At 41.0% G+C, this 111,671-nt stretch carries 124 protein-coding genes, 1 tRNA gene and 1 riboswitch (2 of these 126 cut by a window edge); of the genes, 43 read left to right on the forward strand and 82 right to left on the reverse strand.

Annotated elements, in window-relative coordinates; translation table 11 throughout:
• A protein-coding gene (locus ACN20O_RS02600) for a class I SAM-dependent rRNA methyltransferase (RefSeq protein WP_491636928.1) crosses the window boundary here: on the reverse strand, positions 1-625 show its 5' portion. 593 nt of this gene lie to the left of the window's left edge; only the first 625 of its 1,218 coding nucleotides appear in the window; its start codon is at positions 623-625; its stop codon lies beyond the left edge, outside the window.
• Between the two features lie 290 nt (positions 626-915).
• Between ACN20O_RS02600 and ACN20O_RS02605 the strand changes: the two genes are divergently transcribed.
• Entirely contained in the window at positions 916-1,245 is a 330-nt protein-coding gene (locus ACN20O_RS02605) for a DUF4423 domain-containing protein (RefSeq protein WP_491636930.1), read from the forward strand.
• A 402-nt stretch (positions 1,246-1,647) separates the two neighbouring features.
• On the opposite strand, the gene speE is transcribed toward ACN20O_RS02605, so the two are convergent.
• Positions 1,648-2,541, reverse strand: coding sequence for a polyamine aminopropyltransferase (gene speE / locus ACN20O_RS02610; RefSeq protein ID WP_491636932.1), 894 nt, complete (start codon positions 2,539-2,541; stop codon positions 1,648-1,650).
• 131 nt (positions 2,542-2,672) lie between these two features.
• On the opposite strand from speE, the gene speD reads away from it, so the two are divergent.
• A complete protein-coding gene (speD, locus tag ACN20O_RS02615; protein ID WP_491636934.1) occupies positions 2,673-3,449 on the forward strand; it encodes an adenosylmethionine decarboxylase in 777 nt (258 codons plus the stop codon).
• Positions 3,450-3,482: 33 nt separating this feature from the next.
• Positions 3,483-4,508, forward strand: coding sequence for a serine/threonine protein kinase (locus tag ACN20O_RS02620; RefSeq protein ID WP_491636937.1), 1,026 nt, complete (start codon positions 3,483-3,485; stop codon positions 4,506-4,508).
• A gap of 196 nt (positions 4,509-4,704) precedes the next feature.
• Here the strand turns inward: ACN20O_RS02620 and folE are convergent, their stop codons facing one another.
• The 7 genes from folE to ACN20O_RS02655 form a co-directional block, all read right to left on the reverse strand.
• Positions 4,705-5,355: a GTP cyclohydrolase I FolE gene (gene folE / locus ACN20O_RS02625; protein ID WP_491636939.1), complete on the reverse strand. Its 651-nt coding sequence runs from the start codon at positions 5,353-5,355 to the stop codon at positions 4,705-4,707.
• A gap of 9 nt (positions 5,356-5,364) precedes the next feature.
• Complete coding sequence (locus ACN20O_RS02630) at positions 5,365-5,820, reverse strand: 6-pyruvoyl trahydropterin synthase family protein (protein ID WP_491636941.1); 456 nt, start codon at positions 5,818-5,820, stop codon at positions 5,365-5,367.
• Between the two features lie 14 nt (positions 5,821-5,834).
• Positions 5,835-6,695: a hypothetical protein gene (locus tag ACN20O_RS02635; RefSeq protein ID WP_491636943.1), complete on the reverse strand. Its 861-nt coding sequence runs from the start codon at positions 6,693-6,695 to the stop codon at positions 5,835-5,837.
• 244 nt (positions 6,696-6,939) lie between these two features.
• A complete protein-coding gene (locus ACN20O_RS02640; RefSeq protein WP_491636945.1) occupies positions 6,940-7,422 on the reverse strand; it encodes an FKBP-type peptidyl-prolyl cis-trans isomerase in 483 nt (160 codons plus the stop codon).
• Positions 7,423-7,462: 40 nt separating this feature from the next.
• The gene (locus tag ACN20O_RS02645; protein WP_491636947.1) at positions 7,463-8,020 is read right to left on the reverse strand and encodes a peptidylprolyl isomerase; all 558 of its coding nucleotides are present in this window, start codon (positions 8,018-8,020) and stop codon (positions 7,463-7,465) included.
• 2 nt (positions 8,021-8,022) lie between these two features.
• Positions 8,023-8,652 carry a 2-hydroxychromene-2-carboxylate isomerase gene (locus ACN20O_RS02650; RefSeq protein ID WP_491636949.1) on the reverse strand — a complete coding sequence of 210 codons (630 nt, stop codon included), beginning with the start codon at positions 8,650-8,652 and terminating at the stop codon, positions 8,023-8,025.
• A 2-nt stretch (positions 8,653-8,654) separates the two neighbouring features.
• Entirely contained in the window at positions 8,655-10,277 is a 1,623-nt protein-coding gene (locus ACN20O_RS02655; RefSeq protein ID WP_491636952.1) for an ABC-F family ATP-binding cassette domain-containing protein, read from the reverse strand.
• 175 nt (positions 10,278-10,452) lie between these two features.
• Between ACN20O_RS02655 and ACN20O_RS02660 the strand changes: the two genes are divergently transcribed.
• Positions 10,453-11,391, forward strand: a complete 939-nt coding sequence (locus ACN20O_RS02660; protein WP_491636954.1) for an HD-GYP domain-containing protein — start codon at positions 10,453-10,455, stop codon at positions 11,389-11,391.
• Between the two features lie 9 nt (positions 11,392-11,400).
• Here the strand turns inward: ACN20O_RS02660 and ACN20O_RS02665 are convergent, their stop codons facing one another.
• From ACN20O_RS02665 to ACN20O_RS02675, 3 genes are read right to left on the reverse strand one after another with little or no spacing between them, the layout of a single operon-like run.
• Complete coding sequence (locus tag ACN20O_RS02665) at positions 11,401-14,100, reverse strand: SNF2-related protein (protein ID WP_491636956.1); 2,700 nt, start codon at positions 14,098-14,100, stop codon at positions 11,401-11,403.
• A gap of 24 nt (positions 14,101-14,124) precedes the next feature.
• Complete coding sequence (locus tag ACN20O_RS02670; RefSeq protein WP_491636958.1) at positions 14,125-14,259, reverse strand: hypothetical protein; 135 nt, start codon at positions 14,257-14,259, stop codon at positions 14,125-14,127.
• 2 nt (positions 14,260-14,261) lie between these two features.
• Entirely contained in the window at positions 14,262-14,528 is a 267-nt protein-coding gene (locus tag ACN20O_RS02675) for a hypothetical protein (protein ID WP_491636960.1), read from the reverse strand.
• A gap of 182 nt (positions 14,529-14,710) precedes the next feature.
• On the opposite strand from ACN20O_RS02675, the gene ACN20O_RS02680 reads away from it, so the two are divergent.
• The 4 genes from ACN20O_RS02680 (at position 14,711) to ACN20O_RS02695 (ending at position 18,076) form a co-directional block, all read left to right on the forward strand.
• Positions 14,711-16,297 carry an ABC-F family ATP-binding cassette domain-containing protein gene (locus ACN20O_RS02680; protein WP_491636962.1) on the forward strand — a complete coding sequence of 529 codons (1,587 nt, stop codon included), beginning with the start codon at positions 14,711-14,713 and terminating at the stop codon, positions 16,295-16,297.
• Positions 16,290-16,796 (forward strand): GNAT family N-acetyltransferase, encoded by a 507-nt coding sequence (locus ACN20O_RS02685; protein WP_491636964.1) that lies wholly within the window; start codon positions 16,290-16,292, stop codon positions 16,794-16,796. The genes ACN20O_RS02680 and ACN20O_RS02685 overlap by 8 nt, the downstream gene beginning before the upstream one ends.
• Positions 16,797-16,837: 41 nt before the next feature.
• Positions 16,838-17,569, forward strand: a complete 732-nt coding sequence (locus ACN20O_RS02690) for a YebC/PmpR family DNA-binding transcriptional regulator (RefSeq protein ID WP_491636966.1) — start codon at positions 16,838-16,840, stop codon at positions 17,567-17,569.
• Between the two features lie 144 nt (positions 17,570-17,713).
• Positions 17,714-18,076: a hypothetical protein gene (locus ACN20O_RS02695; RefSeq protein WP_491636968.1), complete on the forward strand. Its 363-nt coding sequence runs from the start codon at positions 17,714-17,716 to the stop codon at positions 18,074-18,076.
• Here the strand turns inward: ACN20O_RS02695 and ACN20O_RS02700 are convergent.
• Genes ACN20O_RS02700 through ACN20O_RS02720 form a run of 5 tightly spaced genes read right to left on the reverse strand, consistent with a single transcriptional unit; the run spans position 18,060 to position 22,205 of the window.
• Positions 18,060-18,512, reverse strand: a complete 453-nt coding sequence (locus ACN20O_RS02700; protein ID WP_491636970.1) for a hypothetical protein — start codon at positions 18,510-18,512, stop codon at positions 18,060-18,062. The two genes, ACN20O_RS02695 and ACN20O_RS02700, sit on opposite strands and share 17 nt — an antisense overlap.
• Positions 18,512-19,747 carry a metallopeptidase TldD-related protein gene (locus ACN20O_RS02705; RefSeq protein WP_491636972.1) on the reverse strand — a complete coding sequence of 412 codons (1,236 nt, stop codon included), beginning with the start codon at positions 19,745-19,747 and terminating at the stop codon, positions 18,512-18,514. Before ACN20O_RS02705 ends, ACN20O_RS02700 begins: the two co-directional genes overlap by 1 nt.
• 14 nt (positions 19,748-19,761) lie before the next feature.
• Entirely contained in the window at positions 19,762-21,126 is a 1,365-nt protein-coding gene (locus tag ACN20O_RS02710) for a TldD/PmbA family protein (RefSeq protein WP_491636974.1), read from the reverse strand.
• A 15-nt stretch (positions 21,127-21,141) separates the two neighbouring features.
• Positions 21,142-21,771 (reverse strand): hypothetical protein, encoded by a 630-nt coding sequence (locus ACN20O_RS02715; RefSeq protein ID WP_491636976.1) that lies wholly within the window; start codon positions 21,769-21,771, stop codon positions 21,142-21,144.
• Positions 21,772-21,773: 2 nt separating this feature from the next.
• On the reverse strand, positions 21,774-22,205 hold the full coding sequence (locus tag ACN20O_RS02720) for a c-type cytochrome biogenesis protein CcmI/CycH (protein WP_491636978.1): 432 nt from the start codon (positions 22,203-22,205) through the stop codon (positions 21,774-21,776).
• Positions 22,206-22,267: 62 nt separating this feature from the next.
• Here ACN20O_RS02720 and ACN20O_RS02725 point away from each other — a divergent pair, with 62 nt between their 5' ends.
• Positions 22,268-23,050, forward strand: a complete 783-nt coding sequence (locus ACN20O_RS02725; RefSeq protein WP_491636980.1) for a Rossmann-fold NAD(P)-binding domain-containing protein — start codon at positions 22,268-22,270, stop codon at positions 23,048-23,050.
• On the opposite strand, the gene ACN20O_RS02730 is transcribed toward ACN20O_RS02725, so the two are convergent.
• The gene (locus ACN20O_RS02730) at positions 23,022-23,660 is read right to left on the reverse strand and encodes a response regulator (protein ID WP_491636982.1); all 639 of its coding nucleotides are present in this window, start codon (positions 23,658-23,660) and stop codon (positions 23,022-23,024) included. The genes ACN20O_RS02725 and ACN20O_RS02730 overlap by 29 nt on opposite strands.
• Before the next feature lie 249 nt (positions 23,661-23,909).
• Here ACN20O_RS02730 and ACN20O_RS02735 point away from each other — a divergent pair, with 249 nt between their 5' ends.
• Entirely contained in the window at positions 23,910-24,644 is a 735-nt protein-coding gene (locus ACN20O_RS02735) for a phosphatase PAP2 family protein (protein ID WP_491636984.1), read from the forward strand.
• Positions 24,645-24,651: 7 nt separating this feature from the next.
• Here ACN20O_RS02735 and serS read toward each other — a convergent pair whose 3' ends face one another.
• On the reverse strand, positions 24,652-25,926 hold the full coding sequence (gene serS, locus ACN20O_RS02740) for a serine--tRNA ligase (protein WP_491636986.1): 1,275 nt from the start codon (positions 25,924-25,926) through the stop codon (positions 24,652-24,654).
• A gap of 90 nt (positions 25,927-26,016) precedes the next feature.
• Here serS and ACN20O_RS02745 point away from each other — a divergent pair, with 90 nt between their 5' ends.
• Positions 26,017-26,232 (forward strand): hypothetical protein, encoded by a 216-nt coding sequence (locus ACN20O_RS02745; protein WP_133566608.1) that lies wholly within the window; start codon positions 26,017-26,019, stop codon positions 26,230-26,232.
• A 3-nt stretch (positions 26,233-26,235) separates the two neighbouring features.
• On the opposite strand, the gene ACN20O_RS02750 is transcribed toward ACN20O_RS02745, so the two are convergent.
• Both ACN20O_RS02750 and ACN20O_RS02755 read right to left on the reverse strand, forming a co-directional pair.
• Complete coding sequence (locus tag ACN20O_RS02750; RefSeq protein WP_491636989.1) at positions 26,236-27,237, reverse strand: cation diffusion facilitator family transporter; 1,002 nt, start codon at positions 27,235-27,237, stop codon at positions 26,236-26,238.
• A gap of 36 nt (positions 27,238-27,273) precedes the next feature.
• Positions 27,274-27,636 carry a thiol-disulfide oxidoreductase DCC family protein gene (locus ACN20O_RS02755; protein ID WP_491636991.1) on the reverse strand — a complete coding sequence of 121 codons (363 nt, stop codon included), beginning with the start codon at positions 27,634-27,636 and terminating at the stop codon, positions 27,274-27,276.
• Positions 27,637-27,796: 160 nt separating this feature from the next.
• Between ACN20O_RS02755 and ACN20O_RS02760 the strand changes: the two genes are divergently transcribed.
• Together ACN20O_RS02760 and tyrS are read left to right on the forward strand one after the other, a co-directional pair.
• The gene (locus ACN20O_RS02760; protein WP_491636993.1) at positions 27,797-28,213 is read left to right on the forward strand and encodes a hypothetical protein; all 417 of its coding nucleotides are present in this window, start codon (positions 27,797-27,799) and stop codon (positions 28,211-28,213) included.
• A gap of 96 nt (positions 28,214-28,309) precedes the next feature.
• The gene (gene tyrS, locus ACN20O_RS02765) at positions 28,310-29,581 is read left to right on the forward strand and encodes a tyrosine--tRNA ligase (protein WP_491636995.1); all 1,272 of its coding nucleotides are present in this window, start codon (positions 28,310-28,312) and stop codon (positions 29,579-29,581) included.
• A 30-nt stretch (positions 29,582-29,611) separates the two neighbouring features.
• On the opposite strand, the gene ACN20O_RS02770 is transcribed toward tyrS, so the two are convergent.
• Together ACN20O_RS02770 and ACN20O_RS02775 are read right to left on the reverse strand one after the other, a co-directional pair.
• Positions 29,612-30,325, reverse strand: coding sequence for a YceI family protein (locus ACN20O_RS02770; protein WP_491636997.1), 714 nt, complete (start codon positions 30,323-30,325; stop codon positions 29,612-29,614).
• Between the two features lie 8 nt (positions 30,326-30,333).
• Positions 30,334-30,819, reverse strand: coding sequence for a hypothetical protein (locus ACN20O_RS02775; protein WP_491636999.1), 486 nt, complete (start codon positions 30,817-30,819; stop codon positions 30,334-30,336).
• A gap of 208 nt (positions 30,820-31,027) precedes the next feature.
• Here ACN20O_RS02775 and ACN20O_RS02780 point away from each other — a divergent pair, with 208 nt between their 5' ends.
• Positions 31,028-31,570 carry a hypothetical protein gene (locus ACN20O_RS02780; RefSeq protein WP_491637001.1) on the forward strand — a complete coding sequence of 181 codons (543 nt, stop codon included), beginning with the start codon at positions 31,028-31,030 and terminating at the stop codon, positions 31,568-31,570.
• Here the strand turns inward: ACN20O_RS02780 and ACN20O_RS02785 are convergent.
• The 4 genes from ACN20O_RS02785 to ACN20O_RS02800 form a co-directional block, all read right to left on the reverse strand.
• Positions 31,549-33,000 (reverse strand): sensor histidine kinase, encoded by a 1,452-nt coding sequence (locus ACN20O_RS02785; protein WP_491637003.1) that lies wholly within the window; start codon positions 32,998-33,000, stop codon positions 31,549-31,551. The two genes, ACN20O_RS02780 and ACN20O_RS02785, sit on opposite strands and share 22 nt — an antisense overlap.
• A 2-nt stretch (positions 33,001-33,002) precedes the next feature.
• A complete protein-coding gene (locus ACN20O_RS02790) occupies positions 33,003-33,671 on the reverse strand; it encodes a response regulator transcription factor (RefSeq protein WP_491637005.1) in 669 nt (222 codons plus the stop codon).
• A gap of 75 nt (positions 33,672-33,746) precedes the next feature.
• Positions 33,747-33,944, reverse strand: coding sequence for a hypothetical protein (locus tag ACN20O_RS02795; RefSeq protein ID WP_491637007.1), 198 nt, complete (start codon positions 33,942-33,944; stop codon positions 33,747-33,749).
• A gap of 28 nt (positions 33,945-33,972) precedes the next feature.
• The gene (locus ACN20O_RS02800) at positions 33,973-34,191 is read right to left on the reverse strand and encodes a hypothetical protein (protein WP_491637009.1); all 219 of its coding nucleotides are present in this window, start codon (positions 34,189-34,191) and stop codon (positions 33,973-33,975) included.
• A 142-nt stretch (positions 34,192-34,333) separates the two neighbouring features.
• Between ACN20O_RS02800 and ACN20O_RS02805 the strand changes: the two genes are divergently transcribed.
• Together ACN20O_RS02805 and phhA are read left to right on the forward strand one after the other, a co-directional pair.
• The gene (locus ACN20O_RS02805) at positions 34,334-34,759 is read left to right on the forward strand and encodes a hypothetical protein (protein WP_491637011.1); all 426 of its coding nucleotides are present in this window, start codon (positions 34,334-34,336) and stop codon (positions 34,757-34,759) included.
• The gene (gene phhA, locus ACN20O_RS02810; protein ID WP_491637013.1) at positions 34,756-35,547 is read left to right on the forward strand and encodes a phenylalanine 4-monooxygenase; all 792 of its coding nucleotides are present in this window, start codon (positions 34,756-34,758) and stop codon (positions 35,545-35,547) included. The genes ACN20O_RS02805 and phhA overlap by 4 nt, the downstream gene beginning before the upstream one ends.
• A 4-nt stretch (positions 35,548-35,551) precedes the next feature.
• On the opposite strand, the gene ACN20O_RS02815 is transcribed toward phhA, so the two are convergent.
• Complete coding sequence (locus tag ACN20O_RS02815) at positions 35,552-37,891, reverse strand: efflux RND transporter permease subunit (RefSeq protein WP_491637015.1); 2,340 nt, start codon at positions 37,889-37,891, stop codon at positions 35,552-35,554.
• A 46-nt stretch (positions 37,892-37,937) separates the two neighbouring features.
• Here ACN20O_RS02815 and ACN20O_RS02820 point away from each other — a divergent pair, with 46 nt between their 5' ends.
• Entirely contained in the window at positions 37,938-38,525 is a 588-nt protein-coding gene (locus ACN20O_RS02820; protein ID WP_491637017.1) for an ABC transporter substrate-binding protein, read from the forward strand.
• Positions 38,526-38,527: 2 nt separating this feature from the next.
• Positions 38,528-39,829, forward strand: a complete 1,302-nt coding sequence (locus tag ACN20O_RS02825) for a TolC family protein (RefSeq protein WP_491637019.1) — start codon at positions 38,528-38,530, stop codon at positions 39,827-39,829.
• Here the strand turns inward: ACN20O_RS02825 and ACN20O_RS02830 are convergent, their stop codons facing one another.
• The 5 genes from ACN20O_RS02830 to rpsU all read right to left on the reverse strand — a co-directional run bounded on the left by ACN20O_RS02830 (position 39,830) and on the right by rpsU (position 43,567).
• Positions 39,830-41,449 carry a phosphoethanolamine transferase gene (locus ACN20O_RS02830; RefSeq protein WP_491637021.1) on the reverse strand — a complete coding sequence of 540 codons (1,620 nt, stop codon included), beginning with the start codon at positions 41,447-41,449 and terminating at the stop codon, positions 39,830-39,832. It lies immediately after the preceding gene.
• Positions 41,439-42,116, reverse strand: a complete 678-nt coding sequence (locus tag ACN20O_RS02835; RefSeq protein ID WP_491637023.1) for a phosphatase PAP2 family protein — start codon at positions 42,114-42,116, stop codon at positions 41,439-41,441. Before ACN20O_RS02835 ends, ACN20O_RS02830 begins: the two co-directional genes overlap by 11 nt.
• A 36-nt stretch (positions 42,117-42,152) precedes the next feature.
• Positions 42,153-42,857, reverse strand: coding sequence for a serine hydrolase (locus ACN20O_RS02840; protein ID WP_491637024.1), 705 nt, complete (start codon positions 42,855-42,857; stop codon positions 42,153-42,155).
• 68 nt (positions 42,858-42,925) lie between these two features.
• The gene (locus tag ACN20O_RS02845) at positions 42,926-43,198 is read right to left on the reverse strand and encodes a 4a-hydroxytetrahydrobiopterin dehydratase (RefSeq protein WP_102244361.1); all 273 of its coding nucleotides are present in this window, start codon (positions 43,196-43,198) and stop codon (positions 42,926-42,928) included.
• A gap of 138 nt (positions 43,199-43,336) precedes the next feature.
• The gene (gene rpsU, locus ACN20O_RS02850) at positions 43,337-43,567 is read right to left on the reverse strand and encodes a 30S ribosomal protein S21 (RefSeq protein WP_407079773.1); all 231 of its coding nucleotides are present in this window, start codon (positions 43,565-43,567) and stop codon (positions 43,337-43,339) included.
• A 109-nt stretch (positions 43,568-43,676) separates the two neighbouring features.
• On the opposite strand from rpsU, the gene ACN20O_RS02855 reads away from it, so the two are divergent.
• The 4 genes from ACN20O_RS02855 to ACN20O_RS02870 all read left to right on the forward strand — a co-directional run bounded on the left by ACN20O_RS02855 (position 43,677) and on the right by ACN20O_RS02870 (position 47,239).
• Positions 43,677-44,981, forward strand: a complete 1,305-nt coding sequence (locus tag ACN20O_RS02855) for a replication-associated recombination protein A (RefSeq protein WP_491637028.1) — start codon at positions 43,677-43,679, stop codon at positions 44,979-44,981.
• A 124-nt stretch (positions 44,982-45,105) separates the two neighbouring features.
• The gene (locus tag ACN20O_RS02860; RefSeq protein WP_491637030.1) at positions 45,106-45,834 is read left to right on the forward strand and encodes an endonuclease I family protein; all 729 of its coding nucleotides are present in this window, start codon (positions 45,106-45,108) and stop codon (positions 45,832-45,834) included.
• 177 nt (positions 45,835-46,011) lie between these two features.
• Positions 46,012-46,857, forward strand: coding sequence for an endonuclease I family protein (locus tag ACN20O_RS02865; RefSeq protein WP_491637032.1), 846 nt, complete (start codon positions 46,012-46,014; stop codon positions 46,855-46,857).
• Positions 46,858-46,945: 88 nt separating this feature from the next.
• Positions 46,946-47,239, forward strand: coding sequence for a hypothetical protein (locus ACN20O_RS02870; protein WP_491637034.1), 294 nt, complete (start codon positions 46,946-46,948; stop codon positions 47,237-47,239).
• A 1-nt stretch (position 47,240) separates the two neighbouring features.
• Here the strand turns inward: ACN20O_RS02870 and ACN20O_RS02875 are convergent, their stop codons facing one another.
• Genes ACN20O_RS02875 through lpdA form a run of 6 tightly spaced genes read right to left on the reverse strand, consistent with a single transcriptional unit; the run spans position 47,241 to position 53,418 of the window.
• On the reverse strand, positions 47,241-48,323 hold the full coding sequence (locus ACN20O_RS02875) for a glycosyltransferase family 4 protein (RefSeq protein ID WP_491637036.1): 1,083 nt from the start codon (positions 48,321-48,323) through the stop codon (positions 47,241-47,243).
• The gene (locus ACN20O_RS02880) at positions 48,324-49,208 is read right to left on the reverse strand and encodes a glycosyltransferase family protein (RefSeq protein ID WP_491637038.1); all 885 of its coding nucleotides are present in this window, start codon (positions 49,206-49,208) and stop codon (positions 48,324-48,326) included.
• Between the two features lie 2 nt (positions 49,209-49,210).
• Positions 49,211-50,041, reverse strand: a complete 831-nt coding sequence (locus tag ACN20O_RS02885) for a glycosyltransferase family 2 protein (protein ID WP_491637040.1) — start codon at positions 50,039-50,041, stop codon at positions 49,211-49,213.
• 22 nt (positions 50,042-50,063) lie between these two features.
• Positions 50,064-50,360, reverse strand: coding sequence for a hypothetical protein (locus ACN20O_RS02890; protein ID WP_491637042.1), 297 nt, complete (start codon positions 50,358-50,360; stop codon positions 50,064-50,066).
• Entirely contained in the window at positions 50,360-52,003 is a 1,644-nt protein-coding gene (gene sucB, locus ACN20O_RS02895; protein ID WP_491637044.1) for a 2-oxoglutarate dehydrogenase, E2 component, dihydrolipoamide succinyltransferase, read from the reverse strand. Before sucB ends, ACN20O_RS02890 begins: the two co-directional genes overlap by 1 nt.
• Before the next feature lie 29 nt (positions 52,004-52,032).
• Positions 52,033-53,418: a dihydrolipoyl dehydrogenase gene (lpdA, locus tag ACN20O_RS02900; protein WP_491637046.1), complete on the reverse strand. Its 1,386-nt coding sequence runs from the start codon at positions 53,416-53,418 to the stop codon at positions 52,033-52,035.
• 89 nt (positions 53,419-53,507) lie between these two features.
• On the opposite strand from lpdA, the gene ACN20O_RS02905 reads away from it, so the two are divergent.
• From ACN20O_RS02905 to ACN20O_RS02930, 6 genes are all read left to right on the forward strand, one after another.
• On the forward strand, positions 53,508-54,410 hold the full coding sequence (locus tag ACN20O_RS02905) for a 3'-5' exonuclease (RefSeq protein ID WP_142409154.1): 903 nt from the start codon (positions 53,508-53,510) through the stop codon (positions 54,408-54,410).
• On the forward strand, positions 54,410-54,688 hold the full coding sequence (locus ACN20O_RS02910) for a hypothetical protein (protein ID WP_133566606.1): 279 nt from the start codon (positions 54,410-54,412) through the stop codon (positions 54,686-54,688). Before ACN20O_RS02905 ends, ACN20O_RS02910 begins: the two co-directional genes overlap by 1 nt.
• Complete coding sequence (locus ACN20O_RS02915) at positions 54,685-55,704, forward strand: KamA family radical SAM protein (RefSeq protein ID WP_491637049.1); 1,020 nt, start codon at positions 54,685-54,687, stop codon at positions 55,702-55,704. The genes ACN20O_RS02910 and ACN20O_RS02915 overlap by 4 nt, the downstream gene beginning before the upstream one ends.
• 45 nt (positions 55,705-55,749) lie before the next feature.
• A tRNA-Gly gene (locus ACN20O_RS02920) sits at positions 55,750-55,824 on the forward strand.
• Positions 55,825-56,121: 297 nt separating this feature from the next.
• A complete protein-coding gene (locus tag ACN20O_RS02925) occupies positions 56,122-56,766 on the forward strand; it encodes a helix-turn-helix domain-containing protein (protein ID WP_491637051.1) in 645 nt (214 codons plus the stop codon).
• Positions 56,767-57,026: 260 nt separating this feature from the next.
• Positions 57,027-57,524: a J domain-containing protein gene (locus ACN20O_RS02930; RefSeq protein ID WP_491637053.1), complete on the forward strand. Its 498-nt coding sequence runs from the start codon at positions 57,027-57,029 to the stop codon at positions 57,522-57,524.
• Between the two features lie 16 nt (positions 57,525-57,540).
• On the opposite strand, the gene ACN20O_RS02935 is transcribed toward ACN20O_RS02930, so the two are convergent.
• The 9 genes from ACN20O_RS02935 to ACN20O_RS02975 form a co-directional block, all read right to left on the reverse strand.
• Positions 57,541-58,218 carry a hypothetical protein gene (locus ACN20O_RS02935; protein ID WP_491637055.1) on the reverse strand — a complete coding sequence of 226 codons (678 nt, stop codon included), beginning with the start codon at positions 58,216-58,218 and terminating at the stop codon, positions 57,541-57,543.
• 82 nt (positions 58,219-58,300) lie between these two features.
• Positions 58,301-59,575 carry a hypothetical protein gene (locus tag ACN20O_RS02940; protein ID WP_491637057.1) on the reverse strand — a complete coding sequence of 425 codons (1,275 nt, stop codon included), beginning with the start codon at positions 59,573-59,575 and terminating at the stop codon, positions 58,301-58,303.
• A 26-nt stretch (positions 59,576-59,601) separates the two neighbouring features.
• Positions 59,602-60,552, reverse strand: coding sequence for a reverse transcriptase/maturase family protein (locus tag ACN20O_RS02945; RefSeq protein WP_491637059.1), 951 nt, complete (start codon positions 60,550-60,552; stop codon positions 59,602-59,604).
• Positions 60,549-60,929 carry a four helix bundle protein gene (locus ACN20O_RS02950; protein WP_491637061.1) on the reverse strand — a complete coding sequence of 127 codons (381 nt, stop codon included), beginning with the start codon at positions 60,927-60,929 and terminating at the stop codon, positions 60,549-60,551. Before ACN20O_RS02950 ends, ACN20O_RS02945 begins: the two co-directional genes overlap by 4 nt.
• Positions 60,926-61,084 (reverse strand): hypothetical protein, encoded by a 159-nt coding sequence (locus ACN20O_RS02955; RefSeq protein WP_491637063.1) that lies wholly within the window; start codon positions 61,082-61,084, stop codon positions 60,926-60,928. Before ACN20O_RS02955 ends, ACN20O_RS02950 begins: the two co-directional genes overlap by 4 nt.
• A gap of 772 nt (positions 61,085-61,856) precedes the next feature.
• Positions 61,857-64,076, reverse strand: a complete 2,220-nt coding sequence (locus ACN20O_RS02960; RefSeq protein ID WP_491637065.1) for an SUMF1/EgtB/PvdO family nonheme iron enzyme — start codon at positions 64,074-64,076, stop codon at positions 61,857-61,859.
• Between the two features lie 426 nt (positions 64,077-64,502).
• A complete protein-coding gene (locus tag ACN20O_RS02965; protein WP_491637067.1) occupies positions 64,503-64,895 on the reverse strand; it encodes a type II toxin-antitoxin system death-on-curing family toxin in 393 nt (130 codons plus the stop codon).
• The gene (locus tag ACN20O_RS02970) at positions 64,892-65,128 is read right to left on the reverse strand and encodes an AbrB/MazE/SpoVT family DNA-binding domain-containing protein (RefSeq protein ID WP_491637069.1); all 237 of its coding nucleotides are present in this window, start codon (positions 65,126-65,128) and stop codon (positions 64,892-64,894) included. Before ACN20O_RS02970 ends, ACN20O_RS02965 begins: the two co-directional genes overlap by 4 nt.
• Before the next feature lie 138 nt (positions 65,129-65,266).
• Positions 65,267-66,466, reverse strand: a complete 1,200-nt coding sequence (locus ACN20O_RS02975; protein WP_491637071.1) for an MFS transporter — start codon at positions 66,464-66,466, stop codon at positions 65,267-65,269.
• Positions 66,467-66,541: 75 nt separating this feature from the next.
• On the opposite strand from ACN20O_RS02975, the gene ACN20O_RS02980 reads away from it, so the two are divergent.
• Positions 66,542-67,447, forward strand: coding sequence for an IS481 family transposase (locus tag ACN20O_RS02980; protein WP_491635347.1), 906 nt, complete (start codon positions 66,542-66,544; stop codon positions 67,445-67,447).
• Between the two features lie 71 nt (positions 67,448-67,518).
• Here the strand turns inward: ACN20O_RS02980 and ACN20O_RS02985 are convergent, their stop codons facing one another.
• Entirely contained in the window at positions 67,519-69,051 is a 1,533-nt protein-coding gene (locus tag ACN20O_RS02985; RefSeq protein ID WP_491637073.1) for a phosphoenolpyruvate carboxykinase, read from the reverse strand.
• 34 nt (positions 69,052-69,085) lie between these two features.
• Complete coding sequence (locus ACN20O_RS02990; RefSeq protein ID WP_491637075.1) at positions 69,086-69,958, reverse strand: hypothetical protein; 873 nt, start codon at positions 69,956-69,958, stop codon at positions 69,086-69,088.
• A gap of 178 nt (positions 69,959-70,136) precedes the next feature.
• Between ACN20O_RS02990 and ACN20O_RS02995 the strand changes: the two genes are divergently transcribed.
• Positions 70,137-70,868 carry a hypothetical protein gene (locus ACN20O_RS02995; protein WP_491637077.1) on the forward strand — a complete coding sequence of 244 codons (732 nt, stop codon included), beginning with the start codon at positions 70,137-70,139 and terminating at the stop codon, positions 70,866-70,868.
• Positions 70,869-70,974: 106 nt separating this feature from the next.
• Here ACN20O_RS02995 and chrA read toward each other — a convergent pair whose 3' ends face one another.
• Positions 70,975-72,147, reverse strand: a complete 1,173-nt coding sequence (chrA, locus tag ACN20O_RS03000) for a chromate efflux transporter (protein ID WP_491637079.1) — start codon at positions 72,145-72,147, stop codon at positions 70,975-70,977.
• 93 nt (positions 72,148-72,240) lie between these two features.
• Here chrA and ACN20O_RS03005 point away from each other — a divergent pair, with 93 nt between their 5' ends.
• Positions 72,241-73,152 (forward strand): EamA family transporter, encoded by a 912-nt coding sequence (locus ACN20O_RS03005; RefSeq protein WP_491637081.1) that lies wholly within the window; start codon positions 72,241-72,243, stop codon positions 73,150-73,152.
• Here the strand turns inward: ACN20O_RS03005 and ACN20O_RS03010 are convergent.
• The 6 genes from ACN20O_RS03010 to ACN20O_RS03035 form a co-directional block, all read right to left on the reverse strand.
• Positions 73,106-74,863 carry an ABC transporter substrate-binding protein gene (locus ACN20O_RS03010; RefSeq protein WP_491637083.1) on the reverse strand — a complete coding sequence of 586 codons (1,758 nt, stop codon included), beginning with the start codon at positions 74,861-74,863 and terminating at the stop codon, positions 73,106-73,108. The genes ACN20O_RS03005 and ACN20O_RS03010 overlap by 47 nt on opposite strands.
• Positions 74,864-74,931: 68 nt before the next feature.
• Entirely contained in the window at positions 74,932-77,196 is a 2,265-nt protein-coding gene (locus ACN20O_RS03015; RefSeq protein ID WP_491637085.1) for a heavy metal translocating P-type ATPase, read from the reverse strand.
• Positions 77,193-77,621, reverse strand: coding sequence for a MerR family transcriptional regulator (locus tag ACN20O_RS03020; protein WP_491637087.1), 429 nt, complete (start codon positions 77,619-77,621; stop codon positions 77,193-77,195). The genes ACN20O_RS03015 and ACN20O_RS03020 overlap by 4 nt, the downstream gene beginning before the upstream one ends.
• A 94-nt stretch (positions 77,622-77,715) precedes the next feature.
• Entirely contained in the window at positions 77,716-78,126 is a 411-nt protein-coding gene (locus tag ACN20O_RS03025) for a copper chaperone PCu(A)C (protein WP_491637089.1), read from the reverse strand.
• 9 nt (positions 78,127-78,135) lie between these two features.
• Positions 78,136-78,711: an SCO family protein gene (locus ACN20O_RS03030; RefSeq protein WP_491637091.1), complete on the reverse strand. Its 576-nt coding sequence runs from the start codon at positions 78,709-78,711 to the stop codon at positions 78,136-78,138.
• A gap of 277 nt (positions 78,712-78,988) precedes the next feature.
• A complete protein-coding gene (locus tag ACN20O_RS03035) occupies positions 78,989-80,197 on the reverse strand; it encodes an MFS transporter (protein WP_491637093.1) in 1,209 nt (402 codons plus the stop codon).
• Between the two features lie 224 nt (positions 80,198-80,421).
• On the opposite strand from ACN20O_RS03035, the gene ACN20O_RS03040 reads away from it, so the two are divergent.
• Complete coding sequence (locus ACN20O_RS03040; protein WP_491637095.1) at positions 80,422-81,870, forward strand: hypothetical protein; 1,449 nt, start codon at positions 80,422-80,424, stop codon at positions 81,868-81,870.
• Position 81,871: 1 nt separating this feature from the next.
• On the opposite strand, the gene ACN20O_RS03045 is transcribed toward ACN20O_RS03040, so the two are convergent.
• Complete coding sequence (locus ACN20O_RS03045) at positions 81,872-82,843, reverse strand: S66 peptidase family protein (RefSeq protein WP_491637097.1); 972 nt, start codon at positions 82,841-82,843, stop codon at positions 81,872-81,874.
• Positions 82,844-82,846: 3 nt separating this feature from the next.
• On the opposite strand from ACN20O_RS03045, the gene ACN20O_RS03050 reads away from it, so the two are divergent.
• Complete coding sequence (locus ACN20O_RS03050; RefSeq protein WP_491637099.1) at positions 82,847-83,557, forward strand: alpha/beta fold hydrolase; 711 nt, start codon at positions 82,847-82,849, stop codon at positions 83,555-83,557.
• Here ACN20O_RS03050 and ACN20O_RS03055 read toward each other — a convergent pair.
• Positions 83,546-85,222 carry an NAD-dependent malic enzyme gene (locus ACN20O_RS03055; RefSeq protein WP_491637101.1) on the reverse strand — a complete coding sequence of 559 codons (1,677 nt, stop codon included), beginning with the start codon at positions 85,220-85,222 and terminating at the stop codon, positions 83,546-83,548. The genes ACN20O_RS03050 and ACN20O_RS03055 overlap by 12 nt on opposite strands.
• A 139-nt stretch (positions 85,223-85,361) precedes the next feature.
• Between ACN20O_RS03055 and ACN20O_RS03060 the strand changes: the two genes are divergently transcribed.
• Positions 85,362-86,624: an Hsp70 family protein gene (locus ACN20O_RS03060; protein WP_491637103.1), complete on the forward strand. Its 1,263-nt coding sequence runs from the start codon at positions 85,362-85,364 to the stop codon at positions 86,622-86,624.
• 127 nt (positions 86,625-86,751) lie between these two features.
• Here ACN20O_RS03060 and sugE read toward each other — a convergent pair whose 3' ends face one another.
• From sugE to ACN20O_RS03090, 6 genes are all read right to left on the reverse strand, one after another.
• Positions 86,752-87,072, reverse strand: coding sequence for a quaternary ammonium compound efflux SMR transporter SugE (gene sugE, locus ACN20O_RS03065; RefSeq protein ID WP_491639254.1), 321 nt, complete (start codon positions 87,070-87,072; stop codon positions 86,752-86,754).
• Positions 87,073-87,110: 38 nt separating this feature from the next.
• A riboswitch (guanidine-III (ykkC-III) riboswitch) is annotated at positions 87,111-87,173 on the reverse strand.
• A 5-nt stretch (positions 87,174-87,178) separates the two neighbouring features.
• Positions 87,179-88,174 carry a cation diffusion facilitator family transporter gene (locus ACN20O_RS03070; protein WP_491637105.1) on the reverse strand — a complete coding sequence of 332 codons (996 nt, stop codon included), beginning with the start codon at positions 88,172-88,174 and terminating at the stop codon, positions 87,179-87,181.
• Positions 88,175-88,179: 5 nt separating this feature from the next.
• A complete protein-coding gene (locus tag ACN20O_RS03075) occupies positions 88,180-88,452 on the reverse strand; it encodes a metal/formaldehyde-sensitive transcriptional repressor (RefSeq protein ID WP_102244423.1) in 273 nt (90 codons plus the stop codon).
• Positions 88,453-88,543: 91 nt separating this feature from the next.
• A complete protein-coding gene (locus ACN20O_RS03080) occupies positions 88,544-89,569 on the reverse strand; it encodes a PepSY-associated TM helix domain-containing protein (protein WP_491637107.1) in 1,026 nt (341 codons plus the stop codon).
• A gap of 35 nt (positions 89,570-89,604) precedes the next feature.
• A complete protein-coding gene (locus tag ACN20O_RS03085; RefSeq protein WP_491637109.1) occupies positions 89,605-89,790 on the reverse strand; it encodes a PepSY domain-containing protein in 186 nt (61 codons plus the stop codon).
• A gap of 77 nt (positions 89,791-89,867) precedes the next feature.
• Positions 89,868-90,317, reverse strand: a complete 450-nt coding sequence (locus ACN20O_RS03090) for a CBS domain-containing protein (RefSeq protein ID WP_491637111.1) — start codon at positions 90,315-90,317, stop codon at positions 89,868-89,870.
• Between the two features lie 221 nt (positions 90,318-90,538).
• On the opposite strand from ACN20O_RS03090, the gene ACN20O_RS03095 reads away from it, so the two are divergent.
• Both ACN20O_RS03095 and ACN20O_RS03100 read left to right on the forward strand, forming a co-directional pair.
• Positions 90,539-90,985: a hypothetical protein gene (locus ACN20O_RS03095; protein ID WP_491637113.1), complete on the forward strand. Its 447-nt coding sequence runs from the start codon at positions 90,539-90,541 to the stop codon at positions 90,983-90,985.
• Positions 90,985-93,009, forward strand: coding sequence for an ATP-binding protein (locus ACN20O_RS03100; protein ID WP_491637115.1), 2,025 nt, complete (start codon positions 90,985-90,987; stop codon positions 93,007-93,009). Before ACN20O_RS03095 ends, ACN20O_RS03100 begins: the two co-directional genes overlap by 1 nt.
• Here the strand turns inward: ACN20O_RS03100 and ACN20O_RS03105 are convergent, their stop codons facing one another.
• From ACN20O_RS03105 to ACN20O_RS03160, 12 genes are all read right to left on the reverse strand, one after another.
• Positions 93,010-96,690, reverse strand: coding sequence for an ABC transporter transmembrane domain-containing protein (locus tag ACN20O_RS03105; RefSeq protein ID WP_491637117.1), 3,681 nt, complete (start codon positions 96,688-96,690; stop codon positions 93,010-93,012).
• A 19-nt stretch (positions 96,691-96,709) separates the two neighbouring features.
• Positions 96,710-97,261, reverse strand: a complete 552-nt coding sequence (locus tag ACN20O_RS03110) for a DUF3617 domain-containing protein (protein WP_491637119.1) — start codon at positions 97,259-97,261, stop codon at positions 96,710-96,712.
• 68 nt (positions 97,262-97,329) lie between these two features.
• Positions 97,330-98,115, reverse strand: coding sequence for a murein L,D-transpeptidase catalytic domain-containing protein (locus tag ACN20O_RS03115; protein WP_491637121.1), 786 nt, complete (start codon positions 98,113-98,115; stop codon positions 97,330-97,332).
• Between the two features lie 99 nt (positions 98,116-98,214).
• Positions 98,215-98,562, reverse strand: coding sequence for a hypothetical protein (locus ACN20O_RS03120; protein WP_491637123.1), 348 nt, complete (start codon positions 98,560-98,562; stop codon positions 98,215-98,217).
• Positions 98,563-98,591: 29 nt separating this feature from the next.
• Positions 98,592-99,206: a hemerythrin domain-containing protein gene (locus ACN20O_RS03125; protein WP_491637125.1), complete on the reverse strand. Its 615-nt coding sequence runs from the start codon at positions 99,204-99,206 to the stop codon at positions 98,592-98,594.
• A 118-nt stretch (positions 99,207-99,324) separates the two neighbouring features.
• Positions 99,325-100,182 (reverse strand): YihY/virulence factor BrkB family protein, encoded by an 858-nt coding sequence (locus tag ACN20O_RS03130; protein ID WP_491637127.1) that lies wholly within the window; start codon positions 100,180-100,182, stop codon positions 99,325-99,327.
• Between the two features lie 16 nt (positions 100,183-100,198).
• Positions 100,199-100,330: a hypothetical protein gene (locus ACN20O_RS03135; protein ID WP_491637129.1), complete on the reverse strand. Its 132-nt coding sequence runs from the start codon at positions 100,328-100,330 to the stop codon at positions 100,199-100,201.
• A 63-nt stretch (positions 100,331-100,393) separates the two neighbouring features.
• Complete coding sequence (locus ACN20O_RS03140) at positions 100,394-100,927, reverse strand: DUF3341 domain-containing protein (protein WP_491637131.1); 534 nt, start codon at positions 100,925-100,927, stop codon at positions 100,394-100,396.
• Between the two features lie 10 nt (positions 100,928-100,937).
• Positions 100,938-101,294 carry a BON domain-containing protein gene (locus tag ACN20O_RS03145; RefSeq protein ID WP_491637133.1) on the reverse strand — a complete coding sequence of 119 codons (357 nt, stop codon included), beginning with the start codon at positions 101,292-101,294 and terminating at the stop codon, positions 100,938-100,940.
• 135 nt (positions 101,295-101,429) lie between these two features.
• Positions 101,430-102,044, reverse strand: a complete 615-nt coding sequence (locus ACN20O_RS03150) for an outer membrane beta-barrel protein (RefSeq protein WP_491637135.1) — start codon at positions 102,042-102,044, stop codon at positions 101,430-101,432.
• 44 nt (positions 102,045-102,088) lie between these two features.
• The gene (locus ACN20O_RS03155; protein WP_491637137.1) at positions 102,089-102,361 is read right to left on the reverse strand and encodes a hypothetical protein; all 273 of its coding nucleotides are present in this window, start codon (positions 102,359-102,361) and stop codon (positions 102,089-102,091) included.
• Positions 102,362-102,403: 42 nt separating this feature from the next.
• On the reverse strand, positions 102,404-102,589 hold the full coding sequence (locus ACN20O_RS03160; protein WP_491637139.1) for a DUF1328 domain-containing protein: 186 nt from the start codon (positions 102,587-102,589) through the stop codon (positions 102,404-102,406).
• A 377-nt stretch (positions 102,590-102,966) separates the two neighbouring features.
• On the opposite strand from ACN20O_RS03160, the gene ACN20O_RS03165 reads away from it, so the two are divergent.
• Both ACN20O_RS03165 and ACN20O_RS03170 read left to right on the forward strand, forming a co-directional pair.
• Entirely contained in the window at positions 102,967-103,458 is a 492-nt protein-coding gene (locus ACN20O_RS03165) for a CsbD family protein (protein ID WP_491637141.1), read from the forward strand.
• 63 nt (positions 103,459-103,521) lie between these two features.
• Entirely contained in the window at positions 103,522-104,028 is a 507-nt protein-coding gene (locus tag ACN20O_RS03170; protein WP_491637143.1) for a hypothetical protein, read from the forward strand.
• A gap of 32 nt (positions 104,029-104,060) precedes the next feature.
• On the opposite strand, the gene ACN20O_RS03175 is transcribed toward ACN20O_RS03170, so the two are convergent.
• A complete protein-coding gene (locus ACN20O_RS03175; RefSeq protein ID WP_491637145.1) occupies positions 104,061-104,333 on the reverse strand; it encodes a hypothetical protein in 273 nt (90 codons plus the stop codon).
• 288 nt (positions 104,334-104,621) lie between these two features.
• On the opposite strand from ACN20O_RS03175, the gene ACN20O_RS03180 reads away from it, so the two are divergent.
• The 4 genes from ACN20O_RS03180 to ACN20O_RS03195 all read left to right on the forward strand — a co-directional run bounded on the left by ACN20O_RS03180 (position 104,622) and on the right by ACN20O_RS03195 (position 107,308).
• Positions 104,622-105,332, forward strand: a complete 711-nt coding sequence (locus tag ACN20O_RS03180) for a hypothetical protein (protein WP_491637147.1) — start codon at positions 104,622-104,624, stop codon at positions 105,330-105,332.
• Between the two features lie 104 nt (positions 105,333-105,436).
• Entirely contained in the window at positions 105,437-106,078 is a 642-nt protein-coding gene (locus tag ACN20O_RS03185; protein ID WP_491637149.1) for a hemerythrin domain-containing protein, read from the forward strand.
• A 9-nt stretch (positions 106,079-106,087) separates the two neighbouring features.
• Positions 106,088-107,137: a hypothetical protein gene (locus ACN20O_RS03190; protein ID WP_491637151.1), complete on the forward strand. Its 1,050-nt coding sequence runs from the start codon at positions 106,088-106,090 to the stop codon at positions 107,135-107,137.
• A 9-nt stretch (positions 107,138-107,146) separates the two neighbouring features.
• Positions 107,147-107,308, forward strand: coding sequence for a hypothetical protein (locus tag ACN20O_RS03195; protein WP_491637153.1), 162 nt, complete (start codon positions 107,147-107,149; stop codon positions 107,306-107,308).
• Positions 107,309-107,311: 3 nt separating this feature from the next.
• Here ACN20O_RS03195 and ACN20O_RS03200 read toward each other — a convergent pair whose 3' ends face one another.
• Genes ACN20O_RS03200 through ACN20O_RS03215 form a run of 4 tightly spaced genes read right to left on the reverse strand, consistent with a single transcriptional unit; the run spans position 107,312 to position 110,990 of the window.
• A complete protein-coding gene (locus ACN20O_RS03200; protein ID WP_491637155.1) occupies positions 107,312-108,859 on the reverse strand; it encodes a sensor histidine kinase in 1,548 nt (515 codons plus the stop codon).
• A 2-nt stretch (positions 108,860-108,861) separates the two neighbouring features.
• The gene (locus ACN20O_RS03205) at positions 108,862-109,296 is read right to left on the reverse strand and encodes a response regulator (RefSeq protein ID WP_491637157.1); all 435 of its coding nucleotides are present in this window, start codon (positions 109,294-109,296) and stop codon (positions 108,862-108,864) included.
• 17 nt (positions 109,297-109,313) lie between these two features.
• Entirely contained in the window at positions 109,314-110,756 is a 1,443-nt protein-coding gene (locus ACN20O_RS03210; protein ID WP_491637159.1) for a sensor histidine kinase, read from the reverse strand.
• A 54-nt stretch (positions 110,757-110,810) separates the two neighbouring features.
• A complete protein-coding gene (locus ACN20O_RS03215) occupies positions 110,811-110,990 on the reverse strand; it encodes a hypothetical protein (RefSeq protein ID WP_491637162.1) in 180 nt (59 codons plus the stop codon).
• Between the two features lie 227 nt (positions 110,991-111,217).
• On the opposite strand from ACN20O_RS03215, the gene ACN20O_RS03220 reads away from it, so the two are divergent.
• On the forward strand, positions 111,218-111,671 hold the 5' portion of the coding sequence (locus tag ACN20O_RS03220) for a hypothetical protein (protein ID WP_491637164.1). The gene runs 146 nt beyond the window's last position; only the first 454 of its 600 coding nucleotides appear in the window; its start codon is at positions 111,218-111,220; the stop codon falls past the right edge of the window.

Genomic DNA, 111,671 nt, shown 5'->3' on the forward strand with positions numbered 1-111,671 from the left:
CATCGCGAATATTGCTGGCAAAAAAACTTCCATTTTCTTTAAAGATAACTTCTGGCTGAAGGGTTCCAACAATATCGATTCCCTTAACCTCTTCATCATTTCTTCTTTTGTAGTAAACATTTTTAATAAACGGCATTTCGCTTTGAAGCTTCTCTGCGATCCCCGCATGATTATAAAAGCGCTCCATCACCGGGTGGTCGTGTTTAATCACGGCCGTGTGGTCATAAACGTCAATGATAAGTCCTGGCATCCCATCGCCTTCACCGTTAACCAGTCTAAAGCTATTGGTCGCTTCACTTCTAAAGTGCTGACGGATCATGATGGCGCGGGATAATTGGATTTCACTCCAGTGAGTAATTGTGTGGGTGATGTTATTTAAACGAACATAAGGCTCTTCACAAAGGCACAGAAGTCTAAAGCGAAGCTGAGTGTCGGCCTGAACCAGACCGATGGCGACCGAGTCTTTGCGCGATTTTAAAACCGCAAGTCCTGTTGGAGTTTTTCCATCAAAGCAGTCAGCAAAGATCCATCTGTGTCCACGCAGAAGGTGTTTATTCACATCGCGGATCAGTTGAATTTCTGGGATGGCACTGTCTGGAACATTCACTAAAGGAGTCTTAGTCACGGGCTTTCCTTATATACAAAAATAATGAGTCTTCTTCTTAGTCTAAAACACGACCTACGGCAACCAATGGTCTTTTAAAAGACCGTTCAGCGACGACAAATATTATCACCGAAGGCCTCAGTTGGCAGTTTTAAAGCATCTCTGAGTCGCCTCAAAGTGGACCTAACTCACCAATAATTAAAGGTTTTAAAATTAAGGATCGTAGATCTGAGTGCTGACTACAGACGTACATAAAAACTACACACGAATCGGCAGCCCCCACTGCCATTCAACCGAAGAATGAAAAGCCTGTGATCTATGATTATGTGGATTATAGGGCCTTCCTTTCGGACTCTCTGGCGCACATCCAGACAAACAACTCAATGAACTACACTGTGGTGAATACCTTTCACTCACAATTTTTAGATAAAGCAAAAGAAACTCTTAGCGAAGACGCCTACACAAACCGCTCTGCAAGCTGTGTAGTCCTGGCAACAGATAAAGAAAACTTCGACAAAATCAGAGAAGAAGTTAAGGCATTCAGAGAGCATATTATGAACAAGTATGCCACTAACAATGCCAAAGTTGACTGCGTATTAAACTTAGGAATTCAGTTAAACCATATTACGACTTTAGAATAATTATTAGGAGCACACACATGAAAACAACATATCCGCCTTCTTTTAAGAATCCTGCTGCGAATGCGCTTGAGCTTAAAACACTGAAAGCTAGAAGGAATGTAATTTTTTAAAAGTTCATGGGGTTCTCCTTTTTTTCCAAAAATATATAAACGTGTTCGTTGTTGTGTTCGTAATGAAACTTAATACAATTCCAAATCAGTCTCAATTGAGACCCTACTGGGTGTAATTTTTCTAGCCTACTGTAGTCAGCACTGCATGTCCCTTGCCGAAGGTAAAAATGATAAATAATGAATAGTTAGGGGGCTTTTTAGTGTTCACTAGGGAATCGTAAATTAGACATGTACCTAAATTCTAGACAGCATTTGGGCAAAAAAAAAGGCCCTTCCGAAGAGGGCCTTTTTATTAACAACCAGTAACTCTTTTATGAATATTTGAAAGATTAAAGGCACCTTTGTGCCAGTCCATGTTGTACCACTTAAGAGTTTTTTCTAACTCCGTCATATGAGGAATTTTCTTTTCATTGAAGTTCGTAGGAAGAATCCCCTTCGAAGCGTAAGCAAATGTCCAGAATACTCCCGGGTAAATTAACATTGGTCCAGTGAATGACTTAACTACCGGGTAAACAGAACGAAGATTGTCGTAGAACGACTTAATCCCGTACTCGTCATAGAATGGGTTTTCAGTTTGGGCCATCATGATTCCGTTTTCAGTCAGGGCCTCATACACGTGAGAGTAAAACTCTTTTGTGAACAATCCAGCAGCGAAATCCTCAGGGTCAGTTGAGTCGATGATAATGACATCAAAGAAGTTTTTGTGATTCTTGATATACTCAACACCGTCTTGTGGAAGAACGTTTACACGCTTATCCGCTAACCCAGATGTACAATCAGGGAAGTATTTTTTTGAAACTTCGATCACGCGCTCATCGATTTCCACCAGGTCAATTCTTTCGATTTCCGGGTGTTTTACGTACTCGCGAACAATCCCACCGTCACCACCACCGATGATCAGGACGTTTTTAATTCCAGGGTGAACCATTGATGGGATGTGTCCCATTACTTCGTGGTAAACGAATTCATCGTGGTCACTGACCATCGTTTTTCCATCGAGAAGTAGCAGGCGTCCAACACCGTGCGTGTCCAAGACGTCGATCTTCTGGTACTGGCTTTTTTCCGAGTGCAAAATGGATTTTATTTTGAAAGAAGTGGCCACATTCTTATGGAAATAGCGCTCAGAATACCAATCTTTTTCAATCAGCAGTTCATTTGGGTTTTTTTCATTAATTTCAGTGGTCATAACTCTCCAATATTGTGTTTTATCTCTGTTAAGAGATAAAGATTCCATTTGTCACAAGGGGCAAACTGTGACACATAGATAGTTCGTGAAATTTAAATACGCAATACTTTTTTTAATAGGAAATTAGCGCAATGTTTGAGTCAAAATTAGCTCCCGGGCAAGCAGTTAAATTATCTGGTTTTAACAATCTGACTAAGATTTTAAGTTTCAATCTTTATGATTTTTGCATCGCTCTTGATGAAGAGCAAAGAGCAGAATACGTAAAGTATATTCACGATAAATACAGTGCAAAGAAAATCGAAAAAATCGCTGAGAGAATCGTTGAGATCATCGAAGCTAATATCTTAGCTGTTTCAATCCAGGACTATGATCCAGTTGGAGCTTCAACGATGACGTTAATGTCTGACATCAAGGGCGGCGGAGAGCCGATTCCAGTTTCAGTAAAAGCGCATTTAGATAAATCGCACATCACGTCTCACACATACCCGGACGCTTCAGACCCTAACGGGATCTGCACATTCCGCGTGGACCTTGACGTGGCCACTTGTGGAGAGATCATTCCACTAAACGCTATCAACTACCTATTCGAAGCTTTCGAATGCGACGTTGTCTATGTTGACTACGTAGTCCGCGGATACACTCGTCTGGAAAACGGTAAAAAAATCTACAACGATCAGAAGTTCAACTCGATTCAGGAATTCATTAAACCGGAAATCAAAGAGCAATTCCAATTCGCTTCAGATATCAACATGCCACAATCAAACATCTGGCAGTCGAAATTCATGGTTAAGGAACTTCCAGCAGCGAATTACCTTCTGCACCCGGAAGACGCTAATCATCCAGACGTTCCAGCAAAAATGGAACTTCTAAGAAAAGAGATGATCGAAGTTTACCACATGATCCACTAAGGATTTTACACCCCAGAGGTAAGGAGTCTATTCATGACAAAAAATCTCTGGGGAACCAATGCCACTCAATTTTTCTTTGAACTTAATCCCGATCTCGTCCTAGACACTGTTGAAAAACTTGGTTTCAGAACCACTGGCCGCGTCCTCACTATGAACTCGATGGAAAACCGCGTGTACGAAGTTGAGATCGAAAGCGATTCAGATAATCCAAGTGATCACTCAAAAATTATTAAATTCTATCGCCCAGGAAGATGGTCAAAGGAACAAATCCAGGAAGAGCATGATTTCCTTTTAGATCTAAAAGAATTCGAAGTTCCCGTTATCGCTCCAATTGAGTTTGATGAGAAAACTCTCTTCACTCTCCCTGAGCCTGAACTCTTCTACACTCTCTTTCCAAAACAAGGTGGGCGTGCTCCCGATGAATTCACCGATGAAGAAATCGAACAAGTCGGAAGACTTTTAGCGCGACTTCACAATGTCGGAAGCATGAAGAAGGCCAAACACCGCCTTCACCTGACTCCCGAAGTGTACTTAAAATCCAACCTGGACTTCTTAGTCGGACAAAAGATCGTTCCATCTCACCTGGAGATGAGTTACAAAACGGTTTTAGAGACCATTTATAACCTTACAAAAGACTCTTTTAAAAATATCACGACTCAAAGGATTCATGGCGACTGCCACCTTGGAAACATCCTCAAGCGTGGCGATGTCTTTAACTTAATCGACTTTGACGATATGGTGGTTGGCCCTGCTGTTCAGGATATGTGGCTGCTTCTTCCAGGGCGAGACGACTACGCTAACAATCTTCGCAATAAACTGCTTGAAGGTTATACGTCGATGAGAGACTTTAACTATGAAGAGTTAAGACTGACGGAAGTGCTACGAACACTTAGAATGATTAATTACTCTGCATGGATTGCAAAACGTTTTGACGATCCGGCCTTCAAAAATGCCTTTCCGTTCTTTGAATCGCCTACTTACTGGGAAGGACAAATAAGTGATCTTCGCGAGCAGATTTACTATTTAGAAAACCTGTCGCGAAGCCACGACTACGAATAATTAATTTAAAATCGATTCAGCGTCTTGAAGAAGAGCAACTAGTGCCTCTTCATCAGATAGTTCAACATTAAAAGCTTGAATATTTTTGATTTTTTCAGCTAAGAAGGCCGACATTTTTCCAGACGAATCGGGATTCGCGATATGCTAGCAATATAAGGAAACACTATGCGGATTTTCGCACAATCTCATGACGAGATTAGTAAATCACTTCCTGAACTCTCGGGATAGCACTCATAAACTCTGCTCTGTGCGAGCTGTCCTGCAAAAAGACACCTGAAAGCTTCGATGTTCTCGTCATTGACGTCACATCTTTAATCCCTCTGGTCTTTACGCACGCGTGCATTGCATCTGTTACAACAGCGACATTTTGAGTTTCAAGAATCTCTACTAACGCCTGGTGGATTTGTAGAGTTAAACGCTCTTGAATTTGAGGGCGTTTCGAAAAGTAATCAACAATGCGGTTAAGTTTTGAAAGCCCTAGAACTTTTTTGTTCGGGATATATGCGATGTGAGTTTTTCCGATAATAGGAACAAAGTGGTGCTCGCAGTGAGAGTTAGTCACGATATTGATTTCCATTACCGGGTGATCGTATTCAAACTTGTTGTCGACCACAGTGATCTTTGGGAATGAAGATGATTCAAGTCCGTAGAACACTTCATCAACGTACATCTTCGCTACACGGTGAGGTGTTTCTTTTAGTGAGTCATCGTTAAGGTCAAGTCCTAACGTCTCCATAATCTCAGTGAAAAGAGCTGTAATCTTTTCTTTTTTCTCTGCCGCCGTAAGATCGTTGGCAATCATTGGAGTGGGAGTGACTTTCTTTAAAATTTTCTTTGGGTCAATCATAATAGTTTCCTATACGGCAGCAAAGCCGCTCTTATCTTCTTCGTAAAGGCCTGAGTTCTTTTCATTCTCTCTCGTCTCTACTCTAAAGCAGTAAACACGGCCGCCTGTTTTTTTATCTAAGTATTCATTCATTTTTTTGTGAAGAAATTTTGATGTCCCTTCCATTCCCACACTCTCAAGCACGCGTAGTTTTACGATGCCCTTTTTATGCATTTCTTCAAAGAGAGGAAGCTCTGGATCGTCTGCGTTTGCCAAGAACGTGTGGTCGAAAGTGTCGTCCAAGAAAGACTTAAATTCTTTGAATCCACCGAAGTCCATCACCCAGCCTTTCTCATCAAGAGTCTTGGCCTTAAACCAAAACGAGAACTCGCGAGAGTAACCGTGAACAAAACGGCAGTGTCCTTCATCACGCCATTGGCGGTGAGTACAGGGATAACCTGTAAATCTTTTGGTTGAAATATACATTGAATACCTTCTAGCTAGCTTTTAAATTCAAGTGCTTGATATGTACCATCGAAGTTAATGACATACAAGAGACCATGAATTTTCGACTCATTTTCAAAACTCACTGGAAGTTTCAGAGAGTCCATTAAGGCATCTAAAAGTAAGCGCTGATCATTGATCTTGATCATGCCTAAGAAACTGCGCTCTGTTGTGGTTAAGCAACCCGAGCTTGGAATCATTGGAAAATACGGGCTAAAAGGATTCTTGTTGACCCTGCCTGTGCCATGAATTCTAAAGAGGCTTCGGCCAAGTTCACGTCCAACAAGCGACGGGGCCCACCAAAGACTAGACCTTTGGGACTTAGGCAAGAACTGTTTAATGTTCTCTTCACCCGGTGAACTCTTTAAAAAGTTCACGATAAGCCTTCTATTTTTCCCGAACTCATACTCCTTATTGGCCTCAGGCATAACTGAGTCGACACTGTAGACTCCACAAGGAGTGGCCCCATTAGAGTGATTAAAAGGCAGTCCTCTTCCTGAAGTCGCCAGCACTCTCACCGACCACAGGTCACCATTTTCCTTAGTGTAGAAATGACCGTCGGCCTTTCTGATAAAGAGACGTCCAGGTTTACTTCTATCGTTTGAAAATAAAGCAAATAAAGACAGCTGGTGAGTCTTGTAATCGAGAAGCTCTTGCACTTCTTTGCTCGTCAAGACTTCACTCTTTAAAGCATCAAGAAAGAGTTTATATTCGTGAGGAAAGCGCGCGCTTAAGCTCGCTAAAAACTCAGGAGATAAATGCTCTCTGAAACTTAGAAGATGAAAAACTTGTTTGCTGGTTAGATCAGTAAGGGTTGTAGTGAATTCGTCCAGGGTTCCCTGCATCGTATGAAACATGAGGGATTCTTCAAAACTTAAACTTCCCCAATCCAAAGACTGGGGAAGTTCATAAGACCTTCCTCTTTTATTTCCAAATAAATAAGGGAGGAAGGTCTTAAGATAAGTCATAGTTATTCAATTGTTGTTAAGTTTAAAGAAGCAAGGAGTACTAGGAAAAGTTCTTGAGTCCTGAGGGAGCATACATCGTATGTGACCGAGGAGCGAAAGGACTTTGACGACGTAATCCGCCGCTTATTTAAGCTTAATGGTGGTGTCCGCCTGGTCCGTGTACATGCCCGTGAGCTAGTTCTTCTGCACTTGCGTCTCTGATTTCTTTTACAGTAACGTCGAAGTGAAGTTCAACACCAGCTAGTGGGTGGTTCCCGTCTACAGTCACAGTTTCGCCATCAATTTTTGTTACAGAAACGATTAGCTCACCTTGCTCAGTTTCAACTTCAAACTGCATTCCCACTTCTAGGCCTTCTGAAGCTTCGAATTGTGAACGAGGAACTTGTTGGCAAAGAGATTCATTTCTTTCACCGTAACCGTCTTTCGCTGCGATTGTTACTTTAATATTGTCACCGGCATTTTTACCTTCAAGTTCTTTTTCAAGACCTGGAATTAGGTTACCAATCCCCTGGATGTAGTAAAGTGGTCCGTGGTTGGCCGAAGAATCGATCACAGCACCTTTTGCGTCTGTTAGTTTATAGTCGATTGCGACGACTTTGTTTTTTTGAACTTGCATAAAATCCCCGTATTGTTAGTTCTGCTAGTGGCCTAACTTATCATTTCTTTCTAGTGATGTCTAAAATAACTACCGGCTCCACAGGCACGTCTTCGTAAGGAGCACGCACCGTTGTTTTTACGGCCTTGATCTGATTCACTACCGGCATACCACTCGTAACCTTTCCGAAAACGGCGTATCCGTAGCCAGCATCATTCTTTGCGCGGTGATCAAGAAAAGCGTTGTCTGCCACATTGATAAAAAATTGAGCCGTTGCACTATCTACGATCTGAGTTCTTGCCATTGCCAGAGTTCCCACTTCGTTTTTAAGTCCATTGTCGGCCTCGTTTTTAATCGGAGCTCCCGTGCTTTTTTCTTTCATGTCTTTATCAAATCCCCCACCTTGGATCATGAATCCATCGATGACTCTGTGGAAGATAGTTCCTTTGTAGTGACCCTTGTCTACGTAGCTCAGGAAATTTTTAACTGTAACAGGAGCTTTGTCTTCGAAAAGCTCAGCAACGATCTCCCCTTTTGATGTCTTGATAACGATCTTCGGGTTAGCGGCAAAAGCGCTTACGCTTGCCAGAGTGAAAAGAGCTGCAAGTAACATTTTCATTTTTACCTCGGTGTAAATTTTTTAAGAAACTGTTCGTATTTTTCTTTATCTAACGGATCCAATCCATTTAAGTGCATTTCAAGATATTTAACAGAGTCATTGCCCCAGAACATTTCGCCATCCACCACGAAACTTGGAACCCCAAAAATTTCTCTTTGAAGAGCGCGCTCATTGTTGGCCTTTAATTCAATGCGGGCATTTTTGCTTTCCATTCTCTCAATCAGCTCATCACTGTAGAGATTATTTTCTTTTAAAACGTTTTTTAAAATATCATCGCTTCCGATATCTAAACCGTGCTCCCACCCAGCTCTATAAATAGCATCGATGACCTCTTTTTGTTTGTCCCCTGCTGAGGTTTTAAGCGCGAGTCTTAGAGCGTACAGCGAGTTAAAAGGAAGTTGTGCCGGTGTAGTAAACGGAACGTTATTGAGTTTTGTAAAACGAAGTAGGTCTTTAAAAAGATAATTTCTTTTTGGTTCAATCTGCGCCGGCCCCTTTGTGTCGTAGGCAGCGATAATCCCTGGCATTGAAACTGGAATGAACTCGAAGTCATAAGACTGACTTCTCACCCAAGTCCAGGCAACGTAAGAATACGGAGAAAGAAAATCAAAATAGAATTCTATCTTTTTCATTATTAGCTTTCCGATTTTTTCTTATCTAAGTAGTACTGGTAACCAGTTTCAAAAACCCTGATCCCGCCCTTATCAACTTCGAAGACACGGTTTGATAGTCCATGTAAAAAGTGACGGTCATGGGAGACGTACATTACCGTTCCTTCAAAATCTTTAAGCGCTTTTAAAAGCACGTCACGAGACTTTAAGTCCAAGTGGTTGGTTGGCTCATCCAGGATTAGAAGATTGTTATTGCTCGACATAAGCGTCGCCAGAACAACTCTCGATTTCTCTCCCCCTGAAAGAACTTTAATTTTCTTTTCAACATCATCACCACGGAACAAGAAAGCTGCTAAAAGGTTTCTGATGTATCCGTTTGAAGAATGTGGAAGACGACTTGAAATTTCTTCAAGCACAGTATTTTCCGGGTTTAATAAATCTAGTGAGAACTGTGAGAAGTATCCCGCTTGGATTGAAGGCCCTAGAGCGCTTTCGCCTCCAGATGCTTCCGTTAAACCACAAATAACTTTTAAGAGTGTCGACTTACCGGCACCGTTAACCCCGACAACCGCAATTTTATCTAAACGATTAACTGTTGCTGTTAGTCCTGAGAAAACTTTATGAGGAGTCCCATCGTCGCGAGTCCATGTCTTGGCAAGATTTTTCATCGTCACGACATCGTTACTTCCGCGCGGAGGAACCGGGAAAGTAAAATCCATGACAACGTCTTCAGGTGGAAGCTCTACGCGCTCGATCTTATCAATCTTCTTTACGCGAGACTGTACCTGAGCGGCGTGAGAAGCACGGGCCGCGAACTTAGCGATAAACTCTTCTTCTTTTTGCAGCATCGCCTGTTGAGATTCATACTGAGCAATCTGCTGAACTTTTCTAATTTCTTTTTCTTTTTCGTAGTAATCGTAATCACCAGTAAACGTCGTGATTGTTTTGTTGGCCACTTCGATAATTCTGTTAACAATCCCGTTCATGAAGTCACGGTCGTGGGAAGTCATAAGAACGGCGCCCTTATAATCTTTTAACCATTGCTCCAGCCACACGATACTTTCAAGGTCGAGGTAGTTGGTAGGCTCATCCATTAGCATAACGTCTGGTTGCTGAATAAGAACTTTTGCCAGGGCGATCCTCATTCTCCATCCACCAGAGAATAATCCAACATCGCGGTCATGGTCGTAAGGCATAACCCCAAGACCTGTGATGATTTCTTTTGCACGAGTATCTAAATCGTAACCACCAAGTTTTTCAAACTCAGTCTGGTAGTCACCCAATTGAATGAGAACTTTTTCCATTTCATCTGGATCAAGGTCTGTTTCCAGCATTTTTTCAATTTTTCTCATCTCAGAAGCTAACTCAGAGGCCTTCGCCGATCCGCTCATAACTTCTTCAATAACAGTGCGCCCTTTCATTTCTCCAATATTCTGAGAGAAATAGGCCACGCGGACTTTATCTGGAACAGTAATCGAGCCCCCTTCAAAGCCCTCTTCTTTCATCAGAATTCTAAAAACAGTCGTTTTACCAGCACCATTGGGCCCAACTAAACCAACTTTATCGCCTGGACGCAGGATAAATGAGGCATTGTCGTAAAGAACTTGCCCACCATAGTGTTTAGAAACGTTATTGAAACTGATCATTGAAGCTTTCCTATTGTAAATTTTGACGTTCACTCTACCAGAGGCACTCAGGGTTTGGCATCAGTTATCTCTCGATGACGCTCCGAGCGCCAATAGCAATTTACTCTGGTAAAGGATGATAAGAAAGATTCTATTCGAACCTTGAATTTCCTATGAATTTCTCTAAACTATTCACATGGAATTTACTCCCCTTCGCATTTCGACAGTTAAGCCTCTAAGAGATCTCACTTTTGATCTTTATATTTTTTTTAAGGAGCACTACCTTTGCTACGCTAAACGTGGCGAGCAGCTCTCTGAAGATAAATTTCAAAAGCTTAAAACGCAAAAGATTGCCAAGTTCTTTATCACTGAACAGGATGAAGTGAATTACCAAAAATTCCTCGACGCTCTTTTAGATGAAACGTTGTCTAATCCAAAAGTCGACCTGGAAGAAAAAGTAAACATGGCCGAAGGAGCTGCCAGCTCTGCGGTTGAAAGAATGCAGAAGAACCCGACGGAAAGTGCTTACCGCGCCACTGAAAAAGCGGCCAAAAGCTTGCGCCAGGTTATCACTGGAAACCCGGATACGTTAAAGAAAATTTTCGGGAAAAAAGTTGAAAAGAACGAAGAAATTATCAAACACTCACTTAATGTTTGTGCCCTTGCGGTCAAACTTGCTGAAGTCAAAAGATGTACAGAGCAAGAAATGGATGACCTGGGTACAGCGGCACTGATCCACGACATAGGGCTTACGACTTTTAACAAAGACGATATTCAGCTTTTCTATAAGCCTAAGAAGTTTTTAAGCAATGATGACAAACGCGTGTACTATCTTCACTGCAAAGACGCTGCCAATATTTTAAAAGAAAAGCCATTTGTGACTCCGGCCATTCTTGAACTGGTGATGAATCATGAAGAAGTAGCGAGTGGACTTGGACCAAATAAAAAGAAAAAACTCACTCTTCAAGAAGAGATCATCTCGTTGGTTAACAACTACGACAAGCGCACGATCACCAACAAAACCTCTCCTGCTCAGACCCTAAAAGACATGATGATTGATGAGTTAGGAAACTATGAACTGAATCTTTTAAATGATTTCAAGAAAGTCCTCCAGACTGAAGGACTTCTCGAATAGTTTTTTGGTTTAGAAAATCACTCTGAGAGAATCTAAGACGACTTCCGCTTCATCGTAGGCCTTTGTCAGCACTTCAATTTGCGAAGCAATCGCTTCAATCTCTTCATTTCTAACGACAGGATTTTTCGCTTTTAATTTTAATAAGCGTGTCTTCTCTGCATCCAGGTGAGCAATCATGTTTTCTTTGTATTTCTTTTTAAGTTCTGCAGCTTCCTGTAGAGCATGGTCATGAGCGCTCTTTAGCACCTTCTGAACCGCGGCCTTTGGAAGTCCCTTTGCTTTTCTGGCCGTCTCAATGTCGGCGCCAGTGATCTTTTCATCAATGTCCGATTTTTCAAACTTCGCTGAAAAATTCTCCCCAGTCGAATCAACCAGGATACGAATCGGTGTCGGCGGAAAAAACCTCTCAGGGCTCAAACTCTTTGGAGCAATGGCCTGAAGTTTAAAGAACGTTTCAATAAAAGTTTTACTCTGCCCTGACTTCTTTCTCATCATCACACTCACGTTTCCAAAAGTGTTGCTCAAAATAAGATCAATCACCCCGACAACCATCGGATGATCCCAGGTTAAAAACTCCACATCTTCGCGGCGAAGAGCTGTTTTTCTCTCGTAAGTAATCCTGATACCGTCCACTGGTAAACCAGGGAAATACGGCACGTACATATTGTCACTTGGCCTGATAAAGAAGACACCGTCATCTAAATCTTCAATGTCGACACCTAATTCCTGGAAAACATCGTTCATGTAGTTAATCAGGTTTGACTCTTCATCAAACTTCTTCACCTCACCAACTAAGGTCTTGGCCTCTTCTTCTTTAAAAGAGTTAAGTTCAACTAAAATATCGCGCCCTTCTTCCAATTTATGAGAAACTTCTTTAAACTCACGCGCCGTATTTTCCAAAAATTCCTGAAGAACTTGTGGGTCTTTAAAACACAGCTCTGGTTTATTCAAGTACTCTTCCAGGAGCGATTGCAGCTGCTGGTGAACAATGCTCGCCCCTTTTGCCGAATGAACAAACGCATCCAGTCCGGTGTGGAACCATTGGTATAAAATTTCATCATATGAGCTGACAATATAAGGGACGTGTAAGTGGATATCGCTGTCTTGACCGATACGATCCAGACGACCAATTCTCTGCTCTAATAAATCCGGGTAAAGCGGAAGATCAAAAAGCACTAAGTGGTGAGCGAATTCGAAGTTGCGCCCTTCACTTCCGATCTCTGTACATAAAAGCAGATTGGCCCCCTGTGGATCGGCGAAATAAGCGGCCTGGCGATCGCGCGCAACAAATGAAAGCCCCGAGTGAAACACACCCACATTCATGGCCGGAAAGCGGTCTTTTAAAAGTTTTTCCAGACAGAGAACTTTCGTTTTTGATTTAGTGATTAAAAGGATTTTTTCTCCCTGGTGACGTCCTAAAAACTCCGTCAGCCAGTCGAGTTTCATATCAAATGAAGGTCCGATAGTTTCTTCATCTTCCAGTCCAAGGTGGTGAGTTTTTTTACTCTCCAACGGATAAGCATGCAGAATTCTCTTTGGGAAAAAAGAGAAGTGCTTACTCATTCTGGTTCTGGTGTTTCTAAAAAAGATTCTTCCCGGGCCGTGAAGATCCTGAAGCTCTTTTAGTTTCACTTCACTTTCAGTATCACCTTTTTTCAAAAGCTCGCGAGCGGTTTTGGCCACCTCTTCATAGTGCGCTGTCTCTTCTAGAAACTTTTTATAATCGTAAAAACGATCCGGGTCTAAAAGTTTAAGTCTGGCAAAGTGTCCTTCCATCCCCAGCTGTTCAGGTGTCGCTGTTAACAACAGAAGCCCTGATGATTTTTTCGCAATGGCCTCAACAATTTTATACTCAGCAGAAGCATTCTCCTGCGACCATTTTAACTGATGAGCTTCATCGACGACCATGATGTCCCAGGTCGCTTCACTCATCATTCTGCGGGCCATTTCAGCACCTTTCAGAAGACCAATATTAACGATAACAAAGTCATTGTCAGTAAATGGGTTGGTGTTTGGCTCTAGGTGAGTCTCCTGATTGAGTGTCGTAAAAGTTAAGTTGAACTTTCTTAGCATCTCAATAAACCACTGGTAGACCAGTGAATCGGGAACCAGAATTAAAGCGCGTTTGACTCTTTCAGATAAAATCAAATGATGAAGCGCCAGACCTGCTTCAATCGTTTTCCCGAGCCCTACTTCGTCTGCTAAAAGCACGCGCGGGATAGGTCTATCGGCAATCTGATCGGCCACATAAAACTGGTGAGGAATGAGATTCATTCTTCCACCAACAAATCCTCTGACCCTCGATTGAGTCAGGCGGTTTTTGTTCCATAGTGTTTTGAAACGAAGTTCAAACAGCCCTGGAGCATCGGCGTTTCCGTTAAAGAGACGGTCTTCCGGCTTATTGAAACTCAAAGAGTCTGAAAGCTCTCTTTCATCGTATGTTTCGCTTGCTGATTGGTAAGCAATGATGCCTTCGCGGTCAACGACAGCGTCGACAGTAATTTTTTGTCCTGATCTTAAAGTGATTTCGTCACCTACAGCAAAAACCACGCGCTTAATGGGCGCACCTTTTGATCCGTACACTCTTTCAGTTTTAGCTGCGAGAAAAGAAATTTTTAGGGTCTTGGATTCAACAGTCGATAGAATCCCAAGTCCCAGTTCTGGCTCAGTTTCGCTCATAAAGCGCTGGCCTGGAATGAGATTGCTCACAATTAATGTCCTTTGAATTTTAAATTACTGATTGATTCGATAAATGGCGATCGCTAGTCCCACCACAATCATTCCCAGGATAATGTAAATACGATTCTTTCCCAGTTCTTTTTCATCTTGAGTAAGACCTTTGGCCTTTTTTACGCTCTTCTTTGACATGACTAATGCACTCCAAACATATCTTTAATAAAATCGCGAACACCTTTAGTTGATTTTATCTTATATAGGTCAAAAGCATAAGAATCATCGTGAGAAAAATTTTCTGCCTCCATAAAGGGGTCCATCCCCTCCTGGATATTGGATTCAGATTTGAGTTTAGAGACCATTTCGTTATTGTCGCGGACGATTTGACGTGCGCGCTCGACAGCAATTCTAGCTGATTCGTATTTAGGCAGGAAATCCTGAGAAATCATTTGTTCGTTTTCCATCTTTTACCCGGTGTGTTGATAAAAAAATAGTGTATCCGACAGTATTACTCCCCTAAAAAAGCATCCGTCCATAAAAGTTTTTGGATCAGAGCAATATCTCTGTGAAATTTCGAATGAAAAACCACTGACTTTTTCTTTCATTCAGTCTAAAAAGAGATTTCTTACAAAATGAGGAATTTCTTATGATTATTTGCCAGAATGTCGGACTTCGTTACGGGGCCAGAAAATTATTTGATGAAGTGGATATCAAGTTCACTCCAGGAAACTGTTATGGTCTTATCGGTGCTAATGGTGCCGGAAAATCGACGTTCTTAAAAATCTTATCAGGTGAAATCCCAAGTACATCTGGACATGTTTTCATCACTCCAGGGCAACGTCTTTCAATCCTAAAACAGGATCACTTTCTTTACGAAGACATCGAAGTTCTAAAAGTTGTTATCATGGGTAACAAAGTTTTAATGGATGTGATGGAAGAAAAAGACGCTCTTTACGCTAAAGAAGATTTTTCTGATGCTGACGGATTAAGAGCAGCTGAACTTGAAGCGCTCTTTGGTGAAATGAACGGATGGGAAGCCGAATCTGAAGCGGCCACGCTTCTTTCTGGTCTTGGTATCAAAGAAGAACTTCTCTCTAAAAAAATGTCTGAACTAAACGGTGGCGAAAAAGTTAAGGTTCTCCTTGCTCAGGCCCTATTTGGTAAACCTGATATTCTTCTTCTGGATGAGCCTACCAACCACTTGGATATGAAAGCGATCCACTGGCTAGAGAATTTCTTAGCGACATTTGAAAACACAGTTATCGTTGTTTCCCATGACCGTCACTTCCTGAACAAGGTGTGTACCCACATGGCCGACATCGATTTCGGAAAAATTAAAATTTACACTGGTAACTACGATTTCTGGTACCAGTCTTCTCAATTGGCCATGACTTTAAAGTCGAACCAGAACAAAAAGACTGAAGAGAAAATGCAGGAACTTCGCGACTTCATCGCCCGCTTCTCTGCCAATGCTTCAAAATCAAAACAAGCGACATCAAGACAAAAGATGCTTGATAAAATCACGCTTGAAGATATTCAACCTTCAACGAGAAAATACCCATTTGTTTCTTTCAAAGCGAAGAAAGAGATTGGTAAAGATGTTCTTACAGTTGAAAAACTTTCTAAGTCTCTTGATGGAAAAGTTTTATTTAAAAACATTTCTTTCCAGGTAAGAAAAACAGACAAGATCGTCCTTCTTGGAAGCGACCAGGCCTGTTCAGCTCTAATGGACGTTCTGGTTGGAGTTTCTAAGCCTGACTCTGGACAAATCAATTGGGGTGTTACCGCTCAAAAATCATACTTCCCTGCAGACAACACTGAGTTCTTCGCCGACGGCAGAAACAACCTGGTAGACTGGTTACGCGATTTCTCGGAAGACAAAGACGAATCATTCGTCAGAGGATTCCTTGGACGTATGCTTTTTACGGGTGAAGAAAGCCAGAAGAAAATAAACGTTTTATCAGGTGGAGAAAAAGTCCGCATGATGCTTTCAAAGATGATGCTTGAAGCACCCAACGTCTTAATCATGGACGGTCCAACTAACCACCTTGACCTTGAAAGTATCACGTCAGTGAACGAAGGCCTAAAGAAGTGGGACTCGACTTTAATTTTCGCCTGCCACGACCACGAGTTCGTGCAGACGGTTGCAAATAGAATTATTGATATTCAACCAGACGGATCAATCATCGACGTGGAAAAATCGTTTGATGAATACTTGGGGCTTAATGATTAAACCTGACTACTTTGAAATTAGACAGATTAGTCCAGACGATAAAATCCCTATACAGGCGGGATTGCAGTTGCTCTCGCCTGAATCAATCCGCCAGCGCTTCTTTGCCAACAAAACAGAGTTCTCAGAGGCCGAGTTAAAATTTTTAACTGAGGTCGATCAGGTTAATCACCTGGCCTACGTTGCCGTTCACCACAAAGGTGACAATCTTTTGCCTGCAGGGGTTATCCGCGCAGTCAAACCAAGTATCGACTCTACGTCTGCCGAAATCGGCATCGTTATTGTTGATTGTTATCAGGGTCAAGGCATTGGCACAAAACTCTTTGATACTATTGCACAACAGGCCCTTAAAGTGGGGATCACTCAATTTTATGGTGACTATCATGTGAGTAACCTTAAAATGACTAAACTCCTTGAGAAGTTTTCAAAAAAACACCATCCGATGATGATAAAACACACCCACGATGGATTTATTTATTTTGAAGCTCCGTTAAAAAACTGATAAACTTTGACACATATAAAAATTAAAAAACAGGATTATGCATGGGACGTAAGTGGAACAACATTAAAGAAAAAAAAGGCGATCAGGACAAACAGCGCTCTTTAATTTATACCAAATCTCTTCGCGAAGTCACAAAAGCGGTAAAACAAGGTGGAGAAGAAGTTGAAAGTAACTTCATGCTTCGAATCGCTCTTGAAAAATGCAGAAAGTATAACGTTCCAAAAGACAACATCGACCGTGCGATCAAAAAAGGTCTTGGTAACGATGATGAAGGATATGAAGATATTGCTTACGAAGGATACGGACCTAACGGTGTTGCTATCTTCGTTGAAGCTTCAACAAATAATGGTACAAGAACTGTTGCTAACGTTCGTAACTTCTTTAACAAGTGCGGCGGGTCCCTGGGAACAACTGGATGCCTTCAGTTCGTATTCGAGAGAAAATCTGTTTTTGAAATCCCACAAGGGAAACTAGTAGAAGACGACTTCACAATGGACATGATCGATGCGGGAGCTGAAGACGTTGTCCTGGAAGACGGGTTCTACACTGTCACTGGACCAATGGAATCTTTCGGTGCCATTCAGACAAAACTAGACGAACTAAAGGTCACTGCTGATGAAGCTGGTCTTGAGCGCGTGCCTCTAACGTTTAAAGAAATCGACAAAGAAACTTTCAAGACGGTTATGAAACTAGTAGACCTACTTGAAAGTGATGATGACGTCACAAAAGTTTACCACAACGTTAAGTACGACGACTCGTTCGCCGACCTTTAGGTTTACCCTACATCCACTTTTTCTGGGCACCCTTTTTATTTAGGGGCGGGATTTTTCGACCTTCTTTTGAGTGGTTAGAATCTTCCCGAGGCCCAATTTTTCACCCATGTTAGTATGACTCTGGTCACACCCCGGAGGCTTTCAATGTTCTTTGGCAAATTACTAGCAATCGCTCTTCTTAGTTTCTGCCTTTTCCAGAATACCGTCTCTGCCAGCGAGGACTTGGATAAAGACCCACTAGAAGGTTTTACTGTCTCCAAAGAAGACATCATTAAGAGTCTTGATGGACTCAAAAAAATGGGAAAAATTTCAGAGAGCGATTACCAGAAAGCTGTAAAGGAATTGACGAGTATGAGTGATGCTCAAGTGAGTGCACTAAAAGAAACGGCCGTCGGCATGGTGAGAAATGACCCGGACAAAGCTGTCGAGCTGGTTAACAAAGGAAACAAGATCGACACAGAAGCGGCTAAAAAACAAATTGGCGACCTGTCTAAACCCAAGGAGTAACTTCTTCGATCAGGTCGATATTATCCTCAACCAGTATTGAAGTGAATTTAAGACTGGTTAAACTTCTTAAAAGGCCTTCGTAATCAAGAAGGCCTTTTTTATTTCTTTTACACATCAGGAGTGCCACTCCTCTTTCTTCCAGAAACCTCACAATACGCGGATTGTCCTGGATCTCATCATCAAAGGAGATCACCATTGTATTGCGCTTAAAACGGTCATTAAAGACGCTCCAGTGCGGTTTTAAATCATGTAAAGAGATCGCAATCAATCTGAGCGGCTGCTTTTTGATATCAAAATTTTCATCATCAACCTGGAAGCTGTCGGTCTGGTCTTTTTGATTGAGCTTTTTCTGGTCAATCAAAATACAGTCAGTATGAGCACGAAGCTCCTGAACCTCACGGTAAGTGGATTCAGGAGAAATAAATTGGATCTTCATTAGTTTAAATATACATCCATCTCAGTAAAGAGACTTGGATTCCTAAAATTCTTTTGAAAGCCGTCACTGGCAATTTCAATTAAGCGAGTGTTAAACATATCTGTTGTTGTCGTCTTAACCGTTAATTGTGGAAGTCGTCCTACGATCTCTCCTTTTTTAACCAGGTAAGAAAGCTGAAGTGGAGTCGAGAAATCTCCCTTATCTGTAAAATCTCCACCATCTCCCATAAAAACCACCACGCATTGATCAAGAGAATTTAAAATCTCCTGCGTGCTCCTCTTTCCGGCCGCAACAACGAGAGCATTAAAACCTAACCCAACAGCGGAGTCATAAGAGCGCATTCCGTTTCCAGTTGCCTCTACTCCATACTTCTTGGCGTTGCGAAGGTCAGCGATCACAGTTTTCATCACTCCGTTTTCAATCAAGGGAAGTTTTTCCAATTTACGGATAGTCCCTTCCTCATCAAACCTGCGGTAGACTCCATCTTCCGGAAGTAAATTGATATCGTAGAGAGAGAAATCTTTGCTAAAAATTTGTTGATTCAGTTTTCCACTATAAAGGGCCGAACCTTCACAATATTTATCTGCACGAAGGGATTCAACCATTTTATTCATCAGCCCTGCACCTTCAATAAAAAGCACCGGGTACTTCCCATTCTGGAAAGAGATTTCATTTTTATAAGCATCAAGATAAGGAAGATTTTTATCAAGGACATCGCCGATATCCAGCGTTCTTCCACTTCCTGAGAAATAACCATCCAGAAGGTTTGGTGATCCTACTCTCTTAAAGAGATAATACCAGCCATTCGTTCCGTATTTCTTCTCCATGACTGCACCCTTGTCATCTTTTAAAGAGACAGTATGAATGGCGCGTTCAAATTTTCCATTGAAGACAAATTCATTTGAATAACCTTGAAGGCGTTCTTGGGTTGCTTCAATCGCCTCCATGATCTGTGACAGAGGTGCCTGAAAGCTTCCTTCGTCGATCATTCTGCCGTTTTGATAATGAGGAAGTTCATAATCGTAAGGAATCCCCACGCTCTTGGCCCCTTGGGCCTTTTTAACCAGCTCAGCATCGCTGATATCTCCCACATAAGAAGTGGTGTAAATTTTATTGCCTTCAAAAAGACGCACGCCTTTTTTGGTGATGTTTTTATTTCGTGAAGAATTCACTTGGCCTGCGACCACTTCAACTGAAAGAGACTCTTCATTTGATGTCAGAATATCGTGTTTCATTGTTTTCTCCTTCCTTAGCTGATCTGCATTTCGTTAACGAGAATCGAAGGTCCACCATCGGCCACAGGAAGTGGCCACTGCTCCATTTTCCCGCATCCGCCAAAGGCAGAGCTTTCAAGGTGGAAATCATCCCCACAAGCTTCGATTTGTTTTAGTGTTTCAAACACTGAACCCGAAAGAACTGAAACGCGAACAGGTTCTGCCAATTCTCCATTTCTGATCATGTAGGCCCTGATTGGTGCAATCGTAAAAGTACTTCCACCAGAACCGTGTTTGAAATTATAGAAGTAAACCCCACCCTCTGCTTTTGTCAGCAGCTCTTTAAACGGAACTTTTCCACCTTCAATATATGTTGAAGTCATGCGTACAATAGGCTCGTACTCAAAGTTCATCGCTCTGGCGTTTCCTGTTGGTTTTTCTTCAAGCACGTTTGCCGTATGAGTTGAGTGCAGACGCCCGGTTAAGACACCATCTTTAATCAAGTACGTTTTCTGAGCTAATGTTCCTTCATCATCAATCGGACAGTATCCCGATGTGTTGTCGTGAACACCTGTATCAACAATAGATAAACAAGGAGCTGCGATCGTGCTTCCCAGTTTCCATTCTTTTGTCGCTTCGGGGTCCCCCATCATGAAGTCCGCTTCAGATTTGTGGCCAAAAGATTCGTGAGTGAACACTCCAGTGATTTCCGGAGAAAGAACGACCTTATATTTTCCAGGCGTGATTGTCTTTGCGCTCAGGAATTTTTGAGCTTCAACAAAGTAATTCAGGATATCGCTCTCCAGGTTCTGGAACGAATTAAATTCGGTTGCATAAAGCCTGAAGCCATCCTCAAAGAGCTCTTCACCTTTTTTTAATGTGGCCCCAAAAGCAAAACCGGCCTGGTTAAAATCGTAAGAGAACTCTGTCCCCACAGAAGACTTGTAGAATTTTTCTTTGTACACATCGGTGTACCTGATTCTTGAATCCTTCAGGTTATCAATTTTTTTAATTAGCGGAAGATACTTTTCCCCCATCTTCACTTTGTCTTCAAGTGAGATATTAGAAAAAGCATGTTTCGTTTTATTAATCAGGTGATGGGCCCCATTGTTAGCTGGAAGCGCATAAACACCAGAAGCATGAGGGCCTGCCTCAGCTTGCTTAATTAATTTTGTGATCTCATCTGCCAATGCACTGACGGCCGTTGTTGAAGAATAAAACCACGCTCCATGGTGATGAACGCGAACAAAAGCACCTAGGACTGGTCTTTCACTGACCGCAACCAGTTCGCCGTTTTGAAAAAGAAAGCTGCTCGATTGCGTGCGCTCAATTCTTACGTCGACAAAGTGACAAGGAAACTTTCTTAGATCTAATCTATCTAAGACATTCTTGATATCCATAGGTCTCTCCTGTGATTAATTCTCAAATAAGGGAAGTGAAAAAATCTGTCCCTCATGATACCAGAGTTCAGCAAAATTTTCGATGAAAAGCACTTGGTCTTTGGCGCGCAAGGCGCGAAAGAGAGGTTCAATGTGATGAGACTCGTCTTTTTCTCCATTTAAGTAGAATTTAAAGTCCTTCATAATTATCTTAGTATGCAAGTCAAGATTTGCGCGCTTCAAAGGAGTGCGCACAAAAGGGTTTCTTTCCTCTGGAACCTGGCGGTGAAGATAAAAATCAATCTCACCTTTATAACGGAAGCTCCCTTTCTTTTTAAGCTCAGAGACAATGTCTTCACTGTCATTCAACTGGAAAGACACTTTCTTTTTATTAAAGTAATCCCCTTTAATCTTATGCATGAGCTGATCGTTGTTTTCGTCCGGATAAAGCCCAGATAGAAAAGCTTTGGTGACAAATTCAATGGTAACGTGAAAAGACGGATTGTAAGCGCGGGGCTTGAGTGTGAGTCCATTAAAATAAAACTCACTAATAGATGCTATCGAAGGGTTCTCCTGGACTTTTCTTAAAGCGATGGACAGCTTGTTGTCCATCGCTTCGTCTCCACTTCCCCATTCTTCTTTGCTTGGAAATAATGAGAAATCCACTCTTACTTAAGTTCCACGTTCAGTTCGATATTAAGATTTTTATTTCCTAAATCTGTTGAAGGAAACTTTGGATCCATCCCTTCGATCGCTCCTGCTTTATTAAGAGCATCACCAGATGGTGAGTAACGGGCAATTACGTGAAGAGGTCCTTTAAAATCAGCACCAGGAATCATCACGTTTTTTTGTGTGATCACAAAGGCCTGAGGAAAAGTTGGTCTATCAACTTTGATAACTGCAACAGGTGGAGTCCTATCGTTTGGCCCTGAATCCGGCCCAGCTTGTTTTGCGAAGATAAAAAGTACACCATTTTTAGTGATCTTTTTTTCCAGTCCTTTTTTTAATGTCACCATTCCACCAACTTTTGGGTCAGTGTAAGCGTGAGCGTTAGTTAGTGTTGCAATAGATAAAAAGGCAGCTAAAAAAAGACTTCTCATGGTCAAACTCCTTATGGGATAAAAGATGCACCAATGATAGTATGAAGACAGGAGCTAATCAAATGAAGAACAAAAATTTATGCTTGATTGGGTGCGGCTGGTTAGGAAAACCATTGGCAAAAACACTTTTGTCTAAAGGGCACACTCTCACCGTCACTACGGCCAGCGACAAGTCACCTGAATTTCAAAGTGAAGGGATTTCTTACATCACTTTTGATTTAATCCAGGACCCTTTCAACGAAGAGATTCTTAAGGCCGACGTTGTCGTTTATACCATTCCACCTCTTCCCTTTGTCGCTGTTAAAAATTTCTTTGATCATCTCCCAACCGATAAAAAAATTATTTTCACCAGCTCGACATCTGTGTATGGAAAAAACATGGGAAGTGTAGATGAAGACACTCCGATTGACCCGGAAAACACTCAGTCTCCGCTTCTGGCACAAACGGAAGAGTATCTGCGAGCTCGCTTTAAGAATGCCGTTATTTTACGCCTGGGCGGTCTCTACGGAGAAAAGCGCCACCCCGTCTATTTTCTGGCAGGAAAAAAAGATATTAAAACCGGTGGTGAGTTTCTACACCTTGCTCATCAAGACGATTGTGTGAGCGCTATTACAAAAATCATTGAGACAGAAATGTGGGGACAAACCCTTAACATCATCAGCGATTTGCGAATCACTAAGCGCGATTATTACCTGGATATGGCCCAGAAACTCTCTCTGCCTCTGCCGGAGTATGCTGAAAGTGATAAGGGGTTAAAAGAAACTAAGATCTCTAATCAGAAATCCAAAACTCTTCTGCAGATTCATTATAAAAATCCTAGCGAATTTTATAAATCTTCTGAGTGACGTCTTGATCAGACTCCTCTTGTCTCTTGGAAGTAATGCGTTCGATTTCTTTTACGATATTAGTAACACGTTGAAGAGCGTCTCCAATGCGATCGAAGTACTCTGTACTTGCTTCCTTCTTCGCTTTTCTTAGAAGCCCAAAGGCAATCGTTAGAGGATTGTTGATTTCATGGTTGTATGTTGCAATCAGAGAGTTGATTGATTCAACTTCTCTTTTCTCCATGGCCTCACGGTAATTTCTTACAGCATTGATTTGAGAATTAATACGCGCTTCTGCGATATCAATGTTAACCGGCTTCTGGATATAATCGTTAGCACCAAGCTTAAGCGCCTCTACAATATCAGCAACGTCTGTTTTAGCAGTCGCCATGATAATAGGGATATCAATTGATGAATACACCGTACGCACGTATTGCAGGACCTGAAGCCCTGTCATTTCCGGCATAACGATATCAAGAAGGATTAAATCAGGTGTGTCGCCTTGAAGTGCCTCAAGGCAATCTCTGCCTGATTCCACACACGTCACGTTGAAGCCTCTTTTCATAAGCCTTTGTGATAAAATTCTTGAATTGATTTGGTCGTCATCCACAACCAGGATTCTGATACTCATGCCCAACTTTTCGGTTAATAACATACAAAAGTTTAAATATATCCTATTTGTATTTTGGGTTTTTTATAGGAAATATTCCTCTCACAATATTTCAAAAGGATAGAAGTAGCCGAGTCTTTAACTTCGGCAGTTAAATCCCGCAGAGGTTTAGTTCAATTGGGTATTAATACAATATATTTACAGAACAACTTATTGAGTTTTATTCCAATACAGATAGAGTTTAATCACTACCATTTTTAAGGATTAAAGATGAGAAAACTGCTCCCTGCCCTCTTACTTGTTATTTCTTCCAATTCATTTGCCTGGGACACCACCAATTTTAAAGACGAGGCCCTTTCTCCTTTTACGACTTCAGCACGAAATGTTCTAATGGTCGGAACAGGACTGACTCTTACCGTTCTTTTACTGGAAGACTCTATTGTCGATTACACTCAAAACGAAGTCGCTAACGACAAACCACTAGGATCACTTTCAAAATTCGGTGACCTCTCTGGACAGCTCTTGCCAAACGCCATCTATGCTCTTGGTCAATCTCTGGCCGGAGTCAATGGAGATCCCGAAGGATACAGAAGAGCGATTGGAATGCTTAAGGCCTCTGCCTACGCTTCAGGCGTAACGACTGCTTTAAAGTACACAATCAGAGAACCTCGTCCCATTAACGGACACAAAGATAAAAACTCATTTCCTTCAGGACACACGACAACTGCTTTTGCTTTTAGTGGATATGTCTTAGGCGAACATGGCTGGGCATGGGGAACTCCCGCACTTGCGCTTTCAACTTTTGTAGGTATCAGCCGAATCAATGACAACCGCCACTTCCTGCACGACGTTCTTGCCGGAGCGACTATTGGACTTTCATACGGGCTTGGGATTGCTAATTTAGATAAGGCAAAAAAAGACAATGGTGAGAAAGAGAGAGGCCTTACAATTGTCCCAATCTTTGACTGGAACACGAAAGGCCTGGCCTTGGTTGGTGAATTTTAATTTTCTTTTAGTTCTTTTTACCGATCACCGTCATACCCATTAAATACGGCTGAAGTTTGGCCGGAATCTTTACAGAGCCATCAGCTTGCTGGTGGTTCTCTAAAAAAGGCACCAGGATTCTTGGAGTCGCAATCGCCGTGTTGTTTAAAGTGTGAACGTATTGAACTTTGTTGTCATTGTCTCTGTAGCGAGTTTGAGTTCTGCGCGACTGCCAGTCGTGAAGAGCTGAACAGCTGTGAGTCTCTCTGTATTTTTGTTCAGATGGAACCCATGCTTCAACGTCAAACATGCGCACCTTACCTGCTCCCATATCTCCCGTACAACATTCAACAACTCTGTATGGAAGCTCAAGGTCCTGAACGATTTCTTCAGATGTCTCAAGCAGGATCTTGTGCCATTTTTCAGACTCAGCAGGATCGTTTTTACAGTAAATAAACTGCTCTACTTTCATGAACTGGTGAACTCGGATTAAACCACGTACATCGCGTCCGTATGACCCAGCTTCACTTCTAAAGCATGGAGAATAACCCGCGTATAGAATGGGAAGTTCTGCTTCTTTTAAAATCTCTCCTGCGTGAAGAGAATTGATTTGAACTTCTGCTGTTCCCGCTAAGTAAATGTTTTGTTCTGGAATGTAATAAGCCTGGTCTCTTCCGTTTGGAAAGTGTCCTGTTCCGTATAGTGCTTCTTCGCGAGCGAATGCTGGAACTGAAACAACAGTGAAACCTTTTTGCATTAGTTTATCCATAGCAAGTCTGTGCATTGCTAGCTCAACCAAAACCATTTCATTTTTTAGTGAGTATGAGCGAGAACCAGAAACTTTGGCGATTCTTTCAAAATCGGCCCAGTTGTTTTTCTCTAAGATTTGAACGTGATCAAGTGGAGTGAAATCAAACTTTGGAAGCACTCCTGCTTTTTTTACTTCAACGTTATCGTTGTCGTCTTTTCCAATTGGGGCCTTTGGCGAAGGGATTTGCGGCGTAAGATACATAAGCGTCTTAAGCTCTTCCTCGGCCTTCTCTGCGCGCGGCTTAAGGGCCTTTACTTTTTCATCAAGGGCCTTACTCTCAGCGATAAGCGCTGGGCGTTCATCAGGTGAAGCCTTAGGAATCTTCGCTGTTATTCCGTTTTTTTGCGTTAAAAGATTTTGTTCCTCAGTCTTTAGGGATGAAACTTCTTTATCTAGGGCCAGCAATTGATCAATATCAAGTGCGACGTTCTTAAGCTTACAAGCGTTCTTTACGATGTCAGAATTTTCCCTGATGAATTTAATATCTAGCATAGTGGTCCCTTGGTATACTGGTGAGAGTTTAATGCTTCCTATTTTGCCTTATTTTGGCAAGTTTTAATAGGAAAAACACAAGGATTCCCCGTGGCACGTTGTAAATTTTGTAGCAGAGAAATTACCTGGATGAAGGAAGGTGGAAGAAACCGTCCGATCAATGGTGATGGTGGAATTCACGCTTGTGATGAAATGAAAGCTTCAATGAAATCTATTAAATCAATTGAGAAAACAGAACTCGATGCTGATATCTTAAAGCAGTACGAGCAAGCGATTAATCTAAAAGTTCAAGGAACTAAGAAGTAGAATTTATCTGCTTTCAGTGGGTGAAGTCACTTCATCGAGATTGTTTAAAGGAACTCTCTTAATAAAGTGTCTTTGCCTGATCGGACAATCCGCCAGTTCACAATTTTCACAATACACTTTACGGCAAGGATCTAAATGGATTCTGATTTCTGCTTCCACCGGGTATTCTTTTAAAATACTCTGCTCGTAGTTTTCACTGAAAGTATGGCCTTCGGCCACTGACCAAAATTCAGGAATAACCATGTGGCATTCGATATGGTGGAAAGGTCCACTTTTAATTATGCGCGTGTAGTGAATATCAATAACGCCCGGGACATAATTTTTTTCAAAAAGTCCGGCCACTAATTGCAACAATTCCTGATCGTGAGCATCCAAAAGAACATTCCCCGAACGAATAAGAATCCTCGTTCCCTGAATACATAAAACAGTTCCAAAGAATCCTGCGATCACGGGGTCCACCCATTGGGCACCGGTAAATTTAACAATCAATAAACTGAGAAGAACTCCAATACTCGTAAGGGCATCCCCCATTAAGTGGGCTCCGCTAGAGAGCATGGCCTCTGAGTGATGGCGTTTCCCTTGTAGCTTGAGAATGAATCCCAAAATTCCATTGATCACTCCTGTTAAAACGATCAACGCCAGACCGGCGTTGACTTCTTCAACATGAGCACCATGGAAAAAAATCTGAATCGACTGGATGATAATCAAGATACCGGCAAGAGTGATCGCACCGCCTTCAAAGGTCGCGGCCATACTCTCTACTTTTCCATGACCGTAAGGATGGTCTTCATCCGCGGGCTTTGCTGCCACAACAATCACCACCAATGTAATGAATCCAGCAACGACGTTAACAATACTCTCCAGCGCATCAGAGAAAACTGACTGCGATCCGGTTAAGTGGTAAGCGTAAAATTTTAAACTAAGTAAAATGATACCGATAACCAGCGAGAGTGCTGGTAAAAACTTTCTTTCTTCGTGATTAATTTTTGGATGATGATTTGCCATAAAATGATTATAGCAAATTCCCAGGGAAAATGTCTTTTACTTTAAAAATCGCTGATCTCTAGGGAGTATGACACATGAAACTTTTTTTCGGTTTCTAGCAATGAAGTTATAGACAGTGTCGCGGATAAAACGCGGGATAAGTTTTAATAAAAGTAATAAGGATTTCACGCCCCCTAAGCGTCTGCCAATTTCAATCACAGCATCACTCTTGTAAAACAATTTCCCATCAGAAAGAAACACCACCGTGCTCATATCACTTTCCCCACCGACTTCAGTCTTATAGGTCTCGCCATTGAGAGGTGCAAAGAGCAGTTCTTTTTTAGAGTCGAGAGAAACCAAGGCCCTTACCGAGCGCTGGCATAACCCACAATCCCCATCATAAAAAACGACCTTATCCATTTTGACTCCCTCCTCTATTTTGGCACCATCAGTGCACTATGACTAGGTATAAGCACGCTCACTTATATTGATTAACCTTCTTAAGAGGGCTTGCAAACGATCTCGGTGTCTAAAGTTTAAACAGCTGTAAAGCACTAAGTATATTTCGAGGAGACTCTTTATGAAATCGCTATTCATCTTAACAATGTCCATGGTCCTGGCCACTCCGTTATTTGCTCAGGATGACGTTCAAGTCGACCGTGAGATCGAACGCGATATCACTGAAGGAAAAATCCAGGCGGCCGAATCTCTTTGGCTAAGAGACATGGAAAATGGCATCGACCAGAAACAACAAAAAGCAGGAGCTCTTATCGTACTAGTTGCCAACAGGGCCCAGGAAAGAGTGTCTGTTGGTAACGATAGCGTTCGCGAAGAGGCCGAATACGCTCACGTAGGGTTCGTGGCCCGTCTACAAGGCATCCGTGAAGACCGCGAAGCTCTGGCGAGAAAAGAAATTCAACCTGACTACGCCACTCTACAAAATTACTCTAAGCGTTTAGATACCTTAATCAGCGATTTACAAACATTTTTAAAATAACTAACTCATAAAATTTAAGAGAATCCTGTCTACAGGATTCTCTTATTGCGCTTTTTCTGCGATAATTCTGACTCACCTAAGAAAAGGATTATCCAGATGAATTTTTACCAAGAACTAGAAGACCGCGGACTCATCGCGGACGTGTCGAACCCGGAATTAAAAGAACTCTTAAACACTAAGAAAATTTCTTTTTATATCGGCTATGACCCGACGGCTAAGTCGCTTCAGATTGGTAACCTCTTTGCCATCATCACCATGAAACGTTTCCAAAACGCAGGACATAAACCTTATGTTCTTCTGGGTGGCGCTACTGGTATGATCGGTGACCCTTCAGGAAAAAGCACTGAGCGCGTTCTTCTGACAGAAGAAGTAATCAAAGAAAACATTGAAGCGCAGAAAAAACAATTTCAGAAAATTTTAAAATTCGACGGAGAAAATCCAGCGATCATGGTTAACAACTACGATTGGATGGGGAAATTCTCTTTCCTGGAATTCCTAAGAGACGTTGGTAAGAAATTCAGGATTTCTGAAATGATCGCCAAGGAATCAGTTAAGAAAAGACTTGAATCAGAAGTGGGGCTAAGCTTTACAGAGTTCTGCTACCAAATGCTTCAAGCTTACGACTTCCGTCACCTGTCACTAAATCACGACATCATCCTGCAAATGGGTGGAGGCGATCAATGGGGTAACATCACTGCGGGTATCGATTACACTCGTAAAATGGATGGACGCCAGGTGTACGGTTTAGTTATTCCACTGGTAACTGATTCAAACGGAAATAAATTCGGAAAATCTGAAGGTGGGACAGCAATCTACCTTGACCCGGAAATGACATCTCCATACCAAATGTACCAATACCTGCTTAACAGCGAAGACGCGTCAGTTGTGAAGTACCTGAAGTACTTTACGTTCCTCTCACTTGATGAAATCGCGGCCCTTGAAGCTAAGACGGTTAATGAGCCTCACCTGCGTGAAGCTCAAAAAGTGCTGGCAAGTGAAGTGGTGAAGCTCGTTCACGGCGAAGAAGGCCTAAATGCCGCTTTAAACGCGACAAAAATCTTCTTTGGTGAAAAGATCACCAACCTAAAAGATAAAGACCTGACGGCGATCTTTAAAGACGTTCCTTCAGTTGAACTTCCGCGTGCTGAACTTCAGGCCGGGATTCCTTTACTTGACCTTTTAGCAAAAACTCCACTTTTTCCAAGTAAGAGTGAAGCAAGAAGATCGGTTGAGCAAAAAGGTGTTTACCTCAATAATGATACGATGCCAGAGATGACGACGGCGATTAACGAGTCTCACCTTGCGAGTGAAACTTGTATGGTTATCAGAAAAGGTAAAAAGAATTATTGCGTGATTAAATTTGCTTAAAAAAAAGGCCGCATTTCGCGGCCTTTTTTATTACTTCTTTGGTGCTTTGTGATCATTCGGATCTGTCGGAGTAGTCAGCTTCTTAATCTTCCCTCTCTTTAAATCATTTCTTTCCTGGATAGCTTTAGTGTTAGGAACCATGTGAGTTGAAAAAGGTGTTTTCTCTCCTAATACCTGCGCCTGAACAACGATCGTTAGGCGAACAGCATCTCCTACTAAAACCCCACCAGCATCCATTTGTTTGTTCCAGACGATCTCGAAATCTTTGCGATTAAGTTCACCACTAAGAGTAAAAAAATAGTTTTCTTTATCCCAAGGGTCTTTTAATTTTCCTTTATACAATCCATCAAGAGTCACAGATTTCGTCACTCCACGAAGAGTTAAGTCTCCGGTGATTTTAAATTTCTGTCCGGTCGCCACTTTTACAGGGCCAGCAGACTTAAACGTGATCTCCGGATAGTTGGCCACAAAAAAGAATTCATGCCCCTTTAAGTGAAAATCTCTTTTCCCATCATTGGTATCGACACTCTCACCGACGATTTCCACTCTAACGTTTGAGAGTGTGTCTTCCTTATCATTTAATTCAAAAAAGGCGCGGTAGTCTTTAAACTGTCCTTCAACTTTCGTCATCATCATGTAATCCACATCAAAACCGATGCGCGAGTGTTCTTTAATCAGCTCAAATTGTTTTGCCTGAGCAGAGAAAGTGAGGGCCATTGCAAAAAAGAGAGTTAAGTATTTCATGTCTTTCCTTATTTTTTAGGGATGCGGATAACGATCTTATCTTTTTGATTGATCACTTCTGCTTTATCAGCATCCAGTCCAGGAGCAATCGTGAACATGCGCTCAGAAGAAGTCTCCAGGACGCCATTAGAATTGTCTTTAATGTCTTCGCTAATTTTGATCATGCCGTCTTTAATTTCCACATTGAGTTTGTGGTTAGTGCCGTCATCACCCCTTAGCGGAATATCGTAATAAACGTTTTTATTATCTTCTCTTTGCGAGATAATCCCCAGCGTACTCGCCCCTCTCATATCCATGCTGTCTTCCTGCATGCGCGAGATAGTGTCCATCATCTTCTCGTGATCAAAATCATCCGGGTTAACTGGAAATCGATCTTCCGACTTCACCACTTGAACCGGCATGCGGTTTATTTTGGTCAATATATGATTCGTTAGAAAACCAATGCAGAAAAAAATGACGGCAATGAAAAACTTAGTAGTTAAAAATCTCTTCATAGTGCCCCTTATTATAGAGACTTTGGTGCAATAACAAAAGGGCGGTTTTGGGGCATAATATGGGCACTAAACAAAAAAAATTGCTAACCTATCAAGTGCTTAATACTCCTAAGAAATGAGAGTTTTTTATTCAAGTTTAAAGGTCTCCAACCGAAAGGGTTTAATATTAGGGAACAGACCCTAATCAACCACAGCAAAAGGACCCTCAATGAACAAGTCTTCTAACTTCAAAGGCAAGATTTTCTTTTCTGCTGACTCTTTTGCCACTAAAAAAACATTGATGTCCTACTACGCTGAGCCCCTGGAAATGAGCTTTGATCAAACGATCATGTCCTCATTCGATTTTTTAAATCTTAACCCGGATGAAAAAAAACAACTTTCATCTCGCCATAGAAAAATGCTGAACAACTACCGCCACATTAATCCGTTTGCTTTAAACGTTGATGCTCAGGAATTTGTGGAAAGTATCTCTAAGTGCAAATCAGATAAAATCATTGTTCACGCTCACGATTACGGAGCCTACATTTGCCTGGCCGCTCTTTACTCTGGAAAAATTCCTTCTGATAAAAAAATTGAATTCCACTTCGAGAGCTCACCTCTGGCACTTTTCCCGAAGACGTTTTTAAAGAACACACCAAAGACAGATCACAAGATCGTCTTTCACGTGCAGGAAGACTCATGGCTTGGGCCATTTTCTACCCTGTATAGCAATGATAAAATTAAGTGCTTCTATCGCCCGAAAGCTGCCTGATTAATTTCAAAAACAAAGGATGTACCTGGGCCTTCGTTTCTAGTGGCATAGATACGTGCGCCCAGAGAGTCTGCAACAACTTTACAGATGGCAAGCCCTAAGCCGCTACCTTGAGCTTTTGTAGCTGTGCTTTGCAAGCGGTGAAAGCGACTGAAGATCTTTTCCAAGTCTGCTTCTTCAATGCCCTCTCCTTCATCGGAAACGCGCACGCTGAGCATCCCTTTTTTGCTCTCTCCTGTTATTGTCACCGTTGAAGACTCTGGCGAATACTTAATGGCATTTTCAATCAGGTTGTAAAAAAGCACTCCCAGTAAATCGCGGTCGCACATAATTGAGAGCTCATCTTCCGAGGCCTGATAAAATGAATCGAAATCCAGATGTAGAGAGATCTTCTTCATATTTGCAAGCTTTGAAAGCCTCGAAACCTGGGCCAGGGCCACTTCATCCACACGGTTTTTAGTGAAGGTTAAATTGCTGGCCCCACTATCGACACGGGCAAGGATTAGAAGGTTGTTGGTTAACTTTGTCAGGAAGTTAATCTCCTGAGCAATGCTTTCCATAAAGCGAGTCATCTCGGCTTCAGAGCGTTTTTCAGAAATAAAAACTTCCAGCTCTCCCTTCATAATGGCCAGTGGAGTTTTGAGCTGGTGAGAAGCATCCTGAATAAATCTATCCTGGGCATCAAAAGCTTCATTCAATCGGCTTAAAAGGTGGTTGATGGTGTCGGCCAGCTGCCAGATCTCCCCTTTGCTTTGAGGGACTGGTACGCGCTCTTCCAGGTTTGTGACTTCAATCTCTTTGGTTTTTGCAATGATCATCATCATCGGTCTTAAGGCGCGCCCGACGAAAAAATAACCAATCATTAATGAAACCAAAAGCATGACCGGGACACTGATATAAAAAAACTTTACCAGATTGCGGTTAATCACTAGAAAATCTGTTTCAGGCACAGCGATCTGAAGAATGAGCGGTGTATCTTTTTGCAACACCGGTAATAAGTAGTTAATCACTCTGTAAGGAACTTTTTCATTCACCATGGTTGAAAAGCTCGCTCCATTTTTCAGGACGCGGGCGACGATGCCTTCATTCAGGCGGGAAATTTGTGTTTCATGCAGATGAGGTCTGGTCTCAATAACATTGCCGTTAATATCCATCACCGCAATAAAACTGTTTTTTAAAGTGAACGGCAGGATCTTTTCATTGAGTTTTAAAATGTTCGAGTCAAACTCGACATCGCCGTATTTATCCACATCCAGAGACTCGGCCACGTCAACAGCGTAGTTATATAAACTAGTGTCGAATTCGGCGATTTGAAGCTTGGAGAATTGTGTGTAAAGAATATAACAGAAGCCCGATAACATACCGGTAAAAATGAGACCGAAAAGCAAACTCAGTCTCAGTTTTAAACTGATCTTCTGCCAAAAAAACATAGCTACTCTTTTAAGATATAACCATACCCAACCATGGTATGGATCATTTTCTTGTCAAAAGGTGTGTCGATTTTTTTTCTCAACATATTGATGTAAACATCAATAACATTGGTGTTGGTGTCGAAATTAACGTCCCAGACATGTTCGCTGATTTCCACTCTGGTAATCGGACGTTCCGGGTTGCGCAAAAAGTATTCAAGCAGAGAAAATTCTTTTGCAGTTAATGTCACTTCTTTCTGACTTCTCACCACTTTTCTTTGAACCAGGTCTAATTCGATATCGCCGAAACGAAGCTTCGAACTCTCTGTTCCATGGTTTCTTCTTAGAAGCGCTCTGATACGAGCGAGAAGCTCTTCAAATTCAAAAGGCTTTGTCAGATAGTCATCTGCACCTGAATCAAGTCCGTTAATTTTATCTTTGGTTGTTGAAAGTGCCGTCAACATAAGAATCGGCATGCGATAGCCATCACGTCTTAAATGTCTGGCAGTGTCCATTCCGTTTTGATCGGGAAGATTGACATCAAGAACGACAAGGTCGTATTCGTTTTCACAAACCAGACTCTCGGCCCCTGATCCTGTTTCAGATACATCAACCATGTACCCTTGGGCCACTAGACCCTTTTTGATAAAGCTTGCCATTTTCGGCTGGTCTTCAACAATTAATATTCTCATGGTTATAGAGTATAGAGATTCAAAAAGGGGAACTCAATGAGTTCCCCTGAATAATGTCCAAAATTTATGTGGAGACTATTTTTTTGGAGCTGGAGCAGCTTCTGCAGCTGGAGCTTTTGTTTTTTCAGCAACGCAAGCTTCGATTTTAGCTTTGTCACCTTTGTGTTCTTTTGCACAAGCTTCCATAGCAGCTTTGTGAGCGTCTTTTTCATGGTGCTCAGCAAAAGCAGAAACTGAAACGATAGTCATAGCGATTAATAGTAAAGATTTCATAACACTCCCTAGGTATATGAGAAGCAAATTATTTTGCTTCCTTTTGATAATTAACAATACACTCGGTCAATTTTTTGCCCTTAAGCTCAGAGTCGCCTTTCAGGCACGCCTCTTTCGCTTTCTTGTAGGCCTTGGTACTCTTGCTTTCACGCATCTTGCTTCCCCCAGGGAAAGCTCTTTGTGACGAATCCTCTCCGAGAGCGATGGCCACAAAAACGGTGAAGATAAACATGAGTATCGTTTTCATGTCCTATAGTATCGGCGCCAAACATTAAAAAGAGATTTAGCTGAGATTAAAAAATTTTAATCTCGTCCATACCTGATCAAAATCATCCGTATTAATCCTTGAAAAAATTCACTTTTTGACCCTTTTTGCCGAGAAACAATCAATGAAATTAACTATCCAAACACCTATCGCCAAAAACTATAAATCCGTCTTTGCACGCTTTGACCTGGAGCTATTTAAAAAGCTCAAACCACCGGCCGTAAGCCTGGAAGTTGAACGATTTGATGGCTGCAAAAAAGGCGATCAAGTTCACCTCATAGTCTCTGGAAAGAAATGGGTCAGTCACATCACTGATTTTTACCAGGATGATAGTGAAATTTATTTCATCGACCGCGGCGTCGTCACACCAGCTCCCATAAAAAGCTGGACTCATATTCATAAAATTAAAAAGACTGGGGAAAATGAATGCGTCATCATCGACGATATCGATTTCTCTACCGGAAATGTCCTGATGGATAAACTACTCTACCCTGCGCTTCTGGCGATGTTTTCCCTTAGGCGTCCTATCTACAAGCGAGAATTGTCATGAAAAAAAAGCACGTATATGAATCACTCCCTCTGGATCATGAAGGACGTGCCCATTACTCGCAAACCGAAAACGACACATGGAATTTTTTATTAAACAGGCAAAAAGAGCTGGTTAAAACCCGCGCTTCAAAAGAGTTTTTAAAAGGTGTTGATCATCTTAAATTTGGCGATCATATTCCTCAGCATTTTGAAATTACCGACATCCTCTCCCAGCATACCGGCTGGGGAGTAGAGCCTGTTCCAGCGCTCATTCAACCGGAACAATTTTTCACTCTGCTTTCTAAAAAAAGATTTCCGGCAGCAAACTTTATCCGCACTCCAGAAGATATCGACTACATCCAAGAGCCGGATGTTTTTCACGAGCTCTTCGGACACTGCCCTCTTCTGACCAACGCTCCTTACGCTGAATTCATGCATCAATATGGGAAGCTCGCTTTAAAAGCAGACCGAAAGACCCAGATGCGTATGTTTCGCCTCTTCTGGTTTACTATTGAATTTGGTTTGATTAAAGAAGACGGACAAATGAAAGCTTACGGCGGAGGAATCCTCTCGTCGAAATCAGAAGTCATCTACTCAGTGGAAAGTGACATTGCTGAAAGACATCCTTTGGACCCAATGGATGCGCTGAGGACACCGTTTCGTATCGATATCCTTCAGCCCATTTATTATGTGATTAATAGTTTTGAGGACCTCTTCAAGTTGATCTCACTCGATCCGCTCAAGATGGCCCAAGAGTCTTTTTTACTTCCCGACTTTCCACCGAAATTCGAGAAGAAAAAGAAAGAGTAAAAGATTATTTTCCGTTTCTAAAAGAGTAAATATAATCTTTGATCGTCGGGAAAAGAACCATACACACCAGGTACATTGCGACTTGTCCCATGATGGAAATCCATCCTACCCCTTGAAGCATTTTGGCTTCAGCGGTTAGAAGCGCCCCGAACCCACAGATCGATGTCAACATCCCCATGTGCACCGGACCTGAAATTCTCTTGGCCGCAGAAAGTGCCTCTCCGCGCTTTTTCCCCCAGCGAAGTGGTTGCCCCTGATGTTCGATCTCATCGTGAATCTGGTGAACCCCCATATCGATTCCTGCCGCGAGCACCGCCGGAATAATCGCCACGTTTAGAATCGTAAACGGCTCGTCCACTAATCCCATTAAGGCAATCAGGAAAAGACATCCAATGACCAGCTGCCCTTCCAGAATCATGGCATAACGAATGCTTTTAAAATCCGGCCAGAACACAAAAAAAGCTCCGACTAAGAAAAGCACTAAAACGATTTTTCCGTCTTCGATAATGTGATTTAAGATGGCCGAGAAGACCAATGTATCAGAGCCAACTTCCATTCCCGGAAAAAGTTTTTTTGCTTTTAACAGAACTTCAGCATAACGATTGATATTGTCATAAGTCCCTTGTCTTTCTTTAGGGAAAACCAGGAGAATGTTTTTATCCGGGCCGAAGTTGTCTCCCAATGATTTAGGAACAAGTTCGTCTCCATAAGGTTTTGTCGTCAGCCATTTTTGAACCTGGTTGTATTTCATTCCAGATTTTTCTTCCAGCTCTTCCGGTGAAATCTTGTCGACTTCTGCTTTAATTTTCTGAATGCGCTTATATCTACTCTGCATATCATCAGGCACCAGAGTGTTATAAGAAATAACCTGATGAACGACGTGGGAGTTTTCGTCGTTGTTTAACCATGACTCCAGAGATTTTACTTGCTCCATATCGCGAGTCAGAATGGCCGAAGGTGTGATGGCCCTTCCGTAAAGATCGTCAGTGAGTTTATTGATCTCCTGAGTTTTTTTTGAGAAATTATGTAGCCTTTCAAAATCAAATTCAAAGTAAGCGTTATAAATTCCGTATCCCATGATAGGAATCAGCAGAGCATACCAATAAATGTACTTCGTCTTAAACGGAAAAGCGTAGAAGAAGCGCGAGAATTTCTCTTGAATATGCCCTTCCGTCTTATGCGGTAGAAGGCGTGCCCCGAGTGGAAAAATACACATGAAAGTAAAATAAATACAAACCACCCCAAGTCCGGCAATCATCCCTAACTCAGAAAAACCGCGGAAGTCTGAAATCGAAAGAATGAAAAAGGCACAGGCCGAAGTGATGGCCGCAGAAAAAAGCGAGCGCCCCATGACCAGGTATGTTTCTTCAATCGCCGAGTCGCGGTCTTTGCCATGCTGTCTTTCTTTGAAATACCGGCGCACGAAGTGAATCCCGTACTCAGACCCAAGACCTGAAAGAATCGCCAGCAAGAACCCGGTAAGAATATTGATTCGCCCAACAATGAGATAAGCTAACCCCACTGTTTGTCCCATGGCCATGAAGACTCCGGCCAGAGTAAACCATCCAGCTCTCATCGAGCCCAAACCAAAGAAAAGAACAATAATCAAAAGCACAGTCGAAATAATCGACGTTTTGGCAATATCGCGGTCAAATTGCTCTTTATCCTGGATCTTTTCAACATAACGCCCACTCAAGTGATAAGGGATTTTTGGGCCGCTCAATTTGTTGATGGCCTCTTCCACTTTTTTCACCAGTGCTTCACTCGACTCCAAATCCGTTGAACCAAAGTCAGGCTTAATTAACAGCATGGCGTAGAGTTTATCTTGCGATAAAAAATAGCGATCCTGGGGCACAGTCTTTCTTAAGGTTTCAAAAAACTTTTTTGCTTCGGCCACATCTTCTGAATTGTCTCCTTCATCAAAAAGGTCCAATCCCGTTGTGTCGACTTTTTTATCAGAAAAAAGGACCAGGGCGTGTTCGTTGAGTTTTTTGAATTCTTTTTTACTGATCAGGTAAAGCGCTTTGTCTTTAAGTGCGTATGTTTCGCGCTCGTAGTAAGAGTATTTGATATGTGGGATGTCTTTAATGGCCTCAGTGATTTGTGGAAGTTTCTTTTCCGGCGAGGCCATCGGCCCCACTAGAGCAATCAGGTAACCCCCACCCCCAACGATCTCTGAAACGTGGTTCATCTCTACAACGGCCGGGTTGGTGTCTGAGAGAAGCCCTGAAAGGTCCATGTTTACTTTCAATTTAGGGGCCTGTAAGGCTCCCCAAATGCTTAAAATCAAAGCAATAATGGGCAGGATATAAATATTCTTTAAATTCCATTTTAGGATAGACATTAGCACCCTTTTGTTTCTATATTGACCCCATAAAAATTATAATTTTATGAAGGCAAAATCTATGAAGATTATTTTCACCTTTTTACTTTTAGTTCCCCTATTCGTCAAAGCCCAAACAGAGGCAGCACCGGAAGTTTTAATCCAAAATATTTTCTCTCTCGCTCAAAAAGAAAACCCACTTAACAACCCAAAAACAAAAAGCGAACTGGACTCTCATTTCGACTTTAAACAAATGTCGATGAACATCCTAGGAAGTGAAGCCAACAAAAGATCGGCCGCCGATTTGAAGTGGTTTGAAGACAGCATTAAAGAAATCATTACCAAGACAGTTTACCCTAAAGCTCCAGAGTTTCTTCAAGGTGTAAAAATCACTTATAAGTCGACTTTAGTTGATGGCAATAAAGCAACAGTTCCTTCAACAGTTGCTAAAAAAGGTGAAAAAACAGACGTTAGTTACCAGTTGGTAAAAAGCGGTAACGACTGGAAAGTGATCGACGTTTCAATCGACGATGAATCGTGGGTAAAAACGATCAATGACAAAATGACAAAAACTCTTAAAGAAAAAGGATGGGCAGGCGTTAAAGATATGATCAATAAACGCGTAAAGGCCCTTAACGAAAAGAAGAAATCATAACGATGTTAAAAACTCTTTTTTTCTTCACATCGCTTTTCACTCTTACAGCTGCTGAGGCCAAGCCTTATCAGTTGAAAGAGCTTATTGAAAAAGCAAAAGTTCACCCAGAAGTAAAAATTGAGCAATTTGAAGTCGACAAGGCCAATGTACTTTTTGATCGCATCGATGGTGAATTCCGCCCAAAGCTTTCGTTAGTCAGCGGCATCGGTCCTAACAAATCAGTGACTGGAACCCCACTTTCTTCACAACAATCTAGCCGCATTGATACTTATACATACATGGCGGAAATCCAACTTAAGATTCCTATTTATGCTTTCAATCGCGAAAAAGACATACATGAAGCCGCTCAAGGCAACCTGAAAGTTAAAGAACTTGAAGTGCAAAAAAAGCAGGCAACGCTGATAAAAAAAGTAAAAGAGTATTTCTACGGATACCAATATGCAGCCAGCCTCAATGATTTTGCCGGTTCAACACTTAAGGACCTGGATGAAGTCATCGCCGATATGAAAGACAATAAAAAAGCGAAAAACGAAGACCTGACCAAGCTGATTCTTTTCCGTTCTCTTGCTCAGGTAAAAAAATATGAAATTGAGAAAGCTTTGGCCCAGGCCCTGCTTGGTTTAAAATTCATTTCTCAAGACGACAATCCGACTGTTGAACAAGACTGGATTGAATTCAATCAAAGAGAAGTCCCGACTCTTGAATCAATCAATAAAAACCTGGGCAACACCAACATCGATTTACAAAGAGCAAATCTTGGCGTCGAGGCTAAAACAAAATTCTTAACAGGTGAGAAAAAATCTCAACTCCCGGTGATTGGACTTTTTTCATCTTTTGACTGGAAGAATACTCCGCATTCGACAGAACAGACCTCTAAGTTCGCTTACGACCCATATAATAAATCGGATTTTTCTATCGGCATTGGCCTTATCTGGGATATTGATTTTGGTATAAAGTCGAGCAACATTAGCAATGCACGCATTGAACTTGAAACAGTTAAGGCGCAACAAAACTTCGCCATTAAAAATCTTCCCATTCAAATGGAAAAAATCTACTTAGACCTAGTGGAAGCGCAAAAGAAGGCCAGCGAATTGGAGCTGTCTTATAAGACATCTAAAAAACTTTTAAACAACATCGCTTCAGGCGTTGCTCTTGGGATCACTCCTGCAAAAGACATCATTGAGTCTTACACTCTCAAGGCACAGGTTTATCAACAGTTCGTTGAAGCTGTTTATAACTACGAGCTAAAACTGGCCGAGCTCTCTTACGAGGCCGGTGCAGAGTTCGATCCTGCCCTCAAATAATTATTTTTTCTGAATTTCCGGTTGAATGTGAATCCCGTGGAGAATATCCAACTCTGGAACGTAGGCCGATGACCTCACTTCCATCATTCCTAAAATAGTATGGAAGATATTATCGTGTGAGTATGGCTCATTTGTTAAGCGACGAAGCCCCACATAATTTGTTTCGCGTGCCATGTGGCCTCCAAACCACATAATCATTGGCACTTCAATCTGCGCCTTAGGAGCGATCATATAAGGCATACTATGAAGGTACACTCCATTTTCACCTAACGACTCTCCATGGTCACTTATATAGAGCATTCCAGTATTGAAGTTGTGACTGTTTGCTTTTAATAACTCGATAACCTTCGAAAGGAAAAAATCAGTATAAAGAATAGCATTGTCATATGCATTGCTGATTTCTTCGTTCGTGCATTTTGAAAGTTCATTTGTTTTACAGACAGGTGTAAAAACTTCAAATTCCTTTGGGTAACGTTTGTAATAGGCCGGGCCGTGATTTCCCATCTGGTGAAGAATAATCAACACGTCCTGTTCTTTAACTTTATCAATATACTCTTGAAGTCCCACCAACATACCCACATCGCGGCACTCTGGATCACAAATGGTATTAGTCGATGATGATTTGTAGTCTTCGTACTTAATTCTCTTAGCGACTCCTTTTGAGTCAGAGTTATTATCTCTCCAGAGAATATTCACAGCTTTTGTATGAGACAATACATCTAAAAGATTCTCTGTCCCAATTCCTTTATCAACACTAAAGTCTCTGCGTCCAAAATGAGAAAACATACAAGGGACTGACACCGCGGTTGAAGTTCCACATGAAGTCACGTTCGTAAAACTCACTACGTTTTCTTTTTTAAGAAGCGGGTTTGTTTCTTTTTCATACCCATTAAGTGAAAAATGATCTCTTCTGGCCGTCTCACCCACAACTAAAATAATAAGCTCTCTGTCTGGATCACCTTCTGGAATAATGGAATCCCTTCCTAGAGCTTCCAATTCCTTTTGAGGATTTTTTACGAAACTGGTGCTAAATTTTCCCATCGAGTATAGGTAATAAGTCGGATTGGTGTAATAGCGGATGGGTTTTTGCGTTCTAAAAAATGAAGCATAAAATTTTCCCATCGGGGCGACAACCAAGATAATCGCCAGCAACGACAAGGCCACGCCTTTAAAACGGGACCACAATTGAGTCTTTGTATCTTTATATTCTATCTGAGTGAAAAAAACGACGAGTGAAGGAAGTACAAAGAGCAACAAAAGATAGATCCCAAGTCTCCAGGTCATAAGATCTAAAGATTCTTTGGCATCAGTTTTAACGACATTCAAAAGCATCACATCATCAATAGCGATACCAAAGCTGTCCATCATATAAGCCGCCATAGTGCTTAAGAAAAAAAGCACTATCAAAAATGGCTTCTCATAGAATTTTGCCCGTAAGAGTGTGAGGAATAAGTGAATAGCGGCCCATAAAAAAATAAACACAGAGGCCACGAAGACGATGTTCATGCCGCTAAAAGAATACACAGCGAGAACTTTCTTAAAGAAAGTGAAATTGTAAAAGAGTGTAAAAAAAAGCGAAACAATTAGTAGAAGTTTCGTTGTCGTTGTTTTAAGTTTCATTTTTATCACTATAGGAATAATAGCCCCAAATTGTAAACCATGAAACAAAAATGCAGACGATAATCGTCGCCAGGTCATGGGATAGAAAGTGAGCACCGCGAAGTTGTTGGGTTATTCCAAAAACAAGCCCGAGAAAAACTCCCGGAATTAAAGTGCGAAAATTTCTTTTGCCGTAAATGAATGTGTAAGCGAAATAAAGAGATAAAAAAGCATATCCTCCCGAAGAGTGGCCGGCAGGAAAGCAGTGTCCTTTAGGGTAATCAGTGGCAAAAAGCATCTTATAAGGAAGCAGAGGTTGGCCACCTAAAAAAGGCTGTGAACTCCATGGACATGGAAAGGTTGTCACTCTCTTTAGTAAAAAAACACTCACAATAGAAAGAATCGTAGAGATCAGCACGACGTTAAGATAATGTTTCTTGAACAAATCTTGCCTGTCTCTCACTCTTAAAATTATTAAGGTTAATAAGCAAAGCTGACTAAAAATCACTCCACCTTTATGAAGAATTTTTTCCAGAAAAAAATTATCTCGGAAGATCCACTTGCCGCCTGAGAAGAAATGCCCGGCCAACCAGAAGTCAGTGCCTGTATTGTGAATAAGAACCATGGCCAGAGTTAATCCAGCGATGAGGAAAAGTGGTTCCTTGTTTTGAGGCCTGTGAAATGTCATGCCTCAATCATAGAAGTCTCTTATTCCTTTGTTAAGCTAAATTCCACGAAAGGTGTTCCTGGTTGAAAAGGAATTGAAATTTTCCCCTGCTCTATCAGCATCGGTTATTCGTAAGTCTGGCCGGCAATATCCAAAGGAAAAAAATAATTGAAAGTGTCGTCCACCTTTTCTTTGATTTCCCAAACATTCTTTTGAAAACGACTTTAAAACACCATATCCTGGATTTTCAAATAGTGTCACCTCATCCATGACCTTTTCACTTTTTGTGGTCAAAGGTAAAGATGCAAGATTAATTTGATCCAGCTTCGGAAATAAGAAGCGCTTTTTAATTGAGTTAAAATCTTTGCCTACTGGTTTGCAGGCTAATTCATAACGAAGTAAATTGGTCACCAAAAGGTCATTTAAATCAGAAGCGTTGTCATTAACCAGGACGACGATTCCCACATTGAGTTCGTACGAAAAAAGAACCATGGCCGAGAAACCATCAATGTTTCCACCGTGAAAAAACCATGAGGCCTGTGGGTTCATTGTATTGGTCATCCACCCTAGAGCATAACCGTAGCCATTTTGCATGATGATTTCATTGACAGTGAAAACTGAAACGGCCACACCTGTATTTGCTCTCTTTTCATTTTTCTCAATGGTCTTGATAAACAACTCATTGAGTGCGCCGATATCCTCTTTCGAGATGGCCCAAGCATTCAGTGACAAAAGAGAAAGTGCTAATGCAACAGCCTTCATAAATCTACCATAAACAATGGTGAAGACTTATCACTCTCCCAATAAAATTAATAGATTTTTGGTGTTTTTCACAGAGAATCGATGCATTTTGCCAGGGCGAAATCCTTCTCAGAGACTCCTCCCGCATCGTGAGTTGTGAGTTTTACCAGGCAGCGACCAAAACTCACTTCCAGGTCAGGGTGATGGTTGTCGCGGTTAGCGAACCAAGCGATGGTGTTAACGAATGAAATGGTTTTTAAATAACTCTTAAAAGTGAACTCTTTTTGAATCGACTTTGAAGCCTCGTCATACATCCAGCCATTAAGTGCTTTTAAATTTTCTGTGACTTGTGATTTTTCCATTTCTTCACCCAAAAAAAAAAGGCCGGTCCGAACTCTTGAAGCTAAAAAATAAAAAGCTCCCATTCGGGAGCTTTTTTGGCCCGGTTCGGAGCCTTTTGATTTTGTACAATTTTTTAGAATTTGTCTAAGAAACGACGACTAGTATTTAGATACTCTCGTTGATTTCATAGCAGTTTTCTTTCTTCTCTTGTCTGCAGCTTCGGTTTTTTCCTTGTGCTTAACAGAAGGTTTTTTGTACTCTTGGCGTTTTCTGTACTCACGTACAACACCAAATGATTCACACATTCTTTTGAATTTCTTCAGAGAACGCTCTACACCAGATCTTTCGTCGATCATAACTGTAATTGCTGATTGTGGATCTTGAGCCATTTTAAGTCACCTCCTCTTTCTTGGCATTAGGACTACAAAAGTTGTAGATAAAAAAGTTCCATCACTGTAAGATAACGCCGATTTAGAGTCAATGACTTTTAGGCGTACCGTGGTAAAAAAGCAAACTTCACTATTTGACACAGAACTCACAGAGGACGAAGAAACAACTTCCTCGGGCAAATCCACGTCTAAAGCGTACGAACCAGACTATAATGATGGGGAAAATGCTCCCCTGGCCCACCGTATCCGCCCAGAGGAATTCTCTGAGTTTATCGGACATTCGGAAATTTTTCAAAAGTACCCCTACTTGAGGCAAAAAAATTTCCCCAGCCTGATCCTCTTTGGGCCATCAGGAACAGGGAAAACCACCCTGGCCCGTCTCTTGGCAAAGCTTTCCGGAAAGGAATTTTACACATTTAACGCCGTTTTAGGTGGAGTTGCCGATCTCAAGAAGATTATTGCGGAAACTCAGAAGATCAAAGAAAGCACAGGACGCTATTCGATTATCTTTATTGATGAGATCCACCGTTTTAATAAGGCCCAACAAGACGCCCTTCTTCCTTATATTGAAGTCGGCTCTTTTACTCTTATTGGAGCGACGACTGAAAACCCTCGCGTCTCAGTGAATAAAGCGCTTCTTTCTCGCATGCACATTATTGAATTAAAAATTCTAAGTGCTGAAGCGATTGAAACGATTCTGTCGAATGCACTTAAAAAAAGTGGACTCACTCTTTCAGAAGAACTGGTAAAAGTTCTTGCCAGCTATGCTGGAGGAGACGCGCGTGTTGCCCTTAACTCACTTGAGGCGACACTCGAATTAGAAAACCCAACGAAAGAAACTGTTAAGCAACTCATCATCGACAATGCCCGCGCTTTTGATAAAGGTGGCAACCGCCACTACGATGTGATTTCTGCTTTCATTAAAAGTATGCGCGGAAGTGACCCACAAGCGGCCATTCTTTGGTTAGCAGTCATGATTGATGGTGGAGAAGATCCAGTTTTTATCGCTCGCCGTTTAGTTATTTTTGCCAGTGAAGATGTGGGCAATGCTGACCCAACTGCTTTAACCCTCGCAACCAATGCCCTTCATGCTGTCTCCCAAATCGGGATGCCGGAAGCGAGAATTATTTTGGCGCACGCGACAACTTACCTAGCTTCAACATTTAAAAGTAATGCTGCCTATCTTGCGATAGATCAAGCGCTTGAGTATGTCAGATCGCAGGGAACAATTGAGGTTCCAAATCATTTGAAAAACTCCCCACCTCCTAATACAAAACCTTATCTCTATCCTCATTCTTATCCTGGTCATTGGGTAAAACAGGACTATTCTCCAATGGGAACTCCTAAGTTTTACGAACCAACGACAGAAGGCCGCGAAGACGGGATCAAAAAGAGACTGGATTCTCTGAATTAATTTCATTTCAAAAAAAATTCTTACATTCGTAATTTTTAACTAAATCCTAATAAAAAATATTAGTCATTCTAATATTGTTCTCTTAGACTTTTCGTGTGCCTCAACACAATCAAAGGAATGACGAATGAAGAAAAATTTTAAAATGATTTTCTTGCTGGCGAGCTTTATTTCATTTAACGCTTTCGCTTTTGCACCAAACCCGAAAGATGACTCCCTTAAGCTAGACCTTTTTAAAATTGCGATGAAAAACCACAAGGCCCTTGGTTATAATCCAGCGAAAAAAGCCTTATTCGGCCAACTTCACCTTGAGAAAGGACCTGAAGGATATTTCGTAAAAGACCTATACTGTGAAATCAATTATACAAAAGGTGTTGGTCCAGGAAACATGCCAGACCAAAACCAACTTAACTGTGAGCACACTTGGCCACAATCTAAATTCACAAAAGCATTTCCTAACGAACTTCAAAAATCAGACCTTCACCACCTTTACCCAACTGACTCAAAAGCTAACTCTACAAGAGGAAACTTCGAATTCGCTGACGTAGTGAAAAACGAAAATCTTTCTAACTGTAATGCTAGCCGCTCTGGAGCCTCTGTAACTTCTGGTGGGCACACTTACTTCGAACCGCCAACGTCTCATAAAGGAAACGTGGCCCGCGCTATCTTCTACTTCTCTATCCGCTACAAAATGCCAATTGGAGACGCTCAAGAAGAGTTCCTAAGAAGATGGAACCAACTAGACCCAGTTGATGATGCTGAAATGGCACGTAACAACGCAATCGAAAAACTTCAAGGGAACCGTAACCCATTTATCGATCACCCAGAACTAATCGACCAAATTTCAGACTTTTAATCTGCTAAGTCCTCAATAAAACTTGCCTATGATGTCTTTATGACTCCCATAGGCAAGTAAGAATCTCAAGAAATCTGTAAGTTTTTTATTAGTCCAAACTAATACTTTCTATTGGCCAAGTCTAATGGCTTCTATTAAATTCCACCTGCTCTTAACTTTTCAACAAAGGGATTTATTTTGAAGACAACGATTGGCTTACTTCTCCTTGCTCTTTTATCGGTAGCATCTGCTGCTGAATCAACTTACTACCCAGAAGCTTTCATGCAAGTGATTGCTAAAGGACAAGTAAAAGACGAGGCTCTTAAAACTGAAATCTACAATGTATTAGCTTCTAACCACCAAAGAGATTCTAAAGGTGGAAGAGACACTCTTGGTTGCGACCAAGAAGGTGTAGCGAACTGCTACGGACACAGAGTTCTAGGATACGATGGAGCGAGAAAAGTTCTTTTCGGAAAACTTCACCTTGAAGAAAGCAACGGTAAAACATTCATTAAGGATGTTTACTGTCACAAAACTTTCTCTTCTGGAGCAGGCGTAAAACCAGGTGCTATTCCAAACAGCAACCAAATCAACTGCGAACACACTTGGCCACAATCAAAATTCACAGGGTCATTCCCAAAAGATATGCAGAAATCAGACCTGCACCACCTTTTCCCAACAGACTCAAGAGCAAACTCAGTTAGAGGAAACTACGACTTCGCTGACATCTCTCACGACAACGGCGCTCTTGCTGGTTATTGTGAAGCTTCAAAATCAGGTTCATCTAACGATGGCGGAAGCGATGATCTTTTCGAACCACCAACAGAACACAAAGGAAACGTTGCTCGCGCTATCTTCTACTTCTCAGTTAGATACAAAATCAAAGTTCCAGCTGCTGAAGAAAGAGTTCTAAGAAAGTGGAACGAAATCGATCCAGTTGATGACGCAGAAATGGAAAGAAACAACCAAATCCACTATGCTCAAGGTAACAGAAACCCATTCATCGATTTCCCGAACCTAGCTAACTACATTAACAAATTCTAAAAAAATCTAAAAGGCACTGCGAAAGCGGTGCCTTTTTGTTTTTGGGGCAGTACACTTTCATTACCTCGCATCTTAAAAGGAGTTAATGATGAAAAAAATGATTCTTGCCCTATCAATCTTATCTTCATTCTCAGTTTTTGCTTATACGCCGGATTTCAGCGTTTCTCGTGACAATAACAACACTGTGACGTTAACGATTACAAATAAGAGTGAAGAGACTCAGGTCTGCTCATACACTCTTTCATGGCTTGAAAACGTCCTGACCTACAAAAAACATTATGGAAGGGTTGTCCTGGTTTCAAATGAATCAGGCTCTGTAAGTGTAGACAATGATCCGTACGCAAAACTTAAGAAGATCACAGCTCACGTTAAGTGCGAATAATTTAGGTTGTAATTAATTTGACCCATTCAGCATAGGTCGCATCGCTTGAGAATTCGCGTTCGACCTTTGCTCTTCCCGCTTGGCCCATTTCCAGGACTTTCTTTTTATCGGCGATCATAAGCGCTGCTTTTTTAGCGAGGTCATCTACGCTGAAGGCTTCGGCAAAATAACCATCAACTCCATCGTTTACCATTTCGGCCATACTGCTGGCCTTAAAAGCAATGACAGGTCTGGCACAAGCGTACGACTCGAGAATCGTTCTTGCTGTCCCTTCAAAGTAAGAAGTAAAAAGTAAGGCATCGATCTGTGGGTAAAACTCCGCTGTTTTCTCGATATGTCCGGTGAATTCAACAATTGAATCCAATCCCAGTTCACCTCTTTCCTTAAGTAGCTTTTCTTTGTCTTCACCGTCTCCAGCGATTATCGCCTTCACCTTGTGACCTTGATCCACTAGGATTTTCATGGCCTGTAAAAAGAGTGAAAGACCTTTTTGATCAGTCAGGCGGCAGCAGTTTCCAAAGATAAAGGTCTCACCGATTTCTTTTTTAACGGGCACAAACTCATCGAGTTTGATTCCATTAGTGATCTTAGCGATAGTTTTTCCTTCAAGAAATTCAGGAACTGTTTTTCTGAATGCTTCAATACAGTCTTCAGAAATCCCAACGAAAATATTGATGCCATTTTTAAAAGTCAGGCGGTAGCTCCACTTATTTTTTGGAGCATGTGGTGTCCCAACTCGCAGGATGCGCTTTTTAATATGCGAGCGCCCTACGGCCCATCCGAGAGCTCTTACGTCGCGGTAAGAGTTAAAGACGAAGGCATCGGCATTAATTTGGTTTAAAAGCTGCCAGAAGACCATTTGCTTAACTAAGTTGAGGTAGGTCTTATCAGTGATTGGAAACTCAAGAGTATCGAGATTAGGGTGAGTCGTTTTAAGTTTATCAAAACGCTTAAAAAGTTCTCCATTCGCTGGCCCAATAAAAACCACTTCATGCCCAGCGGATAAAATTTTCTGAGCGACTTCGAAGTTCCACTTCTCACCACCACCCCAAACATCGTATCCGTTAAAGAGAATAATTTTCATTTAAATCAGCTTGTAGTTTTTGTACTCACCGATTCGGTAACCGGTAGCACTTTCAATTAAATCACTCACGATGACATCTAGGATACGCGATGAAAATTGAAATGGAAGTTTATCAAAATCCAACTCATTGCGGTTGGCATCTAACCATGGTTTGGCCACCTTTGGGTGAGTACCTTTAAATTTCTTTAAACCCCACACACGCGTGTAGGCGAACTGTTTTTGATTATCTTTAGCATTACCGTGGTAAAGGCGGTCGAAGGCCACCACTTTTTTGGCCATGACTTTTTCTGGTCTTGCCCAACCGTAGTGGAAAATTCTCGCCTTAATCAAGCGCGCTTTAAGTTTTGTATCATCGGCCTTTCTAAAGCCTTGGGCATCTAACCACGACTTGATTCCTTTGTGATTTCTCACCAGGCGGACCTCTCTTCTGTACATCGTTCTCGTGTACTTATAGATGTCCACATTTCCGTAAAAGTGCATGTAGTTAAAAACCAGACCATCGATCTGGTCATTTTTTTCCATCTCTTCTACTCCAGCTAAAATCGCCGGCAGATCGTCTTCGTGGATACATTCATCACCCTGGATGTACTGACAGTATTTCCCAGTACACTGCTCTAGAGCAATATTAGTTTGCTGAGAAAGAATCAACCCACTTTTTTGGATAGCAGGGTCCCACCAGCTTTTAATGAATTTGTATTTCTCACCTTTAAGGTTTGACGTTAAATAAGCATATGTCCCGTCGTCTTTTGTGCATTCCTGGTCATCAAAACCTACATTGATGACAACTTCATCACAGATAGGCTCAATAGAAAGCACACTCTCCAGGATTGGATATCCTAGGGTCAGACCATTTTTAATAAATGTAAAACCAGAAATTTTTTTCAATGTTATCCTACGTACTTTTTATCCGCTTCACTTTGTTTGATATTGCGGAAATTTTGAAGATCATAAATATAAAGTTTTGCCAGAGAGTCGCTGTACGCTTTCATAAACGCTAGGACAATTCCTCTCTTCCCCATCTTTCTCGAACGCCAGCTCATGCGAATGGCCGTCCAGACAAAGGAGAAGATAACTTCTGGGGCCGAAACGCGTCTGCCCTTATTAAACTTTTCAGAACCAATCAGCATTGAAAAGCGAGGCATCTTGATGATCATGGCATCCAGGTCATAATCCGGATCGTGAAGCACTCTTACGTGGCGAGGAAAATCGGCCATCAAGTGAGGCTGCTTTCCTAAATCAATTCCATCAATAAGGTGCAAGTGGTGGTTTCCACCAGTGTATCTTGTCCTGTCCCTTAAAAAGAGTCTTTCCTGATAGTCGCTTCTGCCATGTCCGTATTCAATGGCCGCGCCTTCAAAGTACTCTGTTCTCACCACTCGCCACATGGCAATCTTGCGGTCATTTTTCTCCACAACTTTTCTGATTTCTTCTACCAGCTCAGGAGTGGCGGCTTCATCAGAGTCGATCATAAAACACCACTCGTAAGAAGCGTTATCAATTGAAACGTTTCTTTGCGGAATAAATCCGGGCCATGGGTTTTTAACGAATTTTACATTGGGATAAGTTTTAGCGATCTCTTCCGTTTTATCCTTACTTCCACCATCAATGATCACTACTTCTTTAAAAGCTTTGAGTGAATCAAGGCAGCGTCTCAGGTGTTTTTCGGCGTTTTGGGCGATGATTAAGACAGAGGCGGGAATAGATAAATCGTTAGTCATTAAATAGTCCCACCCTCTTTAATTAATTACATTTGAATTTAATATCTGTTGCGACAGTATTCTCTTCTTTAAGAAGAGCTTTATCAACGACTACCTCATTAGGAGTAGCCTTTATTGTATCGTCACTAAGATATTCAATTTTTTTATTTTGTTTCTCACAATAAGCACGGGCCTGCTTGTGAGCGGCTCCTTCCGTGTCTTTTACATCTTCCCCAAGAAGACTAATTGAATGAATACCATCGGCCCCCGGACGCACGTCCGGAGTCGATGAACAAGACACAGCTAAAAGTAATAAAGCTAAAGCTGATAAGTTTTTCATTAGAATAATCCCGCAGGGTCCATAGTTTGAAGTGTGTTGATTACATGGCGAAGGAATTTCGATCCTACTTCACCATCAATAACTCTATGGTCGTATGTGTGAGTTGCGTACATCATCTGACGGATAGCGATTGCATCGTCTTTAGTTACCACTGGACGTTTTGCAATTGTACCAACACAGAAGATCCCCACTTGCGGCTGAAGGATAACTGGAGTCGCTGCTAAAATTCCGAATGATCCGTTGTTTGTGAAAGTATAAGTTCCACCTGACATATCATCCATAGTTAATTTTTTAGCTTTAGCTTTGTTTACTAAAACATCAAGAGCACGTGCGATTCCGCGGATGTTTAAGTTGTCTGCACCTTTGATAACCGGAACAACAAGACCGTTACCTGGAACAGCTACCGCACATCCAAGGTTGATATCTTTTTTGTAAACGATGTTATCACCGTCAATTGATGAGTTTACGATCGGGAACTCTTTAAGAGCTTGAACGATAGCGTATAGGATGAAGTGAGTGTAAGTCAGAGAGAAGCCTTCTTCTTTTTCGAATTGCTTCTTGAATGATTCTCTAAACTTCACAAGGTTTGTCATATCGACTTCGTCGATTGAGTTAACGTGTGGAGAAGTAAGCTTAGAAGCTTGCATGTTGCGAGCGATAGCTTTTCTCATGTTGTCCATAGGAACGATTTCAACTCTCTCGCCTGGTCTGAAAACAGGGCCTGCTGGAGCTGGTGCTGTAGGAGCTTTTGATGCCACAGGAGCTGAAGTTGCTGCTTTTGGAGCTGCGCCTGCAGATTTTCTTCCGCCTGCTACGTAAGCTTCGAAGTCTGCTTTAGAAACTCTTCCTGCTGCTCCTGTTCCTTTAAGGTTCGCTAGCTCAGAAAGAGGAATTCCTGCTTCTTTTGCCATTGCTTTAACAAGTGGAGTGTAGAATCTTCCGTCTGCAGAGTGAGCTTCTTGTGCTTGAGCTTGAGCTGGTGCTGCAGCTTTTGGAGCTGGCGCACTCACTGAAGCTTGAGTTGCTGCTACTGGTGCCGCTGTAGCTGGAGCTGCTGCTCCTGCTTCACCAACAACCGCGATTAGTTTTTGAACGTCAACCGTATCACCTTCTTTGTAAAGAAGCTCAAGAATAGTACCTTCGTATGGAGAAGGGATTTCTGATTCAACTTTATCTGTAGAGATTTCAAGAAGAGTTTCATCAACTGCAATCTTATCCCCTACTTTTTTGTGCCACTTAGTGATTGTACCTGTTGTAATTGACTCTCCCATTTGAGGCATTACAATTTCGTATCTCGCGCCACCAGTTGTTGCTGGTGCGGCAGCTTTCGCCGCCGGCGCAGAAGCTGGAGCCGCTGCAGGTGCAGGAGCTGCTGCCGCTTTCGGAGCTGAAGCTGTTGCGCCTGGAGCATCATCGACAACTGCGATTAGCTTTTGAACGTCAACTGTGTCGCCTTCTTTATAAAGAAGTTCAACAATGACTCCTTCGTATGGAGAAGGAATTTCTGACTCTACTTTATCCGTAGAGATTTCAAGTAGTGTTTCGTCTACAGCGATTTTATCGCCGACATTTTTGTGCCACTTAGTGATGGTACCAGTAGTGATTGACTCTCCCATTTGCGGCATTACGATTTCGTGTCTCATATATAGGTCTCCTTAAACAAAATTTAAAATTAGAAGTTCAGCGCTCTCTTCTTAGACGCTAGTACTGCTTCACCTAACCACTCACCAAGTGTCGGGTGCGGGTGAACTGTAGCGAAGATCTCTTCATCAATTCCTTCCATAGTTTTGAAAAGAACGTATTCGTGAATAAGCTCAGTCGCGTTTGTCCCAACGATGTGAGCTCCCAGCATTTCGCCGTGTTTGCCCATAAGCGTTTTTACGAAACCAGTATTTTCATTTGAAGCAACGGCCTTACCGTTAGCTGTAAATGGAAGCTTTCCTACGTTATACTCGATTCCTTTTGCCTTAAGTTCTCTTTCTGTATATCCAACAGAAGCTACTTGTGGCTGACAGTATGTACATCCAGCGATGTTCATTTTATCGATTGCGTGTGGGTGAGCTCCTGCTAAGTGCTCAGCAGCCGTTACACCTTCGTGAGAAGCTGCGTGTGCAAGAAGAGGAGGTCCAGAAACGTCACCGATAGCGTAGATGTTTGGAACGTTTGTCTGGTACATATCGTTTACAGAAATGAATCCGCGGTCAGTTTTAATACCAACTGCTTCTAATCCGATGTTGTCGATGTTTCCAGTCATACCAACAGCGATTAATCCCATTTCAAACTTGTGCTCAACTTCTTTTCCGTTAACTTTTTCAAAGATCGAAACGTCTTTACCGTTATTCACAGCACGCACGCCTTCGATTCCAAGAGAAAGTTTAATTCCGTATTTTTTATAAGCTCTTTCCACTTCAACTGATGAATCATCATCTTCGATTGGAAGTAAGTGTTTTTGAAGTTCGAAAATATGAACGTCTACACCAAACGCATTCCAGAAGTAAGCAAACTCAACACCGATAGCTCCGGCACCAATGATCCCGATAGACTTTGGAAGAGTTTCCATTTTTACCGCTTCCCATGCTCCAATCAGGCGCTTTCCATCGTGCTCAAGACCAGGGAATGATCTGTAGTGAGCACCAGTTGCCACGATTAGGTTAGTGAAGTTAATTGTTTCAACAGCTGTCGCTGTTTTTACTTCAAGTGAATTTTTAGTTTTGATTTTACCGAAACCAGTGATGACTTCGATTTTATTTTTCTTCATCAAAAAGGCAATCCCTTTTGACATCTGATCAGCGATCCCAGAAGCGCGCTTTACAGCTGTCGCTCCGTTGAGCCCTTTTAGCTCAACATCGATCCCCAAAGACTTCATATCGGCGATTTCATGAACTGAGTGGGCAGACTTTAAAACGGCCTTAGTTGGGATACACCCACGGTTAAGACACACGCCCCCTAATTTATCCATTTCTACGATTGCGACTTTCTTTCCTAACTGGCTTGCTCTAATTGCAGCTACATAACCACCTGGGCCTGACCCAAGTACAACAACATCAAAGTTTTTCATTCATTGAATCCTTAAATTTTTTAGTTTAAAGTACGCCTAAATTTGTAAAGACAATGGCATCTATTGTCAATGAAAGGGCCGTCATTTAAGTGATAAAAACGCAAAGCGCAAACGATCTCAATTTAACTGCGGCCGAGAAGGCACGCGTGCTGGAATTTTTCCCTCAGGGAATCATTGCTATCGACCTTGAAACAACGGGGCTTTCCCCTCTTGTTGATCGCATTATTGAAATTGCGGCCATGAAAATAACCCCCGAAGAAACGACGGTTTTTCAGACGCTGATTAACCCACAAATTCCCATTCCCCCGCACACCACTGCGATTCACAATATCACTGACGAAATGGTGAAAGACTCACCCATTCTGCAAGCTGTTTTACATGAACTAAAACACTTTATGGCAGACCTTCCGGTAGTCGCCCACAACGCAAAATTCGATATGGGTTTTGTGGTGATGGGCATGCAGAAATCCAACTTAGAACTCTCAAAAAATGATGTTTACTGCTCTTGTAAATTAGCGCGCCATACGCACATGGAACTGCCTAACCACAAACTTGCGACTTTGGTTAAAGAATTAGATATTCCGCTTTTAAACCATCACCGCGCAACCGATGATGCTTTTGCGGCCTTAAAAGTTTTCCTGCACTCGCTTGATCGTGTAAGAACGCCCCTCTCTCCCATGCTCAAACGCCATGGTCATCTCTTCAGTTTGAGTGAATTTGAGAAGCTGGACATCGAAGAGCTGCCGGAGAAATTTAAAATCTTAGAAAAACTGGTGAAAGAAGCGGCCGTCGTGGAAATTCTCTACAGCGGTGGAAATCATAAGAACGAATGGCGACCGGTAAAGTTAACTAGTTTACTAAACTCGCCGGAAGGAAATATTCTGTATGCACGTTGCCTATGGAGTGATATGCAGAAGTCCTTTAAGCTAAAAAAACTAACAGATCTTCGCTCTCCTGGTGCTGAAGACATCGCCAAATGGCTCAAGAAATAATGAAAGATTTTATTACAAAAGAAAATATGTGGTACCGCTTGCAGCAGCTGATTATCTTGGTTCTGCACCTAATTCTTCTAAAATGGATGTACTACACACTGACAAATTCAGGACGCCTAACAATGACGGAAGTGTTCTATCACTTTATCGGCATGTCGATCATGGGCGCTTGTTTAATCAGAGGAACTGCCTGGTGGGCACGTCACCACTACATCAAAGAAATCAAAAAAGACTTAGCAGAAAATAAAACAGAAACGGATGCAGGAAAGAGCGAATGAGCTGGACTCATGAGTTTAAAGAAGCGCTGAAAAACAATCAGGACCTGAAAGATTTTTTCGGGTGTGACTTTCCTCAGGTGAATTATCCGATTTTTATCCCGCGTGTTTTTGCCGCTAAAATTTTAGAGGCAGGACCAGGCTCTCCTCTTTGGAATGAATTTCTTCCCCACATTGATGAAAATAAAGACGACGGACGCCTTGATCCTATTGGAGACAAGGTTCACGCAAAAAATAATCAACTCATTCACCGCTATGAAAACCGTGTCCTTTTTACACCGACAACGGTGTGCCCGGTTTTATGCCGTTATTGCTTTAGAAAAAATGAACTCTCGGCCAAAGATGAAATCTTCGATCAGAAATTTCAGGAAGCGCTTTCTTATTTAAAGGCAAACCCTGAAGTCAACGAAGTGATTTTTACTGGTGGTGATCCTTTTATTTTAAGCAATGAAAAACTGGCCGCTTACATCCAGGAATTCTCTGAGATCGGTTCGGTGAAATACGTCCGTTTTCATACTAGAACTCCTGTCATTCTTCCTTCGAGAATTGAAGAAGGATTAATTGCCATCCTTCAAAGCTCTGCTCATTTATTTAAGCGCTCAATGGTTATGATCCACGTCAATCATGTGAGTGAATTAACTGATGATGTGAGAGAAGCGATTCTTCTTTTAAATGAAAATAATATAGAAGTGTTTTCTCAGAGTGTGTTGCTTAAAGGTGTGAATGATTCAACAGAAGCGCTATACGATTTATTTACCGCTTTAGCTGATATCAAAGTGAAGCCTTACTACCTTCACCATTCTGATGAGGCCCGTGGGGCGATGAATTTTTACGTGCCTTTAGAAGAAGGCCGCAAAATCTTTGCTCCTCTTCACAATAGGCTACCTGGTTGGACTCTGCCGCAATACATTATCGATATTCCGGGAGGCCACGGGAAAACCCCGGCCTTTAACCCTGAAAGCTTTGAATTTAGTGGAAACTTAATCACTAAAAATGGAGAAAAAGTTAAAATTATTTGACAGATTTTAACACGATCATTATATTTTCGAGCACACCATACAAATGCGGATTTAGCTCAGTGGTAGAGCGTCTCGTTGCCATCGAGAAGGTCGCAAGTTCAACCCTTGTAATCCGCTCCATTTGATTTTCATGTTTTTCGGTAATCTCTCAAAAGTCCAAGAATCCTAACCACTTAAAAATTTATGAGCGAAAAGTAAGTCTTACTGGTTTATTTCTCTGTATTTCGTGCTCTTTCCATTTGTCCTTGCCAAATCCTTACCAGAATCAAAAACAAATAGCAGTGGCAAGCGCATGCTTGCATTCTGGGGCACAGTTTTCTGTAAGTCCATGAGTTCGCTCATCTTTTTCAGCAAGCAAACGCTTGATCTCTTTTAACTCATCCAAAAACAAGTTTCAAAACATCAAAGGAAATCAAAATGACAAATCTTAATTTAGATAATGACCAAACTATGCTCTCTGATTACGCAGTCCTCTTAAAAAAAATGAGACTCCTTAGAAAATTAAACCGCCAACAAGCTGGATTACTTTTTAACTTCTCGTTTAAAAATATTGAACGACTCGAAAACGGGAGAGGCCCGATCAGCACCGAAAAATTTCTACTCTTCCAAGAAAAATACGGTTTCAGCGACTCCGAGATTGAGGACTTAAGGAGCGGAAAAGTTCAGGCCTCAACTGATGCTAATTCAATTAGAAGAAGGAGTGGCACTAAAAACAGGCTAGACAGAAGATTTTGCCACCGCCGAGTAACGCGAGAATGCAAAGTTATAAAAGAGATGAGACTGATGAAAAAAATTGACCAATACGAAGCTTCCAAAATTTGCAAGCTTGGCAAAAATGCCATCGGCTTCATCGAAAATGGAAGAGTCCACCTAACAGATAAAAAGATTCAGCATATTGTCTTTAGTTTTGGATTTACGATGGAGCTGTTTTATCAACTCTTAAAAACAACCCCGCTTCGCCATGAAATGGTTGAAGAGTGCCAAGACATCGTATCTAACCTTGATGAAAACAAATTACGCATCATCCTGCCGATGCTTCAAAGCATGAAAGGCGATAAATAACTTTCTTCTTTCTGAAATTTTTCACTAACCATATTTATCTCATCGAAGCTTTAAAGCCCCTTTGCGTTTTTTCACTCTCTCCATCTTCGTTTCTGATCGCTCTGCCGCATCGTCATGCCAAAAAATAAATTTTTGTCACTCCTCTGCCCCCAAGGGCCTTCGCTGAAACTCCATTTCGTTCCTTAGGAGCCTGTCTTTGACCCCTTCTGTCCATATGAAAGGGGATCAAAGACGATCTCTTAAAACTTAAAGGTGCTTTTATGAAAACAATCGACGCACTAAGCATTTTATCAATTAATGAAAAAGAAATTTCACTTGAACAAGTGAAATCTGCTTACCGCAAGGCCTGCAAAATTTATCACCCAGACGTTAATCCTGCCGGAACTGCGATGATGCAAGCGGTGAATGAAGCCTTTGAATCACTTTCAAAAGAAACATTTCCCATTCACCTTAATGAGTTTGATACAATTAATAACTACGGTGAAGCCCTAAACACAGCTCTTAATGCCATCATTAATTGTATAGGATTAACAATCGAAATTTGCGGCGCATGGCTCTGGATTAGTGGCCAAACTAAGCCCCACAAAGAAGCTCTAAAAAGCGCAGGCTTCATTTGGAGCATGCAAAAAGAAATGTGGTATTTCAGACCACAGTCAAGCAAAACTCGCTGGTATCGTGGAAAATTATCTTTAGATGAAATTCGTGCCAAGTATGGCTCAGAAAAAATTAATTCAAAATTTTCCAAGGCACTCCCCTAGTGCCTTCGGGTTTAATTTAGTGACCATCGCCAATCATTCGCTTTAATTTCTTAAAAGAAGGATGCTTCTTCACATTTAGCTTCCCTAGTTTTGCCGAATGAATCATGGCCTTATTAAACTCTTCTTTTTTCCCTTGAAGGCCTAAACTTAAAGCATACCAAAACCAAGCATCGTGATAAGTGGCATCGACTTTTTTAAAGAATTTTTCCCAACACATTTCTGAAATTTTTGCCCATTTTACAGATCGTGCATACTGCCCCTTAAGCTTTAATTTGTAAGCATGGTTAGCTGCCCCCACTCCTGCTGGATAATACCCACCCCAATTTTTTACAGCAAGTTCTCTAAGGCCTAGCTCATATTGTTTTTTATGTTGCTGAGAAAACCAGTAATACTCGTTAATATTTCTATTCTTAAGTTTCTCTGTCGCCCCTTTAACTGAATATAAAAGCACGCGAAGTTTCTTTGCGGCCAGATCAAAATCTCTTTGCATTTCTTTATCAGATAAAAGAAAAGAGTCCTCTGCATTTAAAGTCGCAAGCATCGAAACAATGTAATAACTCTTAGGATATTTGGGGGATATTTTTAGCAGGAACTTATAGGCCTTTTTATATTCGGCCTTGCGAATGAAAGAAACAACCTTTAAACGAATATTTTCAATTTCTTGAGAACGGTCTAAGCTATGGTCAAATTTCATATAAGCCTTTATTTAAATAAATCATTTACCTTGAAATTTAATCCATAACCGTTTTTAGTTAAACTTTTCTGTAATAAAATAATTAAAACACAAAAATCCCCACTCTCGCCCCAATTCGATCAATCGTTAAATCAGTCGATCCCTTTAAAATATGCCTCTTGTAAAAAACTCCAAAAGAAAATCTTCCCTCTGGTTTATAAGTAAGATTTACAAAATATCTATTCCCCGAAAGATCATGCCCGTCACCGCTTCGAGATAACAAAATTCTCGAAAGCGATGCTTTTAAACTTAAGTCCATATTCAATAAATCAAAATTCTTCACAACTCCTAAAGTCGCATAGTGAAGCTGATTATTCACATTCTCCACCGGACTTCCTGTTATGATCTCATTGGTGTTAAAAGTATTTAAGGACTCGTAGTCATAGCCCCCAAAAAATCCCCATTCTGATTCGACATTGAATCTCTGATAATAAAGATTAATTCCCACCTCCCCAGGAATCGAGACTTCCGAATTGCTGGCCTCACTATTTCCATTAATCTCTCCCTTTGAAGACTGGGCCACATAAACCGAAGTCACAAAGAAGTTTTCTTTCTTCTCATCAGAAATTCCCGTAGCAAGTCCAAAGGTCACTGGAAAGTTTTGTCCAGATTTCACATTTTGCTCGCTCGTTTGTTCCGTATAATTTCCAAATGAGCTAGCATAATAAAATGATAAGTGAACCTCGCGTTTAAATTCGTGAGGCTCTTTATAGACGCCTAAGGGACTCGCCCAACTAATTCCTGTAACATAAGGACTGTAAGGGTAACTAATGTAAATAAATTGATTTGTCGGTGGAGTTTTCCAATCGCTAATATTAGGATTCCATTTTTTAATATCTTCGGCGTAATCACTGACCCGATCTCCGTAGGCATTTTTGACTTTATGAATATTCCTCTGGGCAATCTTCATAAGGTCATCATTTTTCAAAATGCGATCTATTTCACTTGCTGAAAGATGAAATGAAAAAATAAGAAGGATAAAAAATAATAACTTTTTAGATCCCAAGTAAAGAGAGTCCCCACCCTCTTTACTTGCGTGACCTAGGAAAGAAAGACTAAAGTTGCCTAGAGGCATAGAATTGCGAGTTAGTTTGGAAATTCCAAAGCTAAATCTTGCTCGCCAAAACTTTAATCCAGTCTCGAACCTAAGACCCGGGACGAACACACAGCGGAAGCCGATGTTCGTGTTCGTGTTAGAAGGAACGTTGTTCAAATTCGTGGCGAAGACGCCCGTGTTCACGTCGTTGTTCCAGTTCCCACCGCGAAGAACAGCGCCAGCGTAACCACAAACTCCAGAGGACTTAGATGTCTTTCTCACCTTTATTTTGCTTATTTTTTTTAATCTCATCTTAAACTTGCCCAATTTTCATAAGAAAGCCTGACCATTTGTTTGTAACTCTCGCGGACTTCTTTCTTTTCCAGTTTATAAAGTTTGCGTTTTATTTTTCTTTTGTTTCGAGAAAGCGGACGTATAAAGTCTGCCGAAACCAAATATCCCAAGAAAGGAATGGGATCATTGTCCAGATGAACTCTTTTGTAAGTTGGAATCTCAAGTTTCCTCTCACTTGCTTTGGCGATGGCTAGTTTTGAAATATGGCAAACATCATTCTTATTTGCTCCAACGATAACCAGATCATCCATATAGCGAAGACAAAAAGCTCTAGGATCAAGCTCTCTTAAATGATCGTTAATGAGCTTATCCACTTTTGCCAAATAGAAATTGGCAAAAAGTTGTGATGTGAGATTTCCAATAGGAATTCCTGAACCGATTTCACCATAACCTTTATGACTTTGAATCAGAGTCCAAAGAATTTTTGCAAGCGTCCTGTCGGGAAGAACTTCACACAAATCATCAAATAAAATTTTATGATTAATGGATGGGAAATACTTTTTAACGTCGAGTTTTATGGCATATCGCTTTTTAAAATTTTTAAGTCCCTCTCTTAATCTCAAAACCGCTCGACGATTTCCCCTGCCTATTCTGCACGCATAAACAGAATCAGCAAGATGCTCTTCCACGTAAGGAGAAAGTACGCGATAAAGCGCATGATGAACAATTCTGTCCTGAAATGGGGCGGCCATAATTAATCTCTTTTTAGGATCGACAACGTAAAACTCCCGATACTCACCCCATTTGTATATGTTATTTTTTAGGTCTTCTTGAATCTTTAAAAGTCGTTCTGGGTAGTTGGTGAAAAACTTCTGATCCCCCGCGGTCGCACGCTTTCCTCTCCTGCAATTCTTATAAGCAATCATCAGGTTTTCAAAATCATAAACTTTTTCAAGTAAGGTCATTCGAGTTTCCCTCTTTGCTCCTTTGGCTTAAAAAATCTAAGTAGCCCTCCAATCTCTTTTCCTATTTCACGGGTCAAGACCGTCGTCTCCGACAAGGCGGCCACATTAATAGCTTTCAAGTCATAACTCATCTGAATAAGCACCTTCAAATCATCAAGCGAAAGTGAGGCTTCTTGAAGGTAGGCGACCTTGCGATCAATATTTTCATTTTTATTAGGAAGGACGAATGTCTTTCTTAAATTTTGGGTGAGTTTCAGTGCTTCCTCTTCAATACTTCTTCCTAAAGTTGGTCGCAACTGCTTTGGAAAATTCTTTGTCCGATGAAATAAATGAATCGTTAATTGATAAGAATCAACGTAGGCCTTCGGTTCTTTCATGTTTCACCTCTTCTACCTTCGTATTTTTCTTTTTGAGCTTTTTTCTCCACGGTCTTTATCAATGCTCCAAGTGCCGGAAGTAAGCTTTCTTCTAGTTCAAAGTTGAGACTTCTCCATTTCCCAAGAGTTTTTTCGTGACAGACAATTAATGCCATTGCTCCACCTGCATGGCCTCGTGCTCTTGAGTAATGAAAACGTTTTTCATCCCACGAATATGAATAAAATCCCGAGCCAATCGCCTCCAATGTGCTAAAGATAAGATTTTGGATTCTCTCATCAAGGACAGACGTGCTTTTTAAGCTGATTAAATCTTCATTTAAGAGCTTTTTAGCGAGTTCATAGACTCTAAGGCTTGGAAGATGATTTTTAAGACCTAAAGGCTTTTTCTGAACTTCGCCCTCATTTTTTTCTTTCGGAATGCTTTGCGTGGCGTTTTCGGAAATTTCGGAAAAAGATTCCTCGTTTCGGAAATTTTCCGAATTAGCAGAGGCGTCAAATTCATATTTTTCCGAAAAGGAAATGAAACTTGCATAGTCAATAAACCAGTCACGCCCGACTTTTATTGCTATGAGCTTCTTTTGTTTTATGAAATTTAAAACCGTTCTCTAACTCAAATTAAGGATTTGAGCGGCTTTTTTAACACTAATTTCTTTTCCTGATTTTTTCAAAAGACCCCATCCATGGCTTTATTAACTTCGTTGTTTCTTTTCCGAACTTTTCCGAATCATTCGGAAACTTTCGGAAATTTCCGAAACCGACTCAGTGCTAATTCGGAAAAATTCCGAAACGTTTCATTGCTCAAACTATTTCTAAAAAATAAATCATCATTCAAAAATTCGCCCAAGAACCAAGAGCGCTTCGCGCTTCCAAGGGGCTTACGCCCTCCAAGAACTTGCCTCAAGGGCTCTCTATACTATCCCCACTTCGTTACGGGACGAACACACAGCGGAAGCCGAGGAACGCGAACGCGTTAGAAGGAGCGTAGGACAAATCCGTGGCGAAGACGCCCGAGTCCACGCCGCTGAACCAGAGCCCACCGCGAAGAACAGCGCCAGCGGTGTAATTAAAATACCCGTACCCCATTCCGCAATAAGGTGAACTGTCTGGGGTTGCACAAAATTGGTCATTTCCATATTGGATTTGAGTTCTACCGCCTGCTCTTTGGGTAGAAATGTATTGATTTGAACCTAGTGCCGCTGTTACAGAATTATCTGTAACCCATTCCCAGACGTTCCCTGCAAAATCCCAAATCACTTCTCCATTAGAAAGAGAATGGGTTCTTCGCTGTGAATCCCAAACAGTGTTGCTACAAGTTTGTCCAGTACCGTTACAAGCGTCTGTATCGTCGGCAACGGCGGCAAGAGAATTATTTGGAGTAGCGTCCGAGTGCCCTCTGTTGAGTTCTCCGGAATAAGCTGTTCCCGTACTCCAGTTACCTGCTTGATCCGCAATATTTCTCGCAATGGTCTGCCATTGGGCATTTGAAATCAAATCATATCCGGGTCCAATGAGGCGACAGGCAGTTCTAGCATTATCTCTATTGATACTTGCTTTTGGATTTCCTGCCGCCGCTGTCGTTGCCGCAGTTGATCCATCTCCTGTTTTTGCTTCCCACTTCATTACGCAAAAACTTGGACCAGGGTAATAGGGAATCGCCGGAACCGAAATATATCCAGTAGGGCAACTTGGTGAGTAAGCACTTGGGGTCTGAGGATTTAATGATCCAGTTGCACTATCGACGTAAGCTTTGTTTGCTACTTGGTCGTTTGCAACGGGGTCAGGGATTCCGCTAATTGTTCCAACAGTTAATGTTCCGCCTGTTTTCTTAAGTGCCGCTGAATCTAAATCTGTTATCTGTTTTTGCAGTTTTCCGAAAGCTGAAAGAATTGAATCTCCTGCGGTGATAACGGCGTTAGTGACTGTTGATAATCCATCAAGTAAGATTCCACGAACATCAGCATCGAGGTCTGCACTGTCTTGTTTACTGGCCAGATCAGTTGAGAGATTGGTGATTTTACTTTGAGCAATTGAGCCTGCAAGATCATCGTTAGAAATTGTTCCATCTAAAATATGAGTGCTAGTAATTGAACCAGTTCCTAATGTTCCTTGCTTACTGTTTAATTGCGTTTGGATACTTGATGTAACTCCCGAAAGATAACCAAGCTGGGTCGTGGTGGTGGTTGATAGTGCTGAATCACCAAGCGCATCGGTTATCATTACCTTATTACCGTTTCCTAAACCAAAACTCGTTCCAAGTTTTGAATTGAGTTGTGTTTGAATGTTACTCGTTACACCTGATAAATATCCTAAGACTGTATCTGTAATAGATGAAGCAGTTAAAGCACCTGATCCATCTGTGACCACCGCTCTATTTGCTGTTCCTGTAAATGCTCCTGCACCTGTTTGATCGGTCACACATGAAAAAACTGATCCATTTGATTTTAAAACTTGGTTTACTCCACAAGTTGGCAAATCATGTTGCGCAAATGTTTTTACTGTTGGATCGGTTTCTGGTGCAACCGTAAAAGTATTATTCACCCAATTGGTTCCATTAAATCTTAAAACTTGTCCTATCGTTGGTGCAGTTAAAGCAATATTTGTAAGATCGGATAAGTTTAAAGTGACGGCTCCTGTTTTTCCCGCGACACTCACAATCGCTTGTGAGTTATCAATTAAGTCATAAGCTGTTCCGTTAAAAACGATCCAATCTCCTACGTCGTAAGTCGGAGGATTGGCGACGCTTACAATATAATAATCCCCTGAGTCGGCGTCGGCGGTCACAGGCTCTGGGTCATTGGCATCCCATGCGCCTTTATAAGATAATCCGTTAACTGCTCGCGGTCGCCACTGTTGCGAATTGGCATCATAAGCGAGAACTTCTTTATCATTAGGAGTGATTGAGCAATTAAAACCTGCTCCTCCCAGCGTTGAATCACAAAGAGAGAAGTTCACCTGAAAAACGGATTGCGCGTGAGCATTCGCAAAAATAAAATCTAAAATTTTTCCTGCGGCAAAGGTCACATTTGAAAGCGTATTAGCAATGATTGTCGTTGCTGTTTTAGATTCGATTTGTAGCGCTGTTTGAGCATTACCATCTTTAATCTCGAAATTATTAACTGCGGTTAAGTTTGTTCCGGTGATAACCACCTGATGATTGATGACTTGAATATTTGAAACGGTGACGTTGAGATTGGTGGAAGCTTCTTCTGTCTTCGCTGGTTTTTTTATATTGACGGAAATTTCATTTTTACACCCGAAGATCAGTAAAAATGAAAGAGAAAAAGCAATTAGCTTATAGGGGGTGAGTGAGTGAGTGAGCGCAAGCTTCTTGCCAAGTTTTGCGCACTAACTTCCCTCTTTTTTCTTGTTTCATAAAAAATCCTAATTCTTAAATCTGACTATTTCGATTTACCGCTCTCAATTCTATCGTCGATATCTAAATAATATTTTAATAACTTGTAGGTTTTTAAAGAATCGGGCAGTTATTTCCTCGCCCCTTAAGGTAGAGCTAATCATAAGGACTAGAAAATTGACGAAAAATTGTGGCGAATTGGTTGGGATTAGTGATGAAAATTATGGAGTCGTATTCTTCCGAAAAAATTCTGCAATCTCGTCTTTTGATACAAAGCTTTGTGCCGCATCTAAAACGAGTTTTTCAAACTCTGCTTCATCAGCAGTGACATAGAGTCCATTAACTTGAAGAAAAACAGCGGCCGTTAAGGCCGCTATTCTTTTATTGCCATCGTTGAATGCGTGATTTTTAACTAAGTGAAAAAGATACGCGGCGGCCATTTCGTAAAGGTCTTTATGAAAATATTCATCTCCAAAACCAGATTCTGGCTGTCCGAGAGCAGAAAGCAATAAACCTACATCCTTCACACCATGTGAGCCACCAAATTGATCTATCTGATCTTTGTGTAAGCTGATGACTTGTGTAGAAGTTAAAAACTTTGGATTTAAACTCATTTCGCTAAATTTTTCATCATCGTGCCATAACGCTTATTAATGTCTTTAGCGGCATTCATCACATCATCGTCAGAAGCACGATCACCATTTTCTTTTAAAAAGCGAATGTTCAAACCATCCTCTTTAGGTGTCACTTCAATGATTGTGTTTTTATCGACGTTGTAAAGTTCAGCAATAGGCTTATCAATGATGAAACCTAGGCTAGAACCGATAGCAGTTAAGTTCTTTTTCATAACTATCACCTCTCTGGATATTATATCGGAATATAATGGTGATTACAATAGAGATAAAGCCGTCAAATGCAAAACTATGTGACTATCTAAATTATTTTAATAGCTTACGACATTGAGAGCCGTAAAAAAATTAACTACTTAGCCCCCAGTCCCCTCTCCACCAACTTCTCTTTTCATCGCTGTTTTTGTTCTCATATTTATCCTCCTAGAAATCACAATTAATAAAATCGAAATTAAAAACGCTCCACTTGTTATCCACCAAGCTACATTTGCTCCAATGCGATCAACAAAAAGACTGCTTGAAAAAAATCCCACGGCTACAAAAACATCAAAAATAAAGTTCATCATGGATATTCCAGTAGAGCGAGACGATTCACTGAAAGATTCATGCATAATCGCCTGATTCGCTGGTAAAAATACGCCTCTAGCTCCTGCCATAAGCCAAACACCAATCAGGGCCGGATAAACCGAATTAGAAAAGGCACAAATAATCGTTCCTGTAGTCATCACGAGTATAGAATTTAATATTCTTGGGTAATAAGAATTAGGCCTATCCTTTTTCGCAAAATAATGATTCACGAGATATCTTGAGAAATAAGAACCTGTGGCCATAACTGAAAACCAAAGATCACTTCCACCAAGCTTACTTATCCAAGGAAGCCACAGAACGCCTAAGATACTTTCAACGTGATTTAAAAGACGAAGAGGCATTAAAAGCTTTAAATCAAAATTACCTTTGATCTCACTGTACCCACTTTTGGCTATTCCCAAAAACTGCGCAAAAGGTTTGTGATGAGACTCTCTTTTATCATCAGGAATAAGCACACCAAAAATAATGGTCGAGATCAAAAAAACAAGGGAAGCTAAAAGAAGTGAATAAATCCCCAAATACTTCGTGAAAAATCCAACACCAAAACTCGCAATTACATAACTTGCAACTGATGTTTTTTCGACAAGAGAAAAATATTTATTGGAGTTAAAATTTGAAAGCTCTGTCTCTTTCGCATGAGAATAAAGAAGAGCTGACAAAGCACCAGAAATAAAACTTGTCCCAAGTCCATAAAGTGTGTAGGCCACAATGACCATGATAGGATATTTTAGAGCAAGTAAAAATAACGTCAGTGAAAATGTCTGCAACAGTCCACCAAAAATTGATGATTTTTTTGCTCCAAAAAGATCGGCCCATATCCCTGTGGGAATCTCAAAAATGGCCAGAACAACATAGAGAAATCCAAACCCCAAAGAGATCATCTTGAAGCTGATTCCAGATGAATGGAGGACGGGACTTGCGGCAAGGCTAAAAAGCATCGCCGCAAATCCTCTCAATCCTAAAATCATTCTTGCTTGATTTATGAAAGTTTCTACCTTGCCTGACGATAAGTGATCGATTGTATCAACTTATTGAGGTTAGAAATGAACAAGGAAGCTTTACGGGACATCAAAAGAAAGAAGAAAATCTTAACCGATCTTCAACGTTTTGATTTCAACATTACTCGTCTATGTGGTTATTATGGTATTTCAAGAGACACTTTTTATCGTTGGAAAAAGCAACTTGAAAACGATGGTGAAGTAGCTCTCATCAATTCTAAACCTTGTCCTCAGAATCCTAAACTAAGAACTCCAAAACACATTGAAGACATGGTTATCAAGATCAGGAAAGAGCATCATCTTGGGCCTCAAAGAATTTCTTGGTATTTAGAAAGATATTTTGAAATCAAATTATCCCAAGCAGGAGTTCGTAAAATCCTCGTTAGGAATAATCTAAGACTATTACCTAAAAATATTTCTAGAAGATCTCCTGGGCCTAAATTTAAGCTTTATAGCCAAGAAATTCCAGGCCATCAGGTTCAGGTTGACGTTAAGATCTGTATCTTCCGAGAAAAAGGCAAAAAAATAAAAAGATATCAATATACAGCTATTGATGATGCAACCAGAGTGCGTGGCTTACAAATGTATGATCGTCATACACAACAAAATGCTATAAAGTTTGTAAAATATATTTCGGAAAAATTTCCCTTTCGAATAAAACAAATTAGAACTGATAATGGTTCTGAATTTCAATCTCAATTTCATTGGTTTTGCCAAGATATTGGTATTGAACATGTGTACATTAAAAAAGCTTCACCTCACTTAAATGGTAAAGTTGAGAGGTCTCACTCCACTGACAAACAAGAGTTTTATCAGCTCCTCAATTATAAAGGTGATCAAGACTTGAGGAAAAAATTAGCGATTTGGGAAAATTTTTATAACCACCATAGACCTCATGGATCACATGGTGGTAAGACCCCTTACGAAATTTTAAGAAATAAATTAAAATGATCAACGATCGTCAGGCAAAGTGGTTAATGGAACATTTCATTCTCCGGTATACTTACGGTTTTTTCTGTATTCTATAGAGAGCAATCTCCTCTCAATTTTAGCAATTGCATTTTAAAACTCTCAGCTAGCTTTTTAGCTGTTGTCTTATACGCTTCCTTATCACTCCAAGCATTGGCAGGAGAAAGGATAGAGGTTTCCACCCCATTAACGGTCACAGGAATATTAAGGTCAAAATACTCGTCTTTAACAAATTGGGCATTTGCCAGCTCTCCTGCTTGAATTGCTCTAATGATTGTTCTGGTGGTTTTCAGAGGAAATCTTGTTCCTGTTCCATAACTTCCTCCGTACCATCCAGTATTAATCAGCCATACTTTGATATCGTGTTTGGCCATCATATTTCCTAATAAATTTGCATAAACTTCTGGCCTTCGAAGCATAAAAGGAGCTCCAAAACACGCTGAAAAAGTCGCTTCTGGCACCTTTACCCCAACCTCTGTTCCTGCAAGCTTTGCACTGTAGCCCAGCTGAAAAAAGTCCATAACCTGCTCGGAAGTCAATAGGCTTACGGGAGGCAATACTCCAAAGGCATCGGCCGAAAGATAGAAGATATTTTTAGGGAGCTTACCTACACCATCTACCACTCTATTTTTAATAAAGCTTAGTGGATAACTTGAGCGTCCATTTTCAGTAATTGAATCATCAAAAAAATCAATTTGCTCCCTATCGTCAGAGAGCTTTACGTTCTCTAAATAAGAAGAAAACTGAGTGGAAGCATTAAAGATTTCAGGTTCTGTTGAAGGCGAAAGTTTATATGTTTTAGCGTAACAGCCTCCTTCGAAATTAAAAATCCCTCGATCAGACATTCCGTGCTCATCATCGCCAATAAGCAGTAGTCCCTCATCTGTGGATAACGTTGTCTTCCCTGTTCCAGAGAGACCAAAAAAGACAGAACTTTCTCCTGCCACATTTTGATTGGCCCCTGAATGCATTGGTAAAATATCGTGATCAGGCAACAAGTAATTCATTGTAGAGAACATTGATTTTTTAATTTCTCCAGAATATTGAGTACCAATGATAAGCGTTGTTTTCTTCTTGAAGCAAGTAACGATCACTGTTTCTGAACGCAGGTTATATTTCTTGGGATCCACCTTTAAATGGGGTGCATGAAGTATTTTGTAAGTATCGTTGTGCTTACCTTTTCCAGCAAAAGGCTTGAACATATAGAGCGTAAAAAGAGCTGAGGATGCTTCTGTTGAGAAAAACTCAATACCTAATGAAAAGTGTGAGAGTGAACCAATAGAGCGATCTGTACTAAAAACTTCTTCTGCATTATTTAAGGCACTCAAAACTTCACGTTCTAGTGCTTCAAAGACCACTTGATCCATTTTTTTTATATTATTTTCCCACCAGATATTATTTTCTGACAATTCATTTAGAACGACATACTTATCATTGGCGGCTCTTCCCGTGTGATCGCCTGTGGTAATGACAAATTCACCGTTTGGCCCAAGATGTCCTTCATTTCTCTTTAAGGCCTTTTCTATAAGTAACGACTTGTGGGAGTTTTTTAATAACTTCTTCGGAGTAAAATCAAGCTTAACCATTCTAAATGCTCCTTAACATAAATAGTAATATGGACTAAAAATCTTTTTCATAAAACCAACACGCTGGTCGGGCTCCTGAGTCCGTTGTACAGGCCCCAATTTTAGGATCGCTCAGATCAAATGGCACATCCTTACCTGATTCACAAATAGCGCCTGAGAAATAAGTATCCAGTCTGCATTGTGGATTAGGATGATTATAAATGGTCTTTTGAACTTTTGTATTATCACTTAACTGAAGCTGAGGCTCTCTCGTCCCTGAGACCAACGAAGCAAAAAATCGACTCACGCTTAGCCCGGCCAACACAATACGAGCACAAGTATTATCTCTACATTTTGAAAGTGCTGTTTTGTAATCACCTGCATCTTGATCTGTATCGAATTCCTTAACATCGATTCCCGTTTTATAAAAAAGAGGAAGACATTTTGAAGTCGCATAATAATCGGCCTGCCCTTCGGCCGACGACCAACCCCTTAGACCAGAATTTCCTCTTAATATTTTGGGTGCTCCACCTAAGTGGTGCCCAATTTCATGACAAATTAAAAGCAAAAATGCATCTTTAGTCATAAGGGGATGTCTTGCCAAACCACCGCTCAGAACCACCACCGGATTGTTCAAATCATCTCTTGTGGCATAAGCATCTACAGCTGCATTATTCCATTCTTTTTCAATTATAAGCTTTTTATTCAAGAGCTTCGATACTTCCGGAGACATTACTGTCAGAGCACTCGCAATGACATGATTGAATTCCTCTTCAGAAAGACCACTTCCCAAAGATTTAAGTCCCTTTTCATATTTTATTTCTGAGATTGGAAAGCAAGATTCCGCACCTCTTTTATATTGAGCAGAGTGAGAACTTTCAGAAACGAGTAGAGCCAGCATCAAGGCAAGAAATATCTTTTTTTTCATCAGGCACTCCTTTATATTTAGGGATAAGTAACATGATGTTATTTGCGCCTACCATGAATTTACTCATTTTATAACCTCTACACAATCATTCAAAAACCTATTCTAAATCAGCTTAAGACCATCACAACTAACATATAAAGACTCTGTTATACCAAACAACACCCTAAAGGAGGGTTATATGAAATTATTCAACAACGCACTATGGACTGCACTCGCTCTTGTACCTGCCCTTGGTTTTACTGCCTTGCCAAATACTTTCGAAACAAGCATCCCTGTCGAGCACGTTTACTCTCCGGCCGGTTTTGACACTAACGATAATGCCGAAATTGCAATCACTGGCTACTTACCGAATCTTTGCTACAAAGCACCTAAGTCAGTTGTGACTGTTAAAAATGGTAAAATTGCAGTAGCGATGAAAGCAACTAGAAAAGATAATGGCCTGGCCTTTTGTGTAAATATCAAAATTCCATATGTTGAGTATGTAAACATTGGTGTTTTGGATAAAGGACCTTATGTGGTGGCCGTTAATGAATCCACTCAGTGGGAGAAATTTAGCAATTTAAACATAATTGAAAGTAGAAATAATGCTAGCGAAGAAATTGTCTATGCAAATGTCGACAAAGTTGTGAGAGCGGATGATGACAGCAGGAAAGTCTTACTGCAGGGTTATAACCCAAGTGATTGCTTTGAATTAAAAGAAATTGTCATAAAAGACAATGGAACTGACACTTACTCGATTCTTCCAACAATGAAACAAGTAAGAACACATTGTCCTAAAAAGATGATTCCTTTTACATATGAATTTGAAGTTCCACAAAACCTTGAAGCAGATAAAGTCCTTCTTCATGTGCGTGTTATGGATGGTAGATCAGTGAACACCTTCTTTAACAATAAGCCACTTTTTGAATAAGAATCTTTAACCTGTCTATTGAGCTTCAAAGGCCCCACTTTATAGGTGGGGCTCCCTAAAGACCTTAAAACTCACTTTCATTCGATATTTTTTTGCTCTGTTATTATTAGAAGATAATAAGACCGATGAGAGCAGAGAGCATAACAACGCCCCATGAAGGAGCTTTCCATTTTTCCAGAAGAATAAATCCAATCAAGGCCACTAAAAAATCCTTCAGATTAAAAATAGCACTCGAGCACACTGGATGAAAAAAAGCAGCAAGCAAGATACCAACGACAGAAGCATTGATTCCTAACAACGCTTTCCTGATTCGATCATATGTTCTGAGTTTTTCCCAAAAAGGTAAAACTCCGGCAATGAGTAAAAAAGAAGGGAGAAAGGCTGCGGATAAGCAAAAGAGTCCTCCACTCCACCCATTAAAAGAAAGAGAAGAAACTGTCCCAAGGTAAGCAGTAAAAGCAAAAAGTGGTCCAGGAATTGCCTGCGCCAGTCCATATCCTGCCATAAATAAATCTTTTGAAACCCAACCAGGAGTGACAACTTCGGCCTGCAGTAATGGCAACACCACATGGCCTCCGCCAAAAACGAGAGAGCCGGCCCTAAAAAAACTATCGAATAACATAAGAGATGGAGCCTGGTAGACAGAGCGTAATAATGGCGACACAAGGAGAATACTAAAAAAAATGATGAGACAGCCAGCTCCTAGCTTGCGACCTAATTTTTCTTTAACTGGAACATGTGGCAGTTGTGATGTTGATTGAAAAAAGAAAGCTCCAAATACTCCGGCGACGATTAAGACAATGAGAGGGACGAAAGGCGCAGTAAAAAATAAAAGACATGCGCATGAAGTGATGGCTATCAAAGAACGTACTTTATCTGGACATAATTTTTTCCACATTCCATAAACCGCTTGTGCCACTACTGATACAGCAGCAATCTTCAGGCCATGGAGTACATTTTGATGAGATTGCAAATTGAAATGGGTCATTCCCATCCCAAACATGATAAGTAAAATGGCCGATGGAAGAGTGAAACCAATCCATGCGACTAAGGCCCCCAAGAAACCAGACTGATTTAAACCAATGGCCATTCCCACCTGGCTGCTTGCGGGTCCTGGAAGAAACTGGCAAAGGGCGACCAGGTCAGCAAACGAATGCTCTTCAATCCATTTTTTCTTTTTTACAAACTCATCATGGAAATAACTCAGATGAGCAATGGGTCCGCCAAAGGATGTAAGCCCCAAACGTAAGAAAGTAAAAAAAACTTCCAGCAACGTCATCTGTCAAATTCCATTAAAAATTCTTTTATCATCTACTAATGGCCTAGAAAAAATAAATCCATTTCTCTTAAAACAATTCTATAATAACAACAGATGAAAGCAAATAAACAAAAAGCAATTGGTAGAATTCAAGCCTCTCTTACCGCACTGGCCTTTGGGCTTTTGGGCGTCTTTGGGAAATGGGGATTTAGTTCTGGCTTTTCAGTCGGCGAACTAATGGCCTATCGCTTTTTTATGGCCTCTGTTCTGCTTTGGATTGTTGTTTTACTCTTCAAGAGACGCTGGATTAAAATTCCTTTAAAGCAGATTGGTATCTTTGCCCTGCTTGGAATCTTTGGTTATGCGGCGATGTCTATTACCTACCTTAGTGCGATTAAGGGACTGAGCTTAACCACGGCCGTGCTTATTCTTTACACTTACCCATTTTGGGTCAGCCTTTTCTCTCACTTCTTTACAAAAAATAAGATTACGAAAAAGGAAGTTGTTTGCCTGATCATTGGCGCAGTTGGATTGGTTTTGCTTCTTGGTGGCCACATTGAAGTCAAAGAATTCTGGGCAGTGATTTCAGGATTGGCCTCAGCTATTATTTATGCTGCTTACATTCTTCTTTCAGAAAAATATCAAAACGGCACACCTCCGCTTGCATCTTCTTTATACGTGATTACTTTCGGGGCCCTGGCCTTATTTGTTTTTTATCATCCAAATGTTACTGGTATGAATGCGCTTTCCCACTTTCAACTCTTCACCATTCTCGGAATTGCGTTTATTTGCACCATTCTTCCACTAACCCTTGAGCTGGCCGCTTTACAGAAAATTAAAAGTACTGAGTTCTCAGTCATCATGATGCTGGAGCCTATCTCGGCGACAATGTGGGGGGCCATCATTTTCAAGGAAGTGTTAAGCCCACAACAAATTGTCGGGGCCTTAACCATTTTAGGAGCGTTGGGGTTGAGGTTTATTAAAACTTCTTCATCCACTCGGCCTTCTCTTTCAGATCAACATTAATATATTGATGGAAATCGAAGATAAAATCACTGTCGTGGTAGTTTCTAACCCACTTCTGCTGAAGCATATAGCTTTGAGTATGGACGGTAAAAATCGCAACGACGTCATCCGCAAGAAACATATTGGCCTCTTCATAGAGTTTTGTCCTCGCAGGTGAATCTTGCATCTTGGCCACAACCTCGTACATTTTATTAAACACCGGATTGTTATAGTTAGCGCTATTGGCCCCAGGTGCAGAGTTTGGTCCGTAGAAAATCTGTAGGAAATTTTCTGTATCCGGGTAATCTCCAATCCATCCGTAATCAATCATCATCACAGATCTCTTTTTGATCTTAGCTTGCAACTCTGGATTAAGGTTAGTCACCACTTTAATCTTGATTCCAATCTTCTCCATTTGCTTCTGGAAGAACTCTGCTTTCTGGCGGGCAGAAGTAGAACTAAATGTATCGAGAGTAATTTCAGGAAGACCTTTCCCATCCGGGTATCCGGCCTGTGCAAGCATTTGGCGAGCAAGCTCTAAGTTTGGTCCCTTCCATGGATTTTTAAAACCAGGAATGTTCCCCGCAACTCCGGGAGGCGCTGAAGATTCGGCAGGAACACCAGTATTGTTATAAAAAAGTTTATTCATCATCGCTTGATCAAAAGCAAGGCTCATCGCTTTTCTCAAGTTGATGTTTTGAAAAATTTTGTAATCAAAATTAAAACCATAAAAATAAACATCAAGGGCCGGAGTGATGGCCAATGAAATTCCTTTTTCTGTCATGCTCGGAGAAAGTTTGTTATCAACAATTGTGGCACTGAAGTTATCTTTTGGAATGCTCAGGTAATCCACTTCCCCTTTATTAAACTTTAACCATGCAGGTTGAGATTCAACCATAACGTCGACTACAATCTTATCTAAAAAAGGAAGTTTCTTTCCCGCATCCACCAGCATGTGCTTAAACTCAGGGGAAGCTTCTGTAGGAAAAAACTTTTCTCTAAAAGTTGGGTTCTTAGTAAAAACTAAACGTTTTCCTTGATCAAAAACAGGAAGTACATAAGGCCCTGTTCCTACCGGGTGATTGATAAACTCTTTCCCGTATTTATCGACAGCTTCTTTAGCTACGACATAAGAAAAAGGCATTGCTAGAGCATATAAAAACTGTGGGAACACTTTTGCCAGTTTAAACTGCAAGGTGTATTTATCCAGCGCTTTAATCCCTTCAACTTCGTCATCATAATTAACCGTTGGAAGTTTAGCGTACTTCTCTCTCCACTCATTGAGACCTTGGATCTTCCCATCAAATAGCCACCAACCAGTTGACTGATTTTTGGCATCGGCATGGCGCTTTATCGAATAAACGAAATCCATGGCCGTAAGCTCTCTTCCTTTGCCGTTAGGGAAAGAAGCATCGTCTTGAAAGAAGATCCCTTTTTTAATCTTAAATGTATAAGTCATACCGTCTTTAGAAATAGTCGGCATCTCTTCAGCGAGATTAGGAATAAGCTCGTAAGGGAGTTTTAACCAATGATAAGTCAGAAGACCTTCATAAATTTTGGCAATTTGTGCAGCTGACCCCACATCACTGGCCATCATCGGGTCAAATCCCTTGATGTCACTTGGGGCCGTTACGTTTAAGACCCTCTCTGTAAGGTTAGGCTTCTTGCTACAAGAAGAAACGAAAACAACAGATGAAAGAACAATAATTGTAATGAGTTTTTTAAGTGACATGACTTCTCTTTGGTAAACTAATTTACTATTAAAATAGTAAATACCAAGAGGTCAGTCTCTGTCACCTGTTAAATCCTTAAAAGTCTCAAAGAATTCAAGATAACTAATAGCGCCGCTCCCGTGTCAGCGGCCACTGCAAGCCAAAGGTTAGAATACCCTAAGAATGTCAGGACTAAAAATATCGCCTTCGTAACCAATGCAAAGACTATATTGAATTGAATGATCGAAAGTGTTCTTCGCCCTGCTTTAATCGCTGTTGAAACTTGTTTTAAGTCATCTGTCATCAGCGTCACATCTGAGGTCTCAATCGCCGTATCAGAACCCACAAATCCCATAGCAATACCAATAGAAGCTTTGGCCATCGCAGGTGCATCGTTAACACCATCACCAATCATGGCAACAGACTGATATTTTGTTTTTAAACTCTCAATGTGCTTAACTTTATCTTCCGGGAGAAGCTCGCCATGAGCTTCATCTAAAGGGAGATCTTTTGTTAAAGAAGAAACCGTTTTCTGGTTATCTCCACTTAAAAGAATCACTCTTTCAACTCCTGAAGCCTTAAGCTCAAGGATAGCATCTTTACTTTCTTTACGAATAACATCTTTAAGCGCCAGGATGCATAGAACTTCACCTTTGCAATTGTCATGAGGTTTATGCCCGATGATCACAATTGAATAGGCTTCGTTTTCTAATTCTCTTAATTTATTTTCTAAATCTGGAGTGCAAATTCCTACATCGTGAGCAAAACGGTGATTTCCAAGCAAGTATGAATGTCCTTCGATAATTCCTTCCACTCCAAAGCCAGTAATGGTTGAAAAACGATCGACAATTTTCTTTTCTGTGATTTTCTCATCCGCATACGTCACGATCGCTTGAGCAATCGGGTGAGTTGAATGGGATTCCATCGCTCTGGCAATTTCTAAGGCCTGCTTTTCACTAAATGAATTGAAGGTAATGACCTTCTCAACTTTTAGTTTTCCTTCTGTCAATGTCCCGGTTTTATCCACAGCAAGGGCCTTAATTTTCCCAAGAGACTCTAAAACAACTCCACCTTTAACCAGCACTCCTCTGCGAGCAAGGGCCGTTAAACCTGAAACAATAGAAACTGGAGTAGAGATAACTAAAGCACACGGGCAAGCAATAACTAAAAGAACCAGTGATTTATAAAGCCAGTCATGCCAGCTTCCACCAAAGAAGGCCGGTGGAATAAGGAAAGTTAAAATCGCCACCACTAAAACGGCCGGTGTATAAATTTCAGCAAAACGATCGACGAATTTCTGGCTTACAGCTTTATGCTCCTGGGCCTCTTCGACCATCTTAATAACCTGAGAGATTTTGGTATCACTAAAAGCTTTGGTCACTTTTACATCGAGGCTTCCCTCTTGGTTAATCGTCCCCGTATAAACTGTTTCGCCCTGAGATTTCTCCACCGGAAGTGACTCGCCCGTTAAAGGGGCCTGGTTAACTGATGAATGTCCTTTTATGACTTCTCCATCTACGGGAATGACATCACCCGGTTTTACTCTGATGATTTGGGAAATTTGAACTTCAGAAGCTTCAACTTCTTTCGTTGCTCCATCCTCTAAAATAAGCAGTGCTTTTTGCGGAGCAATTTTTAACAATTCCTGAATCGCTCTACGAGCGCGCTGAACACTTAAACTCTCGAGCAATTCAGATAAAGCGAAAAGAAAAACAACCGCAGCGGCTTCAGAGTATTCTTTAATAGCAATCGCACCAATCGCAGCAATGGTCATTAAGACGTTCATATCCAGGTATTTTCTTTTGATCGAAGCGAGTGCTTTAGGGAAAACTAAACTTCCGCTTAGAACGATTGAAACCAATAACAAAAGACTTTCAAAAACACTGACAATATTCATCCACTGCAGGACAAGTCCTGCTAATAACAAAGCACCTGAAATGGCGACGGTCCAGATTCTTTTTTGGTTTTGTTCCATGGTTGAAGGGCTTTCATCATCAAGCACTTTAACAACAGTAGAATCAATCTTCTTGCGCAGAAGGCTTTTATGAATATCTGCCGAGTGTAAGATCTCGACAGTTCCAGACATGAGGTTCGCTTGAATCTTAAAGACTCCTGTCATCTTAAGCGACTCAGTGATTGCCTTAATTTCATCAGGGCAATCCATATTGGCGACTTTGAATTTTGTTAAAATCTCATCATTGTTTGCGGCCAGGGCCTTCTGGGGGGCCAAAGGTGTCTCAGCTGAGCAGCAGCTATCATGACCATGCTTATGAACAGGCTTAGGTGCCGGAGCGCAACAGCTATCATGACCGTGATCATGGTTTTTATGTGAATGTGTGTGATCTGAACTCATAATTGCATTTCCTTTAATCCATCGAGAATGGTGCACTTTTCAGTGCCTTCGTTTCCATCGCATTTAGATTCAAACTTCTTAAGAAGTTTTAACATTTTTTGCAGATTTTTAATTTTATCAGTGACTTCATCAATCTTCATTGATGTTTTATTCTTGATGCTGATACAGCTCTTGTTGGGATTTAACTTCAAACTCATAAACTCTTTGATCTCACTTAAACTAAAACCAACCTTTTGAGCTTGTTTGATAAACTTTAAATGCTCTACGAATTCCGCAGAATATTTTCTTCGGCCAGTGTCTTTCTTAGGCTGATAGATGATTTTTTGTCTTTCATAGAAACGGATCGTTTCGACATTCACTCCTACTTTTTCGGCCAGTTCACCGATAGTGTAGAAAGCTTCATGTTGTGTTTTAGATATTCTCATATCTTAATTGTACACCCGTACCTAAGTACGGTTTCAACATGAAAATAAATTTTAAATGAGTGAATACACAAGAAATTGACCACGGGGGTCAAGTTCAGTTGGCAGGAACTTGAATTTGAAAGGCCTCTTTATTGGAGAAGTTAAATTTTAAATTATACTTCTGGTCTTTATTTAAAGGCTTCTTGAGGTCAAAAATCATAATATGCAAACCTCCTGACTTTAATTCTACAGTTGCATATTTTTTAATCTGGATAGATGAAACCTTCCTCATCTTCATCACCCCTCCACTCATATCCATATCGTGAAGCTCAAATGTTTGGGCGAAATCCCCTTCAACGCTCAAAAGTTCAACATCCTTATCTGTATGATTTACAATTGTTGCAAAAGCAGCTGTTGTGGCAGCCCCCGGAGGTGTCAGTCTAATATGAGCATCTTTAATCTGAATCTTTGAGGCGGCAAAAGCTTCAAAGGTAAAAAATGCAGACAAAATAATTAATATTTTCATTAGAGTCTCCTATTTGATTAAATCTTTTATTCGATTAAGGACAACAGTCTTAGGTGCATCATGATGAAGAAGTTCTAAAAATTTCCCTTCCTTTGAAAGCACCACTACGTCGACAGAATGATCAATCGTATAAGACATTGTCGATTCTAACTTTACTTTCATGAAAGCGATTCCAAAAAACCTGGTAAATGCATCTAAGTCTTTCAAAGGAACAACAACTGGTAGAATCTTGGGATGAAAATAAGAAGAGTAACTAATCAGTCTCTCCATCGTATCTCTTTCCGGATCAAGATCGATAAAAATAAAATTAAACTTATCTAAATCGCCGGGCTCCAATTCCTTAAACACTCTGGACATCATACTAAAAGTTGTCGGACAGGCATCTGGGCAATTTAAGAAACCAAAATATAAAAGAGAAGGTTTCCCACCAGTTATATCAGAGAAGCGTTTTTCTCCAGATGGAGTTTGAACAGTCTGCGAGAAAGCATGATAGCTTCTGTCTTTTTTTGTGTAGAGATAAGAGAAGATAAAAACCACCATGAGTAAAACCGTAAGAATAATATTTTTCAAATTGTCTCGACTCATAACTGATCCCAAAATTGCTTATCTTGCAGCATTATTTCCTAAGTAATTAGCTTAGATAATGCCATTATTTGTTGCACCTTAGCCTGCGTCCAATGAAAACTCAATAAATCTTCTTCAAAAAGTCCAGTTTCCCTATGAAAAAAAATATAACCCCTCCGGCCATTTAGTTTTCCAGGAGCTACACGACGATGGGGAGGAAGTTTTTATTACTGGCATATGCCTTTAGTAGAATGATTCAATGATGGGTGCTGTTTTGGGATTGTAAAAATTTTCTTACTTAAGATTTAATCTTTTTTATTTGAAAAAGAGTGAACCCCAATCCTAAAAAACTCAAAATAGCTGAAGCAATCGGCCACATACTTAGAAGTGACCTTTGAATTAAATACGTACTAAACATCGGCGCAACAACCTGGGCCACCGACTGGAGAGACTGATTAACTCCGATAACTCTACCTCTTTCTTCAGGTCCCGCATTCTTCGAGATCTCACTGATTAATAGCGGTCTGATTAAACCACTTCCCATCGAGATGAGCAGTCCGGTGAATATCAGGAAAATGGCAGCGTGAATACGTGACAAAAGAAGATATCCAAGAACACATAGGAAAAAGCAGATTGCAATAACCTTTAAGTCCTTCCAAATCTTAGTTGCAAAATCCAGCACAAAAAGCTGAGTGATAATTCCAATGAGTCCAAAGTAAGTAAAGGCATACCCAATCTGATCTGGATTTAAGATGTTTCCCTTCCAATGCAACTGTCGTTCAGCAAATAAAGCAAAACCTGACATATACGCAGAGAAGGCCAGGTAAAATAAAAAGATCTGCAGGAATAAACTCTGAAGGTTTTTATTCTTCAAGTAACTAAAGTTATCCATGATAAATGAAAATGGATTCTTATTTCTCTTAATGATCTTCTTTTCTTCAAGGATCACTTCTTTTGGATTTTCTTTTAAAAATTTATAACTGGCGATAATACTTGTCAGTGACAATGCCGCCGCCAATAGAATTGGAGCGCGCATACTGATATTCATTAAAAAAGCAGAGATCGCTGGCCCGATAAAAAAACCAAAACTAAAAGCAATGCTGATCTTCCCCATCGCCTTTGTTCTTTCAGCTGGAGAGGTGTGATCGGCAATATAAGCTTGAGCTGTTGAAATATTTCCAGCAGTCAAACCATCAATGACTCGCGAGATAAAAATCCAGGTTAGAGATTGAGAGAATGCGAGAATCAAAAATCCAATAAATGTTCCAATCTGACTAAAAATGAGTACAGGTCTTCTGCCATACTTATCGCTCAAATAACCCAGGATCGGTCCTGAAATAAACTGGCAGATAGCATAGGATGAAACAAGCAGCCCAACAACAAAAGGACTTGCTCCAAATCTTTCCGAATAAAAAGGAAGAAGTGGCAGCATAATAGTCATCCCAAGAACATCAATTAAGACGATCAGAAAAATGGCCATCAGTTTATTTCTACTAGAATCGTTCATAGATCATTCCTTCGAAGGCATAGTATCTCTTGTTATCCGCACTGTTTAAGCGTCAAAACACATTAGAATTTACCTTTATTTTCAATACCTTGGAAATATTAAAAGTTTTACATCTGTTTGAAGTTTAGACAGATTTTTAAGGCCAAAGCACTGAAAATACATTTGCGTTTTTGGCCACTCAATTGCTTTATACGTCCTAAGTCTTAATTCGTTTCGAGGTTTTTATGAAAAAGCTACTTCTGCTTACCCTGCTTGTTCCAGTTTTGAGCACACAAGCAAGAGAAAGAGACTATGCGACCAATGCTGTGGCGACGGTTAACATGTCCGTGGTAGCGCTGAAGCCTCAAACACCTCCATCACCGACAGCTAGAGCAAAAGCGATGGTGACTTCTGCAATGGAGAATTCTTTTTCTTATAACAATCTCGATGAAATTGAAAAGGCCGAAAAATTTATCAAAGACAATAATCTACAAAAAGAATTCAAACTCGACCTGGAGAAAAATATCCCGGCGATGAAAAATAGGGCCCTCTACGAATCAGAATGGTCATTCTATAAATCCTTTGTTTACTCTAAAGGTGTTGGTTTGCTCGATGAAAACGAGTACCTGCAAATGAAAAACAAACTAGAAGAAATCCAGGCCCGTCGTTATAAAAAAAATAAAAACGAAACCTGGGCCAAAGCAGATAAGGCCTATATCGAAAAGTTTGTCTCTCAATATAAAGAGCAAAGAGAAAAACAAATCGAAACAAGTCGCCAATTGTGCAAGGAAGAGACTGACTGGTCAAGCGCCTTCTCTCCTCGCAAAGGACAGACAGACACCAGCTGGTGTTACGCCTTCGGATACGCAGACCTCCTTGAAGCCACTAGTGGCCAGAGTGTTTCTGCTGCCGATTTGGTTTTAAAGTATCGTTCAAAAAGGATTCAGGAAGATAGAGACAGCTACAACAGAACAGCGGCCCTTTATAACCGTCGCCCACTGACAGAAGAAGATATTATACCGGTTGAGTATGTCTATCAGGGCGGGGATGCCGATCAAATTTTTAGAAAGCAATCCACAATGAGTCTTTGCTCTGAAGAGAGTTTGCGCTCAGAGGCCCGTGATGAAAAAGGTCAACCTGTCGCTATGGGATATATTATTGATTGGATCAAAGAATTAGGAAGCGAGTACCAGGCCAGTCGTTTAAGTAAAAATGAGTTAACAAAAAAGCTTGAAACTTTTGGTTACAAACAGCTCTTCCCTTTTGCCAAGATCGATGAAGCATTAGCGGCCCTAAATCCTAAAAATGATCTTTATATCGCCCTGGCAGAGAGCACATGTAAAGATAAGCGTATTGAGCTTCCTAATCAGCACCAGAATTGGGTTATGCAGGGGTATACTTTTACTTATAGCCTCAATACGGCACTGGCAAAACTTAATGAAAATTTAAATCAATCCCCAGCGATGATTTCAGTTAATGATAACTTCCTCTACAAAGAGAATATTTGGGGGAAAGGACTTAAGACGAACCATCTTATCCTGGTGACAGGCAGAAGATGGAATGAAGAGACTAAGCATTGTGAATTTAAAATCAGAAACTCACAGACGATGTATGCAAATGAAGAAGAAAGATTATGGTACAGTGATACTGAACTTCTTCGCAATACGAGTGAAATCTACATTAAAGGCAGATAACTTACTTTTTCCCACCACTTTGAATAACAAGTTCAAAGCTATTGCCGGTTTGAGACAATTCGCAAGGCGTCCCCAACGGGATTGGTCTTTGAATTGCTCCGTGTCCTGCTTCTAATCCTGAATAAAGAGGAATTTCTAAATCCTGTGCCCAACGGTTAAAGACTTGTTTAAAATTGTTCACGCCTGTTTTAGGCTCAGCTCCCTCAAGGAACTCTCCCAGTATAATACCGTCGCATTTTTTAAGAATTCCACCTTGTCTGAATTGCTCCAACATGCGGTCAATGCGGTATCCACGCTCTCCAATATCTTCAATAAAAAGTAACGAGCGGTCTGCTTTTATCTGCCAAGGTGTCCCCATCGTGCTCTGAAGAACAGTCAGGTTTCCACCGACAATTTTAGATTTGATTTGTTTTGTTTCTTTAGCAGCGTCGTTTAAAGGTTTTAACTTTTTAAATGTGATTTCTTTTTTTGTCCCAAAAAGCAGATCGCGGAATTCTTTTTCATGACGGGGAAGGGTCACATTTCTTCCCATGCGATCCAGAATCGGGGCATGCATCACCGGCCATTTCCATTCTTGCTGAAAAAAAGCAAAGAGCGATGTCACGTCACTTAACCCAATAACTAATTTTGGTTGTTTTGGTTTTGTTAATTTGGCCAGCATTGGAAGCAAACGATTGCTTCCATATCCTCCGCGAAGGCACCAAATAGTGTTTGAATCTTCTGCTTCAATCGCTGCTTTAAGAAATCTAAAGCGCGCTTCATCTTCATTTGAATGCAGAAAGTGAGGCTTAATAAGGTTCTTAGGTATTCTTGGTGTTAGTCCCCAGCGCAAAAGAAATTCTCTTGAGCCTTCAATGTCTTCTGGTGTTGAAGCATAGCCCGGAGAAACTGCATCAATTATGTCGCCTTCTTGTAAGAACTTCCAATGTCCCATAAAAATACCTTTGATAGATGTTCCTATCAATACTAACATATTGTGGAAAATAGCAAACTCAAACCTGAAGTTCTTATGCCACATTTTGTTTTCCTTCCCGGTACTCTTTGTGATGAACGCGTCTGGAAATTTCAGACTCAGGAATTCACCGACAACACTGTTGTTAACCTGCGCATACAAAACACTCAAGAAGCAATGTTAGATGCAGTCAAAGCAGTTCAAGCGAAACGCTTTATCCTGGTGGGTTTTTCAATGGGAGGACATATTGCTCAGGAGTTTGCTCTCGCCTATCCTGAACGCGTCTCCCATGTGATTTCTATCGCCTCTTCATCAGAAGGTTATCCTAAAGAAGAAAAAGAAGTGTCGATCAAAGCGAAAGAGTTTATCAAAAAAGGCCTGTTTAAAGGAATCACGGACAGAAGATTAAAAGAATTTCTTCATCCCAAGGCCTATGAGAATCAAGAACTCAGAAATCTCATTCATTCAATGTCTGGCGAAGATGCAGCCCAGGTTTATCTGGGCCAATTAGATGCGACTTTAGAAAGACGAGATCTTTCAAAAGAAATCGGAAGTCTGAAAATACCTTTTATCGCGATTGGCGGTGAAGATGACAAGATTGTTTCAAAGGAAAGTATCTTAAGAATTAAGGATCACAATTCAGCGGCCGACATTCATATTGTTTCTGAATGTGGCCACTTTGTGCCTCTGGAAAAACCAGAGGTGGTTAACGGGATTTTAAGATCACTTCTTTAAAGTGAAATCTCTATAAACTGGATACCAGTAACTTTCATCAATAGCGGCCAAGAGTTCTGCATCTGATGTCACTGGCGCCACACCGTCTTTCTGTGCCACTTTTCCAACTTTAAAGGCAATTGCGCGAGACACTTTTTCAATATCTTCGATATGCGGAAGTAGATCATCTCCAAGGCCTAGTGCCATTGGTGAAACATCAGCAAGTGCTTCACTTGAGGCCATAAGCATATTGTTTGTCACTCTCTTTGCGCCCGAAGCAATAACGGCAAGGCCAATTCCTGGAAAGATATAAGAGTTGTTACATTGAGCGATTGGAAAAACTTTTCCATTGTACTCAACCGGTGCAAATGGACTTCCTGTTGCCACTAGTGCGTTTCCTTCTGTCCAGCGGATAATATCTACCGGCAGAGCTTCCGCTCTTGATGTCGGGTTTGAAAGCGGCATCACAATTGGATTTTTACAGTGAGCATACATTTCTTTAATGATCTCTTCTGTGAAAAGTCCTGGTTGTCCAGAAACGCCAATAAGCACTGTCGGTTTTGCGTTTTGAACCGTTTCAAAAAGAGAAATATCTTTGTGATCTTTGGCCCATGGAAGATTTGCAGACTTCTGAGCTAAATTCACCTGAAAATCAAGTAGGTTTGGCATCTGGTCTGTAAGAAGCCCGAAGCGGTCAATCATAAACACACGAGATCTTGCTTCACTGTCACTTAATCCTTCATGCTTCATGCGAGAGATAATCTTCTCAGCAATCCCACATCCAGCAGCACCAGCTCCTAAAAAAGCAATGCGCTGATCACTTAAGCGTTTTCCAACACTGCGACCTGCGGCCATTAAACTTCCAAGCGTCACTGCAGCTGTTCCTTGAATGTCATCATTGAAGCAGCAAAGTTGATCGCGGTATTTTTGCAGGATCGGCATAGCATTGGTTTGAGCAAAATCTTCAAACTGTAACAAAACATCCGGCCAGCGTCTTTTAACTGCTTGAACAAATGCGTCGATAAAGTCTTCGTAGTCCTTCCCTGTCACGCGAGAATGTCTCCATCCCATGTACTGAGGGTCGTTGATGAGTTGCTGATTGTCTGTCCCTACATCAAGAGCAACTGGAAGTGTGTAAGCAGGGCTCACTCCGGCACAGGCCGTATAGAGAGAAAGTTTCCCGATGGAAATTCCCATTCCACCTAGCCCTTGATCCCCTAAACCTAAAACGCGTCCACCATCTGTCACCACGATAACTTTGACATTTCTTTTTGTAACGTTACTTAGGATTTCATCAATGCGTTCGCGATTGGGGTAAGAGATAAAAAGACCTCTGGAAGCACGGTAGATATTTGAGAAGTGCTGACAAGCTTTTCCGACTGTTGGCGTATAGATTAAAGGAAGCATCTCGCGAACATTGTTTACAACAAAATGATAAAATAATGTTTCATTCACATCTTGAAGGTGACGAAGAAAAATATGTTTTTCCAGGTCATCTTTTAGTGATGAGTACTGAGCACTCACGCGCTCTGCTTGCTCCTCTATTGTTTCAACCGTTGGTGGAACCAGACCGTGAAGATGAAGCTCAGCTCTTTCTCTTTCAGAAAAAGCACTCCCTTTGTTTAGTAAAGAAATTTCCAGAAGATTGGTTCCGGTATATGGGATAGCAACTGATTTATGATGCATAATAGGTCCTAAAATGGAGTTAAATTCCTGATGAATTTTACTCCTCCAAAAGACGCTCGTCCAGCAATAGCCCCTAAAAAATATTCCTTAAAAATCAAGAGCTTTTGCACATTAGTTGTTTTTGCGCTATACTGCCAGAATGTCTTATTACGCTGTCGATTTCGGAACATCCAATTCACTCTTATCACACGTCTCATCTGACGGGAAAATCACACCTATTCCTCTGGAACAGGATTCAGCACTCGTTTTGCGCTCTCTGCTTTATACACCTGAGCACAACAAGTGGTTTTTTGGAAAAGAGGCCATCAAAGAATACATAAACAACGATGGTGAAGGTCGCTTCTTCAGGTCAGTCAAAAAATTTCTTCCGGAAAGTAATTATAGCGGCACGACTGTTTTTAATAAGACCATGAACATATCTGAAATCGTCGCAGTCTTTTTGGGTGAAATGAGAAGACGCGCCAATAAAGTGTGTGGCGAAAATGTTGAGCGCATTGTTTTAGGTCGTCCTGCTCTTTACTCACTCAACCCAGCAGAAGACCAACTGGCACAAGATAGAATGCAAAGGGCCGCAGAGATTGCAGGCTTTAAAGAAGTTCTCTTTTGCCCGGAACCAATTGCGGCCGGTCTTGATTATAGTTCTGCCAACGGTGACGAAAAAATTATCCTGATTGCCGACTTCGGTGGAGGGACATCTGATTTTACCTTGATGAAAGTTCACACCGGCAATTATTCTAAAGACGACATCCTGGGCCTAAGTGGTATCTTCAAAGCGGGAGATGCTCTCGATGGAATGATGATGAGGGATTTTATTGCTCCTCATTTTGGGTCTCGTTTTGAATACAAAATCCCTGGTGGAAACAACGTCCTGACTTTTCCTAGACAGCTTCTAACGAAAATCTGCTCTCCTGCTCACATCACTCACCTACGCGAACGAGACACATGGGAATTCCTGCAGCATATTCAAAAATTCGCCCTTTCTTCGGATGGGACGCAACATATGAATCAGCTTTTCACTCTGGTTGAATGCCAACTAGGGTTTCCAGTTTTTGATGAAATTGAAAAAACAAAAGTGAAACTTGGAGGCCAGAGCGATGTCCTTTTTAGATACACTTATCCTGGCATCGATATCTCTGAAAAAATCACTAAAGAAGGATATGAAGAAAGCATTTCTTCAACAGTTGAAAACATCACATCAACGATGATGGAAGTTTTCACTCAATCCGGCATTTCACCAAAGGATGTTAATCAAGTCTGCTTAACAGGTGGGACATCTCAATTAAAATTAATCAGACAAAAACTAGCGGAGGTTTTCGGCGAAGAAAAACTCATCGAATACAATATCTACCAATCTGTTGTGAATGGTCTTGCCCAATACGCTAAACGCCAAATCAAAGCTTAAAAATTTTCTTTTTTACCTAAAGAGTTTGATGTCGACTTTTACGAAGACCTCATCAAACTAAAATCGCTTGAGCGCAAAAATCTTTTACCAGAACAAGACAATTTCTTTATTTGGCCCAAAAAATTTCTTAAGACGCAGAAGTAAATTTAAGACCGATAATTGAGATAATTAAAGTCACCAGAAAGAAAATCTTCATGGCGGAAGCTGGCTCTTTAAATAGGTAAATCCCCAGGACAGAGGCCCCAACTGTTCCAATACCGACCCACACACCATAGGCCGTCCCAATAGGTAATGCATTCGTTGCTTTTCCTAAGAGCAGCATACTCACCACCATGGCCGAAACTGTAAGAATACTAGGAGTGACTTTAGTGAAGCCTTCTGTGTACTTTAGACCAATGGCCCAACCCACTTCTAAAAGACCAGCGATAACTAAAAGAACCCACGACATCGTTTGCGACACAATAACCTCCATTAAAAATAAAGTTTAAAGCGTCGTCTTTACTTGTCGGGTACGGCGCACCTCGTCCGATTAGGATTTTATCTTCTCACTTTTTCTATAATACGTCATGAGATTTAAAAGCACAGTGATAATTTTCATCCCACAACTCAAATTGTAGAGTCGGGTGATCAATTTTAAATCGCTCTTTTAAGACCTTTGAAATAGTCTCAATTCTTTCATTGCGAAGAATAGAATCACTAAGAGACAAGTGAGCACTCAAGGCATTTTCAGTTGTACTGATCGGCCAGATATGTAAGTCATGCACATCTTTCACATCGGGAAGTGACTCTAAATATTTTTTTACTTCGTCTTGATCAATACCATAAGGAACAGCATCCATTGATAGATGAACTGAGCTCTTTAATAAATCCCATGTGCCATAAACAATAATTAAAGAAATCACGATACTCACAACGGGATCAAGCCATTCCCAAGATGTATACGAAATCACCACTCCAGAGACGACAACTCCCAGAGAAATGAGAGCATCAGCGGCCATGTGTAAATAGGCCCCTTTTAAATTAATATCGTGATCTTTATCTTTAAAAAAGAGCAGAGCGGTTAAGCCGTTAATCACGATACCTACTAAGGCCACAATAATCACCGTGCCAGATTGAATGGGCGCAGGATGATTTAAGCGGGCAATTGCTTCCCAGATAATAAAGCCAACAGCAACCATTAAAATGAGAGCATTAAAAAGCGCAGAGAGAATCGTCGACTTGCGAAAGCCATAAGTATAACGCCCATTGGGCTTTTTAGTTGTAAGCCAGACTGCTCCCCAGGCCAGAATAAGGCCAGCGACATCACTTAAATTATGTCCGGCGTCTGCCATCAGGGCCAATGAATTAGAAAAGTAGCCATAAGCTGCTTCAACAACAACGAAAATAATATTGAGGCCGATACCAAAGGCAAAAGCAAAATTGTAATTTTTTGGCCCGTGATGATGGTGATGATGGCCTAAGCCTCCCCCATGAGAGTGTCCATGGTGGTGATCATGATCGTGGTCATGATGATGGTGATGGTCGTGACCTTTGCAAGAATGTTTTTCCATATATCCTACTTTAAAAAACTTTTCATCACATCAATAAGGTCTTCGGCCGACTCTGATGCTTCTTTTTTACTTTCTGAATGAACGATGTGTTCGCGAATATGAGATTCAATAACCTCTGCCATAAGACCATTTAAGGCCCCACGCGATGAGGCGATCAACTGCATGACCTGATAACAATCCTGCTCGGCTTCGATGGCCTTACTGACGGCTTCAAGCTGCCCTTTAATTCGGTTGATTCTTGCGGTTATTTTGCTTTTTTCTTTAATTGTATGTGCCATAGTCCCTTTAGTATATAGTATAGGGGGGTATACTACAATAGGAGGTATGAAATATTTAATAACGATTTGAAATCTCAAGTCACTTGGCACATTAAGAACGCTTTAAACGAAAATAAATTTCCTCTAATGGAATAAAAATAAGTAAGCTGATAAGAATCAATGGAAAGAAAAAAGCAATCGGAAGGGCAATGCACCCAATATAAATAACCTGCTCAGAAGAGATTTTTCTTAATTCTGAATAGAGCGAATACCTAAATCGCCAGCCTCTGCGCTTTATCCACATCCAGTAACCAGTAACGACTAATGCGCAAATCCCCAGAGACATAAACCCGACCATTATCTGATTAACTAAACCAAAAAGTGTCCCCATATGTACATCAATCCCCCACCTTGTCAGTTTGGCCATGAGAGGAAACTTGCTGAACTCCACTTTATCAATGGCCGCCATTGTTTCTGGGTCTAGCGAAACACCATCTACTTCACTTGGAAAACTTCTTCCAATCTCATTAACCTGCCAACCTTCATTATCTTTTCTTGGAGGTTTAATTTCGATGCGTGAAGAATCGATTCCCGATTGACGAGCTGAAAGAAGAGCTTTATCAAATTGCGTGAGTTCATAAACTTTAAAAGGGCGATGATGCAACTTTGTCTCAAGCGATGGAGTCTGCCACTGCATCTGAGTGCGCAGCCATGAAATATTCTCTCCCGCGAACTCTGACCATGTCAGTCCGGTCACTGAAAGCATAAAAACACCAACCAATGAAAAAAAACCCAAATAGACATGCTTATTCACTAGACGCTGATAGGAGTTTCCTTCACGCTTTTTACGGGTGCAAAAAAGCGCAAGCCCCGAAAGCCCTGTGACCCACAACCAAGAAGCGGCCAGCTCACTATACCATCTTCCCACTTTTCCCAGGAGAAGGTCGCGGTGAAAAAGATCGACCTGCATACGCGCAGGCATCGCTCCTCCTGAACCATAGGTAATCAAATCAGCTTTCACTTCTAACGTGTAGGGATCAATAAATAGTGTGCGGTATTGGCCCGCAGGAAGAGTTGAATCGGTATAAAGAACACGCGTTGAACTCGTTTCTTTAGCGGCGGGCCTGATTGAAAGCAAATGGGATTTGCCATGAACTCTCGCCTGAGCGGCCCCTACTGTTCAGCAAGAGATTTTGCCTGAAGGCCTTTTTTAACAGCTAGAATATCGCGGTAAACCCAGCTCTCCATGGCAAAAGTAAAAGCATAAAGAGCTCCACTCAAAGCTGCGATAAAAATAAACGGCCCGATAAAAAAACCAAGGAAGGCGTGAAACCTTTTTAAACAATTAAGTAAATTCATTCTCAGAATTTAAGTCGAACACCTTCCTAAGTCGATGCAACAATATGTTGCTAGACTGTAAATGGCCTCTAAGACTCTTAGTACATAAATTCATTATTGCTCAAAGAGTGACCGTGAGTAGTAATCGAATTGACGGTACTCTCCAATTGTTTAGGATTCAGGTGAGCATGTGCTAAATCACAAAGAGAGAGAATTCCCACTAAGCGTTTTTCACGGTTAACGACTGGAAGTCTTCTCACCTGGTTTTCTCCTAGATTCTTGGCCACTTCATCTAACGTTTGATCTTCAAAGCAATAAAGTACTCTTTCCGTCATCACTTCAGCGACGTTGATATTTTTATAATCGCGCCCCTCTGCTACACAGCGGATGGCAATATCTCTATCCGTCAACATGCCGACGAGACGGTCATTTTTTTGAATAGGCAAAACTCCAAAATCTCCATCGCGCATTTTCTTGGCCGCTTCATGTAAAGTCATCTCTGGTGTTCCAAGCTCCACTGCCTTAGTCATGCATTCCTTTACGATCATAAAATCACCTCCATTGGTATTGTTAAAGAAACTGCAGCGGTAACTGCAAGACAAAGACCGCAAAAATAAAGCGTCAATTTGCCCTCTTTCACCAAAAATCCCCTTTGCTTTCGTCTTTTTGCCCCTTGAGCTACGCTCCACTTGAGTATGCTGAGCTTCATATGGAGAGAGTCGTACATTGTTTATTGATTTGAACGCCTCCTCGGGATATATATATATCTGTGAAATTTCCATTCCTTAAAACCTTGATTTTCATTTTGGTCCTGGCCTTCTCCAGTTCTTTAGCCTTCAGCGCTGAAAATGTTGTGTTGATTGTTAGCCAAAAGAATCCACTCGATTCCCTGACAACAAAAGAGCTTCAAGATTATTTTATGAAAAAGGATCGCACCTGGCCTAATGGCAATGCCGTTCGTTTTTTCGATCACCGTGACGACAACAAAATCCGCAAGGTTTTTTTAGATAAGTACATCAAAAAGACATCCCGCGAAGTTGAGCTTTATTGGATAGGAGAAAAAATCTATACCGGTCACATTGCCCCTATTCAAATCACTTCGGATTCAATGATGGTTAAGATGGTTTCACGCTTTCCTGGTGGGATTGGTTATGTTTCTAAAAAATTCCCTCTGCCAAAGACCGTAAAAATCATTACGGTTAAAGAGGGGACATAATGGAAAAAAATTTTAATCAAACCTCTTCTATTGTTCAGCGCCTGCGTACGGTTATGCTTTCGATCGTGCTTTTTATCATCTTGTGCTTTTTGGCCATTTACGTCTCTAACTATCATCAATTGCAAGACATCAAGACTTTAAGTACGGCCAACACTCTTTTGAGTCTAAACACTCAGGCGATTGAAAGCTTGAACTCTACCGAACAGAATATGAACGTTATCTTCGTGCGCAAGGATGTCAGCGAACTTCGTTATAAGTTTGAAGAAAATTTAAAAGTCACAAAGCGCCTGCTTTACGACAGCATCCTTTTATCCAAAGATGACGAACTGTTAACTAAAAACTTAAACGACGCTATTTTGTCTCTTGATGAATTGGAACACAGTCACGAAGTGATTTTCCAAAAGTTAAAAAACATCCATAAAATTACCAGTCAGGATCAGATCGAAGAGCTTAATGCTGATCTCCTGATGACAAGTCAATACCTGATGGATGCAAAAGAGATCTTAAGAAAAATACAGATTCACATCAACAAACAAAACGAGGGAATCTTCTCTTCAATCTACAAAAACCGTTACCGCCCTCTTTTAGTGGCCATTGGTCTTTGCATTCTCTTCTTAACATTTGTCATCACTATCGGATGGGCCATGGCCCGCAATGCGGCCAAGTCGATTTTAAACCTGCTTGATGCTACCGAAAAAGTTGGTCTAGGAAATATCACCTACCAGGCCCCGATTTTAGAAAACGATGAAATTGGCCGCGTGACTTATGCTTTTAACCGCATGATCACCTCCCTTCAGGCCAATCAGGAACAGCTAAACCTGGCCATTGACCGCACGACTCGCCTGCAAAGTATCACTGAATCTTTCTCAGAGGCACTAACACCCGATCAGGTTTTTGAAGTTGTTTTTAAGCAGGCCTTTGAGGCCATGGAGGCCAACACAGGCTCCATCGTCTTACTAGGTGAAGATAAAAACTTCCTGGAACTTAAACGCCTTGTTGGTTTTCCTGATGAAATTTTTGAAAAATGGAAAAGATTCCCGGTCTCAACAGACTTACCGATTGCTGAAGTTGTCCGCACTGGTCAACCCAAGTTTATCACCTCTGATATGCTTGATAAGTACTCTGCTCTTGACCCTATGGACCGTTTTGAGAAATCATACGCCGTGGCCTACATTCCCCTGAACGTCGAAGGCAAAACTCTTGGGGCCTTAAGCTTTAGCTTCCCGATCAATAAAAAATTCGATCAACTTGAACGCGATTTTATGATTGCCCTGGCCCGCCAGTGTGCCCAGGCCATCCACCGCTCACAACTTTACGATGACGCTAAAAAGGCCATTGAAGTACGAGATGAGTTCTTATCAATTGCTTCACATGAGCTGCGCACTCCGTTGACTCCCCTAAAGATGCAAATCCAAGGTGTGGCACGCCAAATTGATAATGACAATGTCTCTAATCTGACTCCTGATCGCCTGATAAAAATGGTTGAAACCTCTGACCGCCAGATCACCAGACTCTCAGTGCTAATTGACGATCTTCTCGATGTCACTCGTATCTCTGCCGGGAAACTTTCTTTGAATAAAGAACACTTCAGCATGAAAGAAATGATCACAGATGTTGTGGCCCAGTACTCTCACCAATTCAAACACGCCCAGTCTCCGGTTGAAGTTAAAATTGAAACGGATGTCGTAGGTCTGTGGGATAAGGTTCGTATTGAGCAGGTTCTGATCAATCTTCTAACCAATGCTTCGAAATATGCTCCGAAAAAACCGATTCAAGTGAAGATGGGAAAAGAAAACGACATGATTAAAATTCAAGTCACTGATCAAGGTCCGGGAATCTCTCCTGAGAACCAGGAAAGAATTTTTAAACGCTTTGAGCGTGTAAGCGACAAACAAAACATCGGTGGTCTTGGTTTAGGTCTCTATATCTGTAAGCAGATTGTGGAAGCTCACCACGGCAATATTTACGTTCAAAGTGTGTTGGGCGAAGGCTCTACATTCACTGTCGAGCTTCCTGAAAAATAATTAAACTTCCACGGCCTCTTCGAGTCCAAGCTCAGCTGAACTCTCCTCTAATAACTCTCTATTGGGAGCTTTAAACGATTCCAGACGCCCGTCATTCATAACCATCAGGTAGTCCAGGTCAGCAACTGTGCCCAAGCGGTGAGCGATAACTAAAACAGTTTTCCCTTTTAGCTCTCTTCTTAAGACTCGCTGAATTTTAGCATCAGAGACAACATCTACACTTGCTGTCGCTTCATCCAGCATAATGATTTTAGCATTTAACAAAAGCGCACGGGCCAGACAAAACAGTTGTCTTTGACCTTGAGATAAGTTCGCTCCCCCATCGCTGACAGCTGAGAGAAGTCCCAATGGAAAACTTTTAACTAATTCTTCTAAACCGGTGTCTTTTAAAACTTTCCAGATCTCTTCATCCGACTTTCGCGAATAAGGGTCCAGGTTACTTCTAAAAGTCCCCATAAAAAGTGTCGGGTCTTGTGGAATAATGGCAAGTCTTGATCTCAATGTCCCCAGGTCGATACTGGCAATATCCACTCCATCAATTTCAATTCTTCCTTTATGGACATTAATAAAACGATAGATCATTTGAAAAAGTGTCGTCTTCCCGGCCCCTGTCCTTCCTACAATTCCTACCTGTGCTCCAGGGGGAATATTGACATCTAGCCCCTTCACCACTTCAGGAAGACTTTCATCATAGCGGGCATGAACATTAGAAAAGTGAATGCGCCCTTCACTCGGCCAGGCTTCATCAACGACTACAGGATCTGAAGTAACGAATCGTTTTTCGCTCGGGATTCTCGTCATAAATCTGATGCGCTCAATAGAAGTCATGCGCGATTCAAGATCAGAGAGAATTCTAATTCCCCAGTTTAAGGCCCCCCAAAAAGACATTGAGTAAAGAATGACAAGCCCGGCCGTCGCCGCTGTTAAGTATCCATTATAAACACTGACGATCAAACACAAGGCCGTTGAACCTGAAATAAGCCCACCGATCATCGGAATGCGAATCGAAAACCAACGGTTAAGTAAAAAGTTATTAACAAAGGCCTGCTGACTTTTTTCCAGGTGGGAGAAAAACTGATCCCTAAACCACGCTTCTTTTTTATAGGCACGAATAACTGGAAGTCCTCCTAAGGTCTCTTTAAAATGAGCATAACGAGGTGAACGAGCGATCGAATCCATGCGTTTTGCTTCTCTGGCCGAAGCTCTGTAGAGAATCTGCAGGTTCCAGTACACAAATCCAATGGGAACAATCACCACTAAAATAAGAGGTACGGAAATAATAATCAAACTTAGTGAAACCACAATTTGAAACAGTGCCTGAACGGCCGCTTCAAAACTCCATTGCAATTGAATATCCACTGACTCCAAGTCACGTGAAAAACGCTGGAGCAATCTTCCAACAGGAGTCGTATCAAAAAAGCGCACCGGCGCTCTTAATATAGCGGCCAGCATTCTATCGTGAAGCTCGACTCCCGCCTTAATCCCACGCTTAAGCCAGAAAATTTGATTGCTCATTTGAACAATTAAACTCACTAGTGCAATCAATCCATAAATCATTACACCTTGGATCGGTGTAATCTGAGTCGGATGTCCAGAAAACCAACTTAGCCACCATTGGTTAAACAAAGGAATAACTGAAATGGCCAGGACTCCTAAAACTAAAGTCGCAATGATGAGTTTTTGGTGTTTTCCTTCACCACCTAAAGCTTTGATGTAATCAATGTATAGTGACCCTTTAACAGCTCCTTCCTCGCGGTCTTCATCGCTCATTAAGCGCGTTTCAGACTTATCGCTTTCTCCACTGATTGAAGCGGCCAGCTCTGAGTCCTTTTCCAGTGCATGCACTTCCAGGTGATGTGAGTAAAAATGCTTAAACGATTCACTCTTTTCTAAGAGTTCATTCAATGTTCCAAGGGCCGCAACTTTTCCATTCTCTAAAAAAAGAATACGGTCAAACTTCGCCAAAGCTTCTAAGCGGTGAGTTGCAATAATAACGGTCTTCTTTTTCCATTCGCCTAAAATCAGGTTATTCACCAGGGCCTTTTCCGTGTTCACATCAACGGCAGACAGAGGGTCATCTAGTAAAACAATATCCGGGTCCTGGATCACACAGCGGCCTAAAGACACGCGCTGTTTTTGCCCTCCGCTCAGGTTTACCCCTTTTTCACCAATCTCTGTTAAAAGGCCGCCGGGAAGATTTTTAATATCTCTTTCCATCGACGTCACATAAAGAGCTTCCTTCACTCTCGCTTCACTGACATCTTTCCCCATTTTCAGGTTTTCTAAGACAGTCGCGTTCATGATATAACTTTCCTGGCTGACATAACCAAGAGACGAGCGGCCAATAGAAACTGCGCCCGATTGCGGTTTAATTTCCTGAAGAATCAATTGTAGAAGCGTCGTCTTCCCAGAACCAACTTCCCCAACAATCGCGACGGTTTCCCCTTGATCAATTGAAAACGACAAATCCTTAAAAGCAAAATTGCCTTTTTCACTTTGATAAGACACATGATCAAAAATAATAGGCTGATCATTTGTTGAAAGAACATGGTCATCAACTGATTCTGAATTTAAAAATCCAATAATCCTCTTGGCCGAAACCCAGGCGTTAATTAAACGTGAAAGCACTCCCGGTAAATGTCCGATCGGTTCCTGTAATAACCCAAAAAGCGAAACACAAGTTAAAACCAGTGCCGGTGTTAAAGCTTCTCCTCTTAGGACGTGCACACAAAGAGCGACAAATAAAACCAGAGTTGAAATCGCTACAAAACTTAAACCTGAAAGCATTTCCACTCTGGCCAGGCTTCTTCTCGCTTTCACTTCTTCTTCTCTGACTTGTGAAACTTGATTGGAAATCTCTTCTTCCCAAACGTAATACTTCACCAGTCGCATTGACTGAAGGATTTGTCCCATCAAAGTCACGCGGTGATCTCTTTTTTTCATCATTTCATCTTCAAGATGGATGAATCTTTTGGCGATCTTCCTTGTGACCGGCGTAAGAATCGCCAGAATGGCCACTGCAATAAGAGCTGTCCATCCGAGATAATAAAAAAGCATCGAAACACTACCCACTAAAAGCAGTGTCGCCCATCCCAAGTCACCAAGAAGCATCGGGACCTCGGCCAGTGCTTCAGTATCCGAGCTCATGTGATTGACCACATCACCAACATTGACGTTCTGGCGGGCCTTTTGTGAAAGCTTAAGAGCCTTCTCAAAAATTAACCTGTTTAAGCGGGCAACGATAAGAACATTGGCCCTTAAAGTGGCGTAGAAGTTATGTTGATATCCAATCCCCATCATCACGCCAATTAAACCGATACACACTGCAATTGGAAGAACTTCCCAATACGCAGCACTTCCTTCAGAAAGACGAGTCAGACGAGTGATAAATTGATTAACAAAAAACGGGCTGGATAAACTTGATAGAGTCCCGATCACATAAAAGCTCCACGCTCTTGTGACTAATTTCTTTTGTTCAACAACAAGTGAAGAGATAAATTTTCTCTGAGAACTTAAATCAACTGGCGCCACTTCCAGATTGCGGTTGAGTTTAAGTTCTTCCGGTAAAGGAAGTAAGTCTTCGAACGTAAGAATTTTCTTTCGTCCTTTTTTGACGAGTGGAGAGACATTAAAAAAGAAAAAGTTTTTTAGAGCGGCCAGCATGGTGGTTAAACCTACCATAGACTGGCCTCTTTGATGATTATTTTTGAGTTTTAATCGGCTGAATTGCACCACAATCTGCGGCCAGCCACTTTCCTTTTTGGTCCATATCTAAACGGTCTTTCTTCCCATTTGAATCAGTGTTGACTACGGCCTTCCCAACGTAGGCCCCAGGGTTAATTAAAGTGAATTCACCCTCTCCCGTACTTGATGGATTTCCCGTACATGTAAATTTCATTTTAATATTTTTTGAAGTGCGGCTTAGGATCTCTTGTTTACAATTTGAGTCCTGACTTTGTGGAATATCAAGCTTTTCGGCCTGCTCTTTAGAGATACAAACTTTTACACTTGTTCCCTTATCGCTTACACCCATTCCCTGCTTGGCCATCATTTCTTCCATCATTTTTCGCTGCTCAGGAGGCATCTTGGCCATGCTTTTTTTCATATCAGCGAGACCTTTTTCAACTTGTCCGCTTTGACTTTTAATTGTGAAGCTATGCTCCCATAGTCCAGGCTTCATACTCTCCATCGCTGAAACAGAAGAAATAAGACTTGAAGTGGCAAGAAAAACGAAAAGTGATTTTAATTTCATGTGACTCCCTCACTAAACAAATATTGCAAGTCTATTAACGAACATTATTGTTAGCTTGGCAATCGAAATTAGAGACTAAAATTTCCTTCACAAGTTGAAGAGGCCCACTTTGCTTCGCGAGGTCCGTAGATAAAAACAACCGACCCGTTAGTCACCTCGTTGGTCGCAGGATCATAGTGGCCTTCTAAAAGATTAATGACATGATCAATGTAATCGCGGCTAATCATCGGGCAGCCGCTTGAAAGAGCGTGTGCACTTCCACGCGTAACCATTAAGTGTTTGTGAACAACAACGGCCCTTTCACAAGCATTGTCGTTGATTCCATCTTCCAGTCCATGCAGAACCATGCTTCTGCCAAACTTTCCTTCGTACTCTACTCCTGAAACATAAAAACCACTTGAAGGAGCATTTGAGCCTAATTCATTGCTGAAGTAGCGGGCATGTTTAATTGAGTTTTTATTTTCTGATAAGTGGGTATTGAGCATATGAGCTTTATAACGTCCATGGGCCACGGCCATCATTGAAATCCCACCTGTAAGTCTATCAACTAAAAACATTCTTCTTTCATCACTTGGAGCAGTGTAATCAATTAAAGCAAAAACGCGTTTTTTATCCAGAGTGATTTGTGAATCTTGTCCACAACGGTTATCGGCTTCATTAAATGACAACTTTCTTTTAAAAACTGTATTCTCATGTTTTTCAAAAAAACACTGAACATGACTTAGGGCCTTCGTGTTGAGTCCTTCTGCTTTAAAACGTTTTTCGATTTCTTTCCATGAAAGATAATCAGCACGCGCTGAAAGTGTAGTTGATACAAGGGCCAGGGCCAAAAATGTTTTTGTCATTAACTTCATGATATACCTCGTTCTATCAGTTTACCCGATAGAGTCTTCCATTGCTGGACTTGGATAACTTTACCCAAGACCGACAATGGAAGACGGATATACCACTTCTTATTTTGTAGTTCTAGCTTGTTTAGGGGATTTGATCTTTTCTACGCAGTCATTGTAGCCGGCCTTCCCCAGGTCATAGACCTTATTTTCATAGCTACGGCAGCTAGCAGTCGTAAGCACCTTATTTTTCGCCGTTTTTTTTAGTAAAACCTTGCTGTCTGGTTGCTGAGCTTTGATCTCGGATTCTTTAATACTCCCCAATTCTTTGAGTTCTTTTTTCGTCGGTGCCTGCTCTACACTGGCAAGTGAAGCGGGAGAAGCACTAATAGAAGGGGCAGAAATCCCAATGGCAAAAGCTTGAGTAAAACTCAGGAAAAAGGCCAGCATCAAAAAAATATACCGTTTCATAATAACCCCCCGGCAACTGCTTGCCTCAACTAGCGGGAGCGAAGCGCCCTGTTCGTCGTATGTTTTTGAACTTTAGCGATAAAATGCGACGAAACTCGTTGGCCTAATTTTTTAAGACCGACCACTTCTTTTTGTAGTTTTGGGTATTGGCGAAGATCCTTAGTTGTAAAACTTCTCAGTTTCATAAACTGGAATCCCATTTCATTGAGAATCGTTTTATCCAGGTCCTTGCGCATTTTTGGAATAATATCAGACTCCTCTTCTTTTAAGTGATGCTCGACTAATTCTGCGAGAACTTTCATCTCAATTTCCAGCTCATCACTAAGAGTTCTTAGCCCGGTTATTTTCGGAGTGAGCATTTTGACTTTAGCATCGACAATCCCGTGTTCGATCTCTCCTTCAAGAATAAGTTTTCTTAAATCCGCTACTTTCAATAAAGGAGCATAAACAACTTTCTTTTCGGCCTCTGAATGTTTATGAAGAGCATCGAGGAATGTTTTAGCATATCTCACTTTGAGTTTTTTATCTTCATCTTCACTCTTAAGAACTTTAATACACTCTTTTAAGTATTTATGATCTAAAAGCAAAACATCAATAATGTTAAACTTGTTGTTTTGAACAACTTCATCCATGTTAAATGTCATTGGTCCCTCCAGGTTGAACGTCTCTTTTTACCTCGCAAAATCAAGGCCAAAAAAGACGTGCGCCAAGTAACTGAAAAGTTCATTCTCAGCCTCTCAATTGGTCAACTTTCCCTATGGCTCAAGTCTTTGTCTGTCGGTTTTCCGGATGAAGAAAAAGAAAGCCTTCAAGGCTTAAAAAGAGCGTAAAAGATGAGTAATAGGCCCAGATAAGAAACACTAGAAGTGTCCCGGTTGCCCCGTAAACTGAATTGATTGCAATGTTTTTAAAATAAAGACCAATTAATATTTTCCCAAAGACAAAGGCCACGGATGTAAAAATCGCCGCCTCTACTGCTGTTTTTATTTTCGGTGTTTTTGAAGGAGCAAAATAATAAAGCGCGCTGAACATCATCATGTTGATCAGAAAGCTCAAAAGGTTAGAGAGAACTTGACCGAGGACAGTGTCATTCATATCTGTCCCGGCGACATACTTAACAATATTGGAGACAAAGAGCGATAAAAGAAACAACACTGCAATCGCTACGACAAAAAGCATAGAGAGCATACGCTCCTTCACAATTTCTTTAAAACTTCGGGATGAATCAGGGTCGTAATAACCAAAAATCATATCAAAGGAAAACCGCAGCTGCATAAAAACAAAAGATGCCGTAAAAAGCAGAGTAACCACACCGATCACTCCAGAGATAGAGGCCAGGCTAATACCTTCAACAGCATTGTTAAAAATCATTTCAGTGATTCGTCCAACTTCAGGACCCAGAATAAAATATGTCTGGCTGGTAAGTTCTGCTTGAACTCTATGACCTAATAAGGCTGCCACCTGTAAAAGAATTAAAAGAAATGGGGCAATTGAAAGTGCCGCATAATATGAGATGGCCGAAGAATGAAAGAAAATATTGTGTTTTAAAATTAAAAAAATAAATTCTTTTATTCTAAGGCCAAATCTAAACAAACCTCTTTTTAGAGTTGAGATGACCATCACATCCTTTAAAAAACTATTTGCCTTTAAAGAAAAATAACCAGGCCAGGATACAAACGAACCCAGGCACACCAAGAATGTACATTAAAATAGGCACTGCTACTTTTCCTTGAACATCTTCGACTAATTCATTCATTTTTTTCTTCATACCCCTTCCTTATTGTGTAACCCGCAGAAGTCGTTAAGGACTTCTGCGGGGATGAAAAAATAACTACGCTTCAGTAGATGAAGCGATGTCATGAGCTCCAGTTACTTCTAATAATTGTTTAGCACTTTTAATTGAGTCGTTATTATCACAGTGAACTGAAAGAAGAATCCCTCCGTCCTTCACTGAGCCTTCATAACGTTTAGCCTCGTATTCCGGAATCCCAAGACCAACAAGTGCTCCGCTTACTCCTCCGACTGTTCCGCCAACACCAGCACCGGCGATAGCGGCCATAATTGGACCAGCGGCCACAAGTGGCCCGATACCAGGAAGAGCTAAAGCTCCCATGCCGGCCAGCCATCCGAGAGTCCCACCGACAACGATACCTGTGCTTGCACCTGTCGCAATTCCTTCGGGGGCCTTAGTGTGTTTTTCATGGGCGAATTGTCTGGTAGTATCTTTATCCGGCATCAATACAGAAATATCAGTCATTCTGAATCCTGACGTTTTTAAGCGCTCTACAGCGCGTTCCGTAGATGAACGGGTGTCAAAGATTCCGAAAACTGAAACATTCATTCTGTCCCTACTTAGTGTTCTCATCTTTTCCTCCTTACTTCACTACACTGATCTGATTATAAATTTTGTGTTTCGGAGCTGTGACATAAGCGTGCTCAAGAATTCTTGCTCTCTCATCCGCAGTTGCCACATTTCCTTTAAGTGTCACACCATTGTTGATAACGATGATCTTAATATTTTTTGCCTTCATAGAAAGTGCCGTATCTTTCATCAATTCAGCTCGAATCTTTTTAGTCACCAATACATCCTGAGGTTTGTTCGACTGATCACCGGCCGTCAGGCCCATTTCTTGATCGACCACTCGAGGGTTTGCACTAGGCCCTTGTTTGGCCACTGCTGAGTTATAAGATGTACAAAGAACCATGACCATTAACATTGACCAAAGTTTCATTTTTTCCTCCTAATAAATAATCCAAGCGCTACAGTATTTTTAGGTCCGCCTTTTATTTAAAGAGCAAAGCGTGTGCCGGCCTGAAAAAAAATACTTGAGCACGCCGAAGCTCTTAACTTCGGCGTGTGAAAATGATTAGATAGCGACCGGGAAACTTACACTGAGAACCATTGATTCATTGCTGAGTTCAACATCGCCTCGTGTAGTGTTTGGAGTGAAGACTCCAACCTCTTGTAAAACAGTGTCGTCATACTTCATATTTTGGTATTCGACGTTCAAGCTGGCAAAACCAAGTTTCACCCCGGCACCTACGCGATAACCTTGCCCGCTTTTAAATTTGGCATCAACTCCTTCATCCTTATCCGGATCAACTTCACCGGCAACAATCCATCCTGCCCACACGCGAAGAGCGATGGCCGTAGGCATTTGGATTCCGACAACTGGACCCACGTTCCATGATTTTGCATCAGTGTCCATTTTAATTTTATTGTCCTTAAATTTAGGCATCGAATAACGCCCATCTACTCCTAAGAAAATAGAGTTGTATACATGCCCACCAAATCTTAGACCGACACCAAAACCATCAAGCTCAGTATCTGCATTGCTAAATGGAGATGGAAAATCGACATCCCCTCTTCCTCTTTCCCATGTCAGCATAGGTTCAACAAAAAGACCTCCTCCATTATTTTCTTGCGCGTAAGTGATGCTCGAGAAGGCAATAAGCGACACTAGAAAAAGAAACTTTTTCATTATAAAAATCCTCCGTAATATATAAATGCTTTTTAAATTATTTTTTAATCAACTGCATCTTCGATTTTATCGCCTGCATTCTGAGCTGCATGCTTCATCTTTTGGCCCACACACTTCATTTTTCCATCGACCATTTCACAAGTTTCGTCCTTGGCCTTTCTTACTGCTTTTTTAGCAGCTCGTTTTGTGTCATTGCCCAATTCTTCAGCTTTTTCTTTAACTGTCTCATCTTTTCCAAGAGCATGAGCATAATTTGAAGTGAAACCACCAATTAGAGTGATTGTAACTAGAACTAAAAGACTTTTTCTCATTTGCATAATCTCTCCTTTTATTTCGATATGCAGGTTAATAAAGGAAACTTAGTGAATATCTTTATGACGTTTTCTTTCAATCTCTGCACTGCCAATAAAAGTCATTAGTGCGAAGATAAAGAAAACTGATAAAATCATTTCGCCCATATCCGTTGAAAGGCCTAAAACCCCAAAAGTCCCTAGCAACATTGCGAGTATGCCAAGAATAAAAAATGTAATCGCCGCCTTTAACATGTCTCACTCCTTGTTCCATATAAAAGTTTGTTAAGAAAACTTCACAAAAGTGTATAAGCAGTTTGTGTGCCAAATTTTTCATAGCAATTTTATAGAGCTTCTTAGGATAGTGAGGATTTTTTCTACAAACACGCGGGAAAAAAGTCCTCTGTGGATTTTTGCCATTACCAAAAAAGGAAATGCATATAATGATGTAAATTGATCACCAAAAAACTTACTTTTCACGTCCCATATTTCCCAATTCTCTTACACTATTTGCCCCAATTCTTTTTACAACAAGCTTCAAGTTGCCAAAATTTAAAGTGATTTATTGCTGGCATAAATCTTGGAATAGATTATTTCGAGAAATTGGTTCTAGTATTTTCAAGGAGAAGAATATGAACACAGATATGATCCAAGGATCACTAAAAGATCTTAAAGGTGACCTAAAACAAACTTGGTCAAAACTAACAGATGATGACCTGACTTATCTTGATGGCGGCGTTGATCAGCTAGTCGGTAAAATTCAAAAGGCCTATGGCTTCACCAAAGAGCGCGCTACCGAAGAATTCGATAAATTCAAATCAAAACATGCTGATTACTTTCGCGATACGGCTCGCGATCTTACTAACACCAAGGAGAAATATATGGCAACAGCTTCACAATTAAATGGTCAATACGATGCTAACAAAATCAAAGCAAGAGCTAGTCACATGATTGAAGATGATATCATTGAGCCAGGAAAAGAATATCTTCAAAGAGCAAGAGACCTGAGTGCACAGGTTGTCGATAGAACAACCGGACTAGTTAAAGATAACCCAGGTTATGCCATTCTTGGGGCTGCGACAGTAGGCTTCCTTGCTGGAGCTTATTTTTTCCGTCGCAGATAATTAAAATAAAAATGAAGTGAAGGGCCCGTGCAAATGGGCCCTTCTTCTGTTTGGAGGTCCTTCATGAAATGGCTACTTTTGATTTTCTCAGTTATCAAACCCTTTTTTTCCAGTGAACATCCAACCATTAATCCTGTTGAAGAAATTAAAGACATGATCAGAAGCAATGCCGTTGCGGTGATTACTCTTTTTGCCGCTGCTTCTGCCCTGGCCACTATGTTTGCAGGAGGACTTTTATTAGTCGCTGTCGATATCGGTGCCCAGTTCGATCAAAATGGATTCGTCTATTTCTCATCTATGATCATCATGGGACTCGCACTCTCTCTGGTGAGCTTAATTATCGGAGCAGTGATAGTTAGAAGCTTCCAGGAACCAAAACGTGAAAAACAAAGAGAAACGTTAACCAAAGAAAACGTAGGAGTTGTTCATCCTCTTCAGGATGCACTTGCTTTACTCGTTATGGATTTTGTTAAAGAACGCGAATTCAATCGCGCTGCTGAGACTGCCCAGGCAACAGCAAGATCAACCACTCCCCAAAACTTTGAAACTGAAGAAGAAATCAGACACTAAAAATATAAAAGGGAACCAATGGTTCCCTTTTTTTAATTCTTAATAAATCGAGCTTTAAGAAGCTCTCCTCTATTGACCGCTTGAAGATTAACCCAGTTTCTGATCAACCCATAACCAGTCGCTACATCATTCATCAATCGACTGTAATCTTTCTTGATCACCAGGAATTGACGGCGAATAGCGTCCTCTTCATGTCTGAGCACTTGTCTTTCCATATTATCTTTGTCGTGTGCATGGGCCTCTGCCACCATCTTTAATACCTTTTTCTGACGTCCATTTTTGTGTGCTGTTTTTTTTACTGCCATAATTCACTCCATAGTAATAGATAAATTAAAAACGAAACCAAGAAAGGTCCCCCCGAAGTTAAAGCAAATTTGGTGCCCGTAAATGTTAATAAATACCAGAGCATTTTGGAACAAGTGCACCGCAACGATGACCATTCTGCTACATGGTTGAGGATATTTTCCCCTAACTCGACGAGCTATTTCTTAATAACTCGCTGTAAAATCATTAATTCAAATTTTGGCATCAATGGTGCAATGGTTATCAGTGAGATCAAGAGATCCGTAAAGTTATAAACATTGAGGTTTATCATGTTAAACAACCAACAGATTCAAAATAATTGGCCGACGATTAAGACACAAGTTCTTAGCCGCTGGAACAAGTTATCCGAAGCGGACGTTGAAAAGACGCATGGTTCTCCAAAATCTTTAGGACAACTTGTTCACAAAAAATACGGCAACAATGAAGAGTTCGATGAAACTTACGAACGTATTTGTATGTCGTCTGTGCATTCATCAAAGAGTGTTTCTCCAAAAACTGAAATCACTCCATTGACTTCGAAGACTCTTGAAACCCACCCGGGGACAGGAATCTCTCAAGCTGATGGCATGGGCCAGACACCCATTTATCAAGAGCATCCTTCAACTGATTTAGATGAAGTTTTTCATGGAGATTCTCCTGAAAGAAGACTGAACGCTAATTACGCTAAAATCGATCACCACCCGAACATCAACCGCGAGGCAGATGATGAGCTTTCAGCTTACTCTACTTCAAATCATTCAGGTTATTCACGTTCGTCAGTGGACGATGAAAACGTCGATGAATACTACAATCAATTAGATCAAAATGAATCATATGCAGATTTTACCTCACCGGATGAATTCTACCCTTCTCAAGATCCTAGCGTGAGCTCGGATATCCCCCTAGGAAGAGATCGCTCTTCTGCAACCAAACTATCTACAGCGAAAGCTGCACCTAAATCATCCGAAGTGTCGTCTAACGATGCTAAAAAGAAGATGTAGTTCCGACTACATTTTGTTGAAACTCTGCCCTCCGGGGCAGAGTTTTAATTCTTCAAAACTCAATCTATTTTTAAATATATTCGTCCTGGTCAATGGAGATTACCATGCAAAATATCAGTGAAGAGATCGCTACAGACAATAGTTTTAATATCGTTGGCATTCTTTTAATCGATCACGCTTATTTGCGAGAATGCATAGAAGTCATCCTTAACGATGAGGTGGACAAGCATCAAAAATTATTTTTCGCCAGAACCTTTCTCGACACTCTCACGAAACACTCGGCCGCAGAAGAAAAAACTGTTTATGATTCTTTAATTGATATGGACGAACTTCATGCAAAAGTCCTCGAATGTGAAGTCGAACACGCTATTATGGAACGCATGGTTTCTACGCTCTGGCCTAGAATGGTCAGACTCAAAGACTTAGATGATGTAACCGAGGCCGAAATCAGAACTCTTGCAAAAATCGTCCGAAACCATATTGATGAAGAAGAAAAAAACCTTTTTCCACTCATTAAAGAAAACCTTGATCAGGGTATTCTCAATGAAATTGGTTTCCAATTCATGATTCTGAGGCGCTTTACTCCCCAGGAGCTGGAAAATTACCCCGAACTCCAGAAAGAAATTTACTATAATTCCTGCAAATCAAAACGAAATATTTACCAATGGTCAGGAGATTTTGTGAAAAAGGTCAATCGTTATATCGGTGCCATCGTTTCTCAGTCTCCTCAATTTATCAAGACATGAGGTTTCTGAATGAATAAGGCCTTCATAAAGCAGAAAAAATTTTATATCCCGTTTGCCATTATTGTTCTTTTAGTTGTTTTTCGTATGGTTCTTCCCCAGATCCTGCTTCACCAGAGCAATAAATACCTAAGCGAATTCTCTCCCACTTACTACCTCCATATGGATGATCTGGACATCAGCATTCTTCGTGGGTCTTACCGCTTCGAAAAAATTTATGGAAATCTCAAAGGCGATGAAAAGCGTTTTATCACCATTGATTCCGTCGATGTCTCCATTGCCTGGAGACAAATTTTCCAGGGAAAAATCGTCACCGACATCGTCACTGAAAATGTCGACTTTCTTTTCTTGAAAGATATGAGCAAACTCTCAGTTCCCAACGCAAAAAAAGAGGCCCAGGACATTAAGAATACACTTTTTCCTGTCAAAGTGGAGACTGTAGACCTGCGCCATGCCCGTGTCGTCTTTGAAGAGTATCCTTCTCTTGATGATGAATCCAGGCTGCGTATTGAAAATATAAATGGTCGCATAACCAACCTCACTTCCTCTAAAGAAGACCCTTATTCAAACTTTAATATGACAGCTTCTCTGCAAGGCTCATCTGAGTTTGTCTTTATTGGCAGTCTTAACCTCACTCAAAAGCCTGTACTTTGGGATGTCGATGTCGAACTTAAGGACTTTGACCTGACGACGTTAAACAAAGTTTTAAAGCGCAATCTTCCTCTAACATTTACGAAGGGAAAAATTGACCTTTATGCCGAAGCAAAAAGCAGTGACAAGACGATTAAGGGTTATATCAAACCTTTTATTAGAGATGTTGATGTCGTTAAAAACGAAGAAAAATTTATCAGCATAAAACATTTTGGAATTGAAATACTGACGGCCATTGGAAATCTAATTCTCAGAGACTCGGACACAAAAACCGTGGCGACGTATATGGATTTCAATTACGATGGAAAATTCAATATAGATACAGGACAAGGGATTTCTAAGGCCATTGAAAATGGATTTAAGAAAAAACTTCAACCTGGAATTGAAAACAAATACCATATGGAAAATTAGGAGTTCTTTATGAAGCTTTTCTTTTTACCACTTGCCCTCTTTGTCTTCGTCAGCTGCTCTCGCGAGACACCACCGCCCACAACTCCTGCTCAACCTCCGACAGTTGAACAAACTACTGTTGGTGAACCGACGATGCAGGCCCCAGTTGCTAACGATCCGCATGTAAAATAATTTTTACAGATACCTGCGGATCGCTGAGATTAAACGATTAAGATCAAGAGGCTTTAGAAGTATTTCTGAATAAAGCTGAGGATCAACTGTTTCTCTGACCACTTGAGGGGCCGCAGAGACCATAATGACCGGACAGTTTTTAATCGACGCCAGAGAACTATGCTTTTTCATATTGAGGAAATCCTTTCCCGTCATTTTATCCATGTGGTAGTCGAGAATAATCAAGCTTGCCGGAAAGGCCGTCAGACTTAAATCTTCCAGTGCCGTTTTCGGATTGCCGTAAGAGAAGACTCTGTAGCCTTCTTTTTCAATCGCCCAGGTCATGACTTCTCGCAAATCTTCGTCGTCATCCACGATGTAAATATTCTTTGAGTTCGGCTCTTTTCTTTCCTGTTTTAGTTTTTGTTCATCCTTTGAGTGCTCGGCATAAACAATGGCCTTTTCACAACGAGGAATAGTAAAACTAAATCGTGCACCTTTGCCAGGCTTACTCTCTACTTTGATGACTCCTTCATGGGACTCAACGATGGACTTACAAATATAAAGCCCTAATCCATTCCCCGATCCACCAGTCCAATACTTCTCAAAAATTTTATCTATATTCTCTTCGGCAATTCCCGGTCCACTGTCAGTAACAGCAATAATGGTTTCACCTTTTTCTGTTTCTTCCAGCTCAATAATAATATCCCCTCCGTTAGGAGAGAATTTTAAGGCGTTACTTAAAAGATTTGAAAGCACCTGGTAGATACGGTCCTTATCAAAAGAGGCCATCATCTTTCTTTGAAAGACGATCTTTTTAATCGAAAGATCTTTTTCGTGAATAAGCGGTTTGTACGAATCCAGAACCTCATTGAGCACCTGAAGAGGATTATAAAAGCCCTTGCGAATAATAAAACTGTGCTCGAAATCTGTTTCTGCTGTTGGTTTATTATGCTCCAGAAGATCGCTTACAAGAACTTTGAGGCGATCAACTGTTCTTAAAATTCTTTTTGCCTGAATTCTTAAATCACCCATCATTTCTTCATTAGGCTCTTTGTACGAAAGCAGTTCCAGTAACTGCGCATCCAACTGAATTGCAGCCAGGGGATTTTTAATATCATGGTATACAATTGCCAGCATCTCTTCTTTGGCCTCAAGAGCTTTTTTGGCAATAGCACGAGATTTCATTTCTTGCTCATGAATTTCATGTTCGCGAAGAGCGCGTTTCACCACCGGAGTCAAGCGTTCGTAGCGGGACTTAATAACAAAATCCTCTACTCCTGCTTTCATCATATCGGCGACACTTTCTTCTCCGACTAATCCAGAGACCACGATGAAAGGAAGATGTCTTGAAGTCTCGCGGACGATTCCTAAAGCATTGAGAGGACTAAAGCCAGGGATATTGTAATCTGAGATGACAAGATTCCACTTCTCGCGGGCCAAAGCTTCACGCAGCTGTGCTTCTGTTTCAACTCTCTCAGAATAAATATCCATAATCCCACCTTTTTTAAGGTGGTACAGCATAAGCTGATAGTCTGCTTCTGAGTCTTCAATGTTCAGTAATTTAATCATGACTAAACTGGTGGCCTCTCGTTAAGTAACAACCAATACGTTCCCAGGCTCTTGACTGCATCTGAAAACTCATGAAAGTCGACAGGTTTTCTCACATAACTGTTAGCACCTGATTCATAGCCGGAAAGTAAATCACTGTCTTCTTTTGAAGTTGTCAGGATCACTACAGGTACAAGCTTTGTCTTCGGATTGCTTCTGATTTTTTTCAGTACTTCAAGACCATCGATCTTTGGAAGTTTTAAATCCAACAAGATCAACTGTGGTAATTCTTTTTCATAATTAGCGGCTTCCTGATTAAACAGAACATCCAGGGCCTCAGCACCATCGCGGGCGACTTTAATTTCATTTAGAACATTATTTTTCTTTAATGCTTTAATGGTCAAGATTTCATCCTGCTCATTGTCTTCAATCAGAAAAATGTAGGGCATTGTTTTCATTAAATCTCCTGCAATAATTACGCGCCTAATGTGAAATAAAAAGTACTTCCCTTTCCTAACTCTGACTCTCCCCAGATACTTCCATTATGGCGGCGGATAATTCTACTGACTGTGGCCAGGCCAATTCCTGATCCATCAAACTGTTCTTTGGGATGAAGTCTTTGAAAAGGTTGAAATAATTTATCATAAAAACGCATATCAAAACCGACACCATTATCTTTCACATAGAAAGTGACTTTTCCATCTTTATAAATTTGACCTAACTCAATAATGCTCACTTCTTTTGTGCGAGAGTATTTCCATGCATTGGAAATTAAATTCTGCAAGGCCGCTCTTAAAAGACCTGGATCGGCCGAAACGGTCTGCGGTAAAAAATTAGTAAACTCAAATTTTCTCTGCGGCTCATTTAGCTTAAGCTCAGCAACAATGTCAGAAGCCACTTGAGAAATATCCACATCCTCTTTGCGAAACTCTGCACGAGTCAGTCGTGACAAATTGATAAGGTCATCAATCAACACGCCCATTCTCTGCACACCCGAACGAATAAACCCTAAATACTTAATGGCCTCACCATCCAGCTTATCAGAGTACTCCTCCACTAGAATCTGGCTAAAGCCATCAATCCCTCTTAATGGCGCTCTTAAGTCGTGTGAGACTGAATAGCTAAAGGCTTCAAGCTCTTTGTTAACCAGCGTGAGTTCATGGGTTCTCAGGGCAACTGTCTCTTCCAGGTGGTCAGTCGCTTCGGCCAGTGATGAATAAGCTTCACTATAATTTCTCGAAAGGCGTCTTAATTGAAGAATCGACATGACGGCCAGAGATATCCCCAGGACGATTCCCAGTGTAAGCGTCACAACGACAGCATCCCGCGATGCCTCTTCGGCCTCTGCCCAGCGTTTATTTCGAAGGGTCCTTTCCCTCTCAATGAATTCATCAAAATTTTTTCTAACAGAATCCATAATCGCCTTGCGGGCTGTGATCATTTCATCAGGTGATGGTTGTTTGAATTTTTTTCGGTAAGCAATCGTGGCTTCAGCATTTTCATTCCATCCGGTGTAGAGAGTTTTAATCTCACGGATTTCTTTTTGCTGAATCGGATTGTCCCTAACCAGATCAATAATTTTATCGGCCAGGATAAAAAACTTCGATTGGGCCTTAACCCAAGGTCCCAAATAAGCTTCATTGTTAGTAATGATATACCCTCTAAAACCTGTCTCAGAATCGATAATGAGCTTAACCCCCTCAGTGGCCGTATTGATAACTTCATCAGAGTGGCGAATCTTGTGGTTCTCCTCTAAAACGGTATAAATTTGTTTAACAAATAGAATAGAAAGTAAAAGAGAAAGGGCGATCGGTAGAATAGTCGCTTGGAAAAGAATTTTTTTAAATTCTCTTGGATCTACAGGATGATCCCCACGATCTATCATTGAAGACAGAAGATTTTTTGGCAGCTGTTGCATAACCTTTCCACTAGAAGAAATTGGTTTGGCTACCATATCCTATTAAACAAAGAATTAAAATTTTTTTTCCAATTGGATAAGACTTGTTCCCAAAATTTCTCTGAGAAACATCTCTACAGAAACATCTCGTCTTGAACGACGCGATGTTTTCTCGCTCTTATTTTTTGTAGAGGTCTTTATTTTTCTCTCTTTTTTAATAAGGCCAGTCCCTAGCATAACAGCAATTGTGTTCATATTTCACTCCTGAGTTTTTAATTTAGCAAAGGACAGGCCAAATTGGGACACATATGGGGCATAAAGTAACCCACTAATTTTATTTGATTCACTAAAAATGCCCTCCTTTTTTGAGGCAGTATTCCCGGTATTTTTGTCCAATAGATGTTTAGAAAAATAGGTATCGGACTTGCTTTTCACTAGAGCATTAAGGCTTCAATAATGAGGCTTAACTATGAGGAGTTAACATGAGATCAAAGGGAATTTTTGCAGCACTTTTTTTTGCTATTACTGCAGCAGCATGTTCATCATCAGGCAATATGGAAACGGCCAAAGCAACAAACAAGTATGAAGCACAAAAATACGGTGAGCAAAAAGCAACAACTACCGTTTCATCGACTGATGCTTACTACGCTGTTTTAGAGTTCGATAAAGGGACTCAACGCTTAAGTGAAGCTGGAAAACGAAACCTAAAAAACTTCATCAATACGGCCAAAAAAGAAGGTAAGCCAATCGACGATATCAAGATTCTTGCTTGGGCCGATAAGGAGTACCCAAGTGAAAAAGGCGCAAGGCTTTCTGACCGCGATGTAGCGATTGCTAAAGAAAGAAGTAAAGCAATTGAAAAATATCTAAAAGAAGATTTAAATACTGATGGAGACTACGCCACTTACAACATGGCCAAACGTCCAAACAAGGTCA

It is taken from the genome of Bacteriovorax sp. As-1, assembly GCF_058446905.1.

What these genes read in the sequence shown, in the direction of transcription:
- speE (WP_491636932.1), bottom strand. Translation starts at nt 2,541, where the DNA reads ATGACCACTGAAATTAATGAAAAAAACCCAAATGAACTGCTGATTGAA.
- speD (WP_491636934.1), top strand. Translation starts at nt 2,673, where the DNA reads ATGTTTGAGTCAAAATTAGCTCCCGGGCAAGCAGTTAAATTATCTGGT.
- ACN20O_RS02620 (WP_491636937.1), top strand. Translation starts at nt 3,483, where the DNA reads ATGACAAAAAATCTCTGGGGAACCAATGCCACTCAATTTTTCTTTGAA.
- folE (WP_491636939.1), bottom strand. Translation starts at nt 5,355, where the DNA reads ATGATTGACCCAAAGAAAATTTTAAAGAAAGTCACTCCCACTCCAATG.
- ACN20O_RS02630 (WP_491636941.1), bottom strand. Translation starts at nt 5,820, where the DNA reads ATGTATATTTCAACCAAAAGATTTACAGGTTATCCCTGTACTCACCGC.
- ACN20O_RS02635 (WP_491636943.1), bottom strand. Translation starts at nt 6,695, where the DNA reads ATGTTTCATACGATGCAGGGAACCCTGGACGAATTCACTACAACCCTT.
- ACN20O_RS02640 (WP_491636945.1), bottom strand. Translation starts at nt 7,422, where the DNA reads ATGCAAGTTCAAAAAAACAAAGTCGTCGCAATCGACTATAAACTAACA.
- ACN20O_RS02645 (WP_491636947.1), bottom strand. Translation starts at nt 8,020, where the DNA reads ATGAAAATGTTACTTGCAGCTCTTTTCACTCTGGCAAGCGTAAGCGCT.
- ACN20O_RS02650 (WP_491636949.1), bottom strand. Translation starts at nt 8,652, where the DNA reads ATGAAAAAGATAGAATTCTATTTTGATTTTCTTTCTCCGTATTCTTAC.
- ACN20O_RS02655 (WP_491636952.1), bottom strand. Translation starts at nt 10,277, where the DNA reads ATGATCAGTTTCAATAACGTTTCTAAACACTATGGTGGGCAAGTTCTT.
- ACN20O_RS02660 (WP_491636954.1), top strand. Translation starts at nt 10,453, where the DNA reads ATGGAATTTACTCCCCTTCGCATTTCGACAGTTAAGCCTCTAAGAGAT.
- ACN20O_RS02670 (WP_491636958.1), bottom strand. Translation starts at nt 14,259, where the DNA reads ATGTCAAAGAAGAGCGTAAAAAAGGCCAAAGGTCTTACTCAAGATGAA.
- ACN20O_RS02675 (WP_491636960.1), bottom strand. Translation starts at nt 14,528, where the DNA reads ATGGAAAACGAACAAATGATTTCTCAGGATTTCCTGCCTAAATACGAA.
- ACN20O_RS02680 (WP_491636962.1), top strand. Translation starts at nt 14,711, where the DNA reads ATGATTATTTGCCAGAATGTCGGACTTCGTTACGGGGCCAGAAAATTA.
- ACN20O_RS02685 (WP_491636964.1), top strand. Translation starts at nt 16,290, where the DNA reads ATGATTAAACCTGACTACTTTGAAATTAGACAGATTAGTCCAGACGAT.
- ACN20O_RS02690 (WP_491636966.1), top strand. Translation starts at nt 16,838, where the DNA reads ATGGGACGTAAGTGGAACAACATTAAAGAAAAAAAAGGCGATCAGGAC.
- ACN20O_RS02695 (WP_491636968.1), top strand. Translation starts at nt 17,714, where the DNA reads ATGTTCTTTGGCAAATTACTAGCAATCGCTCTTCTTAGTTTCTGCCTT.
- ACN20O_RS02700 (WP_491636970.1), bottom strand. Translation starts at nt 18,512, where the DNA reads ATGAAGATCCAATTTATTTCTCCTGAATCCACTTACCGTGAGGTTCAG.
- ACN20O_RS02705 (WP_491636972.1), bottom strand. Translation starts at nt 19,747, where the DNA reads ATGAAACACGATATTCTGACATCAAATGAAGAGTCTCTTTCAGTTGAA.
- ACN20O_RS02710 (WP_491636974.1), bottom strand. Translation starts at nt 21,126, where the DNA reads ATGGATATCAAGAATGTCTTAGATAGATTAGATCTAAGAAAGTTTCCT.
- ACN20O_RS02720 (WP_491636978.1), bottom strand. Translation starts at nt 22,205, where the DNA reads ATGAGAAGTCTTTTTTTAGCTGCCTTTTTATCTATTGCAACACTAACT.
- ACN20O_RS02725 (WP_491636980.1), top strand. Translation starts at nt 22,268, where the DNA reads ATGAAGAACAAAAATTTATGCTTGATTGGGTGCGGCTGGTTAGGAAAA.
- ACN20O_RS02730 (WP_491636982.1), bottom strand. Translation starts at nt 23,660, where the DNA reads ATGAGTATCAGAATCCTGGTTGTGGATGACGACCAAATCAATTCAAGA.
- ACN20O_RS02735 (WP_491636984.1), top strand. Translation starts at nt 23,910, where the DNA reads ATGAGAAAACTGCTCCCTGCCCTCTTACTTGTTATTTCTTCCAATTCA.
- serS (WP_491636986.1), bottom strand. Translation starts at nt 25,926, where the DNA reads ATGCTAGATATTAAATTCATCAGGGAAAATTCTGACATCGTAAAGAAC.
- ACN20O_RS02750 (WP_491636989.1), bottom strand. Translation starts at nt 27,237, where the DNA reads ATGGCAAATCATCATCCAAAAATTAATCACGAAGAAAGAAAGTTTTTA.
- ACN20O_RS02755 (WP_491636991.1), bottom strand. Translation starts at nt 27,636, where the DNA reads ATGGATAAGGTCGTTTTTTATGATGGGGATTGTGGGTTATGCCAGCGC.
- ACN20O_RS02760 (WP_491636993.1), top strand. Translation starts at nt 27,797, where the DNA reads ATGAAATCGCTATTCATCTTAACAATGTCCATGGTCCTGGCCACTCCG.
- tyrS (WP_491636995.1), top strand. Translation starts at nt 28,310, where the DNA reads ATGAATTTTTACCAAGAACTAGAAGACCGCGGACTCATCGCGGACGTG.
- ACN20O_RS02770 (WP_491636997.1), bottom strand. Translation starts at nt 30,325, where the DNA reads ATGAAATACTTAACTCTCTTTTTTGCAATGGCCCTCACTTTCTCTGCT.
- ACN20O_RS02775 (WP_491636999.1), bottom strand. Translation starts at nt 30,819, where the DNA reads ATGAAGAGATTTTTAACTACTAAGTTTTTCATTGCCGTCATTTTTTTC.
- ACN20O_RS02780 (WP_491637001.1), top strand. Translation starts at nt 31,028, where the DNA reads ATGAACAAGTCTTCTAACTTCAAAGGCAAGATTTTCTTTTCTGCTGAC.
- ACN20O_RS02785 (WP_491637003.1), bottom strand. Translation starts at nt 33,000, where the DNA reads ATGTTTTTTTGGCAGAAGATCAGTTTAAAACTGAGACTGAGTTTGCTT.
- ACN20O_RS02790 (WP_491637005.1), bottom strand. Translation starts at nt 33,671, where the DNA reads ATGAGAATATTAATTGTTGAAGACCAGCCGAAAATGGCAAGCTTTATC.
- ACN20O_RS02795 (WP_491637007.1), bottom strand. Translation starts at nt 33,944, where the DNA reads ATGAAATCTTTACTATTAATCGCTATGACTATCGTTTCAGTTTCTGCT.
- ACN20O_RS02800 (WP_491637009.1), bottom strand. Translation starts at nt 34,191, where the DNA reads ATGAAAACGATACTCATGTTTATCTTCACCGTTTTTGTGGCCATCGCT.
- ACN20O_RS02805 (WP_491637011.1), top strand. Translation starts at nt 34,334, where the DNA reads ATGAAATTAACTATCCAAACACCTATCGCCAAAAACTATAAATCCGTC.
- phhA (WP_491637013.1), top strand. Translation starts at nt 34,756, where the DNA reads ATGAAAAAAAAGCACGTATATGAATCACTCCCTCTGGATCATGAAGGA.
- ACN20O_RS02815 (WP_491637015.1), bottom strand. Translation starts at nt 37,891, where the DNA reads ATGTCTATCCTAAAATGGAATTTAAAGAATATTTATATCCTGCCCATT.
- ACN20O_RS02820 (WP_491637017.1), top strand. Translation starts at nt 37,938, where the DNA reads ATGAAGGCAAAATCTATGAAGATTATTTTCACCTTTTTACTTTTAGTT.
- ACN20O_RS02825 (WP_491637019.1), top strand. Translation starts at nt 38,528, where the DNA reads ATGTTAAAAACTCTTTTTTTCTTCACATCGCTTTTCACTCTTACAGCT.
- ACN20O_RS02830 (WP_491637021.1), bottom strand. Translation starts at nt 41,449, where the DNA reads ATGAAACTTAAAACAACGACAACGAAACTTCTACTAATTGTTTCGCTT.
- ACN20O_RS02835 (WP_491637023.1), bottom strand. Translation starts at nt 42,116, where the DNA reads ATGACATTTCACAGGCCTCAAAACAAGGAACCACTTTTCCTCATCGCT.
- ACN20O_RS02840 (WP_491637024.1), bottom strand. Translation starts at nt 42,857, where the DNA reads ATGAAGGCTGTTGCATTAGCACTTTCTCTTTTGTCACTGAATGCTTGG.
- ACN20O_RS02845 (WP_102244361.1), bottom strand. Translation starts at nt 43,198, where the DNA reads ATGGAAAAATCACAAGTCACAGAAAATTTAAAAGCACTTAATGGCTGG.
- rpsU (WP_407079773.1), bottom strand. Translation starts at nt 43,567, where the DNA reads ATGGCTCAAGATCCACAATCAGCAATTACAGTTATGATCGACGAAAGA.
- ACN20O_RS02860 (WP_491637030.1), top strand. Translation starts at nt 45,106, where the DNA reads ATGAAGAAAAATTTTAAAATGATTTTCTTGCTGGCGAGCTTTATTTCA.
- ACN20O_RS02870 (WP_491637034.1), top strand. Translation starts at nt 46,946, where the DNA reads ATGAAAAAAATGATTCTTGCCCTATCAATCTTATCTTCATTCTCAGTT.
- ACN20O_RS02875 (WP_491637036.1), bottom strand. Translation starts at nt 48,323, where the DNA reads ATGAAAATTATTCTCTTTAACGGATACGATGTTTGGGGTGGTGGTGAG.
- ACN20O_RS02885 (WP_491637040.1), bottom strand. Translation starts at nt 50,041, where the DNA reads ATGACTAACGATTTATCTATTCCCGCCTCTGTCTTAATCATCGCCCAA.
- ACN20O_RS02890 (WP_491637042.1), bottom strand. Translation starts at nt 50,360, where the DNA reads ATGAAAAACTTATCAGCTTTAGCTTTATTACTTTTAGCTGTGTCTTGT.
- sucB (WP_491637044.1), bottom strand. Translation starts at nt 52,003, where the DNA reads ATGAGACACGAAATCGTAATGCCGCAAATGGGAGAGTCAATCACTACT.
- lpdA (WP_491637046.1), bottom strand. Translation starts at nt 53,418, where the DNA reads ATGAAAAACTTTGATGTTGTTGTACTTGGGTCAGGCCCAGGTGGTTAT.
- ACN20O_RS02910 (WP_133566606.1), top strand. Translation starts at nt 54,410, where the DNA reads ATGAAAGATTTTATTACAAAAGAAAATATGTGGTACCGCTTGCAGCAG.
- ACN20O_RS02915 (WP_491637049.1), top strand. Translation starts at nt 54,685, where the DNA reads ATGAGCTGGACTCATGAGTTTAAAGAAGCGCTGAAAAACAATCAGGAC.
- ACN20O_RS02925 (WP_491637051.1), top strand. Translation starts at nt 56,122, where the DNA reads ATGACAAATCTTAATTTAGATAATGACCAAACTATGCTCTCTGATTAC.
- ACN20O_RS02930 (WP_491637053.1), top strand. Translation starts at nt 57,027, where the DNA reads ATGAAAACAATCGACGCACTAAGCATTTTATCAATTAATGAAAAAGAA.
- ACN20O_RS02935 (WP_491637055.1), bottom strand. Translation starts at nt 58,218, where the DNA reads ATGAAATTTGACCATAGCTTAGACCGTTCTCAAGAAATTGAAAATATT.
- ACN20O_RS02945 (WP_491637059.1), bottom strand. Translation starts at nt 60,552, where the DNA reads ATGACCTTACTTGAAAAAGTTTATGATTTTGAAAACCTGATGATTGCT.
- ACN20O_RS02950 (WP_491637061.1), bottom strand. Translation starts at nt 60,929, where the DNA reads ATGAAAGAACCGAAGGCCTACGTTGATTCTTATCAATTAACGATTCAT.
- ACN20O_RS02955 (WP_491637063.1), bottom strand. Translation starts at nt 61,084, where the DNA reads ATGGCATTAATTGTCTGTCACGAAAAAACTCTTGGGAAATGGAGAAGT.
- ACN20O_RS02965 (WP_491637067.1), bottom strand. Translation starts at nt 64,895, where the DNA reads ATGAGTTTAAATCCAAAGTTTTTAACTTCTACACAAGTCATCAGCTTA.
- ACN20O_RS02970 (WP_491637069.1), bottom strand. Translation starts at nt 65,128, where the DNA reads ATGAAAAAGAACTTAACTGCTATCGGTTCTAGCCTAGGTTTCATCATT.
- ACN20O_RS02975 (WP_491637071.1), bottom strand. Translation starts at nt 66,466, where the DNA reads ATGATTTTAGGATTGAGAGGATTTGCGGCGATGCTTTTTAGCCTTGCC.
- ACN20O_RS02980 (WP_491635347.1), top strand. Translation starts at nt 66,542, where the DNA reads ATGAACAAGGAAGCTTTACGGGACATCAAAAGAAAGAAGAAAATCTTA.
- ACN20O_RS02985 (WP_491637073.1), bottom strand. Translation starts at nt 69,051, where the DNA reads ATGGTTAAGCTTGATTTTACTCCGAAGAAGTTATTAAAAAACTCCCAC.
- ACN20O_RS02990 (WP_491637075.1), bottom strand. Translation starts at nt 69,958, where the DNA reads ATGAAAAAAAAGATATTTCTTGCCTTGATGCTGGCTCTACTCGTTTCT.
- ACN20O_RS02995 (WP_491637077.1), top strand. Translation starts at nt 70,137, where the DNA reads ATGAAATTATTCAACAACGCACTATGGACTGCACTCGCTCTTGTACCT.
- chrA (WP_491637079.1), bottom strand. Translation starts at nt 72,147, where the DNA reads ATGACGTTGCTGGAAGTTTTTTTTACTTTCTTACGTTTGGGGCTTACA.
- ACN20O_RS03005 (WP_491637081.1), top strand. Translation starts at nt 72,241, where the DNA reads ATGAAAGCAAATAAACAAAAAGCAATTGGTAGAATTCAAGCCTCTCTT.
- ACN20O_RS03010 (WP_491637083.1), bottom strand. Translation starts at nt 74,863, where the DNA reads ATGTCACTTAAAAAACTCATTACAATTATTGTTCTTTCATCTGTTGTT.
- ACN20O_RS03015 (WP_491637085.1), bottom strand. Translation starts at nt 77,196, where the DNA reads ATGAGTTCAGATCACACACATTCACATAAAAACCATGATCACGGTCAT.
- ACN20O_RS03020 (WP_491637087.1), bottom strand. Translation starts at nt 77,621, where the DNA reads ATGAGAATATCTAAAACACAACATGAAGCTTTCTACACTATCGGTGAA.
- ACN20O_RS03025 (WP_491637089.1), bottom strand. Translation starts at nt 78,126, where the DNA reads ATGAAAATATTAATTATTTTGTCTGCATTTTTTACCTTTGAAGCTTTT.
- ACN20O_RS03030 (WP_491637091.1), bottom strand. Translation starts at nt 78,711, where the DNA reads ATGAGTCGAGACAATTTGAAAAATATTATTCTTACGGTTTTACTCATG.
- ACN20O_RS03035 (WP_491637093.1), bottom strand. Translation starts at nt 80,197, where the DNA reads ATGAACGATTCTAGTAGAAATAAACTGATGGCCATTTTTCTGATCGTC.
- ACN20O_RS03040 (WP_491637095.1), top strand. Translation starts at nt 80,422, where the DNA reads ATGAAAAAGCTACTTCTGCTTACCCTGCTTGTTCCAGTTTTGAGCACA.
- ACN20O_RS03045 (WP_491637097.1), bottom strand. Translation starts at nt 82,843, where the DNA reads ATGTTAGTATTGATAGGAACATCTATCAAAGGTATTTTTATGGGACAT.
- ACN20O_RS03055 (WP_491637101.1), bottom strand. Translation starts at nt 85,222, where the DNA reads ATGCATCATAAATCAGTTGCTATCCCATATACCGGAACCAATCTTCTG.
- ACN20O_RS03060 (WP_491637103.1), top strand. Translation starts at nt 85,362, where the DNA reads ATGTCTTATTACGCTGTCGATTTCGGAACATCCAATTCACTCTTATCA.
- sugE (WP_491639254.1), bottom strand. Translation starts at nt 87,072, where the DNA reads ATGTCGTGGGTTCTTTTAGTTATCGCTGGTCTTTTAGAAGTGGGTTGG.
- ACN20O_RS03070 (WP_491637105.1), bottom strand. Translation starts at nt 88,174, where the DNA reads ATGGAAAAACATTCTTGCAAAGGTCACGACCATCACCATCATCATGAC.
- ACN20O_RS03075 (WP_102244423.1), bottom strand. Translation starts at nt 88,452, where the DNA reads ATGGCACATACAATTAAAGAAAAAAGCAAAATAACCGCAAGAATCAAC.
- ACN20O_RS03085 (WP_491637109.1), bottom strand. Translation starts at nt 89,790, where the DNA reads ATGAATTTACTTAATTGTTTAAAAAGGTTTCACGCCTTCCTTGGTTTT.
- ACN20O_RS03090 (WP_491637111.1), bottom strand. Translation starts at nt 90,317, where the DNA reads ATGATCGTAAAGGAATGCATGACTAAGGCAGTGGAGCTTGGAACACCA.
- ACN20O_RS03100 (WP_491637115.1), top strand. Translation starts at nt 90,985, where the DNA reads ATGGAAAAAAATTTTAATCAAACCTCTTCTATTGTTCAGCGCCTGCGT.
- ACN20O_RS03105 (WP_491637117.1), bottom strand. Translation starts at nt 96,690, where the DNA reads ATGGTAGGTTTAACCACCATGCTGGCCGCTCTAAAAAACTTTTTCTTT.
- ACN20O_RS03110 (WP_491637119.1), bottom strand. Translation starts at nt 97,261, where the DNA reads ATGAAATTAAAATCACTTTTCGTTTTTCTTGCCACTTCAAGTCTTATT.
- ACN20O_RS03115 (WP_491637121.1), bottom strand. Translation starts at nt 98,115, where the DNA reads ATGAAGTTAATGACAAAAACATTTTTGGCCCTGGCCCTTGTATCAACT.
- ACN20O_RS03120 (WP_491637123.1), bottom strand. Translation starts at nt 98,562, where the DNA reads ATGAAACGGTATATTTTTTTGATGCTGGCCTTTTTCCTGAGTTTTACT.
- ACN20O_RS03125 (WP_491637125.1), bottom strand. Translation starts at nt 99,206, where the DNA reads ATGACATTTAACATGGATGAAGTTGTTCAAAACAACAAGTTTAACATT.
- ACN20O_RS03130 (WP_491637127.1), bottom strand. Translation starts at nt 100,182, where the DNA reads ATGGTCATCTCAACTCTAAAAAGAGGTTTGTTTAGATTTGGCCTTAGA.
- ACN20O_RS03135 (WP_491637129.1), bottom strand. Translation starts at nt 100,330, where the DNA reads ATGAAGAAAAAAATGAATGAATTAGTCGAAGATGTTCAAGGAAAAGTA.
- ACN20O_RS03140 (WP_491637131.1), bottom strand. Translation starts at nt 100,927, where the DNA reads ATGAGAACACTAAGTAGGGACAGAATGAATGTTTCAGTTTTCGGAATC.
- ACN20O_RS03145 (WP_491637133.1), bottom strand. Translation starts at nt 101,294, where the DNA reads ATGAAACTTTGGTCAATGTTAATGGTCATGGTTCTTTGTACATCTTAT.
- ACN20O_RS03150 (WP_491637135.1), bottom strand. Translation starts at nt 102,044, where the DNA reads ATGAAAAAGTTTCTTTTTCTAGTGTCGCTTATTGCCTTCTCGAGCATC.
- ACN20O_RS03155 (WP_491637137.1), bottom strand. Translation starts at nt 102,361, where the DNA reads ATGCAAATGAGAAAAAGTCTTTTAGTTCTAGTTACAATCACTCTAATT.
- ACN20O_RS03160 (WP_491637139.1), bottom strand. Translation starts at nt 102,589, where the DNA reads ATGTTAAAGGCGGCGATTACATTTTTTATTCTTGGCATACTCGCAATG.
- ACN20O_RS03165 (WP_491637141.1), top strand. Translation starts at nt 102,967, where the DNA reads ATGAACACAGATATGATCCAAGGATCACTAAAAGATCTTAAAGGTGAC.
- ACN20O_RS03170 (WP_491637143.1), top strand. Translation starts at nt 103,522, where the DNA reads ATGAAATGGCTACTTTTGATTTTCTCAGTTATCAAACCCTTTTTTTCC.
- ACN20O_RS03175 (WP_491637145.1), bottom strand. Translation starts at nt 104,333, where the DNA reads ATGGCAGTAAAAAAAACAGCACACAAAAATGGACGTCAGAAAAAGGTA.
- ACN20O_RS03180 (WP_491637147.1), top strand. Translation starts at nt 104,622, where the DNA reads ATGTTAAACAACCAACAGATTCAAAATAATTGGCCGACGATTAAGACA.
- ACN20O_RS03185 (WP_491637149.1), top strand. Translation starts at nt 105,437, where the DNA reads ATGCAAAATATCAGTGAAGAGATCGCTACAGACAATAGTTTTAATATC.
- ACN20O_RS03190 (WP_491637151.1), top strand. Translation starts at nt 106,088, where the DNA reads ATGAATAAGGCCTTCATAAAGCAGAAAAAATTTTATATCCCGTTTGCC.
- ACN20O_RS03195 (WP_491637153.1), top strand. Translation starts at nt 107,147, where the DNA reads ATGAAGCTTTTCTTTTTACCACTTGCCCTCTTTGTCTTCGTCAGCTGC.
- ACN20O_RS03200 (WP_491637155.1), bottom strand. Translation starts at nt 108,859, where the DNA reads ATGATTAAATTACTGAACATTGAAGACTCAGAAGCAGACTATCAGCTT.
- ACN20O_RS03205 (WP_491637157.1), bottom strand. Translation starts at nt 109,296, where the DNA reads ATGAAAACAATGCCCTACATTTTTCTGATTGAAGACAATGAGCAGGAT.
- ACN20O_RS03210 (WP_491637159.1), bottom strand. Translation starts at nt 110,756, where the DNA reads ATGCAACAGCTGCCAAAAAATCTTCTGTCTTCAATGATAGATCGTGGG.
- ACN20O_RS03215 (WP_491637162.1), bottom strand. Translation starts at nt 110,990, where the DNA reads ATGAACACAATTGCTGTTATGCTAGGGACTGGCCTTATTAAAAAAGAG.